This is a genomic window from Azospirillum sp. TSH100, assembly GCF_004923295.1.
GTDB lineage: Bacteria > Pseudomonadota > Alphaproteobacteria > Azospirillales > Azospirillaceae > Azospirillum.
Genome location: NZ_CP039634.1, coordinates 880,675 through 992,400 on the forward strand (window position 1 = coordinate 880,675; position 111,726 = coordinate 992,400).

Annotated in this window: 113 protein-coding genes and 1 tRNA gene (2 of these 114 cut by a window edge); 75 read left to right on the forward strand and 39 right to left on the reverse strand. The window is 67.3% G+C overall.

The features are described 5' to 3' along the window. Together metK and E6C72_RS04225 are read left to right on the forward strand one after the other, a co-directional pair. A protein-coding gene (gene metK / locus E6C72_RS04220; protein WP_109865438.1) for a methionine adenosyltransferase crosses the window boundary here: on the forward strand, positions 1-1,043 show its 3' portion. The gene continues 124 nt to the left of window position 1, outside the view; only the last 1,043 of its 1,167 coding nucleotides appear in the window; the start codon falls outside the window, past its left edge; the stop codon is at positions 1,041-1,043. 120 nt (positions 1,044-1,163) lie between these two features. Further along, on the forward strand, positions 1,164-1,901 hold the full coding sequence (locus E6C72_RS04225) for a tRNA (guanosine(46)-N(7))-methyltransferase TrmB (RefSeq protein WP_109084934.1): 738 nt from the start codon (positions 1,164-1,166) through the stop codon (positions 1,899-1,901). A gap of 11 nt (positions 1,902-1,912) precedes the next feature. Here E6C72_RS04225 and E6C72_RS04230 read toward each other — a convergent pair whose 3' ends face one another. After that, on the reverse strand, positions 1,913-2,242 hold the full coding sequence (locus tag E6C72_RS04230) for an antibiotic biosynthesis monooxygenase (RefSeq protein ID WP_109084933.1): 330 nt from the start codon (positions 2,240-2,242) through the stop codon (positions 1,913-1,915). Positions 2,243-2,516: 274 nt separating this feature from the next. Between E6C72_RS04230 and rimP the strand changes: the two genes are divergently transcribed. The 21 genes from rimP (at position 2,517) to E6C72_RS04335 (ending at position 22,964) form a co-directional block, all read left to right on the forward strand. Then, positions 2,517-3,017, forward strand: a complete 501-nt coding sequence (rimP, locus tag E6C72_RS04235; RefSeq protein WP_109084932.1) for a ribosome maturation factor RimP — start codon at positions 2,517-2,519, stop codon at positions 3,015-3,017. Positions 3,018-3,136: 119 nt separating this feature from the next. Further along, a complete protein-coding gene (nusA, locus tag E6C72_RS04240) occupies positions 3,137-4,696 on the forward strand; it encodes a transcription termination factor NusA (protein WP_109084931.1) in 1,560 nt (519 codons plus the stop codon). Between the two features lie 74 nt (positions 4,697-4,770). Next, positions 4,771-5,571 (forward strand): RNA-binding protein, encoded by an 801-nt coding sequence (locus E6C72_RS04245; protein WP_109084930.1) that lies wholly within the window; start codon positions 4,771-4,773, stop codon positions 5,569-5,571. A 21-nt stretch (positions 5,572-5,592) separates the two neighbouring features. Continuing rightward, positions 5,593-8,472, forward strand: a complete 2,880-nt coding sequence (gene infB / locus E6C72_RS04250) for a translation initiation factor IF-2 (RefSeq protein WP_109084929.1) — start codon at positions 5,593-5,595, stop codon at positions 8,470-8,472. A gap of 194 nt (positions 8,473-8,666) precedes the next feature. Continuing rightward, complete coding sequence (gene rbfA, locus E6C72_RS04255; protein ID WP_109084928.1) at positions 8,667-9,281, forward strand: 30S ribosome-binding factor RbfA; 615 nt, start codon at positions 8,667-8,669, stop codon at positions 9,279-9,281. Next, a complete protein-coding gene (gene truB / locus E6C72_RS04260) occupies positions 9,271-10,212 on the forward strand; it encodes a tRNA pseudouridine(55) synthase TruB (protein ID WP_109084927.1) in 942 nt (313 codons plus the stop codon). Before rbfA ends, truB begins: the two co-directional genes overlap by 11 nt. Before the next feature lie 14 nt (positions 10,213-10,226). Further along, positions 10,227-10,496, forward strand: a complete 270-nt coding sequence (rpsO, locus tag E6C72_RS04265) for a 30S ribosomal protein S15 (protein WP_063635662.1) — start codon at positions 10,227-10,229, stop codon at positions 10,494-10,496. 350 nt (positions 10,497-10,846) lie between these two features. Further along, positions 10,847-12,958: a polyribonucleotide nucleotidyltransferase gene (pnp, locus tag E6C72_RS04270; protein WP_109084926.1), complete on the forward strand. Its 2,112-nt coding sequence runs from the start codon at positions 10,847-10,849 to the stop codon at positions 12,956-12,958. A 135-nt stretch (positions 12,959-13,093) separates the two neighbouring features. Next, positions 13,094-13,783: a YafY family protein gene (locus E6C72_RS04275; RefSeq protein ID WP_109084925.1), complete on the forward strand. Its 690-nt coding sequence runs from the start codon at positions 13,094-13,096 to the stop codon at positions 13,781-13,783. 106 nt (positions 13,784-13,889) lie between these two features. Next, complete coding sequence (locus E6C72_RS04280) at positions 13,890-14,315, forward strand: VOC family protein (RefSeq protein ID WP_109084924.1); 426 nt, start codon at positions 13,890-13,892, stop codon at positions 14,313-14,315. Continuing rightward, the gene (locus E6C72_RS04285; RefSeq protein ID WP_109084923.1) at positions 14,312-14,767 is read left to right on the forward strand and encodes an EVE domain-containing protein; all 456 of its coding nucleotides are present in this window, start codon (positions 14,312-14,314) and stop codon (positions 14,765-14,767) included. Before E6C72_RS04280 ends, E6C72_RS04285 begins: the two co-directional genes overlap by 4 nt. 231 nt (positions 14,768-14,998) lie before the next feature. Further along, positions 14,999-15,745 carry a heme ABC transporter permease gene (locus tag E6C72_RS04290; protein ID WP_109084922.1) on the forward strand — a complete coding sequence of 249 codons (747 nt, stop codon included), beginning with the start codon at positions 14,999-15,001 and terminating at the stop codon, positions 15,743-15,745. A 5-nt stretch (positions 15,746-15,750) separates the two neighbouring features. After that, the gene (gene ccmD, locus E6C72_RS04295; RefSeq protein ID WP_109084921.1) at positions 15,751-15,996 is read left to right on the forward strand and encodes a heme exporter protein CcmD; all 246 of its coding nucleotides are present in this window, start codon (positions 15,751-15,753) and stop codon (positions 15,994-15,996) included. Then, positions 15,993-16,457: a cytochrome c maturation protein CcmE gene (ccmE, locus tag E6C72_RS04300; RefSeq protein ID WP_109084920.1), complete on the forward strand. Its 465-nt coding sequence runs from the start codon at positions 15,993-15,995 to the stop codon at positions 16,455-16,457. The genes ccmD and ccmE overlap by 4 nt, the downstream gene beginning before the upstream one ends. A gap of 7 nt (positions 16,458-16,464) precedes the next feature. Then, positions 16,465-18,471 carry a heme lyase CcmF/NrfE family subunit gene (locus tag E6C72_RS04305; protein WP_109084919.1) on the forward strand — a complete coding sequence of 669 codons (2,007 nt, stop codon included), beginning with the start codon at positions 16,465-16,467 and terminating at the stop codon, positions 18,469-18,471. A 13-nt stretch (positions 18,472-18,484) separates the two neighbouring features. Beyond that, positions 18,485-19,039 (forward strand): DsbE family thiol:disulfide interchange protein, encoded by a 555-nt coding sequence (locus E6C72_RS04310; RefSeq protein WP_109084918.1) that lies wholly within the window; start codon positions 18,485-18,487, stop codon positions 19,037-19,039. Further along, the gene (locus E6C72_RS04315; RefSeq protein WP_109084917.1) at positions 19,039-19,515 is read left to right on the forward strand and encodes a cytochrome c-type biogenesis protein; all 477 of its coding nucleotides are present in this window, start codon (positions 19,039-19,041) and stop codon (positions 19,513-19,515) included. Before E6C72_RS04310 ends, E6C72_RS04315 begins: the two co-directional genes overlap by 1 nt. Beyond that, positions 19,515-20,930 carry a c-type cytochrome biogenesis protein CcmI gene (ccmI, locus tag E6C72_RS04320; protein ID WP_109084916.1) on the forward strand — a complete coding sequence of 472 codons (1,416 nt, stop codon included), beginning with the start codon at positions 19,515-19,517 and terminating at the stop codon, positions 20,928-20,930. The genes E6C72_RS04315 and ccmI overlap by 1 nt, the downstream gene beginning before the upstream one ends. Before the next feature lie 61 nt (positions 20,931-20,991). After that, a complete protein-coding gene (locus E6C72_RS04325; protein ID WP_109084915.1) occupies positions 20,992-21,828 on the forward strand; it encodes a shikimate 5-dehydrogenase in 837 nt (278 codons plus the stop codon). A 137-nt stretch (positions 21,829-21,965) separates the two neighbouring features. Then, a complete protein-coding gene (locus E6C72_RS04330) occupies positions 21,966-22,541 on the forward strand; it encodes a Smr/MutS family protein (RefSeq protein ID WP_109084914.1) in 576 nt (191 codons plus the stop codon). A 24-nt stretch (positions 22,542-22,565) separates the two neighbouring features. After that, positions 22,566-22,964, forward strand: coding sequence for a helix-turn-helix domain-containing protein (locus E6C72_RS04335; protein ID WP_109084913.1), 399 nt, complete (start codon positions 22,566-22,568; stop codon positions 22,962-22,964). Positions 22,965-23,017: 53 nt separating this feature from the next. Here E6C72_RS04335 and E6C72_RS04340 read toward each other — a convergent pair whose 3' ends face one another. The 7 genes from E6C72_RS04340 to hisB are packed head-to-tail and all read right to left on the reverse strand — an operon-like array spanning position 23,018 to position 27,239. Continuing rightward, the gene (locus E6C72_RS04340; RefSeq protein WP_109084912.1) at positions 23,018-23,386 is read right to left on the reverse strand and encodes a histidine triad nucleotide-binding protein; all 369 of its coding nucleotides are present in this window, start codon (positions 23,384-23,386) and stop codon (positions 23,018-23,020) included. Between the two features lie 41 nt (positions 23,387-23,427). Continuing rightward, on the reverse strand, positions 23,428-23,799 hold the full coding sequence (locus E6C72_RS04345) for a phosphoribosyl-ATP diphosphatase (protein ID WP_109084911.1): 372 nt from the start codon (positions 23,797-23,799) through the stop codon (positions 23,428-23,430). Continuing rightward, positions 23,792-24,577 (reverse strand): imidazole glycerol phosphate synthase subunit HisF, encoded by a 786-nt coding sequence (gene hisF, locus E6C72_RS04350; RefSeq protein WP_109084910.1) that lies wholly within the window; start codon positions 24,575-24,577, stop codon positions 23,792-23,794. The genes E6C72_RS04345 and hisF overlap by 8 nt, the downstream gene beginning before the upstream one ends. Further along, positions 24,577-25,323, reverse strand: a complete 747-nt coding sequence (gene hisA, locus E6C72_RS04355; protein WP_109052244.1) for a 1-(5-phosphoribosyl)-5-[(5-phosphoribosylamino)methylideneamino]imidazole-4-carboxamide isomerase — start codon at positions 25,321-25,323, stop codon at positions 24,577-24,579. The genes hisF and hisA overlap by 1 nt, the downstream gene beginning before the upstream one ends. A 46-nt stretch (positions 25,324-25,369) precedes the next feature. After that, positions 25,370-25,912, reverse strand: coding sequence for a GNAT family N-acetyltransferase (locus E6C72_RS04360; protein WP_109084909.1), 543 nt, complete (start codon positions 25,910-25,912; stop codon positions 25,370-25,372). Positions 25,913-25,916: 4 nt separating this feature from the next. After that, positions 25,917-26,561 (reverse strand): imidazole glycerol phosphate synthase subunit HisH, encoded by a 645-nt coding sequence (hisH, locus tag E6C72_RS04365; RefSeq protein WP_109084908.1) that lies wholly within the window; start codon positions 26,559-26,561, stop codon positions 25,917-25,919. A gap of 54 nt (positions 26,562-26,615) precedes the next feature. Continuing rightward, a complete protein-coding gene (hisB, locus tag E6C72_RS04370; protein ID WP_109075005.1) occupies positions 26,616-27,239 on the reverse strand; it encodes an imidazoleglycerol-phosphate dehydratase HisB in 624 nt (207 codons plus the stop codon). 249 nt (positions 27,240-27,488) lie between these two features. On the opposite strand from hisB, the gene E6C72_RS04375 reads away from it, so the two are divergent. From E6C72_RS04375 to hslU, 3 genes are all read left to right on the forward strand, one after another. Next, positions 27,489-28,883, forward strand: a complete 1,395-nt coding sequence (locus E6C72_RS04375) for a serine protease (RefSeq protein ID WP_247875569.1) — start codon at positions 27,489-27,491, stop codon at positions 28,881-28,883. Between the two features lie 103 nt (positions 28,884-28,986). Beyond that, positions 28,987-29,550 (forward strand): ATP-dependent protease subunit HslV, encoded by a 564-nt coding sequence (gene hslV / locus E6C72_RS04380; protein WP_098740902.1) that lies wholly within the window; start codon positions 28,987-28,989, stop codon positions 29,548-29,550. Between the two features lie 5 nt (positions 29,551-29,555). After that, positions 29,556-30,899 carry an ATP-dependent protease ATPase subunit HslU gene (hslU, locus tag E6C72_RS04385; protein WP_109084906.1) on the forward strand — a complete coding sequence of 448 codons (1,344 nt, stop codon included), beginning with the start codon at positions 29,556-29,558 and terminating at the stop codon, positions 30,897-30,899. A gap of 63 nt (positions 30,900-30,962) precedes the next feature. Here the strand turns inward: hslU and E6C72_RS04390 are convergent, their stop codons facing one another. Beyond that, positions 30,963-32,165, reverse strand: coding sequence for a murein transglycosylase A (locus tag E6C72_RS04390; protein WP_109084905.1), 1,203 nt, complete (start codon positions 32,163-32,165; stop codon positions 30,963-30,965). A 13-nt stretch (positions 32,166-32,178) separates the two neighbouring features. Continuing rightward, positions 32,179-32,874, reverse strand: coding sequence for a Tim44/TimA family putative adaptor protein (locus E6C72_RS04395; protein ID WP_109084944.1), 696 nt, complete (start codon positions 32,872-32,874; stop codon positions 32,179-32,181). Positions 32,875-33,095: 221 nt separating this feature from the next. Between E6C72_RS04395 and E6C72_RS04400 the strand changes: the two genes are divergently transcribed. After that, positions 33,096-33,713: an FxsA family protein gene (locus tag E6C72_RS04400; RefSeq protein WP_109084904.1), complete on the forward strand. Its 618-nt coding sequence runs from the start codon at positions 33,096-33,098 to the stop codon at positions 33,711-33,713. 186 nt (positions 33,714-33,899) lie between these two features. Then, a complete protein-coding gene (gene secB / locus E6C72_RS04405) occupies positions 33,900-34,385 on the forward strand; it encodes a protein-export chaperone SecB (protein WP_109084903.1) in 486 nt (161 codons plus the stop codon). A gap of 109 nt (positions 34,386-34,494) precedes the next feature. Here secB and rho read toward each other — a convergent pair whose 3' ends face one another. From rho to hemE, 4 genes are all read right to left on the reverse strand, one after another. Then, positions 34,495-35,751, reverse strand: a complete 1,257-nt coding sequence (rho, locus tag E6C72_RS04410) for a transcription termination factor Rho (RefSeq protein WP_014249179.1) — start codon at positions 35,749-35,751, stop codon at positions 34,495-34,497. A gap of 380 nt (positions 35,752-36,131) precedes the next feature. Then, positions 36,132-36,560 carry a protoporphyrinogen oxidase HemJ gene (hemJ, locus tag E6C72_RS04415; protein ID WP_109084902.1) on the reverse strand — a complete coding sequence of 143 codons (429 nt, stop codon included), beginning with the start codon at positions 36,558-36,560 and terminating at the stop codon, positions 36,132-36,134. 42 nt (positions 36,561-36,602) lie between these two features. Then, entirely contained in the window at positions 36,603-37,709 is a 1,107-nt protein-coding gene (gene hemH, locus E6C72_RS04420) for a ferrochelatase (RefSeq protein ID WP_109084901.1), read from the reverse strand. 81 nt (positions 37,710-37,790) lie between these two features. Beyond that, positions 37,791-38,816 (reverse strand): uroporphyrinogen decarboxylase, encoded by a 1,026-nt coding sequence (hemE, locus tag E6C72_RS04425; protein WP_109084943.1) that lies wholly within the window; start codon positions 38,814-38,816, stop codon positions 37,791-37,793. A 516-nt stretch (positions 38,817-39,332) separates the two neighbouring features. On the opposite strand from hemE, the gene E6C72_RS04430 reads away from it, so the two are divergent. From E6C72_RS04430 to dnaQ, 5 genes are read left to right on the forward strand one after another with little or no spacing between them, the layout of a single operon-like run. Beyond that, a complete protein-coding gene (locus tag E6C72_RS04430) occupies positions 39,333-40,172 on the forward strand; it encodes a pyruvate, water dikinase regulatory protein (RefSeq protein WP_109084900.1) in 840 nt (279 codons plus the stop codon). Next, complete coding sequence (locus E6C72_RS04435; protein WP_109084899.1) at positions 40,169-40,783, forward strand: nucleoside triphosphate pyrophosphatase; 615 nt, start codon at positions 40,169-40,171, stop codon at positions 40,781-40,783. The genes E6C72_RS04430 and E6C72_RS04435 overlap by 4 nt, the downstream gene beginning before the upstream one ends. Further along, complete coding sequence (locus tag E6C72_RS04440; RefSeq protein WP_109084898.1) at positions 40,780-41,661, forward strand: shikimate dehydrogenase; 882 nt, start codon at positions 40,780-40,782, stop codon at positions 41,659-41,661. The genes E6C72_RS04435 and E6C72_RS04440 overlap by 4 nt, the downstream gene beginning before the upstream one ends. Before the next feature lie 10 nt (positions 41,662-41,671). Next, a complete protein-coding gene (coaE, locus tag E6C72_RS04445; RefSeq protein ID WP_109084897.1) occupies positions 41,672-42,316 on the forward strand; it encodes a dephospho-CoA kinase in 645 nt (214 codons plus the stop codon). Beyond that, complete coding sequence (gene dnaQ, locus E6C72_RS04450) at positions 42,309-42,992, forward strand: DNA polymerase III subunit epsilon (RefSeq protein WP_109084896.1); 684 nt, start codon at positions 42,309-42,311, stop codon at positions 42,990-42,992. The genes coaE and dnaQ overlap by 8 nt, the downstream gene beginning before the upstream one ends. Before the next feature lie 38 nt (positions 42,993-43,030). On the opposite strand, the gene E6C72_RS04455 is transcribed toward dnaQ, so the two are convergent. The 3 genes from E6C72_RS04455 to E6C72_RS04465 are packed head-to-tail and all read right to left on the reverse strand — an operon-like array spanning position 43,031 to position 46,635. Further along, on the reverse strand, positions 43,031-44,005 hold the full coding sequence (locus E6C72_RS04455) for a quinone oxidoreductase (RefSeq protein WP_109084895.1): 975 nt from the start codon (positions 44,003-44,005) through the stop codon (positions 43,031-43,033). 46 nt (positions 44,006-44,051) lie between these two features. Further along, a complete protein-coding gene (locus E6C72_RS04460; RefSeq protein WP_109084894.1) occupies positions 44,052-44,549 on the reverse strand; it encodes a methylated-DNA--[protein]-cysteine S-methyltransferase in 498 nt (165 codons plus the stop codon). 34 nt (positions 44,550-44,583) lie between these two features. Beyond that, complete coding sequence (locus E6C72_RS04465) at positions 44,584-46,635, reverse strand: thioredoxin domain-containing protein (protein ID WP_109084893.1); 2,052 nt, start codon at positions 46,633-46,635, stop codon at positions 44,584-44,586. 182 nt (positions 46,636-46,817) lie between these two features. Here E6C72_RS04465 and E6C72_RS04470 point away from each other — a divergent pair, with 182 nt between their 5' ends. The 7 genes from E6C72_RS04470 to E6C72_RS04500 all read left to right on the forward strand — a co-directional run bounded on the left by E6C72_RS04470 (position 46,818) and on the right by E6C72_RS04500 (position 53,191). Next, positions 46,818-47,069, forward strand: coding sequence for a DUF6489 family protein (locus tag E6C72_RS04470; RefSeq protein ID WP_109084892.1), 252 nt, complete (start codon positions 46,818-46,820; stop codon positions 47,067-47,069). After that, positions 47,066-47,440, forward strand: coding sequence for a ferredoxin (locus tag E6C72_RS04475; protein WP_109084891.1), 375 nt, complete (start codon positions 47,066-47,068; stop codon positions 47,438-47,440). Before E6C72_RS04470 ends, E6C72_RS04475 begins: the two co-directional genes overlap by 4 nt. Positions 47,441-47,450: 10 nt before the next feature. Continuing rightward, positions 47,451-48,782: a tRNA uridine-5-carboxymethylaminomethyl(34) synthesis GTPase MnmE gene (gene mnmE / locus E6C72_RS04480; RefSeq protein WP_109084890.1), complete on the forward strand. Its 1,332-nt coding sequence runs from the start codon at positions 47,451-47,453 to the stop codon at positions 48,780-48,782. Between the two features lie 134 nt (positions 48,783-48,916). Beyond that, positions 48,917-50,812: a tRNA uridine-5-carboxymethylaminomethyl(34) synthesis enzyme MnmG gene (gene mnmG, locus E6C72_RS04485; protein WP_169055124.1), complete on the forward strand. Its 1,896-nt coding sequence runs from the start codon at positions 48,917-48,919 to the stop codon at positions 50,810-50,812. Continuing rightward, a complete protein-coding gene (gene rsmG / locus E6C72_RS04490) occupies positions 50,809-51,423 on the forward strand; it encodes a 16S rRNA (guanine(527)-N(7))-methyltransferase RsmG (protein WP_109084888.1) in 615 nt (204 codons plus the stop codon). The genes mnmG and rsmG overlap by 4 nt, the downstream gene beginning before the upstream one ends. Positions 51,424-51,485: 62 nt before the next feature. Continuing rightward, entirely contained in the window at positions 51,486-52,283 is a 798-nt protein-coding gene (locus E6C72_RS04495) for a ParA family protein (protein ID WP_063635622.1), read from the forward strand. Then, positions 52,280-53,191 (forward strand): ParB/RepB/Spo0J family partition protein, encoded by a 912-nt coding sequence (locus E6C72_RS04500; RefSeq protein ID WP_109084887.1) that lies wholly within the window; start codon positions 52,280-52,282, stop codon positions 53,189-53,191. Before E6C72_RS04495 ends, E6C72_RS04500 begins: the two co-directional genes overlap by 4 nt. Before the next feature lie 30 nt (positions 53,192-53,221). Here E6C72_RS04500 and E6C72_RS04505 read toward each other — a convergent pair whose 3' ends face one another. The 5 genes from E6C72_RS04505 to E6C72_RS04525 are packed head-to-tail and all read right to left on the reverse strand — an operon-like array spanning position 53,222 to position 57,606. After that, a complete protein-coding gene (locus E6C72_RS04505) occupies positions 53,222-53,716 on the reverse strand; it encodes a dihydrofolate reductase (RefSeq protein ID WP_109084886.1) in 495 nt (164 codons plus the stop codon). A 33-nt stretch (positions 53,717-53,749) separates the two neighbouring features. Beyond that, complete coding sequence (gene hemW, locus E6C72_RS04510; RefSeq protein ID WP_109084885.1) at positions 53,750-54,919, reverse strand: radical SAM family heme chaperone HemW; 1,170 nt, start codon at positions 54,917-54,919, stop codon at positions 53,750-53,752. Beyond that, complete coding sequence (gene rdgB / locus E6C72_RS04515; RefSeq protein WP_109084884.1) at positions 54,907-55,506, reverse strand: RdgB/HAM1 family non-canonical purine NTP pyrophosphatase; 600 nt, start codon at positions 55,504-55,506, stop codon at positions 54,907-54,909. The genes hemW and rdgB overlap by 13 nt, the downstream gene beginning before the upstream one ends. Positions 55,507-55,533: 27 nt before the next feature. Then, positions 55,534-56,253: a ribonuclease PH gene (gene rph / locus E6C72_RS04520; protein WP_109084942.1), complete on the reverse strand. Its 720-nt coding sequence runs from the start codon at positions 56,251-56,253 to the stop codon at positions 55,534-55,536. A 39-nt stretch (positions 56,254-56,292) separates the two neighbouring features. Beyond that, positions 56,293-57,606: an MFS transporter gene (locus E6C72_RS04525; RefSeq protein ID WP_199228711.1), complete on the reverse strand. Its 1,314-nt coding sequence runs from the start codon at positions 57,604-57,606 to the stop codon at positions 56,293-56,295. Positions 57,607-57,913: 307 nt separating this feature from the next. On the opposite strand from E6C72_RS04525, the gene E6C72_RS04530 reads away from it, so the two are divergent. The 3 genes from E6C72_RS04530 (at position 57,914) to E6C72_RS04540 (ending at position 60,990) form a co-directional block, all read left to right on the forward strand. Next, entirely contained in the window at positions 57,914-60,178 is a 2,265-nt protein-coding gene (locus E6C72_RS04530) for an NADP-dependent malic enzyme (RefSeq protein WP_109084883.1), read from the forward strand. Positions 60,179-60,281: 103 nt separating this feature from the next. Then, a complete protein-coding gene (locus E6C72_RS04535; RefSeq protein ID WP_109084882.1) occupies positions 60,282-60,530 on the forward strand; it encodes a type II toxin-antitoxin system Phd/YefM family antitoxin in 249 nt (82 codons plus the stop codon). Continuing rightward, positions 60,508-60,990, forward strand: a complete 483-nt coding sequence (locus tag E6C72_RS04540; protein WP_136700652.1) for a PIN domain-containing protein — start codon at positions 60,508-60,510, stop codon at positions 60,988-60,990. The genes E6C72_RS04535 and E6C72_RS04540 overlap by 23 nt, the downstream gene beginning before the upstream one ends. Before the next feature lie 24 nt (positions 60,991-61,014). On the opposite strand, the gene E6C72_RS04545 is transcribed toward E6C72_RS04540, so the two are convergent. Together E6C72_RS04545 and E6C72_RS04550 are read right to left on the reverse strand one after the other, a co-directional pair. After that, on the reverse strand, positions 61,015-61,575 hold the full coding sequence (locus tag E6C72_RS04545) for a GNAT family N-acetyltransferase (RefSeq protein WP_109084880.1): 561 nt from the start codon (positions 61,573-61,575) through the stop codon (positions 61,015-61,017). Between the two features lie 12 nt (positions 61,576-61,587). Next, positions 61,588-62,193, reverse strand: a complete 606-nt coding sequence (locus E6C72_RS04550; RefSeq protein ID WP_109084879.1) for a helix-turn-helix domain-containing protein — start codon at positions 62,191-62,193, stop codon at positions 61,588-61,590. Between the two features lie 159 nt (positions 62,194-62,352). Between E6C72_RS04550 and E6C72_RS04555 the strand changes: the two genes are divergently transcribed. The 7 genes from E6C72_RS04555 to E6C72_RS04585 all read left to right on the forward strand — a co-directional run bounded on the left by E6C72_RS04555 (position 62,353) and on the right by E6C72_RS04585 (position 70,290). Further along, positions 62,353-63,987 (forward strand): ATP-binding protein, encoded by a 1,635-nt coding sequence (locus tag E6C72_RS04555; protein ID WP_109084878.1) that lies wholly within the window; start codon positions 62,353-62,355, stop codon positions 63,985-63,987. Between the two features lie 124 nt (positions 63,988-64,111). Further along, positions 64,112-65,149 (forward strand): PstS family phosphate ABC transporter substrate-binding protein, encoded by a 1,038-nt coding sequence (locus tag E6C72_RS04560; RefSeq protein ID WP_109084877.1) that lies wholly within the window; start codon positions 64,112-64,114, stop codon positions 65,147-65,149. Between the two features lie 26 nt (positions 65,150-65,175). Beyond that, on the forward strand, positions 65,176-66,558 hold the full coding sequence (pstC, locus tag E6C72_RS04565) for a phosphate ABC transporter permease subunit PstC (RefSeq protein ID WP_109084876.1): 1,383 nt from the start codon (positions 65,176-65,178) through the stop codon (positions 66,556-66,558). Beyond that, positions 66,551-67,864 (forward strand): phosphate ABC transporter permease PstA, encoded by a 1,314-nt coding sequence (gene pstA, locus E6C72_RS04570; protein WP_109084875.1) that lies wholly within the window; start codon positions 66,551-66,553, stop codon positions 67,862-67,864. Before pstC ends, pstA begins: the two co-directional genes overlap by 8 nt. A 5-nt stretch (positions 67,865-67,869) precedes the next feature. Beyond that, positions 67,870-68,700 carry a phosphate ABC transporter ATP-binding protein PstB gene (gene pstB / locus E6C72_RS04575; RefSeq protein WP_109084874.1) on the forward strand — a complete coding sequence of 277 codons (831 nt, stop codon included), beginning with the start codon at positions 67,870-67,872 and terminating at the stop codon, positions 68,698-68,700. A gap of 95 nt (positions 68,701-68,795) precedes the next feature. Then, positions 68,796-69,500: a phosphate regulon transcriptional regulator PhoB gene (phoB, locus tag E6C72_RS04580; RefSeq protein WP_083896944.1), complete on the forward strand. Its 705-nt coding sequence runs from the start codon at positions 68,796-68,798 to the stop codon at positions 69,498-69,500. A gap of 61 nt (positions 69,501-69,561) precedes the next feature. After that, the gene (locus tag E6C72_RS04585; RefSeq protein ID WP_109084940.1) at positions 69,562-70,290 is read left to right on the forward strand and encodes an S-adenosyl-l-methionine hydroxide adenosyltransferase family protein; all 729 of its coding nucleotides are present in this window, start codon (positions 69,562-69,564) and stop codon (positions 70,288-70,290) included. A 104-nt stretch (positions 70,291-70,394) separates the two neighbouring features. Here E6C72_RS04585 and E6C72_RS04590 read toward each other — a convergent pair whose 3' ends face one another. From E6C72_RS04590 to E6C72_RS04605, 3 genes are all read right to left on the reverse strand, one after another. Further along, the gene (locus tag E6C72_RS04590; protein ID WP_109084873.1) at positions 70,395-71,120 is read right to left on the reverse strand and encodes a Bax inhibitor-1/YccA family protein; all 726 of its coding nucleotides are present in this window, start codon (positions 71,118-71,120) and stop codon (positions 70,395-70,397) included. A 146-nt stretch (positions 71,121-71,266) separates the two neighbouring features. Next, positions 71,267-73,792: an ABC transporter permease gene (locus E6C72_RS04595; protein WP_109084872.1), complete on the reverse strand. Its 2,526-nt coding sequence runs from the start codon at positions 73,790-73,792 to the stop codon at positions 71,267-71,269. A gap of 259 nt (positions 73,793-74,051) precedes the next feature. Next, positions 74,052-74,819, reverse strand: a complete 768-nt coding sequence (locus E6C72_RS04605; RefSeq protein WP_109084871.1) for an ABC transporter ATP-binding protein — start codon at positions 74,817-74,819, stop codon at positions 74,052-74,054. 112 nt (positions 74,820-74,931) lie between these two features. Between E6C72_RS04605 and E6C72_RS04610 the strand changes: the two genes are divergently transcribed. The 4 genes from E6C72_RS04610 to thpR all read left to right on the forward strand — a co-directional run bounded on the left by E6C72_RS04610 (position 74,932) and on the right by thpR (position 78,428). Further along, on the forward strand, positions 74,932-75,552 hold the full coding sequence (locus E6C72_RS04610; RefSeq protein WP_109084870.1) for an arylesterase: 621 nt from the start codon (positions 74,932-74,934) through the stop codon (positions 75,550-75,552). 6 nt (positions 75,553-75,558) lie between these two features. Then, positions 75,559-76,740: an FIST N-terminal domain-containing protein gene (locus E6C72_RS04615; protein WP_247875567.1), complete on the forward strand. Its 1,182-nt coding sequence runs from the start codon at positions 75,559-75,561 to the stop codon at positions 76,738-76,740. A gap of 29 nt (positions 76,741-76,769) precedes the next feature. After that, positions 76,770-77,813, forward strand: a complete 1,044-nt coding sequence (locus tag E6C72_RS04620; protein WP_109084869.1) for an NADP(H)-dependent aldo-keto reductase — start codon at positions 76,770-76,772, stop codon at positions 77,811-77,813. 66 nt (positions 77,814-77,879) lie between these two features. Continuing rightward, positions 77,880-78,428 carry an RNA 2',3'-cyclic phosphodiesterase gene (gene thpR / locus E6C72_RS04625; RefSeq protein WP_109084868.1) on the forward strand — a complete coding sequence of 183 codons (549 nt, stop codon included), beginning with the start codon at positions 77,880-77,882 and terminating at the stop codon, positions 78,426-78,428. Here the strand turns inward: thpR and E6C72_RS04630 are convergent. The 3 genes from E6C72_RS04630 to dnaK all read right to left on the reverse strand — a co-directional run bounded on the left by E6C72_RS04630 (position 78,425) and on the right by dnaK (position 83,050). After that, positions 78,425-79,615: a GGDEF domain-containing protein gene (locus E6C72_RS04630; RefSeq protein ID WP_109084867.1), complete on the reverse strand. Its 1,191-nt coding sequence runs from the start codon at positions 79,613-79,615 to the stop codon at positions 78,425-78,427. The two genes, thpR and E6C72_RS04630, sit on opposite strands and share 4 nt — an antisense overlap. Positions 79,616-79,830: 215 nt before the next feature. Next, positions 79,831-80,982, reverse strand: a complete 1,152-nt coding sequence (dnaJ, locus tag E6C72_RS04635) for a molecular chaperone DnaJ (protein WP_109084866.1) — start codon at positions 80,980-80,982, stop codon at positions 79,831-79,833. A gap of 151 nt (positions 80,983-81,133) precedes the next feature. Further along, positions 81,134-83,050, reverse strand: coding sequence for a molecular chaperone DnaK (dnaK, locus tag E6C72_RS04640; protein WP_109084938.1), 1,917 nt, complete (start codon positions 83,048-83,050; stop codon positions 81,134-81,136). Positions 83,051-83,687: 637 nt separating this feature from the next. On the opposite strand from dnaK, the gene E6C72_RS04645 reads away from it, so the two are divergent. Continuing rightward, the gene (locus E6C72_RS04645; protein WP_109084865.1) at positions 83,688-83,891 is read left to right on the forward strand and encodes a hypothetical protein; all 204 of its coding nucleotides are present in this window, start codon (positions 83,688-83,690) and stop codon (positions 83,889-83,891) included. 109 nt (positions 83,892-84,000) lie between these two features. Here E6C72_RS04645 and E6C72_RS04650 read toward each other — a convergent pair whose 3' ends face one another. From E6C72_RS04650 to ddpX, 3 genes are all read right to left on the reverse strand, one after another. Continuing rightward, complete coding sequence (locus tag E6C72_RS04650) at positions 84,001-84,531, reverse strand: hypothetical protein (RefSeq protein WP_109084864.1); 531 nt, start codon at positions 84,529-84,531, stop codon at positions 84,001-84,003. A 131-nt stretch (positions 84,532-84,662) separates the two neighbouring features. Further along, complete coding sequence (locus tag E6C72_RS04655) at positions 84,663-85,715, reverse strand: polysaccharide deacetylase family protein (protein WP_109084863.1); 1,053 nt, start codon at positions 85,713-85,715, stop codon at positions 84,663-84,665. Positions 85,716-85,936: 221 nt separating this feature from the next. Beyond that, a complete protein-coding gene (gene ddpX / locus E6C72_RS04660) occupies positions 85,937-86,485 on the reverse strand; it encodes a D-alanyl-D-alanine dipeptidase (RefSeq protein WP_109084862.1) in 549 nt (182 codons plus the stop codon). A gap of 221 nt (positions 86,486-86,706) precedes the next feature. Between ddpX and tsaB the strand changes: the two genes are divergently transcribed. Further along, a complete protein-coding gene (gene tsaB / locus E6C72_RS04665; RefSeq protein WP_109084861.1) occupies positions 86,707-87,456 on the forward strand; it encodes a tRNA (adenosine(37)-N6)-threonylcarbamoyltransferase complex dimerization subunit type 1 TsaB in 750 nt (249 codons plus the stop codon). Beyond that, positions 87,453-87,923, forward strand: coding sequence for an N-acetyltransferase (locus E6C72_RS04670; protein WP_109084860.1), 471 nt, complete (start codon positions 87,453-87,455; stop codon positions 87,921-87,923). Before tsaB ends, E6C72_RS04670 begins: the two co-directional genes overlap by 4 nt. Before the next feature lie 3 nt (positions 87,924-87,926). On the opposite strand, the gene E6C72_RS04675 is transcribed toward E6C72_RS04670, so the two are convergent. Further along, complete coding sequence (locus E6C72_RS04675; RefSeq protein WP_109084859.1) at positions 87,927-88,181, reverse strand: sulfurtransferase TusA family protein; 255 nt, start codon at positions 88,179-88,181, stop codon at positions 87,927-87,929. 89 nt (positions 88,182-88,270) lie between these two features. On the opposite strand from E6C72_RS04675, the gene E6C72_RS04680 reads away from it, so the two are divergent. The 8 genes from E6C72_RS04680 (at position 88,271) to E6C72_RS04715 (ending at position 95,078) form a co-directional block, all read left to right on the forward strand. After that, entirely contained in the window at positions 88,271-88,684 is a 414-nt protein-coding gene (locus tag E6C72_RS04680; RefSeq protein ID WP_109084858.1) for a MucR family transcriptional regulator, read from the forward strand. Positions 88,685-89,083: 399 nt separating this feature from the next. Then, entirely contained in the window at positions 89,084-89,986 is a 903-nt protein-coding gene (locus E6C72_RS04685; RefSeq protein ID WP_109084857.1) for a GNAT family N-acetyltransferase, read from the forward strand. Between the two features lie 7 nt (positions 89,987-89,993). Next, the gene (locus E6C72_RS04690) at positions 89,994-90,860 is read left to right on the forward strand and encodes a 1-acyl-sn-glycerol-3-phosphate acyltransferase (RefSeq protein WP_109084856.1); all 867 of its coding nucleotides are present in this window, start codon (positions 89,994-89,996) and stop codon (positions 90,858-90,860) included. Between the two features lie 47 nt (positions 90,861-90,907). Continuing rightward, positions 90,908-90,981, forward strand: a tRNA-Gly gene (locus E6C72_RS04695). 218 nt (positions 90,982-91,199) lie between these two features. Further along, positions 91,200-91,448 (forward strand): hypothetical protein, encoded by a 249-nt coding sequence (locus E6C72_RS04700; protein WP_109084855.1) that lies wholly within the window; start codon positions 91,200-91,202, stop codon positions 91,446-91,448. 840 nt (positions 91,449-92,288) lie between these two features. Beyond that, positions 92,289-92,732 carry a PA2169 family four-helix-bundle protein gene (locus E6C72_RS04705; protein ID WP_042690549.1) on the forward strand — a complete coding sequence of 148 codons (444 nt, stop codon included), beginning with the start codon at positions 92,289-92,291 and terminating at the stop codon, positions 92,730-92,732. A gap of 152 nt (positions 92,733-92,884) precedes the next feature. Beyond that, on the forward strand, positions 92,885-93,124 hold the full coding sequence (locus E6C72_RS04710; protein ID WP_109084854.1) for a hypothetical protein: 240 nt from the start codon (positions 92,885-92,887) through the stop codon (positions 93,122-93,124). Between the two features lie 196 nt (positions 93,125-93,320). After that, a complete protein-coding gene (locus E6C72_RS04715; RefSeq protein WP_136700654.1) occupies positions 93,321-95,078 on the forward strand; it encodes a hypothetical protein in 1,758 nt (585 codons plus the stop codon). 26 nt (positions 95,079-95,104) lie between these two features. Here the strand turns inward: E6C72_RS04715 and E6C72_RS04720 are convergent, their stop codons facing one another. The 3 genes from E6C72_RS04720 to E6C72_RS04730 all read right to left on the reverse strand — a co-directional run bounded on the left by E6C72_RS04720 (position 95,105) and on the right by E6C72_RS04730 (position 99,389). Then, positions 95,105-95,935, reverse strand: coding sequence for a DUF1003 domain-containing protein (locus tag E6C72_RS04720; protein WP_109084852.1), 831 nt, complete (start codon positions 95,933-95,935; stop codon positions 95,105-95,107). A gap of 275 nt (positions 95,936-96,210) precedes the next feature. Then, positions 96,211-98,034 (reverse strand): phosphoenolpyruvate carboxykinase (GTP), encoded by a 1,824-nt coding sequence (locus E6C72_RS04725; protein WP_109084851.1) that lies wholly within the window; start codon positions 98,032-98,034, stop codon positions 96,211-96,213. Positions 98,035-98,525: 491 nt separating this feature from the next. Beyond that, the gene (locus E6C72_RS04730; RefSeq protein WP_371298429.1) at positions 98,526-99,389 is read right to left on the reverse strand and encodes a HugZ family protein; all 864 of its coding nucleotides are present in this window, start codon (positions 99,387-99,389) and stop codon (positions 98,526-98,528) included. A 271-nt stretch (positions 99,390-99,660) separates the two neighbouring features. Here E6C72_RS04730 and E6C72_RS04735 point away from each other — a divergent pair, with 271 nt between their 5' ends. The 8 genes from E6C72_RS04735 (at position 99,661) to ptsP (ending at position 106,959) form a co-directional block, all read left to right on the forward strand. Further along, positions 99,661-100,359, forward strand: a complete 699-nt coding sequence (locus E6C72_RS04735) for a response regulator transcription factor (protein ID WP_109084849.1) — start codon at positions 99,661-99,663, stop codon at positions 100,357-100,359. Between the two features lie 39 nt (positions 100,360-100,398). Then, on the forward strand, positions 100,399-102,063 hold the full coding sequence (locus tag E6C72_RS04740; RefSeq protein ID WP_136700656.1) for a stimulus-sensing domain-containing protein: 1,665 nt from the start codon (positions 100,399-100,401) through the stop codon (positions 102,061-102,063). A gap of 193 nt (positions 102,064-102,256) precedes the next feature. After that, positions 102,257-102,673 (forward strand): hypothetical protein, encoded by a 417-nt coding sequence (locus E6C72_RS04745; RefSeq protein WP_109084847.1) that lies wholly within the window; start codon positions 102,257-102,259, stop codon positions 102,671-102,673. 141 nt (positions 102,674-102,814) lie between these two features. Beyond that, complete coding sequence (locus E6C72_RS04750; RefSeq protein WP_109084846.1) at positions 102,815-103,273, forward strand: HPr kinase/phosphorylase; 459 nt, start codon at positions 102,815-102,817, stop codon at positions 103,271-103,273. Continuing rightward, positions 103,270-104,265, forward strand: coding sequence for an RNase adapter RapZ (gene rapZ / locus E6C72_RS04755; protein ID WP_247875565.1), 996 nt, complete (start codon positions 103,270-103,272; stop codon positions 104,263-104,265). Before E6C72_RS04750 ends, rapZ begins: the two co-directional genes overlap by 4 nt. A 122-nt stretch (positions 104,266-104,387) precedes the next feature. After that, the gene (locus E6C72_RS04760) at positions 104,388-104,786 is read left to right on the forward strand and encodes a PTS sugar transporter subunit IIA (protein ID WP_042690507.1); all 399 of its coding nucleotides are present in this window, start codon (positions 104,388-104,390) and stop codon (positions 104,784-104,786) included. A 9-nt stretch (positions 104,787-104,795) separates the two neighbouring features. Then, entirely contained in the window at positions 104,796-105,098 is a 303-nt protein-coding gene (locus E6C72_RS04765) for an HPr family phosphocarrier protein (RefSeq protein WP_109084845.1), read from the forward strand. Then, positions 105,088-106,959: a phosphoenolpyruvate--protein phosphotransferase gene (gene ptsP, locus E6C72_RS04770; protein WP_109084844.1), complete on the forward strand. Its 1,872-nt coding sequence runs from the start codon at positions 105,088-105,090 to the stop codon at positions 106,957-106,959. The genes E6C72_RS04765 and ptsP overlap by 11 nt, the downstream gene beginning before the upstream one ends. Before the next feature lie 48 nt (positions 106,960-107,007). On the opposite strand, the gene E6C72_RS04775 is transcribed toward ptsP, so the two are convergent. Continuing rightward, complete coding sequence (locus E6C72_RS04775; protein ID WP_109084843.1) at positions 107,008-107,868, reverse strand: cytochrome c; 861 nt, start codon at positions 107,866-107,868, stop codon at positions 107,008-107,010. Next, complete coding sequence (locus tag E6C72_RS04780; protein ID WP_247875563.1) at positions 107,865-108,767, reverse strand: thermonuclease family protein; 903 nt, start codon at positions 108,765-108,767, stop codon at positions 107,865-107,867. Before E6C72_RS04780 ends, E6C72_RS04775 begins: the two co-directional genes overlap by 4 nt. A 52-nt stretch (positions 108,768-108,819) precedes the next feature. Here E6C72_RS04780 and E6C72_RS04785 point away from each other — a divergent pair, with 52 nt between their 5' ends. Then, positions 108,820-110,295, forward strand: coding sequence for a M48 family metalloprotease (locus E6C72_RS04785; protein WP_247875562.1), 1,476 nt, complete (start codon positions 108,820-108,822; stop codon positions 110,293-110,295). Between the two features lie 253 nt (positions 110,296-110,548). Then, a protein-coding gene (locus E6C72_RS04790; protein ID WP_247875560.1) for an adenylate/guanylate cyclase domain-containing protein crosses the window boundary here: on the forward strand, positions 110,549-111,726 show its 5' portion. 709 nt of this gene lie beyond the right edge of the window; only the first 1,178 of its 1,887 coding nucleotides appear in the window; its start codon is at positions 110,549-110,551; its stop codon lies off the right edge, out of view.

The following is a 111,726-nucleotide window of genomic DNA, read 5'->3' on the forward strand; positions in this document are numbered from 1 at the left end:
TGGCCGTGGAGACGCTGGCGACCACCAACCAGGTTGTTCTGGCCGGCGAGGTTCGCGGCCCCGAGAGCATCAAGGCCGACCAGCTGGTCGAGGTCGCCCGTGCCGCGGTGAAGGACATCGGCTACGAGCAGGACGGCTTCCATTGGGAGAAGATGGACGTCAAGTGCTTCGTCCATTCCCAGTCGGCCGACATTGCGGTCGGCGTCGACGCCGCGGGCAACAAGGACGAGGGTGCCGGCGACCAGGGCATCATGTTCGGCTATGCCTGCCGCGAGACCCCGGCGCTGATGCCGGCGCCGATCTACTACAGCCACGCCATCCTGAAGTCGCTGGCCGAGGCGCGCCATTCCGGCGCCGCCCCGCAGCTGGGCCCGGACGCCAAGAGCCAGGTCACCCTTCAGTACATCGACGGCCGCCCGGTCCGTGCCACCGCCATCGTGCTGTCGACGCAGCATGCCGAGGGCCTGGACCAGGAGGCCGTTCGCGAGATCGTCCTGCCGCACATCGTCAACTGCCTGCCGGACGGCTGGATGTGCGATCCGAAGAACCTGTACGTCAACCCGACCGGCCGCTTCGTCATCGGCGGCCCGGACGGTGACGCCGGCCTGACCGGCCGCAAGATCATCGTCGACACCTATGGCGGTGCGGCCCCGCACGGCGGTGGCGCCTTCTCGGGCAAGGACCCGACGAAGGTCGACCGCTCGGCCGCCTACGCCGCCCGCTATCTGGCCAAGAACGTCGTCGCGGCGGAGCTGGCGGAGAAGTGCACGATCCAGGTGTCCTACGCGATCGGCGTGTCGAAGCCGCTGTCGGTCTATGTCGACACCCACGGCACCGGCACTGTCGACGAGGACCGTCTGTCGGACATCCTCCAGCAGCTGGTGGACCTCAGCCCGCGCGGCATCCGCACGCATCTGGGCCTGAACAAGCCGATCTACGCCCGCACCGCCGCCTACGGCCATTTCGGTCGCGAGCCGGAGGTGGACGGCGGCTTCTCGTGGGAGAGGACCGATCTGGTCGACGCCCTGCGCGGCGCCTTCTGATCGCCCGGACCGGCCGATCACCAACATAAAAAGGGCGGCGGAGGCTGGAAACGGCCTCCGCCGTCTTTTTATGTAAGCCCCTTTCCTGCCGATACCGCTCTCCGAACCGCATCAGCCGCCATGACCGACAGCAAAACCGCTCAACCGAACGACGAAGCCGCCCAGACCGAAACCGGAAACCGGCTGTTCGGCCGGCGCAAGGGCCGTCCCCTGCGCAAGCGCCGGACGAGCCTGATCGAGGATCTGCTGCCGCAACTCCAGATCCCGCTGCCGAAGCCCGGCGACAGCCTGGACCCCGCCGGCCTCTTCGACACCCCGAAGCGGGACGTCTGGCTGGAGATCGGTTTCGGCATGGGCCATCACCTCGCCTGGCAGGCTGCGCACAATCCGGATATTGGCATCATCGGCGCCGAACCCTTCCTCAACGGCATCGCCGGCCTGCTGGGCATGGTCGAGGACGACTGTTTGCGGAACGTGCGCATCCAACCCGACGACGCCCGGCCGCTGCTCGACGCCCTGCCCGATGCCTCGATCGGCCGCGCCTTCGTTCTGTTCGCCGATCCCTGGCCGAAGAAGCGTCACGCCGACCGCCGCTTCATCGGGCCGGAGAACCTGCCGCGGCTGGCCCGCGTGCTGAAGGACGGAGCGGAGCTGCGTCTTGCCAGCGACGACATGGGCCTGGTGCGCTGGATGCTGGAACATACGGTGAAGCATCCCGATTTCGAGTGGACGGCCCGCTGCCCATCGGACTGGCGCAGCCGCCCAGACGACTGGCCGGCGACGCGCTACGAGGAAAAGGCGATCGCCGCCGGCCGCAAGCCAGTGTTCATGCGCTTCGTCCGCCGCCCGCGGGAATGAGCAAGCCGGTGTCAGGCGCTTGTGACTGGTTGAAGGGGATCCGGTTCAGCGAAGAGTGGAGCGGCGAAATGCTCCACCACCGGGAACGGTTGGTAGAAGTGATGGAGACGCCGCTTCCACTCTGCATAACGGTCTGAGCCACGGAATCCATCTGTGTGGTCCTCCAGACGTTCCCACCACACCAGCAGCAGATAACGGCAGCCATCTTCAAGGCAGGGCCGGACCTCCATCCCGCGAAAACCGGACGATGCCGCGATCAGCGGACGGGCGTCGGCCATCGCCTGTTCAAAGGCGCCCTGCTCACCCGGCCGCACGTTTAAAATCGCCGCTTCCAGGATCATTCCACCCCCCTTCGACGCCACCACCACCAGTTCCGCTTGTAAAGGAACATGGCGATCCCGAAAAGACTTGCGGCATCGGGCGGAATGGCTATATTCACCCTCTGAGAACCCATACGGATCGGCGGCCCGGGCAACCGGGCCGGCGAGACGCTTTGCGGGTGGGCTTTTGCCCACTTATTTTTTTATGAGCGTGTGGAAGCGCGCGCTTGTTAAACCTTCTGTTGTGGAAACCTCGTCCGGTTCGATCCCGGCCGCAGGCTTTGGGTTGGGTGGAATGGACGCTACAGGTCGCATCGAACAGATCATCACGCCGTCGGTCGAAGCCATGGGCTATGAGGTCGTGCGCGTTCAGATCTCCGGCGGCCAGCGGTCGGTTCTCCAGATCATGGCGGAGCGCGCCGACGGCGCGCCCATGACTGTCGAGGATTGCGCCGACATCAGCCGGTCCGTCTCCGCCCTGCTGGACGTGGAAGACCCCATCCGCGAGGCTTACACGCTGGAGGTCAGCTCGCCCGGCATCGACCGGCCGCTCACCCGGCTCAAGGATTTCGAGCGCTTCGCCGGCTTCGAAGCCCGGCTGGAAAGCCGCATGGCCATCGACGGCCGCAAGCGCTTCAAGGGCATGCTGAAGGGCGTCGAGGACGGCCTCGTGTGCATCGACACCGAACAGGGAGCCGCCCGGCTGGAGTTCGACAACATCCTGCGCGCCAAGCTGGTGCTGACGGACGAACTGATCCGTGCCAGCCAGGAGCAGCAGGAGGGCCCGCACAACTGACGGACCCGTCTATCAGGACGCGCCATCGGTAATGCTTGGCCCAGCTGCCCACCCCGCCGACCCGACCGGACATCACGCAAGACCGGCATCACACAAGACCGACTCAGGAAGTGTAACGGATGGAACTGCTGCAAGTCGCTGACGCGGTCGCCCGCGAAAAGAACATCGACCGGGACGAAGTCCTGGAGGCGATGGAGCAGGCGATTCAGAAGGCCGGCCGCTCCAAGTACGGCCACGAGCACGACATCCGCGCGCGCATCGACCGCAAGACCGGCGACATCCATCTGACCCGCCACCTTGAGGTGGTCGAGACGGTGGAGAACGAGGCGACGCAGGTCACCCTGCCCTACGCCCTGAAACGCAAGGCCGGCGCCAAGATCGGCGATTTCCTGGTCGACCCGCTGCCGCCGATCGATTTCGGCCGCATCGCCGCCCAGACCGCCAAGCAGGTGATCGTGCAGAAGGTGCGCGACGCCGAGCGCAAACGCCAGTTCAACGAGTACAAGGACCGCAACGGCGAGATCGTCAACGGTCTGGTCAAGCGCGTCGAATACGGCAACGTCACCGTCGACCTGGGTCGCGCCGAAGCGATCCTGCGCCGCGACGAGCTGCTGCCGCGCGAGCATTTCAAGAACGGCGACCGCGTCCGCGCCTACATCTTCGACGTCCGCGAGGAACCGCGCGGCCCGCAGATCTTCCTGTCGCGCACGCATCCGATGTTCATGGCGAAGCTGTTCGCCCAGGAAGTGCCGGAAATCTACGACGGCATCATCGAGATCAAGGCCGTCGCCCGTGACCCCGGTTCGCGCGCCAAGATCGCGGTGCTCAGCCACGACAGCTCCATCGACCCGGTTGGCGCCTGCGTCGGCATGCGCGGCAGCCGCGTCCAGGCGGTCGTCGGCGAGCTGCAGGGCGAGAAGATCGACATCATCCCGTGGTCGGGCGAGGCGGCGACCTTCGTCGTCAACGCGCTCGCCCCGGCCGAGGTCGCCAAGGTCGTGCTCGACGACGACAACCACCGCATCGAGGTGGTGGTGCCCGACGACCAGCTGTCGCTGGCCATCGGCCGCCGCGGCCAGAACGTGCGCCTCGCCTCGATGCTGACCGGCTGGGACATCGACATCCTGACCGAACAGGAAGAGTCGGAGCGCCGGTCGGAGGAAATCCACAACCGGTCCGCCCTGTTCATGCAGGCGCTCGACGTTGACGACGTGATCGCCCACCTGCTGGTCGCCGAAGGATTCACCTCGGTCGAGGAGATCGCCTTCGTCGAGACCGAGGAACTGGCGGAGATCGAAGGCTTCGACGAGTCGGTCGCCGACGAGCTTAAGCAGCGTGCCCTCGCCTTCCTGGAAGTGCAGGACGAGCAGGCCAACGAGCGCCGCCTTGAGCTGGGCGTCGAGGACATCGTCGCCGAGCTGACCGGTTTCACCGCCACGCAGCTGGTGAAGCTGGGCGAGAACGGCGTGAAGACGCTGGACGATCTGGCCGATCTGGCCGGCGACGAGCTGGTCGAGATCCTGGGCAAGGACGGCGCCAAGGACGCTCCTTCGGAAGAGGAGGCGAACGCGATCATCATGGCCGCGCGCGCCCACTGGTTCGAGGGTGAGGAACAGGACGGCGCCGCCACGGCGCCGGTGACCGACGGCTCCGCCGATGGTCAGGGCGCGCAGGCCTGACCGGCAGCAATGCCGGTTGGAACTGCGCCCGACAGGAACGATTATTCGGGACCGCGCGAGCGGATGACGATCGGATGACCGAACGGAACGACGAACGGACACCGACCGCCGCCGCGGATGCGGTGCCGGAACAGGAATTGGCACAGGACGAAGGTGCCGGGACGGACCGCCTGCCGGCCGACGACGAGAAAGGGCCTCTGCGCCGCTGCATCGCGTCGGGTACGGTGGGGCCGAAAGAGGGCATGATCCGCTTCGTGATCGGCCCCGACGGCGAGGTGGTTCCCGACCTGGAGGAACGTCTGCCCGGCCGCGGCCTTTGGGTCACGGCCGACCGGGATGCTCTGGCGAAAGCCATGGGTAAATCCGTTTTCGCCAAGGCGGCCCGTCGGGCGGTGAAGGTACCGCCCGATCTGGCCGAACGGCTGGAACGGCTGCTGGAACGCCGTTGTCTGCATGCGTTGGGCCTTGCCCGCCGTGCCGGCCATGTTCTGGCAGGGTATGAGAAGGTGCGCGAGGCGTTGAGGGCCAACCAGGTCGGCCGTGCGGGTCCCCCGCCGGCCCTGCTGGTCGAAGCCGCTGACGGCTCGCTGGACCAGCGCGGCAAGGTGACGGCGCTCGCGCCGTCGCTGCCGGTGATCGATCTCTTCGAGTCCTCGGCCTTGGCCGCGGCGCTCGGACGCGATCACGCGGTGCACGCCGTGGTGGCGCGGGGCAGGCTGGCCGCAGGGCTGGCCCGCGAAGCGGCACGCCTGAGGGGGCTGAAAGGTCCCCGAGGGGACCTGGACCTGAAAGGTCCCCAAGGGGACCCGGACGCGCACCGGGATTCTGATAAGGGCTGGGGAGTCGGCGATAAGGCCGGCCGGCCTGCGATGTAACGTCTGACCATTCGGGAACCGATGACCGATAGCAACGACCAGGACCAGAAAAAAGTCTTGCACCTAACCGGCGCCAGCAAAGGAAAGCTGGAGTCGAAGAAGCCGGTCGAGACCCAGGTCCGGCAGAGCTTCTCCCATGGCCGGTCAAAAGCGGTGACCGTAGAGGTCAAGCGCAAGCGTCATGTTGAAAAGGGCGCCGTGCCCGGCGTTGCCGACGGCGGCGCCGCCGCGCGTCAGGCCGCTCAGGGCCTGCCCATCCGCGGCGCGCAGGGCCAGCGGCCCCGTGGCGGAGGTGCCCCCGCCGGGCGCCAGCTGACCCGCGAGGAGCTGGAATCGCGCCTGCGTGCCCTTCGTGGCGCCGCGGCGTTCGAAGAACAGCGCCGCGTCGAGGCCGAGGAAGAAGCGGTGCGCGCCGAAGCCCGCGCCGCCGAGGCCGCCGCCCGTGCCGCCGAAGAGACAGAAGCAGCTCCGGCCGTCCCCTCCGAAGCCGACGCTCCGGCTTCCGCCCCCGCCGTCTCCGACGCTCCGGCCCAGGCCGCGCCGGAAATGCCGCCGATCATTCTGGATGCCGAGACCTTGCGCCAGCGCGAGCTGGATGAGATGCGCGCCATCCAGGAGGAGGAGCGCAAGATCGCTGCCGAAGCCGAACGCCGCCGCAAGGAGGAAGAGGCCAAGCGCAAGGAAGCCGAGGAGGCCAAGCGCCGCGATGCCGAACCGGCACCGCGCCGCGACAGTGGCCGTGAAGGCAGCCGCGACGGTGCGCCCCGCGACGGCGCGCGTCCAGCCGGTGCCCGGCCGGGTGCCGACCAGCGCCCCGGCGGTGCCGCCGCCCGTCCGGCCGCCGATGCCGCTCCCGGCCGCACCCTGCCGGGTGCCGGTGCCCCGCCGGCCCGTGCCGTCGAGGAAGAGGACGACAACCGCCGCAAGGGTGGTCGTGGCGGCGCTCCCGCCAAGGCCGCTCCGGCCCGTCCGGCCGCCAAGGCTCCTGCCGGCGCCGACCGCCGCAAGGGCACCAAGCTGACCGTCTCGCAAGCGCTCAGCGACGATGGCGGCGACCGCACCCGGTCGCTGGCTGCCGTCCGCCGTGCCCGCGAGCGTGAACGCCTGCGCCAGATGAGCCGTCAGGAGACGGCGAAGGTCACCCGCGACGTCGTGCTGCCGGAAGTCATCACCGTCCAGGAACTGGCCAACCGCATGGCCGAGCGTGGCGCCGACGTCATCAAGGCGCTGATGCGCATGGGCGTGATGGCCACCATCAACCAGACCATCGACGCCGACACCGCCGAGCTGGTCATCACCGAGTTCGGCCATCGCGTCCGCCGCGTGTCGGAGTCCGACGTCGAGATCGGCCTGCGTGCCACCGAGGAAGAGGGTGCCATCCTGGTGCCGCGTCCCCCGGTCGTCACCATCATGGGCCACGTCGACCACGGCAAGACCTCGCTGCTCGACGCCCTGCGCCAGACCGACGTGGTGTCGGGCGAGGCCGGCGGCATCACCCAGCACATCGGCGCCTATCAGGTGCAGCTGGAGTCGGGTGCGAAGATCACCTTCATCGACACGCCGGGCCACGCCGCCTTCACCGAGATGCGTGCCCGCGGCGCCAACGTCACCGACGTGGTCGTGCTGGTGGTCGCCGCCAACGACGGCGTCATGCCGCAGACGATCGAGGCCATCCGCCACGCCAAGGCGGCCAAGGTTCCGATCATCGTCGCCATCAACAAGTGCGACCTGCCCGATGCCAAGCCGGAGCGCGTCCGCCAGGAACTGCTCCAGCACGAGCTGGTGGTCGAGGAGATGGGCGGCGACGTTCTCGACGTCGAGGTGTCGGCCAAGGCCAAGCGCAACCTGAACAAGCTGGAAGAGGCCATCCTCCTCCAGGCCGAAATCCTGGAGCTGCGGGCCAACCCCGAGCGCGCCGCCGAAGGCGTCGTCATCGAGGCGAAGCTGGAGCGTGGCCGTGGTTCGGTCGCCACCGTGCTGGTCCAGCGCGGCACGCTGAAGGTCGGCGACGTGTTCGTGACCGGCGCCGAATGGGGCCGCGTCCGCGCCCTGATCAACGATCGCGGCCAGACCGTCAACGAGGCGGCCCCGGCCGTCCCGGTCGAGGTTCTGGGCCTGAACGGCACGCCGATGGCCGGCGACGACTTCACCGTCGTCGAGTCCGAAGCCCGTGCCCGCGAGATCGCCGAGTTCCGCCAGCGCAAGAAGCGCGAAGCTGTGGTCGCGGCGTCGGCCCGCGGTTCGCTGCAGGACATGTTCAGCCGCATCCAGGCCGGCGAGGCCAAGGAACTGCCGGTCGTCATCAAGGGCGACGTGCAGGGCTCGATCGAAGCCATCGCCAGCTCGCTGGAGAAGCTCACGGCCGAGAACACCGAGGTCAAGGTCCGCGTCCTGCACAACTCGGTCGGTGCGATCAACGAGTCCGACATCACGCTGGCCAATGCGTCCAACGCGATGATCATCGGCTTCAATGTCCGCGCCAACCCGCAGGCCCGCGACCTCGCCAAGCGCGACGGCGTCGAAATCCGCTACTACTCGATCATCTACAACGTGATCGACGACGTGAAGGCGGCACTGACCGGTCTGCTGTCTCCGACGCTGCGGGAACGCTTCATCGGCTACGCGACCATCCGCGAGGTGTTCAACATCACCAAGGTCGGCAAGGTCGCCGGTTGTATGGTCACTCAGGGCACCGTCAAGCGTGGCGCCGGCGTCCGCCTGCTGCGCGACAATGTCGTCATTCACGAAGGCACGCTCAAGACGCTCAAGCGCTTCAAGGACGAAGTCAAGGAAGTGCGCGAGGGTTACGAGTGCGGCATGGCCTTCGAGAACTACGACAACATCCAGGCCGGCGATCAGATCGAAGCTTTCGAGATCGAGGAAATCGCTCGCGAGCTGTGACCTGTCCGGTTTACCCGATCCCTTCCGGCATCCGCCGGAATGGATCGGGTGGCCTTTTTGGCTTTCAGGGGCGCGGGATCCATCCTGCGCCCTGTTCCTATATTGGGTTGGAAGAGCGTACTCCCCCAACCGCTTGTGATCGGCTGGAGAGCTGAAGCAGCCCGGCCAAGTGACATCGACGAAAGACACGTACCATGGCCAGCAAGAAGCGCGGCGCGTTCACCGCCGGCAAGCCCCCGTCCCAACGGCAACTGCGCGTCGGCGAGGAGTTGCGCCACGCCCTTGCCGACCTGTTCCGCCGCGGGGACTTCCACGATCCCGAGCTGGCCTCGCTGAACGTCACGGTCACCGAGGTGCGGATCAGCCCGGACCTGTCCAACGCCACCGTCTTCTACTCGACGCTGGGCGGCGAGCGGATGGAGGAGGCCCAGGTTGCCCTGAAACGGGCTGCCGCCTTCCTGCGCGGACAGGTCGCGCGCATGGTCAACCTGCGCCATGCCCCGACGCTGAGCTTCGAGGGCGATACCTCCTTCGACTACGCCCACCGCATCGACAGCATCCTGCACAGCCCGGAGGTCGCCCGCGACCTGAGCGGCCATCCGCTGGGCCGCGTCAACGGCGACGACGACCATGACGAGGATGAGGACGATTCCTGGGACGAGGATGAGGACGGCGAGGACGAGGACCCCGACGCGGCGGACGACGAGCTGGAAGGGGACGATCCCGACAGCGATGACTTGGGCGACGACCGCGCCATGCTCGACGACGAGGACAAGAGCGGGGAAAAGGGCGGCCGTCGTGGCTCGTAAGCGCAAGGGCACGCCGATCCACGGCTGGATGGTGCTGGACAAGCCGGAAGGCATGACATCCACCCAGGCGCTGTCGAAGGTACGCCGCCTGTTGAACGCCGAGAAGGCCGGGCATGGCGGCACGCTCGACCCGCTGGCGACCGGCATCCTGCCGATCGCGTTGGGCGAGGCGACCAAGACCGTGTCCTATGCCATGGACGGCACCAAGACCTACCGCTTCTCCATCCGCTGGGGCGAGCGCACCACCACCGACGACCGCGAGGGCGAGGTGATCGCCCGCTCGGACCATCGTCCGGCGACCGAGGCGATCCGCGCCGCCCTGCCCGCCTTCCTGGGCGAGATCCAGCAGGTGCCGCCGCAGTTCTGCGCCATCAAGATCGACGGCGAGCGCGCCTACGACATCGCCCGTGAGGGCGATGCTGTCGATCTTGCCGCCCGCACCGTGCGCATTGACCGCTTCGAACTGGTCGAGGAACCGGACGCCGACCATGCGGTGTTCGAGGTCGATTGCGGCAAGGGCACCTATGTCCGTTCGCTGGCCCGCGACCTGTCGGAGGCGCTGGGCACGGTCGGCCATGTCGGACTGCTGCGCCGTCTGCGCGTCGGCTCCTTCACGCTGGACCGGGCGATTTCCCTGGACGAACTGGCCGCCATGGAGCAAGGTGCGGCCGTCGAACGACTTCTGTTGCCGATCGAGACCGCGCTGGACGACATCCCGGCGCTGGCCCTGACGGAAGCGGAAGCGCACCGACTGAGGCACGGCCAGACGGTCGCCCTCCTCACCCGGCAGGATCGTGACCGCCTGATGGCGGTTCAGGGTGCTGACGGTGGGGACGGCACCGTCATTGCGCTTTTCGGCGGAACGCCGGTGGCGTTGGCCCGTGTCGAGGGGGCGGAGGTCCGTCCGGTGCGCGTGCTCAACCTCACATGATTTAGGAGACCCCGATGTCGATTACGCCCGAGCGCAAGCAAGAGCTGATCAAGGAATTTTCCCGCGGCACCAACGACACCGGTTCGCCCGAGGTCCAGGTGTCGATCCTGACGGAGCGCATCAGCAACCTGACGGATCACCTGAAGGGCCACAAGAAGGACTTCCACTCCCGCCGTGGTCTGCTGGTGATGGTCGGTCAGCGCCGCCGTCTGCTCGACTACCTGAAGAAGAAGGATCAGTCGCGCTACGCCGCTCTGATCGAGCGTCTGGGCCTGCGCCGCTAACGGCTGCGCCGTCCCGCTGACGGGTTCGGGTTTCCCCGGCCGGCCACCGGCCGGGGGTTTCCCTTGAAAACCGGCGGGAAGCTTTGAGTCATCGTCCACCTGTATCGTTCCGGAACACCTCATTGGTTATTGGCAATACAAACTCGATCTTGAGCGCTTCGTGACGAACAGGCCGGCCCGATCATTCGGGGACCGGCCTTTTTTGCATTCACGACTCCCGTGTCTCGATTTGTTTGATCCTGTTGTCGAGCACCACATCTCCGGTTTTCTCGCGGGGTCCTACGACCGATGGCCCCGGCCTTGGGCGGCAATCCGGCCGTTTCAGGGTGTCGGATGGAAGGAAAGAATCCATGTTTACTGTTCATCGCAAAGAAATCGAGTGGGGCGGCCGCAAGCTGGTCCTGGAGACGGGCAAGATCGCCCGTCAGGCCAACGGCGCGGTGCTGGTCACCTATGGTGACACCACCGTACTGTGCACCGCCGTCGCCGCCAAGGCGCCGAAGCCGGGCGTCGATTTCTTCCCGCTGACCGTCAACTATCAGGAAAAGGCATTCGCAGCCGGCAAGATCCCCGGCGGCTTCTTCAAGCGCGAAGGCCGTCCGACCGAGAAGGAAACGCTGGTCAGCCGCCTGATCGACCGTCCGATCCGTCCGCTGTTCGCCGACGGCTTCCGCAACGAGACGCAGGTCGTCTGCACCGTGCTGAGCCATGATCTGGAGAATGATCCGGACATCGTGGCGATGGTCGGCGCCTCGGCCGCCCTGACCATTTCCGGCATCCCGTTCCTGGGTCCGATCGGCGCCGCCCGCGTCGGCTACAAGAACGGCCAGTACATCCTGAACCCGACCATGGACGAGGTCGACGACAGCGACCTGGATCTGGTCGTCGCCGGCACCGTCGAAGGCGTTCTGATGGTCGAGTCGGAAGCCAAGGAGCTGACCGAAGAGGTCATGCTGGGCGCCGTCATGTTCGGCCACACCAACTTCCAGCCGGTGATCAACATGATCATCGATCTGGCCGAGGAATGCGCCAAGGAGCCTTGGGACCTGCCGGAGCCGTCCTACGACCGCAAGGCCCTGAAGGCCCGCCTGCGCGAGACCGTCGGTGCGGACGTCGAGGCCGCCTACACCGAGACGGTGAAGCAGAGCCGCTACGAGAAGGTCGGTGCCGCCAAGGCGAAGGCCTTGGAGACTCTGGCCGAGGAATTCGACGCCCAGTCGATCGGTTTCGAGTTCAAGGAGTTGGAGGCCGACATCCTGCGCGGCGCCGTCCTGAAGACCGGCCGCCGCATCGACGGCCGCGACACCAAGACCGTGCGCCCGATCGTGTCGGAAGTCGGCGTTCTGCCGCGCGCACACGGCTCGGCCCTGTTCACCCGCGGCGAGACCCAGGCACTGGTCGTCACCACGCTGGGCACCAGCCAGGACGAGCAGATCATCGACGCGCTCGAAGGCGAATACCGCGAGCACTTCATGCTGCACTACAACTTCCCCCCGTATTCGGTGGGTGAAGCCGGCCGCATGGGCAGCCCGGGCCGCCGCGAGATCGGCCATGGCAAGCTGGCGTGGCGCGCCATCCACCCGCTGCTGCCGAAGAAGGAAGACTTCCCCTACACGCTGCGCGTCGTGTCGGAAGTCACGGAGTCCAACGGCTCCTCCTCGATGGCCACCGTCTGCGGCACCTCGCTGTCGCTGATGGATGCCGGCGCGCCGCTGGCCCGCCCGGTCGCCGGCATCGCCATGGGCCTGATCAAGGAAGACCACGGCTTCGCCGTCCTGTCGGACATCCTGGGTGACGAAGATCACCTCGGCGACATGGACTTCAAGGTCGCCGGCACCGAGGTCGGCGTCACCGCGCTGCAGATGGACATCAAGATCACCTCGATCACCGAGGAGATCATGAAGATCGCGCTGGGCCAGGCCAAGGACGGCCGCCTGCACATCCTGGGCGAGATGTCGAAGGCGCTGACCGGCGCCCGCGAAGGCGTCAACGAGAACGCCCCGCGCATCACCGTGATCAACATCCCGAAGGAGAAGATCCGCGACGTGATCGGCTCCGGCGGCAAGGTGATCCGCGAGATCGTCGAGCAGACCGGCGCCAAGATCGACATCGACGACGATGGCACCGTCAAGGTCTCGGCCGTCGATCAGAAGAAGTCGGACGCCGCCATCGAGTGGATCAAGGGCATCGTCGCCGAGCCGGAGATGAACGTCGTCTACACCGGCAAGGTTGTGAAGGTCGTCGATTTCGGCGCCTTCGTGAACTTCCTGGGCTCACGCGACGGCCTCGTCCACATCTCCGAACTGGCACAGCAGCGCGTCGGCAAGGTGTCGGACGTCGTGTCGCAGGGTGACCAGGTGAAGGTCAAGGTCATCGGCTTCGACGACCGCGGCAAGGTCAAGCTGTCGATGAAGCAGGTCGATCAGGCCACCGGCGAGGACCTGACCAAGAAGGCGGAGTGATCCGTCGATAGGGTTCGGGACCGCCGGGCAACCGCCCGGCGGGACCTGCCATGAACAGGGGCGCTTCCCATCGGGGAGCGCCCTTTGTCATTTTAGGTGTCATTATGGGCACCCCTTCCCATTCCGCAGCTCCCGATGTCCCGCGCCGAACGTCTCCTCGATCTGATGCAGGTTCTGCGGCGGCATCGCCAGCCGGTCAGCGGCAAGTCGCTTGCCGACGAGCTGGGGGTCAGCCTGCGCACGCTCTATCGCGACATCGCCACGCTCCAGGGGCAGGGCGCGATGATCGAGGGGGAGCCGGGGGTCGGCTATCTGCTGCGCGCCGGCTTCCTGCTGCCGCCGCTGATGTTCACCGAGGAGGAGGTCGAGGCGCTGGTGCTGGGATCGCGCTGGGTGGTGGAGCGCGGCGACAGCCGGCTGGGCGGGGCGGCGCGCAATGCGCTCGCCAAGATCGCGGCGGTGCTGCCTCCGGACAAGCGGGAGGGGTTGGACGGCTCCACCCTGCTGGTCGGGCCGGGCGAACCCATCCCGGCGGGGGACGCCGAACTGGCGACCATCCGCACCGCCATCCGCTGCGAACGCAAGCTGGAGATCAGCTATCGCGACCGCGACGGGTCGGAGAGCCGGCGAACCGTCTGGCCCTTCGCGCTGGGCTTCTTCGACCGGGTGCGGGTGATGGTGGCATGGTGCGAACTGCGCCAGTCCTTCCGCCATTTCCGCACCGACCGCATCCTGGCGCTGACCGCCAGCGACATCCGCTATCCCCGCCGCCGGCAGGCGATGCTGAAGGAGTGGCGCGCGGCGGAGGGCATCCCGCAACGATGATGGCATGCTGACGGAAACTGTCAGCATAGGGGCCTAGTCTTGGCCTTGCCGGTGAGGGCGCCGAACGCAACCGCCCCACCCCAACCGCTCAAGACCGGAGCCGACCATGACCGCGACCCAGACCGCTGCCGCCGCCCTCGCCCTCGATTTCGTCCTGCTTTATGTCGACAGCCCGGCCGCCAGCGCTGCCTTCTATGCCGATCTGCTGGGCCGGCAGCCGGTGGAGGCCTCCCCCACCTTCGCCCTGTTCAAGGCGGGGAACGGGCTGATGCTGGGCCTGTGGTCGCGCCACACAGTGGAACCGGTGGCAACAGCGCCCGGCGGCGGCGAGATCGCCTTCACCGTCGTCGACGAGGCCGCGGTGCGCGACCTGCACGCCGACTGGAGCGCCCGCGGCCTGACCATCCTGCAACAGCCGACGGCGATGGATTTCGGTCATACCTTCGTTGCACAGGATCCGGACGGCCACCGCCTGCGCGTGTTCACGCCCAGCCAGGGTGAAGAAGGCCAGCCCGAACAGGTGCGGTCGTGAGCGCCACCACGCGAACCAGCGCCTGGATCGCGGTCGCCAGCGCCGAGCATGTGCGACGTGGCCGGGCCGGCGGCTTCATGCAGGTCTGCCACGGAAAGGCCGCTCCGCTGCGGCGGATCGAGGCGGGCGACCGGGTGGTCTACTACTCCCCCACCGATCGTTTCGGGGCGGCGGACGGCTTGAAGTCCTTCACCGCCATCGGCACTGTCCTGCCAGGCGAACCTTATGAGTTCGACATGGGCGACGGCTTCATCCCCTTCCGCCGTAACGTGTCCTGGTGGCCGGCGGAAGAGGCGCCGATCCAGCCACTGCTGAACCGGCTGCAACTGACCGCCGGGATGCGGAAATGGGGCTATCCCTTCCGCTTCGGCCTGCTGCCGGTCAGCCCGTACGATTTCGATCTGATTGCCGAATTCATGCGGGCGGCGGTCCCGGACGTGATCGCTGCCTGATCCGGAAAAATCACCGGCGGACGGGGATGAAACTCTCTGCCGCCAGCGTCCTGCAAAGAGCAAAGCAGCAGCGGCCTGGGTCTGAGGCGCCTCATACCTTGGTGTCAGAGTACGAACGAATGGCGGATCTTCCTGACCGAGATCAAGGCGAAACCCCTCGCAGTCCGCCATACATGCGCTTATATCGTCCGCAAGCCTGACCAAGGTCACCTGTACCGGGGCCATCGTTCTATGCATCGCTTCGCCAACCCCGCCCGCTTCCTGCGCCTGTCGGCCGCGCTGCTGCCGTGGTGCGCCGGGGCGACCGTGATCCTGACGATCCTCGGGCTGTGGTTCAGCCTGTTCAGCTCGCCGCCCGACTATCAGCAGGGCGAGACGGTGCGGATCATGTACATCCATGTCCCCGCCGCCTGGATGAGCCTGTTCGTCTACACCAACATGGCCATCGCCGCGGCTTGCGGCCTGGTGTGGAAGCACCCGTTGGCCGACCTGTTCGCCAAGGCCGCCGCCCCCATCGGCGCCGGCTTCACCTTCGTCTGCCTGGTGACCGGGTCGCTGTGGGGCGCACCGATGTGGGGAACCTGGTGGGTGTGGGACGCGCGGCTGACCAGCGTGCTGATCCTGTTCTTCCTCTATCTCGGCTATATGGCGCTGGTGAACGCCTTTGACGATCCGCAGCGCGGCATGAAGGCCGGTAACGTCCTGCTGCTGGTCGGCATCGTCAATGTGCCGATCATCAAGTTCTCGGTCGACTGGTGGAACACGCTGCACCAGCCGGCCAGCGTCGTCCGCATGGGCGGCCCCAGCATCGATCCCAGCATGCTGACGCCGCTGCTGGTGATGGCCGGCGCCTTCACCGCCTATTTCCTGTCGGTCGTCCTGCTGCGCGTGCGCACCGAGATCGCCCAGCGCAAGATACAGACGCTGCGGCTGTCGGTTGCGGGCGATGGTACCGTCAATGACGGGATGCGGGGGTAAGCGCCATGAACGAATTTCTCCATATGGGCGGGTACGCCGCCTATGTCTGGCCGGCCTACGGCATCGCCACCCTTGTCCTGCTGGGGCTGCTGGTCGCCACCTGGAAGGGGCTGCGCGACGCCGAGGCGACGCTGAAGGCGCTGGAAAGCGCCCGCCCGGCCCGCCGCCGCACCCGCAACGGCCGCAACGACACCGGCCGGAAAGCGGCCGATCAGACCGCCGGAACGCCGGCGGAAGCGAGCGAAGGATGACCCGCAAGAAACGCCGCCTCTATATGCTGGGCCTCGCCCTTCTCGGGCTGGGTTCGGCGACCGCCCTGGCGCTTACCGCCTTCCAGGACAACATCGTCTTCTTCTACAGCCCCAGCCAGTTGCAGGCCCAGCATGTCGGCGACCGCAATTTCCGCCTGGGCGGGCTGGTCGAGCAGGGCAGCGTCCAGAAGCAGCCGGACGGCGTCACCACCGTTTTCCGCGTCACCGACACCGCCAACACGGTGGACGTCCGCTACCGCGGCCAGCTGCCCGACCTGTTCCGCGAGGGCCAGGGCGTGGTGGCGGAGGGAAAGATGACCGGCGGCGTCTTCGTCGCGCGCGAGGTGCTGGCCAAGCATGACGAGAACTACATGCCGCCGGAGGTGTCGGAGGCGTTGAAGCAGGCCGGCGTCTACAAGAACCCGGCGGAGTCCGCGACGAAGACCGCGAAGAAGGAGTAGCGGACCCGTGATCCCCGAACTCGGACATTACGCGCTGGTGCTGGCGCTGTTCGTGGCGCTGGTACAGTCGGTGCCGCCGCTGGTCGGCGCCGCCACCCGCAACGGCGCCTGGATGAACGTCGCGGTGCCCGCGGCCATCGCCCAGATGCTGCTGGTGCTGATCGCCTACGGCGCCTTGACCTGGGCGCATGTGGTGTCCGATTTCAGCGTGCTGAACGTGGTGCAGAACAGCCACTCGGCCAAGCCGATGCTCTACAAGGTGTCGGGAGTCTGGGGCAACCACGAGGGCTCGATGATGCTGTGGATCGTCATGCTGACGATCTTCGGCGCCGCCGTTGCCCTGTTCGGGCGCAATTTGCCGCCGACGCTCAAGGCGCGGGTGCTGGCGGTCCAGGGGCTGATCGGGGTCGGCTTCCTGCTGTTCATCCTGATCACCTCCAATCCCTTCATCCGCGTGGTGCCGGCGCCGATCGACGGCAATGACCTGAACCCGCTGCTGCAGGACCCCGGCCTCGCCTTCCACCCGCCCTTCCTCTATGCGGGCTATGTCGGCTTCTCCATGGCCTTTTCCTTCGCCGTCGCCGCCCTGATCGAGGGGCGGGTCGATCCCGCCTGGGCGCGCTGGGTGCGGCCCTGGACGCTGGCGGCGTGGTCCACCCTGACCATGGGCATCGCCATGGGCTCCTGGTGGGCCTATTACGAGCTGGGCTGGGGCGGCTGGTGGTACTGGGACCCGGTGGAGAACGCCTCCTTCATGCCGTGGCTGGCCGGCACCGCGCTGCTGCATTCCGCCATCGTGGTGGAAAAGCGCGACGCGCTGAAGAGCTGGACCATCCTGCTGGCCATCGTCACCTTCTCGCTTTCGCTGATGGGCACCTTCCTGGTGCGCTCCGGCATCCTGACCTCGGTCCATGCCTTCGCCGTCGATCCCAAGCGCGGCATCTTCATCCTGGTGCTGCTGGCTGTCGCCACCGGCGGCTCGCTGCTGCTCTACAGCCTGCGGGCGCCGACGCTGAAGGCGGGCGGTCTGTTCGCGCCGATCAGCCGCGAAGGGGCGCTGGTGCTGAACAACCTGCTGCTGTCCACCGCGACGGCGACGGTGTTCATCGGAACGCTCTATCCGCTGTTCCTCGACATCATGAAGCTGGGCAAGGTGTCGGTCGGCGCGCCCTTCTTCAACGCCACCTTCGTGCCGGTCGCCATCCCGATGGTGATCGCCATGGTCGTCGGCCCCTTCCTGTCCTGGAAGCGGGCGGATCTGGGGGCGGCACTGTCCCGGCTGTGGGTGGCAGGCGTCGCCGTGGCGGTCGCCGTCGCCGTCACCGCCTATGTCAAGGCGGGCGGCGGGCCGTTGCTGGCGCTGGTCGGCATCGCACTGGCCGCCTGGGCCTTCGTCGGCTCGCTGGTGGAGTTCGCCGACCGCATCGCCCTGTTCCGCACCTCGTTCCGCAACAGCTGGAACCGCGCCGTGCATCTGCCGCGCAGCGCATGGGGCATGACCATCGCCCATGCCTGCCTGGGCCTGTCGATCCTCGGCATGACCGGCACCTCCGCTTGGCAGACGGAATCGATCACCGCGATGAAGCCGGGGGACCGGGCCAGCGTCGCCGGCTACGAGTTCCGCTTCGACAGCGTCGGGCTGGTCGACGGCCCCAACTTCAAGGCGGAACGCGGCGTCTTCACGGTGACGAAGGACGGCCAGCGCATCGCCACGCTGGAGCCGGAACGCCGCAGCTACAGCACCACCCGCATGACCACCACGGAATCCGCCATCCACACCACGGTCTTCTCCGACCTGTATGTGGCGCTGGGCGACCCGACGCAGAACGGCACCGCCTGGATCGTCCGCATCTACCACCACCCGCTGGTGCCGTGGATCTGGTTCGGCGGCGTCGGGATGATGCTGGGCGGGCTGGTGAGCCTGACCGACCGCCGCTTCCGCATCGGCGCGCCGGAACGCCGCCGTGCGGCCGGCAAGACCGGTGGAAAATCGGCCCCGCTGCCGGCCGAATGAGGACCAAGACACCATGCGCCGCCTTCTGTACCTGCTGCCCTTCCTGTTGTTCATCGGGGTGGGCATCGCCTTCTACCTGGGGTTCGAGCGTGACCCGCGCGACATCCCGTCGGCCCTGATCGACAAGCCGGCCCCGACCTTCGACCTGCCGGCCATTCCGGGCCAGATGGTCCAGGGTCAGCCGGCCACCAACGGCCTGTCCTCCGCCAAGTTGGCGGGGGACGTGACGCTGGTGAACGTCTTCGCCTCCTGGTGCATCCCCTGCAAGGCGGAGCATCCCGTCATCACCCGCCTGTCGCGCGAGCAGGGGGTGACGGTCTTCGGCATCAACTATAAGGACAAACCGGAGGACGCGCTGACCTGGCTGTCGCGCAACGGCAACCCCTATGCAGCCATCGGCGCCGACCAGGACGGACGGGTGTCGATCGACTGGGGCGTCTATGGCGTGCCGGAAAGCTACCTGATCGACCGCAAGGGCCGCATCCGCTTCAAGCATGTCGGCCCGCTGACGCCGCAGGTGGTGGAGGAGCAGATCCTCCCGATGGTCAAGCATCTGAGGCAGGGCTGATGAAGCGCATCCTCCTCGCGGCCCTGCTGGCGCTGTCCGCAGCAGCCTCCCCCCCTGCCCTGGCCGTCCAACCCGACGAGGTGCTGCCGGATCCGGCGCTGGAAACCCGCGCCCGCGCCATCAGCCAGGAGCTGCGCTGCCTTGTCTGCCAGAACCAGTCGATCGACGACAGCAACGCGCCGCTCGCCCGCGACCTGCGCCTGCTGGTGCGTGACCGGCTGAAGGCCGGCGACAGCGACGACAAGGTGATGGAGTACGTCACCGACCGCTACGGCGACTATGTGCTGCTGCGGCCGCCCTTCAAGGCGACCACGCTGGTGTTGTGGATCGGACCCTTCGCCGTGCTGCTGCTGGGCGCGGCCGGCACCTTCCTGTTCCTGCGCGGGCGGCGTGGCGTGGCCGCCGGTGCCGACACCGCGCCCCTGAACGCGGATGAGCGGCGGCGGCTGGACGCCCTGCTGCGGAAAGACGACTGATGCTGTTCTGGATTTTCGCCGCCGTCCTGACCGCGGCCGTGCTGCTGCTGATCGTGCCGCCGCTGCTGCGCTCGGCCGGATCCGCTCCCGACCGCGAGGAGTTCGACCGCGAGGTCTACCGCGACCAGCTGGACGAGCTGGAGCGCGACCGCGCGCGCGGCCTGATCAACGACGCCCAGGCCGAGGCCGCCAAGGCGGAGATCGCCCGGCGCATGCTGGCCACCGCCGAGAAGGGCGGGTCCAAGGGCGACGGCGGCGCAACCCCGCGCAGCGCCCGTGTCCTGGCCATTCTGCTGGCGCTGGTGCTGCCGGTCGGCGCACTTGCGGTCTATGGCACGGTCGGCCGCCCGGATCTGCCAGCCCAGCCGCTGGCCTCGCGCAATCTGGAACAGGAGCGCGGCGGCCCGCCCAAGAGCGTGATGGCCGCCATGGACAAGCTGAAGGCCCAGCTGGCGGAGAATCCCAACGACTTGCAAGGCTGGCTGATCCTGGGTCAGGCCTATGTCAAGATGAACCGCAACGCCGACGCAGCCGACGCGCTGCGCCATGCCGTCGCCCTGAACAAGGACGATGTCGAGATTCAGGGACTGTTCGGCGAGACCCTGGTCTCCGCCAATGACGGCATGGTTCCGGAGGAGGCGGTTACCGCCTTCGACGCCGTGCTGGCGAAGGAACCCAAGGACCCGCGCGCCCGCTTCTTCGCCGCCCTCGCCCGCTTCCAGGCCGGCGACCAGCAGGGGGCGCTCGACCGCTGGAGCGCACTGATGGCGGACTCGCCGGCCGATGCGCCCTGGGTGCCGGTGGTCCGCGACCAGATCCGCGAGGCCGCGGTGGCGCTGAACCTCGATCCCGCCAAAGTCACGCCGCAACCGCTGCCGCCGGAGCAGAAGGAGCAGGCTCAGCCGGCCGCTCCGAACGCTCAGGCCAACGCCCAGGCGAATGGCCAGAGCAACGCAGCCGGTCAGGACGAGATGATCCGCGGCATGGTCGCCAACCTTGCCGCCCGGCTGGACGCCGATCCTTCGGACGTCGATGGCTGGCTGAAACTCGCCCGTTCCTACGGCGTGCTGGGCGAGCCGGCCAAGGCGCTGGAGGCCGCCCGCAAGGCGCGCGAGCGGGCGCCGGAGCGGGCCGACGTGCAGATCGCCTACGCCAACGCGGTTTTGCAGACCCAGCCGCGCAACGACACGCCGAAGCCATTGCCGGAGGAGGCGACCTCCGCCCTGCGGCTGGCGCTGAAGGCTGAACCGGAGAACAAGGATGCGCTGTGGCTGCTCGGTCTCGACGCCATGATGTCCGGCCGCAAGGACGAAGCCGCCGCCCATTGGGGTAAGCTGATCGCCCAGTTCAAGCCGAGCGATCCTGAATACACTCTGTTGAAAGGACGTTTGGATGCGTTGAAGACCGGCGGCTGACCCGCCGGCCAGACAATCACCAACAACGGCCAGGAACAGAAAGCGGCAAGGAGAGGCCTGGTTGCCCCACAAGATCGACAGAGACACGCGCCTGTGCATTTCGCTCTCGGGCCGCCCGAGCAACATAGGCACGCGCTTCCACAATCACCTCTACGAAGCCCTCGCGCTGAACTACGTCTACAAGGCGTTCACCACCAATGATCTCCCAGGTGCCGTAACCGGCATCCGGGCGCTGAACATCCGCGGTTGCGGCGTGTCGATGCCCTTCAAGGAAGCCTGCATCCCCTTCCTCGACGAGCTGGATCCGTCGGCCGCAGGGTTGCAGTCGGTCAACACCATCGTCAACGACACCGCCGAGGACGGCAGCAGCCGGCTGCGCGGCTACAACACCGACTATCTCGCGGTCCGCACGCTGCTGGACCGCCACGACGTCTCGCCCGGCCTGCCCTTCGCGCTGCGCGGCAGCGGCGGCATGGCCCGCGCGGTGCTGTGCGCGCTGCGTGATTCCGGCTTCACCAATGGCATCCTGATCGCCCGCAACGAGGAGACCGGCCGCCGGCTGGCCGACGAATACAGCCTGCCCTGGCAGCCGGACACCGCGGGCATCGCCGAAGGGGCGCTGCTGGTCAATGTCACGCCGCTCGGCATGGCCGGAGCGCCGGAGGCAGATACCCTCGCCTACGAGCCGGCGCTGATCGCCTCCGCGGCCCAGGTGTTCGACGTCGTCGCCATGCCGGCCGAAACCCCATTGATCCGTGCCGCGCGCGCGGCCGGCAAGCCGGTGATCACCGGCGCCGAGGTCATCGCCCTGCAGGCGCTCGAACAGTTCGTGCTGTACACCGGCGTGCGACCGACCGACGAACAGGTCGCCGCAGCAGCAGCGTATTCGCAGGCGTGAGCGGGGCCTGATTTCCCGGTCGGCCTATTCCTTGGCCCTTTTTCTTTGCGGTGCGGCGACACACATTGACAGGGGCGGGCCAACGGGCTTTATCCGTCGGCACCGCCCTTTTCGTTTCCGCAGAAGGTTCCGCGCCGATGACCCGCAGACGACTGCCCACGCCCGACGAGCGGCGCCTGTGGCGGCTCGCCATGCGCGACGCCGAACCGATGCCCGGCCGCGAGGTCGAGGTGGAGGCGGATCCGCTGCCGACCATGGCGGAGCTGGTCGAGGAACCGGTGGCGACCAGCCTCGCCCCGCCACCGACCGCCAAGCAGTTCCCATCGCAGGCGCGGCCTTCACGGGCGCCCCATCCGCCGCTGACGCCCGGATCGACCGCCAACATCGACCGCCGCACCGGCGACCGGTTCCGCCGCGGCGAACTGGAGATCGACGGCCGCATCGACCTGCACGGCATGACCCAGGCCCAGGCCCACCACGCGCTCGCCGGCTTCGTCCACCGCGCCTGGAACGAGGGGCGGCGCTGCGTGCTGGTCATCACCGGCAAGGGCAGCTTCGGCAGCCTGGGCGTGCTGCGTCAGGCCACCCCCCGCTGGCTGGCGGATCCGGCCCTGCGCCCGATGGTTCTGGCGATCCAGCCGGCCCAGCCGAAGCATGGCGGCGATGGTGCGTTGTATGTCTTGATCAAACGGCGGCGCGACCGTAAGGACTAGGTCCCACACAGTCAGGGACTCCCTATGACTCCGTTCGGCGAACGGGTCCGGTCACTGCGCGACGCCAGGGGCGTAACGCTGAAGCAGATGGCGACCGACCTGTCCATCTCGTCCGCCTATCTGTCGGCCCTGGAGCATGGCAAGCGCGGCCAGCCTTCCCCCCAGCTGGTCCGGCAGATCTGCGCCTATTTCGGCATCATCTGGGACGAGGCGGAAGAGCTGGAACGGTTGGCGGATCTGTCCCACCCGCGCGTGACGGTCGACACGTCCGGCCTGAGCGCCCGGGCGACGGAGCTTGCAAACCGGCTGTCTGAACGGATCGGTGATCTGGACGAGGAGCGGATCGACGCGATCCTGGCAATTCTGGACGCGGTACCGCCGAAGACGACGACGCGGCGCCGGGTTTGGGCGCGGCGGAGATAGGCGCGCCCCCTCTCCCTCTTCCAAATCCTTGGGGAGAGAGGGGGCCTCTTACCTCAAACCTTCCCGATCATCCGCCCCAGATCGCGGCCGGCAAACAGGTGGATGTGCAGGTGGGGCACTTCCTGGTGTGCTGCCTCGCCGCAGTTGGACAGGATGCGATAGCCGGGACCATCGGCGCCGACCATGCGGGCGACCTCGCCCACGGCGCGGAAAAGGCCGGCGATCTCCGCCTCCGATGCTTTAGCGGTGAAGTCGTCCATGTCGGTGTAGGCGCCCTTCGGGATCACCAGCACATGGGTCGGCGCCTGCGGGTCGATGTCGTGGAAAGCGAGCGCGTGCTCGGTCTCATGCACCTTCTTGCATGGGATTTCGCCGCGCAGGATTCGGGCGAACACGTTGTTGGCGTCATAGCTCTTGGCCATCGCATGCGTCCTCTTGGTGGGGAATCCCGCTCAAGCCCCGATCAGGCCTTACGGGACTTCTTCTCGTCGATGCCGCTGGTGCCCTCGCGCTGGGCGAGCTTGCTCCAGACCTCCGCCGGATCCAGCCCGGTGTCGGCCCACAGCACCAGCAGGTGATAGAGCAGGTCGGCGGATTCCGCAGCCAGCGCGGCCTTGTCGCCGCGCACCGCCTCCAGGATGGCCTCCACCGCCTCCTCGCCCACCTTCTGGGCGATCTTGGCGGTGCCGCGGCTGTAGAGCTTGGCGGTGTAGGAGGTTTCCGGATCCGCCCCCTTGCGGGCCAGCACGGTGGAGAACAGGCGGTCGAGCACCTCGGCGGACAGGGTGGCCGACGGCAGGGTCGGCACCTTCTCCACGGCCTTCTTGTCACCCATTCGCCGTCTCCACTGCCTTGGCCGGGCGCACCGGGATGCCGGCGGCGCTCAGCGCGCCCTTGGCCTGACCGATGGTGTAAGTGCCGAAATGGAAGATCGAGGCAGCGAGCACCGCGGTGGCGTGCCCCTCGCGGATGCCCTCCACCAGATGGTCGAGCGTGCCGACGCCGCCGGACGCGATCACCGGAATGCGGATGCTGTCCGCAACCGTGCGCGTCAGTTCCAAGTCGAAGCCGCTCTTGGTGCCGTCGCGGTCCATCGAGGTCAGCAGGATTTCGCCCGCCCCCAGCGATTCCATCCGCTTGGCCCATTCCACCGCGTCGATGCCGGTGGCGTTGCGGCCACCATGGGTGAAGACCTCCCATTTGCCGGGAGCGACCTTCTTGGCGTCGATGGCGACGACGATGCACTGGGCTCCGAACTTCTCCGCGCCTTCGCGCACGAAGTCCGGACGGTGGATCGCCGCGGTGTTGATCGACACCTTGTCGGCGCCGGCCAGCAGCAGCTTGCGGATGTCGTCAACCGTGCGCACGCCGCCGCCGACGGTCAGCGGCATGAAGACCTGCTCCGCCGTCCGCCGCACCACATCAAAGATGGTGTCGCGGTTCTCGTGGCTGGCGGTGATGTCGAGGAAGGTCAGCTCGTCGGCGCCTTCACGGTCGTAAACGCGGGCCTGCTCCACTGGATCGCCGGCGTCGACCAGATCGACGAAGTTGACCCCCTTCACCACCCGGCCGTCCTTGACGTCCAGGCAGGGGATGACGCGCATCTTCAGCATCAGTCGGCGTCCTCAACGGCGGGGGCGGACAGCAGGGCCAGCGCCTCCTTGGGATCGATCCGGCCGTCATACAGCGCACGGCCGCAGATCACGCCCTCGATCCCGGTGTCCTCCTCAACCTTCAGCGCCTTGAGGTCCTCGATCGAGGAGACGCCGCCCGAGGCGATCACCGGGGTGGTCAGGTGGAAGGCGAGGTCGGAGGTGGATTCGACATTCACACCGCCCATCGCGCCGTCGCGGTTGATATCGGTGTAGATGATGGCGGCGACACCACAATCCTCGAACTTCAGCGCCAGATCGAGCGCCTTGATGTCGGAGGTCTCAGCCCAGCCGGCTACGGCGACATAGCCTTCTCGCGCGTCGATGCCGACGGCGATCTTGCCCGGGAACTCGCGGCAGGCGGCCTTGACCAGCTCCGGATCGCGCAGCGCCACCGTGCCCAGGATGACGCGGCTGATGCCCTTCTCCAGCCACATGCCGATGGTGTTCAGGTCGCGGATTCCGCCGCCGAGCTGCACCGGGATGGTCACCGACTTCAGGATGCTCTCCACCGCGGCGCCATTCACCGGCTTGCCCTCGAAGGCGCCGTTGAGGTCGACCAGATGCAGCCATTCAAAGCCCTGGCTCTGGAACAGGCGGGCCTGCTCGCCGGGATCGGTGTTGAAGACCGTGGCCTGGCTCATCTCGCCGCGCAGCAGGCGGACGCAGGCACCGTCCTTGAGGTCGATGGCGGGATAGATGATCATCGCGGGCGTCTTCCTATGGCCTAGCTGGCGGTTGTTGGGCTGGCGGTTATTGGGCAGGCGGCTGTTGAGCAGGCTCGAGATCCTTGCAGTAGAAATGTCCGGCAAGCGGCTTTCCCTGCACCAGCGCGTAGAAGGGGTGGGTGCCCCAGCGCTTGAATCCGAGCGATTCGTAAAGCGCGATGGCCGCCTCCTGCGTCACGCGAACGTCGAGGTTCAGCACCTTGAAGCCGACGGCGCGCGCCTCGTCCAGCACCGCCATGGTCAGGCGGCGGGCAAGGCCGTGGCCGCGCGCCCAGGGGGCGACGAAGCTGGTGGTCAGCTGGGCGGCGTGGGCCTGCGCCTCGTTGTTGCGCGGCGGCTTGACCAGCTGGGCGGATCCGGCGACCACGCCGTCGAGGCGGGCGACGAACAGCACCCGTTCCGGCACCACAAGCACGCCCTTCCAATAGCGCTCCATCACGTCGCGCGGCGGCGGCTCGACCCAGCCGAAGCCACCGCCGGCGCGGATGGCGTCGTCGGCCGCGTCGCACAGATCGTGCAACTCGGCGGTCTTCAGCGCATCGACCTTGTCGATGGCAATCTCGGCCATCGGTTCAGACCTTCCAGCGCAGGAAATTCGCGATCAGCGCCAGGCCGGTGGCCTGGCTCTTCTCCGGATGGAACTGGGTGCCGACCAGATTGTCGCGCCCAACCACCGCGGCGAAGGGGCCGCCATATTCCGCCGACGCGATCAGCGTTTCGGGATCGGCCAGCTTGAACTGATAGGAATGGACGAAATAGGCGTGGGCGCCCTCCGGCAGGCCGGCCAGAACCGGGTGTGGATGGCGGACGTTCAGTTCGTTCCAGCCCATGTGCGGGATTTTCAGGGTCGGGTCGGACGGCTCCAGCTTCACCACCTCGCCCCGGATCCAGCCCAACCCCTCGGTCACGCCATACTCGCGCCCGCGTTCGGCCATCAGCTGCATGCCGACGCAGATGCCGAGGAAGGGACGGGCGCGGCGGTGCACCACCTCCTCCAGCGCGTCGAGCATGCCGGGGACTTCCGACAGGCCGCGCTTGCAGTCGGCGAAGGCGCCGACGCCGGGCAGCACCACGCGGTCGGCCTGGCGGACCGCATCGGCGTCGGAGGTGACGATGACATTGTAGGAAGCCTCGGCTTCACCGGCCGCACGCTCGATCGCCTTGGCGGCGGAGCGCAGGTTGCCGGAGCCGTAATCGATCAGCGCGACCGTTTCCATGGACGTGACAAACCTTCCGATAGGACGGCGGAGAGGGACTTCAGGTCCCCGCCGTCAGAGCGATCCGCCGAGCGTGCCCTTGGTGGAGGGAACCGCATCGCGCTTGCGCGGGTCGATCTCCACCCCGGCGCGCAGCGCGCGGGCAAGCGCCTTGTAGCAGCTTTCCACGATATGGTGGTTGTTCTCGCCATACAGGTTTTCGACGTGCAGCGTGACGCCGGCGGCCATGGCGAAGGCCTGGAACCATTCGCGGAACAGCTCGGTATCGAAATCGCCGATCTTGTCGCGGGTGAAGTTCACTTTCCAGATCAGGTAGGGCCGGTTGGAGAAGTCCAGCGCCACCCGCGTCAGCGTCTCGTCCATCGGCACATAGGAATGGCCGTAGCGCTGGATGCCCTTGCGGTCGCCCAGCGCCTTCGCCACCGCCATGCCGATGGCGATGCCGGTGTCTTCGGTCGTGTGGTGATAGTCGATGTGCAGGTCGCCGTCGGCCAGGACCGTCAGGTCCATCAGACTGTGGCGCGACAGCTGTTCCAGCATATGGTCGAGGAAGCCGACCCCCGTCTTGACGTCGTAGACGCCGGTGCCGTCAAGGTTCAGCGCGACCCGGATCCGGGTCTCCGTGGTGTTCCGCTCGATCGAGGCGCGGCGGCCGCCATTCGTGGGGGTCTGGTCCATGGCGGTTTTGTAGCAGGAAGCATCCCCACACGCCAGCATCCGGCACGATTGATGCGCGGCCTGTCCATTCCGACGATTGTCCTACATAGGTGTGCGAGCTACAGTTCTATACACTTCATGCGTGCATATCGGCTTATGATGACCCATCAGCGCCCATTCCCCGCAGTTCTGGTTCTCCTTCTCGGCCTGCTGCCAACTGGCTGCGGCGGCATGTCCCCGCCTCCGCCCCTGGGCAAAAAGGCGCCACCGGTGGCCACCGGAACCACGGCGCCCTTTCGTTTCGGCGAGCTGACCATCGGGTCGATGCGGCGCGGAATGCAGATCGGGCGTTACATCTGGGGCATCGACTGCGCCCCACCCTACGACGACGTCTATTGGACCAGCGGCGTCAACATGCGGCGGGGTTCCACCTTCGACGAGCGGTTCGCCGAGGTGATGACCGCCGCCGGCTTCGACGTGGTCGGCCGTCCCGGCGGTCCAGACAACCCCGACGGCAACCGCAGCCGCGCCCGGTTCACCGTGCAGGGCGATTTGCGCGACGTGCAGTTGGAACTTTGCCACCGCACCAACTGGCTGACCGGCAGCAGCAAGGGAAGCTCCGGCACCGGCAGCGTCCGGGTGGAATGGACGGTCTACGACGCTCGCGGCGGCGGGCTGGTCCATCGTGTGGTCACCACCGGCGCCACCGCACAGGAAGGTGGCGTGCCGCAAGGCGATACCCTGCTGATCGAGGAGTCCTTCGCCGCGGCGGTGGAGGCACTCGCCGCCGACGCGGGTTTCCGCGCCCTGCTGTCGGGCGGCGCCCTGCCCGCTCCGTCTGCGGCGACGTCGGCGATGTTTCCCGTGACGGCGCCGGCCGGATCCGTCCCCACGCTGCTGACGCCAGCCGCCGCATCTCCTGTCCTGGCGGCACCGGCCACGGTACCCACACCTGCTGCGAGCAGCCGGCTGTTTCTGCGAACCGGTGCCGTATCCGCTCGGCTCGCGTCGGCAAGGATACCGGTCGGCGGCTCGCACGGGCTGGTGATCGGCGAGACCGATCTGTCGGGCGAGGCGCAGGCGGTGCTGCTGGTTCCCCTCCCCGGATCAGACCCCACCGTCACCGTTCGGCCGGCCCGCGGGGTGGAGCTGACCGGCTGGGTGGTCGGGCGCGACACGGCCAGCGGCTTCGCCCTGGTCCGGGTGCCGGCCCGGCTCCCTGCCCTGTCCGTCCGCACCGCGTCTCCGCGCGTCAGCGAGCCGGTGCGGGCAGTCGCGGGCGGACGTGGCAGGGAAATCGCCGGCATCGTCGGCGGCCTGCCGGCCGACGAGGGGCGCGGCGCCACGTTGATCCAGGCGGATCTGGGCTCCGCCGCCCTGTTCACCGCGGTGACCGAGGCAGGTGACCCGCTGCTGGACGGCAAAGGTGCTCTGGTCGGCGTGGCGCCCTCCGCCGGCCGCTCCGTCGCTACGCCGGCCGGGCTGGTGGAATTCCTGGCGCTCGGTCCGCTGCTCGAACGGCTGGGAGCGGATCCGGGTGGTCCCGCGTCGGGTACCCCGACGCGCAAACCGGCCGAGACGCACCGCAAACCACAGGCAGACTTGTGGGAGCTTGAGGACCCTGAAGGCGACATGCTTGACGGCGACATCACCCCTCCCACATAGACCGCATGTCCTGCCGCTACGACTGAGTAGAGTCCATGTGTCCACACCGGCGTACATGATCCGGTCCGGCAGGATTTTTCCCATTCTCCAGCGTGGTTCCCGCATGACCTATCCAGCGTCCAATCCTCATGATCCCATCCAGTGGCACGGCACCACGATCCTGTCGGTGCGCAAGAACGGTCAGGTGGTGATCGCCGGCGACGGGCAGGTCTCGGTCGGCCCGACGGTGATGAAGGCCAACGCGCGCAAGGTCCGCTGGCTGGCCGGCGGCACGGTGATGGCCGGCTTCGCCGGCGCCACCGCCGACGCGATGACCCTGTTCGAGCGGCTGGAAGGCAAGCTGGAGCAGTATCCCGGCCAGTTGACCCGCGCCTGCGTCGAGATGGCCAAGGACTGGCGCACCGATCGCTATCTGCGCCGGCTTGAGGCGATGATGGCGGTGGCCGACAAGAGCGTCAGCCTCGTGCTGACCGGCAACGGTGACGTGCTGGAACCGGAGGATGGGCTGATCGGCATCGGCTCCGGCGGATCCTATGCCCTGTCGGCGGCGCGTGCACTGATCGACATCGACGGGATGGATGCGGAAGCCGTGGCGCGCAAGGCGATGAAGATCGCCGCCGGCATCTGCGTCTACACCAACGAAAACGTCACCCTGGAAAAGCTGTGAGCGCCATGAGCCAGACCGCATCCGTCTCCGCCGACAGCGCCGCCTTCAGCCCGCGCGAGATCGTCTCGGAACTCGACCGCTACATCGTCGGCCAGACCGAGGCCAAGCGCGCCGTCGCCATCGCGCTGCGCAACCGCTGGCGCCGGCAGCAGCTGCCCGAAGGACTGCGGGAAGAGGTTCTGCCGAAGAACATCCTGATGATCGGCCCGACCGGCGTCGGCAAGACCGAGATCGCCCGCCGCCTCGCCCGGCTGGCCCAGGCCCCCTTCCTGAAGGTCGAGGCCACCAAATTCACCGAGGTCGGCTATGTCGGCCGCGACGTGGAACAGATAGTCCGCGATCTGGTGGAGGCCGCCATCGGCCTGACCCGCGAGCGCCTGCGCAAGGAGGTCGCCGCCAAGGCGGAACTGCGGGCGGAGGAGCGGGTGCTCGACGCGCTGTGCGGCGACAGCGCCAGTGCCGAGACGCGGGCCAAGTTCCGCAAGATGCTGCGCGAAGGCACGCTGAACGACAAAGAGATCGAAATCCAGGTCGCCGACACCGGTGCGCCGGCCGGCATGCCGACCTTCGACATCCCCGGCGTGCCGGGCGGCCAGATGGGCATGCTGAACCTGAACGACATGTTCGGCAAGATGATGGGCGGCCGCACCAAGACCCGCCGCATGACGGTGTCCGAAAGCCACGGCGTGCTGATGGCCGAGGAGTCCGACAAGCTGCTGGACCAGGAGAAGGTGGTGGCGGAGGCGATCCGCGCGGTCGAGCAGAACGGCATCGTCTTCCTCGACGAGATCGACAAGATCTCCGCCCGCTCCGACGCCCGTGGCGCCGATGTCAGCCGCGAGGGCGTCCAGCGCGACCTGCTGCCGCTGATCGAGGGCACCACCGTTTCGACCAAGCACGGGCCGGTGAAGACCGACCACATCCTGTTCATCGCGTCCGGCGCCTTCCATGTCGCCAAGCCGTCGGACTTGCTGCCGGAGCTGCAGGGCCGCCTGCCGATCCGCGTCGAGTTGAAGGCGCTGAGCCAGGACGACTTCAAGCGCATCCTGACCGAGCCGGAAGCCAGCCTGATCCGCCAATACAAGGCGCTGATGAAGACGGAGGAGGTCGATCTGGTCTTCACCGACGACAGCATCGACGAGCTGGCCCGGCTGGCGGCGGAGATCAACAGCTCGGTCGAGAATATCGGCGCACGGCGGCTGCACACGGTGCTGGAACGCCTGCTGGAGGAGATCAGCTTCGCCGCCAGCGACCGTGCGGGAGAGACCATCACCATCGACGCCGCCCTGGTGCGGGAGCGGGTCGGCGGGCTGGCGAAAAACCCGGACCTGTCGAAGTTCATCCTGTGACGGGCGCGGGGGCACTTGCGTCGGGTGCCCCCGCTTCACGTGAAACATTCCTCTCCTGGGCTTCTACCCGCCGGCGGCGGCCTTCACGCTCTTCGGTAGCAGCAACGCGTAGGTACCGCGACTCTTCATCACCCCGGCCCTGCGCTCCGCCTCGGGCCCGTGGCCCCAGAAAACATCGCCGCGCACCGGCCCGCGGATCGCCCCGCCGGTGTCCTGGGCGACCAGCAGCCGTTGCAACCGCTGCCCGGCCTCGACCGGATCGTCGGCATCCAGCCACACCGGCACGCCGTAGGGCATGAACTTCGAGTCCACCGCCAGACTGCGGCCGGGGGTCAGCGCCACGCCCTGGGCGCCGTTCGGACCATCGCCGGTCAGCGGCTGGAAGAAGACGTAGGACGGGTTGACGTTCATCACCGCCGCCGCCTGATCGGGGTGCGCCAATAGCCAGTCGCGGATGGTCTGGAGCGAGACCTCCTCCCGCTTCAAGGCACCACGGTCGATCAGTTCCTTGCCAATGGCGACATATTTGTGGCCGTTCTGGGCGGCGTAGCCGATGCGTGTCTCACTGCCGTCGGCAAGCCGGATCCGGCCCGACCCCTGGATTTGCAGGAAGAAGGCACCGATCGGGTCCTTCACCCATACCAGTTCCAGGCCCTTGCCCTTCAACGATCCGGCGATGATGGCCGCACGGTCCTCGTAGGGCTTCAGCTTGCCGTCGACCACCCGGCCGGCCGTGCGTTCCCCCTTCCAGCGGTCGGAAAAGTCGCCGAGATCGACCATCACCAGATCGGGCGGCCGGCGGTAGAGCGGCACCGGATAGGCCGGATCCGGCCGCAGGCTGCCTTCCAGCTCGGCTTCGTAATAGCCGGTGAACAGTCCGTCGGGCGTGCCGTTGTTGCCGGCGGCATATGGAGTGAAGTTCGCCTCGAAGAAGGCGCGGGCGGCGGCATCGTCACCGGCAGGCAGATCCGCCAGCTGGGCACAAGGTCCCTGCCAGTCGCCGATCGTCCCCGCCACCCCGTTCGGCCCGACCGGCCGGTCCGCCGGTTGGCTTTTGAAACGGGCGCAGGAGCGGGCGAGTGCCGGTACCGCCTGGGCGACCGGATCGCTTCGCCAACCCGCCAAGTCGGCGAAGGACAGCGGCGCCAGGGTCAGGGCATCGGGCGGCGGCTTGGCCTCCTCCTTGGGGGCGCAGGCCGAAAACAGCAACGCCACCGCCCCAAAGAGGGCGATGGCGCTGAAACCGGTACGGTGAGGCTGTGCCATCAGTGCTGGTTCATTATTGAACTGGCCGCACTTCGACCAGGGCCCAGTTCGGATCGCGGGAACGCAGGTTGCGGGCGAAGGTCCAGACGTCGGTGTTCTCCACCAGCGCCTTGGGATCGCCATCGACGACGGCGCCGGCGCGGTCGCGCACTACATTCACCTGATCGGAGACCAGACGCACGGTGACACGGGCGGTGCGACCGGCATCCAGCTTCGCTTCCACCACTTCGGCCTCACGCACCTGCTCGATGCGGGACTCATGCTGTTCGCCGGCAGCCTGACGGTCGCGGATGACGCGGGCGAAGCTGTCATAGACGTCGTCGGCCAGCAGCGGGCGCAGTGTCGCGGTGTCGCCGCGGGCGAAGGCGTCGACGATCATGGCGAAGGCGGCCTTGGCGCCGTCCAGGAAATGCTTCTCGTCGAAATTCGGGTCGGCGGCCCGGATCTGGTCGATCGAGGCGGCGAGCGACAGCGGCTCGTCCGAAGCGATCACGTCTGCACCAGGTGCGACATCCGGCCGCGGCCGGTTGCGCTCCGGCATGGTCACGACATTGTCGGGCTTCGCCGTACCGGGAGCGGACGTGAAGGGGTTGGAGCGCTGCCGCTCCTCCCCCGTCCGGCGGCCAAGGACGCTGCGCAGCCGATAGACGAGGAAGGCCGCGATCATCGCGAAGATCACGATCTCGATGAACACGAACCCGTCTCCCATCATCTGTTCCTTCCAAAACAACAGCCAAAACGACGTGTCGCGGGCTCTTCGCCAAAGCGAAATCGCCGGTGGATCCGGCCCGCCTCTGGACCTTGCCGCCAGCCGGCATTACGTGTTGTTTGCCCGCCAGCAACGGCCGATTGGATCAGGCAGCCGGTGTTTCCGCCGGACGACCTATCCAAACCTAGATAGGGGCAGCGAGCCCGAAGAGCAAGGACACCATGAATCCCCTGTTGTTGATCCTTCTTCTGCCGATCCTGGAGATCGTCGGATTCATCCAGGTCGGCGATTGGATCGGCGCCGGGCCGACCATCGGGCTGCTGGCCCTGTCAGCAGTGGTGGGCATGCTGCTGGTCCGCCACCAGGGGCTCGCCTCTCTGAGCCGGGCACAGGCGGCGGCGGCGCGGGGGGAGGCACCGATCGGCACCGTGCTGGACGGCTTCTGCGCCGTGCTGGCCGGCATCCTGCTGATCATCCCCGGCTTCCTGACCGACATTCTGGGGATCATGCTGCTCATCCGGCCCTTGCGCCGCGGCATCGGCCGCTGGCTGCTCGGTCGCCTCAGCACCGGGATGCCGGTCTTCACCACCACCGGCAAAGGCGGGTTCGGAGCAGCAGGCTTCGGCCAGGATTTTAGCCGGGATTTTGGCCAGGATGTCGGCGGTGCGGACTTCGGTACAGAAGGTCCCAGACGCGCCGACGATCCGTTCCGTCCCACCCCCGGCGTGATCGACGGCGATTACCGCGACGTCACTCCCGGCGAGAAGGCGGACGACCACGACGCCCCGCGGCTGACCGACTCCCAATGGGGGAAGCACCGTCCGGATGAGCGGCACTGAGCCGCCGGCCGGTAGCTGGTTTCCGGCCGGTGGTTTCCGTTGGCAGGACGGTCGATCCGTGATAGCCAGCCCTTTGGGCGAAGGCACAACCGTCGCGAACCAAATCCCGTCACCTCACATCCGGGTCGGTCCGCCGCCCCTGCCCTGTCTGGGGCCGGGACGCGGACCGGCGATTAGGAGTCCGTTATGTCCGATCAGATGAGCAACGGCGCCGAGCAGCAGCAGACGTCCTCGCTGCCGATGCATGTCCTCGCGCAGTATGTGAAGGACTTCTCCTTCGAGAACCCCAACGCCCCGCAGAGCCTGCTGCCCAACCAGCCGCAGCCGCAGGTGAACATCGGTGTCGACGTCCAGGGCCAGAAGGTCGGCGACGATCTCTACGAACTGACGCTGAACCTGCGTTGCGAAGCCCGCCAGGGCGAGTCCGTCGCCTTCCTGGTCGAGCTGGCCTATGGCGCCCTGTTCCAGTTCCCCGGCCTGCCGGAAGAGCATCACCGCCCGGTCCTGATGATCGAAGGCGCCCGGATGATCTTCCCGTTCGCCCGCGCCATCATCTCCAGCGCTACCCGTGAAGGCGGCTTCCCGCCGCTGATGATCAACCCGATCGACTTCGCAGAGCTGTATCATCGCCAGTCGGCCCAGGAAGCCGCGCCGCAGCAGCCTCCGTTCTGACACAGCAAATCCAGCTGAGTTGGGAAAAAGAAAAGGGCGGGAGACCGAAAGGTCCCCGCCCTTTTTCTGTGCCGCCCTCCCTTAGGAGGGAAAGGCGGCCGGCATGCCCCTATTGGTTCATGCTTTCGAAGAACTCGTTGTTCGACTTTGTGTGCTTCAGCTTGTCGACCAGGAAGTCGACCGCGTCGGTCACGCCCATCGGCATCAGGATACGGCGCAGGATCCACATCTTCGACATCGTGCCCTTGTCGACCAGCAGCTCCTCCTTGCGGGTGCCCGACTTGGAGATGTCGATGGCCGGGAAGGTGCGCTTGTCCGAGAGCTTGCGGTCCAGCACGATTTCCGAGTTGCCGGTTCCCTTGAACTCTTCGAAGATCACCTCGTCCATGCGGCTGCCGGTGTCGATCAGCGCGGTGGCGATGATGGTCAGCGACCCGCCCTCTTCCACGTTGCGGGCGGCACCGAAGAATCGCTTGGGACGTTGCAGGGCGTTGGCGTCGACACCGCCGGTCAGCACCTTGCCCGATGACGGCACCACCGTGTTGTAGGCGCGGGCCAGACGGGTGATGCTGTCCAGCAGGATGACCACGTCACGCTTATGCTCGACCAGGCGTTTGGCCTTCTCGATCACCATTTCCGCGACCTGAACGTGCCGGGTCGCCGGCTCGTCGAAGGTGGAGCTGATGACCTCGCCGCGGACCGAACGGGCCATGTCCGTCACTTCTTCCGGACGCTCGTCGATCAGCAGAACGATCAGATAGGCTTCGGGGTGGTTGGTGGCGACCGAATGGGCGATGTTCTGCAGCATCACCGTCTTGCCGGTGCGCGGCGGCGCCACGATCAGCCCGCGCTGCCCCTTGCCGAGCGGCGCCACCAGATCGACGATGCGCCCGGTGAGGTTCTTCTTGGTCGGGTCCTCAACCTCCATCCGGATGCGTTCTTCCGGGTAGAGCGGCGTCAGATTGTCGAAGTTGATGCGGTGACGGACCTTGTCGGGCGCGTCGAAATTGATGGTGTTGACCTTCAGCAGGGCGAAATAGCGCTCACCGTCCTTCGGTGAGCGGATCTGCCCTTCCACCGTGTCGCCGGTGCGCAGGCCGAAGCGGCGCACCTGGCTGGGGCTGACATAGATGTCGTCAGGACCCGGCAGATAATTGGCCTCTGGCGAGCGCAGGAAGCCGAACCCGTCCTGCAAGACCTCCAGCACGCCGTCGCCGAAGATCGGAATGTCGTTCTCGGCCAGCTGCTTCAGGATCGCGAACATCATGTCCTGCTTGCGCAGCGTGCTCGCGTTCTCGATCTGCAACTCCTCCGCGAACGCCAGCAGTTCGGCGGGGCTTTTGCACTTCAGCTCTTGGAGATGCATCGGATTGCCTGTGAAATCGTCATGCGGGGGAGTGGCCTTGGGGGTGGGGAGTGCCGGAGGGTCCGGCCGACGGCGGCTGGGGGCGGTGGAAGCCGCAACGCGGTCGCGTCGGATGGGCAGCGGGTGGCGCTTCGGCGAAGGCGCGCCAGGGCGTCCGGAAAATGGTCGCACGGGAGCGGATCGCTAGCCACCAGGCCCGGCTCAGGATCAGAGCGTCGGATCGGCAGATGTGGGCGTGGGAGGCCACGGGGCGAAAACCCCGTGGTCCTGACATGGTTATCGGATCGGCGGAGGCAAGTCAAACGAAAGCGAAACCCGCAAAGGTCGCGGATTCCGCTTTTTCCGAAGGATGATAGACCTGGGATTCACCGGCACGCCGGTCAGAACGGCTTGACGATGACAAAGATGACGATGCCGATCATCAGCAGCGTCGGCACCTCGTTGGCGATGCGGTAGAAGCGTTGTGGACGCGTGTTGCGGTCCTCGGCGAACTCCCGGCGCCAGCGGGCCATCATCATGTGGCTGGCGGTCAGCAGCAGCACGAACAGCAGCTTGGCATGCAGCCAACCCTGCTTCATCCATTCCGGCGTCAGCAGGATCATGGTGATGCCGAACACATAGGACGCGATCATCGCCGGGTTCATGATGGCGCGCAGCAGGCGGCGTTCCATCACCTTGAAGGTCTCCGACGCCTCGGATCCGGCCACCACCTGGCAGTGGTAGACGAACAGGCGCGGCAGATAGAGCAGCCCCGCCATCCAGGCGATGATGCTGATGACGTGCAGCGCCTTGATCCATTCGTACAGCACCGGGCGTGTCCCCTCTTGTCTTTGCGGTTCGGCAATTGCGGTTCAGGACCGCGCCTGCGGGCAGCCGGAGAAGTTGGACGGGCAGATCCGGTCGCCCTTCTGCGAACAGATCGCCGCCTTGCCCGCGACAGTCTGCCGCACCAGTTTGGCCAGCCCATCGATGAAGCCGGGATGCACCCCCACCGTCGGCACGCGGGTGAAGTGCGGCACCCCCGCCTCCTTGGCGAGATGGCGGTATTCGACTTCGATCTCCACCAGTGTCTCGGAATGCTCCGAGACGAAGGCCATCGGCACCACAAGGATCGGCACGCCGTCCTGTCCGGCGCGGCGGATCTCGGCGTCGGTGCTGGGACCGATCCACTCCATCGGACCGACGCGGCTCTGGTAACAGTTGATCCAGTCGAGATCGTCGATGCCCAGCGCCGCGGCGATGGATTCAGCGGTCCGCTCGCACTGCCACTGATAGGGGTCGCCAGCGGTCACCACCTTCTTCGGCAGCCCATGCGCGGAGAACAGGACGCGCGGCTTGCCATGGGCACTGGCCGCCTCGTAATGCGGGCGGATCAGGTCCGCCGTGCCGTCGATGAAGCCGGCCTGGGTCGGGTAACAGCACAACAGCTTCGTCGGCGCCGTCAGTCCGACGGTCCGCGCCGCCTCATGCCAAGCCTTGGCACTCGATGCGGTCGTGGTGGTGGAGAATTGCGGATAAAGCGGCAGCAGAACGACCAGATCCGGGGCGTAGGCCTTCACCCGGGCGGCCGTCTCGGCGCTCATCGGGTGCCAGTAGCGCATGGCGATGAAGACCTTGGTCTCCGCCCCCGCAACAGCCGGATCCGCGCCCAGCATGGCTTCCAGTGCCGCCGCCTGGGCTTCCGTGTTCTCCAGCAACGGCGACTTGCCGCCGAGCTGGGCATAGATCGCGGTCGCCGGCTTGGCCCGCCGTCCGCTGATCAGGCTTGCGATCAGGAAGCGGAACGGGTTCGGCAGCCGGATGATGGCCGGATCCGCGAACAGGTTGAACAGGAAGGGCCGCACCGCCTCCGGCGCATCGGGGCCGCCGAGGTTGAACAGCACGACGGCGACGCGCTGCGGCGAGCCGCCGGGGGCCGCATTGGTCGAGGCGGAGGTCTGGGGGAATTGCTGGCTCATGGTGCCCGCTAAACTGGAGCGTCGCCGCCGCTCTGTCCAGACCCCCGCCGTCGCTTTTTCAGCCGCTTAACAGTGATGGCCTCAGCCCTGCCCCGGCCAGTCCCGCAGGATGCGCGTCAGCGCCTCCACATGGGCCGGCGGGGTCGACTGGATGACGCCATGGCCCAGGTTGAACACGAAGGGTCCACCGGCCAACGCCGCCAGGATGTCGTGGGTCGCCGTCTCAAGCGCCTTGCCGCTGGCCGCCAGCATGATCGGATCGAGGTTTCCCTGCACCGGCAACCGCGTCTGGAGGGTCTGCGCCGCCCACACCGGCGGAACGGTGGTGTCGAGCCCGACGGCGTCCACCCCGGACCCGGCGACATACTCCTCATAGGCGTGGCCGGCGCCGCGCGGGAAGCCGATGACCGGCGTGTTCGGGTGCTTCGCCTTCACCAGTGCGACGATCCGCCGCGTCGGCTCGATCACCCAGCGGCGGAACTCGGCCACCGGCAGCACGCCGGCCCAGCTGTCGAACAGCTGCACCGTCTCCGCCCCCGCCTCGATCTGGCGGCAGAGATAGTCGGCGGTCGCCTCGACGATCAGGTCGATCAGCTGACCGAATCCCGCCGGGTCGCCATATGCCCAGCGCTTGACATGGGCATACTCCTTTGAGCCCGCCCCTTCGACCATGTAGCAGGCGATGGTCCAGGGAGCCCCGGCAAAGCCGATCAGCGTCGTCTGCTCGGGAATCGCGGTGGAGAGCCGGCGCACCGTCTCGTAGACCGGCGCCAGCGTCTCGTGGAAGCGGTCGCGCGACAGGCGCTTCAGGTCCTCGACGCTGCGGACCGGATCCAGCTTCGGCCCCTCCCCTTCCAGATAGGCCAGCGGCTGCCCCAGGGCATGCGGCACCACCAGGATGTCGGAGAACAGAATCGCCGCGTCCATGCCGTAGCGGCGCAGCGGCTGCAGGGTGACCTCGACCGCGAAGTCGGGATTGTAGCAGAGGTCGAGGAAGCTGCCCGCCTTGGCCCGCAGCTCGCGATACTCCGGCAGATAGCGCCCGGCCTGACGCATCAGCCAGAAGGGCGGACGCGACCGCACCTCTCCCGCCAGGGCGGCGAGCATCGGCTTCAGGGCAGGCTGGAAAGCCTGATTCTGGACGTCGGAGGTGGTGGCGGACAAGGCGGTGCGTTCCTTGGATTGCGATTCTGGAATCTGAGTCCCTGCGATTCCAGCGCCGATTCCGCGCGGGATTCCGGGACGGGTTTATCCCCTCTTCTTCACTATATTTTTTAAAGGGAGAAAGGAAGAGGATGAGGTGGATGGCTGTGGATAACGGTGATCCCCGACTCAAGAGAATCTATCCACAGATCCGGGAGCTTGTGCAGCCATGTGCGCGGATCTGTGGACGATTCGGAGCACTACCGCCGGAAACGGCGGAAATGCTATAGCTGGACGAACGGGAGTCCCGTGGATAACAGGGCGGACGGGGCCGGATCTTCCCAGCTTCCGAAGCGGTCGGCGGAGTTGTTCCGCCCTTGGCCGTAACGGGGAGGAGGAGTCCCCCAGCCGGGATGAAACGCAGGCGGATCCGGTTGTCCACAGATCTGGGCCGGGTTCTCCACAGAATGTTGGGGACGGATGAAAGAGTTCCACCTACATCTCGTGTCCGATGCGACGGGCGAGACCATCAACAGCGTGGCGCGCGCCTGCGTCATCCAGTTCGACGATGTGCGGCCGATCGAGCATTTCTGGAATCTGGTGCGGACCGACCGCCAGCTCGACCTCGTGCTGGAGGGAATCCGGGACAATCACGGGCTGGTGATGTTCACGCTGGTCGACGAGACGCTGCGCCGCCGGCTCCAGGATTTCTGCCGCGAAATGCAGGTGCCCTGCATTCCCGTGCTCGATCCGCTCATCAACGCGCTCGCCGCCTTCCTGGGCGTGGAATCGCAGCGTCAGCCCGGCCGCCAGCATGTGCTGGACGCCGAGTATTTCAGCCGCATCGACGCCGTCGACTTCGCCCTGTCCCATGACGACGGCCAGTCGAACTGGGACCTGCATGAGGCCGACGTGGTGCTGATCGGCGTGTCGCGCAGTTCCAAGACGCCGACCTGCATCTATCTGGCCAACCGCGGCATCAAGGCGGCCAACATCCCGCTGGTGCCCGGCAGCCCGCTGCCGGCGGAGCTGGATCTGCTGACCCGGCCGCTGATCGTCGGGTTGACCAAGGATCCCGACCGGCTGGTGCAGATCCGCCGCAACCGGCTGAAGCTGCTGAACCAGGGCGAAGGCTCCAGTTATGCCGATCCCGAGGTGGTGCGCTCGGAGGTTCAGGAGGCGCGTCGCCTGTTCAGCCGGCGCGGCTGGCCGGTGATCGACGTCACCCGCCGCTCCATCGAAGAGACGGCGGCCGAGATCATGATGCTGCTCGCCCGCCGCCAGAGCGCCAAATTCAGTCCGGAAGGAAAGAAGACGTGAGCGCGCCGCTTCTGGTGCCCCAACTGGTTTTGGCGTCCGGTTCGCGCACGCGGGCGGCGATGCTGGAGCAGGCCGGCATCAACGCCATCCTCGACAAGCCGCTGGTCGACGAGGACGAGGTGAAGGCTGCCGGCCGGGCCGAGGGTGTCTCCGCCGACATCGTCGCCGAGGCCTTGGCCGAGTTGAAGGCGCAGCGCATCACCCGCCGCCATCCCGGCGCGCTGGTGATCGGCGCCGACCAGATGCTGGACTGCGAGGGGCGCTGGTTCGACAAGCCGGCCGACCGCTCCGCGGCGCGCGCCCAGCTGCTCGATCTGCGCGGTAAGACGCACCGGCTGGTCAGCTGTGCCGTGGTGGTGCGCGACGGTGAGCGGATCTGGCATAAGGTCGACAGCGCCCGGCTGACCATGCGCAACTTCTCCGAAGCCTTTCTCGACGAGTATCTCGATCGCGTCGGCAACGACGTGCTGCACTCGGTCGGCGCCTATCAGCTGGAAGGGCTGGGGGCGCAGCTGTTCCAGCGGGTCGAGGGCGACTTCTTCACCATCCTCGGGCTGCCGCTTCTGCCGCTGCTCGGGTTTCTGCGCGTGCATGGGGTGGGCAAGGAATGACGGCGCTGCATTTTATCAGCGGGAAGGCTAAAATTGCCGGTGTGATGGGTTGGCCGATCGGCCATTCGCGTTCCCCCCGGCTGCATGGCTTCTGGCTGCGGCAGTATGGGATCGATGGCGCCTATGTGCCGCTGGCAGTGGCGCCGGACTGTGCCGAACAGGCGATCCGCGCCCTGCCCGCCCTGGGCTTCCGTGGCTGCAACGTCACCGTCCCGCTGAAGGAGATCGCCTTCCGCACCGTCGATCGGCTGGACGAAACGGCGCGGCGCATGGGGGCGGTCAACACGATCGTGGTGGCGGATGACGGCGCGCTGGTGGGTGGCAACACCGACGGCTTCGGCTTCATCGAGAATCTGCGTGCTGAGCAGCCTGACTGGACGGCGGAGCGTGGCCCGGCGGTGGTGATCGGGGCCGGCGGCGCCGCCCGCGCCGTGGTGGTCGCCCTGCTCGACGCCGGCGCGCCGGAGGTCAGACTGGTCAACCGCACCCGTGCCCGTGCCGAGGAGCTGGCGGCGGATCTGGCTGCGGTCGGTCTGAATGGCGATGGGCTGAGCAGCGGCGTGACGGTGGTCGATTGGGTTTCACGTGAAACCGCCCTGGACGGTGTGTCCCTGCTGGTCAACACCACCACCCAGGGCATGGCCGGACAGCCGGCGCTGGACCTCAGCCTGCGCGCCCTGCCCGTCTCGGCGGTGGTCAACGACATCGTCTATGTGCCGTTGGAAACCCCGCTGCTCGCCGAAGCGAGGACGCGCGGCAATCCGGTGGCCGGCGGCATCGGCATGTTGCTGCATCAGGCCCGTCCGGGCTTCAAGGCCTGGTTCGGGATCGAACCGCAGGTGACGCCGGAATTGACCCGTTACGTCCTGGAAGGTTGAGGCGCGGGCCATGATCGTGCTGGGCCTGACCGGCTCCATCGGCATGGGCAAGAGCACCGCCGCCCGCATGCTGCAGGCGATGGGTGCTCCGGTATGCGATTCCGACGCGGTGGTCCATGGGCTGCTCGCCCGCGGCGGCCGGGCGGTGCCGGCGATCGACGCAGCTTTCCCCGGGGTGGTGGTCGACGGGGTGGTCAGCCGGCCGGCGCTGGGTGCTGCGGTGTTTCGTGACCCGGATGCGCTGAAACGCCTGGAAGCGATCCTGCACCCGATGGTCCAGGCGGCACAGCGCGACTTTCTTGTCCGTGCCGCCCGCTGTGGCGCCAGGATTGCCGTGCTGGACATCCCCTTGCTGTTCGAGACCAATGGCCAGCGGCGGGTCGATGCGACCATCGTCGTCTCGGCTCCCTTCGCCGTCCAGCGCGCCCGTGTGCTGGCCCGGCCGGGCATGACGGCGGAGAAGTTCGCCGGCATCCTCGCCCGCCAGATGCCGGATCCGGAGAAGCGGCGGCGCGCCGACTATGTCGTGCCGACCGGCGCCGGTCGGCTGGTGACGCGGCGGGCGCTTCAGGGCATTGTGCGGGACGTGGTGCGGCGGCCGGGCAGGCATTGGCCGCCGCGCGGCTATCAACCAGGGCAGATCCATCATGCGTGAAATCGTTCTCGACACTGAAACCACTGGCTTCAAGCCGGAGGAGGGTCACCGGCTGGTCGAGATCGGCTGCATCGAGCTGGTCAACCACCTCGCCACCGGCGAACGCTTTCACGTCTATCTCAACCCCGAACGCGACATGCCGCCGGAAGCCTTCGCCGTCCACGGTCTGAGCAGCGAGTTCCTGGCCGACAAGCCGCTGTTCAACGACATTGCCGGGGACTTCGTCGCTTTCATCGGCGACGCACCGTTGGTGATCCACAACGCCGCCTTCGACATGCACTTCCTGAACTGGGAGCTGAAGATCGCCGGCTATCCGGTGATGCCGAAGGACCGCGCCATCGACACGCTGCTGATGGCCCGGCAGAAGTTCCCCGGTTCGCCTGCCACCCTGGATGCGCTGTGCAAACGCTTCGGCGTCGACAACTCCAACCGCACCCTGCACGGCGCGCTGCTCGACGCGCAGCTGTTGGCCGAGGTCTATCTGGAGCTGCTGGGCGGCCGGCAGACCGGCCTGTCCTTTGCCGGCGGCCCGACGGCGAAGAGCGGCCCCACGGGCCCGGTCCGGATCGACCGCCCCTTCCGGGAAGCCCGCGTCTTCGCCGTCAGCGACGAAGAAGCTGCGGCGCATGCGGAGATGCTGAAGAAGATCAAGAACCCGCTTTGGGCGGTGGAGTAAGGGGGACGGATCCGGCACTCCGCCCCCAATCCAAAGTTCTAGGGCACGAGCACCGTCGACCCGGTCGTCGCCCGTGATTCCAGCGCCCGGTGCGCATCGGCGGTGTCCTTCAACGCAAAGCGTTGGTTGACCGTGAAGGTCACGCCGCCATTCTTCACCGCGTCGAACAGATCGGCGGCCGAGGCCATCAGATCTTCCCGCTTGGCGGTGTAGGTTGCCAGCGTCGGCCGGGTCACATAGAGCGACCCCCTCGCCGCCAGCACCCCCAGATCCAGCGGTGCCGGCGCGCCCGAGGCGGCACCGAACAGCACCATCAGTCCGCGCGGTCGCAGACAGTCCAGCCCCTTCAGGAAGGTCGTCTTGCCGACGCCGTCATAGACCACCGGCACGCCCTGCCCGTCCGTCAACTCCTTCACCCGTGCGACGAAGTCCTCGCGGGTGTAGTCGATGGTGTGATGGCAGCCATGGGCCTTGGCCAACTCGGCCTTCTCCTCCGACCCGACGGTGCCGATCACGATGGCGCCGAGATGCCACGCCCAGGAGCACAGCAGCAGCCCAACCCCACCGGCGGCGGCCTGGACCAGGATGGTGTCGCCGGGCTGCACGACATAGGTGCTGCGCAGCAGATACTGTGCGGTCAATCCTTGGAGCAGCGTGGCCGCCGTCGCCTGCTCGTCGAGCCAGCTCGGCAGCGGCACCAGCCGGTCGGCGGCGATCAGCCGGCTCTCGGCATAGGCGCCGATCGACATGGCATAGCCGACGCGGTCACCGGCCTTCAGCGTGGTGACGTCCGGGCCCAGCGCCTCGACCACGCCGGTGCCGGCCATGCCGATCACCGCCGGCAGATCCGGCAGCTTGTAGGCGCCGGAGCGGTGATAGGTGTCGATGTAGTTCAGCCCGACCGCGGTCTGGCGGATGCGCACCTGTCCCGGACCGGGCTCTCCCACCTCGATCTCGTCCCAGCGCAGAACCTCCGGCCCGCCGTGCTCATGGATGCGGATCGCGTGAACCATGGTGGTTGGTTTCCCTTGTCGTTGATCGTTGACTGTCGCTCGGGCCTCAGAGCAGCGCGAACTGCTCGGCTGCTGCACCGTTGCCCTGGCTTATGCCGGCATGCCGGCGCTCCAGCGCCAGCAGCCACGCCTTGGTGTCGAGCCCGCCATGGCCGGAATAGCCTCCGGGCGCTCCGCCGCTCGCCAGCACCCGGTGACAGGGAATGATGATCGGGATCGGGTTGGCGCCGCAGGCGCCGCCGACCGCGCGCGGCCCGCTGCCCAGCATCTTCGCGATCCCGCCATAGGTGGCGGTGCCGCCATAGGGGATCGCCAGCATCGCCTCCCACACGCTTTGCCGGAACGCGGTGCCCGCCGGCTTCAGCGGCAGGTCGAAGCGCTGGAGCCGTCCCATGAAATAAGCCTCAAGCTGGCCCGCAGTCTCGACCAGCAGCGCATCCGGATCGTCCCGTTTGAAGCGGCCCCAGCCAACCGAGGTCAGGGCGGATCCGTCCCCGGTCAGCATCAGGGGACCGAGCGGGCTGTCGATGGAAAGGCACGCCATGGTTTTCTCCCCAAAAGCTCAGCTTTTCCCAAACCTAGTTTTTCTTGGCCAGAAGCACAGCCAGATCCGCGGTCGCCGTCACCGGGGCCGAACAGGTCATGCCGCGGCAGACATAGGCGGTTGCCGCCCCGTCGCGCATCCCTTTCCCCTGTGCCGGATGAGCGGCAGGCAAATCCGCTCCTGGTGTCAGCACGGTCAGGATGCGATTGGGTAGCGAGTGCTCCAGCACCGTCCGGCGCAGCGCTTCCGTCTCCGCTGCCTTGGGCGGTCCGACGATGACGATCTGCACCGGCGCCGTCATCAATTCCACCGCGTTCAGGAAGGTCGGCAGCGGGAAGAAGTTGCGTGTCAACTCGCCGGAGAAGGCGGCCGCGAGTGCTTCGGCGCGGTCGCGATACGCCTCCTCGCCGGTGCGCTGGAACAGCGTGGTCAGCACCGCCAGCATGGTGCCGTTGCCGCTGGGCGTGGCGTTGTCATAGGCCGTCTTGGTCCGGACGATCAGCCCCTCGGCATCGTCGGCGGTGAAGAAATAGCCACCGTTGGTGGCATCCCAGAAATGGGCGTCGAGCGTCGCCACCCAGGTCTTAGCCTGATCGAGAGCCGCTGGATCGCCGGTCGCCTCATGCAGCGCCAGGGCCGCGCGCGCCATGTGGGCATAGTCATCGAGCATGCCGGCATGCTTGCCCTGCCCGTGCCGCCAGCTGTGGCAGAGCCGTCCGTCCATGTCCATACGGTCGCGGACAAAGGCGAAGGCGCGGCCGGCGGCGTCCAGCCATTCCGGCTCATTCAGGGCCAGGGCGGCATGGGTCAGTGCTGCGATCATCAGGCCGTTCCAGTCGGCCAGCACCTTGTCGTCCCAGCCCGGCCGCACCCGTTTCGCCCGCGCCCGCAGCAGGATCTCCCGGCCCTTGGCAAGCGTCGCTTCGATGGCCGCGTCTGCCAGGGTCAGACCGCCCAGGCGGTTGAGGATGGTGACGCCTTCCCAATTGCCCTGGGGAATCACCTCGTAAACGCGCTTAAACGTCGCCAACCCGTCGGCATCCAAAGCCGGGGTCAGCAACCGGTCGACCTCCTCCTCCTTCCAGATGTAAAAGAGCCCTTCTTCGCCTTCGCTGTCGGCGTCGAGCGTCGCGGCGAAACCACCGCCGTCGGCGATCATCTCGCGCAGCAGCCAGCCGACCGTCTCGCGGATGCGCGTCTCCAGCAGCGGATCGCGCGTCTCCTGCCAGACCAGAGTCATCAGGTCGAGCAGTTCGGCATTGTCGTAGAGCATCTTCTCGAAATGCGGCACCAGCCAGCGTTCATCGACCGAGTAGCGGGCGAAGCCGCCGCCGAGATGGTCGTAGATGCCGCCCTGCGCCATGTTGGCCAGCGTATGGGTCACCGCTTCGCGGAACGGCTCGCGCCCGGTGCGCTGCCACGCCCGCCACAGCAGTTCGAACAGCGGCACCTGCGGGAATTTCGGTGCGTTGCCGATGCCGCCATGGATCGGATCGACCTCACGCAGCAACCGTTGCGCCACCTGATCCAACACCCCGGCATCGACCGCGCCGGCCGACCGGTTCTCCCCCATCCCGGCGAGCGCCGATTTCAGCGCGTCGACATTCTTGCCGACCTTGTCCGGCTCCTGGGCATAGGTGCCGGCGATGCCGCGCAGCACCTCGGGGAAGCCGGCACGACCATAGCGCGCGGCTGGCGGGAAATAGGTGCCGCCCCAGAAGGGCTCCGCATCCGGCGTCAGGAACATGGTCAGCGGCCAGCCGCCCTGCTGTCCCAGCAGTGCCAGTGCCGACTGGTAGATGGTGTCGAGGTCCGGCCGCTCTTCCCGATCCACCTTGATGTTGATGAACAGCTCGTTCATCAGCCCGGCGATCCCCGGATTCTCGAAGCTTTCGTGCGCCATCACGTGGCACCAGTGGCAGGCGGCGTAGCCGACCGACAGAAGAACCGGCTTGTTCTCCGCCTTCGCACGGGCGAAGGCCTCCGGACCCCAGGGCATCCAATGCACTGGATTGTCCTTGTGCTGAAGCAGATAGGGGCTCGTCTCCCGGCCCAGCAGGTTCGCGCCCAACGGAGTGGCGGGCATGGCGGTGTCCGATCTGTTGGTGTGTCTTTAGACAATAGGTGGCGCCGGGGTGGCGTTGCGCCAGGGCATCCTATCTGTATAGTGGGGCATGAGCCGCCACGGCGCTCAACCCCAAAATCAACACGGCCAATGCCTGGACCGCTCCCGCACCGGGCGCCGGATCCGGCTCTGGAGGGGGGCCCATGAAAATCACCGTCGACATCGACTGCACGCCGGATGAGGCTCGGCACTTCCTGGGTCTGCCCGACGTGAAGCCGATGCAGGATGCCATGATGCAGGAGATTCAGGAACGGATGCGTTCCAATCTCCAGGCCATGGATCCGGAGACCATGCTGAAGACCTGGCTTCCCGCCGGCATCCAGGGCATGGAACAGATGCAAAAGATGTTTTGGTCCCAGATGGCGTCGGCCCTGGGCCAGGAAGGAAGAAAGTGACCGACCAAACCGTTGAATCTCAGAAACCTTACTTTGAAGCCCATGTCTTCTGCTGCACCAACCGCCGGCCCGACGGGCACAAGCGCGGATCCTGCGCCGCCCACGGGTCGGAGAAGCTGCGCGACTATATGAAGGCCCGAGCCCGCGAACTCGGCTTCGATGGCAAGGTGCGGATCAATTCCGCCGGCTGTCTCGACCGTTGCGAGCTGGGTCCGACGCTGGTGATCTATCCGGAAGGCGTCTGGTACACCTATCACAGCACCGGCGACATCGACGAAATCCTGGAAACCCATCTGGGCGGAGGCCGCCGCGTCGAACGGCTGCTGCTGACGACGGAGCAGCGGGAGCTGCGACCCGAGCAACAGGGCTGATCCTCCGCCGATGTCCACCGACACCATCTACGCGCTTGCCACCGCCCCCGGACGATCCGGTGTGGCGGTGGTTCGCATTTCGGGGGCTGAGGCCGGATCTGCGCTCGCCGCCCTGACTGGCCGCTCCCTGCCTGCGCCGCGCCGTGCCGTGCTGACCAAGCTGCGCGATCCGCGCACCGGCGATGCGCTTGACGACGCGCTGGTCCTGCGCTTCACCGCCCCTGCCAGCTTCACCGGCGAGGATGTGGTGGAACTGCACCTGCATGGCGGCCGCGCCGTCGTCACCGGCGTGATCGAGGCGCTCGCCACCCTGCCCGGCCTGCGGCTGGCCGAGCCCGGCGAGTTCACCCGTCGCGCCTTCGAGAATGGCAAGCTCGACCTGACCGAGGCCGAGGCGGTCGCCGACCTGATCGATGCCGAGACCACCGCTCAGCGGCGGCAGGCCTTGCGGCAGATGGAAGGGGCACTCGGCCGGCTCTATGACGGCTGGCGGGAGCGGCTGACCCGCGCCCTCGCCCACATCGAGGCCGACATCGACTTCGCCGAGGACGATCTGCCCGGCGGTGTCGCTGATGCCGTCCGTCCGGTGGTCGCGGGGCTGGCCGGCGAGATCGCCGCCCATCTCGATGACGGCGGGCGCGGCGAGCGTCTTCGCGAGGGCCTGTACATCGCGATCATCGGTGCGCCGAACGCCGGCAAGTCGAGCCTGTTGAACGCGCTCGCCCGTCGCGACGCCGCCATCGTCTCCGCTCGGGCCGGCACCACCCGGGACATCATCGAAGTGCAGCTCGACCTTGGCGGTTATCCGGTGGTGCTGGCCGACACCGCCGGTCTGCGCGAGGCTGCGGCCGATGAGGTGGAGGAGGAAGGCATCCGCCGCGCCCGTGACCGGGCGGCGCGTGCCGACGTGAAGGTCGCGGTGTTCGATGCCACCACCCTGCCCGATCTCGACCCGGCGACGCTGGAGCTGATCGATGGTGACACAGTGGTGGTGTTCAACAAGACTGACCTCGCGAATGCCACTGATCTGCGCCCGGATCTGTCTGCCATCCTGGTCTCCGCGCAGACCGGTGACGGACTGAAGATGTTGGAGGAAAAGCTGACGGAGTTCAGTGCCGACCGCCTTGCAATCGGTAGCGCGCCGTCACTGACCCGTGCCCGTCACCGGGCGGCGTTGACCGAGTGTCGGGAGTCGCTGATGCGGGCGTTGGAGGCACCATTGCCCGAATTGGCGGCGGAGGATGTTCGCCTCGCCAGCCGGGCGCTCGGGCGTATCACTGGGCGGGTGGATGTGGAAGATTTGCTGGATGTGATCTTCCGGGACTTTTGCATTGGGAAGTGAGGCAGGTGGCAAGTGGTGGGGCTGCAAGCGGGGGCGTGTTTCACGTGAAACAGCACCGACTTGCGGCACTTCTCCCCGCCTCCCTTCTCGCCTTCCCCTTGGATCCCTGCCGCCATTCGGCTATGGTCCCGCGCATGCGGAATTTTGATGTCATCGTTGTCGGCGGCGGTCACGCCGGCTGTGAGGCGGCTGCGGCGGCAGCGCGCATGGGTGCGCGCACGCTCCTGCTGACCCATAAGGTTGAAACCATCGGCGAGATGTCCTGCAACCCCGCCATCGGCGGCTTGGCCAAGGGCCATCTGGTGCGGGAGATCGATGCGCTGGACGGGGTGATGGCAAAGGCCATCGACCGCGGCGGCATCCAGTTCCGTATCCTGAACCGCAGCAAGGGACCCGCCGTCCGCGGACCGCGCGCCCAGGCCGACCGTAAGCTCTATCGTCAGGCGATGCAGGCTCTGCTGGCCGAGCAGGAGAACCTGTTCATCGAAGCCGGCGGTGCCGAGGACCTGATCGTCGAACCCGATGGCAGTTCTTCCGGAGGGCGCATCTCCGGCGTCGTCACCGGGGGCGGCGAGTCCATCCGCGCCGGCGCCGTGGTGCTGACCACCGGCACTTTTCTGCGCGGCCTGATCCACATCGGCGAGGAGCGCACCCCCGCCGGCCGAGTTGGCGAGTCGCCATCTATCGGCTTGTCCGACACGCTGGCCCGTCTTGGCTTCCCGCTCGGCCGTCTGAAGACCGGCACGCCGCCGCGCCTCGATGGCCGTACCATCGATTGGGATGCGCTGGAGAAGCAGCCCGGCGATATGCCGCCGCCGCCCTTCTCCTATATGACCGAGCGGATCGACACGCCGCAGATCGACTGCGCGATCACCTGGACGACGCCGGAAGCCCACGCGCTGATCCGTGCCAACCTGCATCGTGCGCCGATGTATTCCGGCCAGATCACCGGCACCGGTCCGCGCTATTGCCCGTCGATCGAGGACAAGGTCGTCCGCTTCGCCGAGAAGGAGAAGCACCAGATCTTCCTCGAACCGGAGGGGCTGGACGATCCCACCGTCTACCCGAACGGCATCTCGACCTCCCTGCCCCGCGACGTGCAGCTCGGCATTCTCGCCAGCATGCCGGGGCTGGAGAGGGTGACGATGATCCGCCCCGGCTACGCCATCGAATACGACTATGTCGATCCGCGCGAGTTGAAGCCGACGCTGGAGACCCGGCGGGCGCCGCGCCTGTTCCTCGCGGGCCAGATCAACGGCACCACCGGCTATGAGGAAGCGGCGGCCCAAGGGCTGATGGCCGGCATCAACGCCGCGCTGGCGGCGGGCGGCAGCCGCGACGGTTTCGTGCTCGACCGTGCCGATGCCTATATCGGCGTGCTGATCGACGATCTGATCGGCCGCGGCACCAACGAGCCTTACCGGATGTTCACCTCGCGCGCCGAATACCGGCTGCTGCTGCGCGCCGACAATGCCGACCAGCGGCTGACCGCAAAGGGCGTCGCCATCGGCTGTGTCGGGTCTGAACGGCGCGATGTCTTTGCCGCCAAGAGTGCTGCGCTTTCCGCCGGGCGTGCTCTGGTCGCCTCGCTGCAGGCGACGCCGGTCGAACTGTCCCGCCAGGGTGTCGCGGTGAACCAGGATGGCGTGCGCCGCAGTGCTGCCGACCTGCTGCGCTATCCCGACATCGACCTCGCCGCCCTCGCCCGCCTGTGGCCGGAACTGGGTGAGATCGCGCCGGAGATTGCCGAGCAGCTGGAGATCGACGGCAAATATGCCGGCTATCTTGGTCGGCAGGAGGCCGACATCCGCGCCTTCCGCAAGGACGAGTCCCTCGCCCTTCCCGACGATCTCGATGTCGACGGCATCGGCAGCCTGTCCGCCGAAATCCGGCAGAAGCTGCGCCAGTCGCGGCCAGCGACGCTGGGGGCGGCGGCGCGCATCCCCGGCATGACTCCGGCGGCCTTGGTCGCCCTGCTCCGCCACGTGAAGCGTCGCAATGTCGCGTCCTCCGGGGTGGCTGCGGAATGAGCGGGTTCGATGCGGTTGCCTTTCAGGAAGCCACGGGTGTTTCACGTGAAACGCTCGATCGCCTGATCGCGTATGAGGGTCTGCTCCGCAAGTGGCAACCGAAGATCAATCTGGTCGGTCCCTCCACCCTGCCGGATGCCTGGAAGCGTCACTTCCTCGACTCCGCGCAGCTCTATCCGCTGCTGCCGGAAGGCACGTGTGTGCTGGTCGATCTCGGTAGCGGTGCCGGCTTCCCCGGTCTGGTGCTCGCCATTCTCGGTGTGCCGCAGGTCCATCTGATCGAGAGCGACGTGCGCAAATGCGCCTTCCTGCGCGAGGTCGCCCGGGTCTGCGAAGCGTCGGTCACCGTCCATACCAAGCGGATCGAGACCGTCACCGGTATCGACGCCGATATCGTCACCGCCCGTGCACTTGCACCGCTGACCGACCTGTTCGGTTGGGCCCATCCCTTCATCGGCTCGCGTGGCAAGTGCCTGTTCCTGAAGGGTGCGGCGCTGGACGATGAATTGACCGCCGCACTGCAATATTGGACACTGGGGGCCGAGCGATTTGACAGCCGCACCGATCCGAGTGGAACCATCCTGCGTGTGAGTGACCTTGAGCGTGCGTGAAAACCGTGCCTGACACACTCTCTCCGCCCTTCTCCCGCCAACCGGACTCCCGAGAGGCTGCCATGTCTGCCGTCACCCGTCCCCTTGCCCGTGTGGTTGCAATTGCCAACCAGAAGGGCGGCGTGGGCAAGACCACGACGACGATCAACCTTGCCACCGCGCTCGCCGTCATCGGCAAGCGGGTGCTGGTCATCGACCTCGATCCGCAGGGCAATGCGTCGACCGGTCTCGGCATCCCGCGGTCCGACCGCCGTGTCGGCATCTATGATGTTTTGTTCGACGATGTCTCGCTTGAGGAAGCCGCTACCCCCTCCTCCGTGCCGAACCTGTCGATCATCACCTCGTCGGTCGACCTGTCGGGTGCGGAGATCGAACTGGTCGGTGCCGAACGCCGCGAATTCCGTCTACGCGAGGCGGTCGCCAACAGCGCGCTTGAATACGATTACGTCCTGATCGACTGTCCGCCGGCGTTGGGCCTGCTGACGCTGAACGCGCTGGTCGCGTCGCATGCGGTGATGGTCCCTCTGCAGTGCGAGTTCTACGCGCTGGAAGGTCTCAGCCATCTGGTCCGCACCATCGAGCGGGTGAAGCGCGCCTTCAACCCGAACCTCGACATTCACGGCGTCGTGCTGACCATGTTCGACAAGCGCAACAACCTGTCGGACATGGTGGCGGCGGACGTCCGCGGCTTCTTCGGGGAGAAGGTGTACGACACCGTGATCCCGCGCAACGTCAAGGTGTCGGAGGCGCCGTCCCACGGCAAGCCGGTGCTGATCTACGACATGCGCTGCCCCGGTTCCCAGGCCTACATCCATCTGGCGGGCGAGGTGCTTCGCCGTGAGAAGAGACTGACCGCATGATCGACGACACCAAACAAGGCGGCGCCCGCCGCGCCAGCCTGGGCCGCGGCCTGTCCGCTCTGTTCGGCGAAGCGACCGAGGATTACTCGGCGCTCGACAAGGTGCGGCAGTCCAAGCAGGTGCCGATCGAGTTCGTCCACCCCGGCAAGTACCAGCCGCGGCGGAAGTTCGACGACGAGGCGATCCAGGGCCTCGTCGAGTCCATTCGCGACAAAGGCATTCTCCAGCCGCTGCTGGTCCGCCGCGACGGCGAGGATGCCAATTCCTATGAGCTGATCGCCGGCGAACGCCGCTGGCGCGCGGCGCAGATCGCCGGCCTGCATGAAGTGCCGGTCATCATCCGCGATCTCAGCGACCGCGAGGCGCTGGAAATCGCGCTGATCGAGAACATCCAGCGCCAGGATCTGACCCCTCTGGAAGAGGCTGAGGGCTATCGGCGCCTGATGGAGGAGTTCGAACACACGCAGGAGGATCTGGCCCGCGCCGTCGGCAAGAGCCGCAGCCATGTCGCCAACATGATGCGCCTGCTGGCCCTGCCGGAGCCGGTCAAGTCGATGGTGCAGGACGGCGCATTGACCGCCGGCCATGCCCGCGCCCTGCTGACCGCCCCGGATCCGGCCGCCGTCGCCCGCGAGGTGGTCACCCGCGGCCTGAACGTGCGCCAGACCGAAGACCTGATGCGCGGCGACCAGCCCAAGGCGAAGAAGGGCAAGGCCGCGATTGGCGGTTCCGGATCCGCGCCTGCGATGAAGGACGTCGACCTGATCAATCTGGAGGAGGAAATCTCCGCCCGCATCGGGTTGAAGGTCGCCATCAATCCGCAGGGTCAGCGCGGGACGATCACCATCCACTACCAGACGCTCGACCAGCTGGACGACGTGCTGCACCGGCTGGGCGGGGAAGAGTAACAGGCCCGATGGGGGCGGGCCGTTTGCCCCCTACCCCCTCACCTTCCCGAAGTCGATATAGCGATAGATCAGCCCATTTTCTTCCATGGGCGCGCTCGACCACACTTCCGCCCAGTCCGCTCCGATCGGCGGCATCAGCGTGTCGCCGTCGACCGCGCTTTCGATGCGGGTCAGGTGCAGGCTGTCGGCAATCGGCATCGTCTCGCGGAACAGGGCGGCGCCGCCAATGACGCAGAGTTCGGCAGCGCCGGACTCCTGCGCCCACGACACCGCCGCACCCAGCCCGTTGAACCAGCGGGCGCCGTCCTTTTCGCCGACTTCGGCCTGACGGCTGATCACCAGATTGTCCCGGCCGGGAAGCGGACGGCGCGGCAGGGACTCCCAGGTCTTCCGACCCATCAGGATCGGTTTGCCCATCGTCAGTTCCCTGAACCGGCGCAGGTCGCTGGGAAGGGTCCACGGAAGCCGGCCATCGTGGCCGATCACGTCGTTCGTTGCGGCGGCGACGATCAGAGTGATGAGCATCCCATGCCCTTTCCCTGCTGGAGCTGACCGATTTTACGTCAGAATTGCGCCGAGCACCGCATTCAGACGCTGTAGCCCCTCCGGTGTGGCAACCAGACGGTCGGCATCGCGGGCCAGGAAACCGCCGTCGATCAGGCGGGACAGGGCCGCCGGATCGACGACATCGTCCAGTGTCCGGCCGGTTTCCTCCGTCAGGCGGGCAAGCCGCACGCCTTCGGTCAGGCGCAGCCCCATCATCAGCAGCTCGGTCCCGCGGGCGTCCCGGTCGATGGGATCGGGAGCGGCGGCGCCATGGCCGTCGCGCTCCACCCGCTCCAGCCAGATTTCCGGGGCACGGTGGGCACGGGTGGCGAACTTCTCGCCGTCCAGCGTCAGCCGGCCATGGGCACCGGGACCGATGCCGACATAGTCGCCATAGCGCCAGTAGGTCAGGTTGTGGCGGCTTTCCTCGCCCGGACGGGCATGGTTGGAGATCTCGTAGGCCGGCAGCCCGGCCGCCGTCAGCTGGCTCTGCGTCGCCTCATAGAGATCGCCGGCCAGATCATCGTCGGGCAGCACCAGATCGCCGCGGGCATGGAGCGGATAGAAGGCCGTGCCCTGCTCGATGGTCAACTGATAGACCGAGAGGTGGCCGACCGCATACTCCAGCGCTTGCGCCAGCTCCGCCTGCCAGGCCGCCACCGTCTGGCCGGGACGGGCATAGATCAGGTCGAAGGAGAAGCGGCCGAAAGTCCGTGCCGCCAGCTCGATGGCGCCGGTCGCCTCCGCCGCGTTGTGCTCACGGCCGAGGAACTTCAGGCTGGTATCGTCCAGCGCCTGGATGCCCAGCGAAACGCGGTTGATCCCGGCGCTGCGGAAGGCGCGGAACTTGTCGGCTTCGACGGAGGTCGGGTTGGCCTCCAGCGTCACCTCCAGCCCATCGGCGACCGTCCAGCGCCGGGCGATGCGGTCGACGATGGCGCCGACGGTGGAAGGCTCCATCAGCGACGGGGTGCCACCGCCGAAGAAGATCGAGGTGACGGTGCGGCCGGCGGTCAGGTCGGCGTAATGGTCCAGCTCGCGCAGCAGCCCGGCCCGCCAGCGGTCGTGATCGACCCGCTCGCGGACATGGCTGTTGAAATCGCAGTAGGGGCACTTCGACTTGCAGAAGGGCCAATGGACGTAGATGGCAAAACCAGGATCTGAACCACTCACCGGAAGCACCGCTCCACCAGCTGGCGGAAGGCGTCGGCGCGGTGGCTCATCTCGTGCTTCCTGGCCGGATCCATCTCGCCGAAGGTCAGCCCATGGCCGTCGGGCAGGAACATCGGGTCGTAGCCGAAGCCATGCGGTCCCCGCGGCGGCCACACCAGTGTGCCGGTGCAGCGGCCCTCCACACTCTCGACATAGCCGTCCGGCCAAGCGAGCGACAGGGCACAGACGAAATAGGCGCTGCGGTCGGTCTTGCCGGCAAGACCGTCCTCGACCTTCCGCATCGCCATGGCGAAGTCCTTGGTCGGGCCGGCCCAGCGGGCGGAGTAGATGCCGGGATCGCCGTTCAGCGCCGGCACCACCAGCCCGCTGTCGTCGGCGAGCGCCACATGGCCGGCGGCGGCCGCGGCCTTGGCCTTGAGTTCGGCGTTGGCAATGAAGCTGGTGCCGGTTTCCTCAGGTTCGGGCAGGCCCAGCTCCCCGGCCGCGGTGAAGGTGGCGACATAGGGGCCGAGCAGATCGGCGATCTCGCGCACCTTGCCCTTGTTGTGGCTGGCGATGACGAGCGTGTCACCGGTGAAGCGGCGGGGAGCGGACATGGTTATGACCCTCTGGCTGAAACGGTCTTACTTGATGCCGAGAACCTGCTTCTGCAACGCCACCAGCTCGGTCACGCCCTTGCGGGCGAGCGCCAGCAGCTCCATGAACTGCGGCTCGGAGAAGGGGGTTTCCTCGGCGGTGCCCTGGATTTCGACGATGCCGGCCTTGCCGGTCAGGACGAAGTTGGCATCGGCCTGCGCCTTGGAATCCTCGTCGTAATCGAGGTCGAGCACGGCGTTGCCCTGATAGAGGCCGCAGGAGACGGCGGCGACCTGATCGGTCAGCGGCATGGTCTTGAGCGCGCCGATCTGCATCAGATGCTGGAAGGCCAGATGCAGGGCGACATAGCTGCCGGTGATGGCGGCGGTGCGGGTGCCGCCGTCGGCCTGGATCACGTCGCAGTCGATCTTGATCTGCTTCTCGCCCATCGCCGAGCGGTCGGTGACGGCACGCAGGGCGCGGCCGATCAGGCGCTGGATTTCCTGGGTGCGGCCGGACTGCTTGCCCTTGGCCGCCTCGCGGTCGCTGCGGCTGTGGGTGGAGCGCGGCAGCATGCCGTATTCGGCGGTGACCCAGCCCAGCCCGGTGTTCTTCAGGAAGCGCGGCACCGTTTCGTCGACGCTGGCGGTGCACAGCACATGCGTGTTGCCGAAACGCACCATGCAGGACCCCTCGGCATAACGGCTGAAGCCGGGTTCGAGGGAGACGGTGCGCAGTTGGTCGAAGGCGCGGCCGGAGGGGCGCATGGGCATCATTCCGAAGGTCGTTTGCAGATCGGCGGCAAGCTAACGGCTCTGCCCCGCCCCGTCCAGCGCGGTGTCCTCCAGTACGGTGTCCGTGACCATCGGGGCAGGCGAAGGCGGCACTGCCGGGCGCGTCGCCCGCTCCAGCCACAGCGTCAGCACGGGAATGGCAAGCCCGATGGCGATGGAGACGGTGGCCATGGTCGAGACATGCTCCAGCCGGCCGTCAGGCGCGTTGGTCAGGATCTCCGCCGACAGGAAGGCGCCGAAGGCGGAGCTGAGATGCTGGACCGCCGACACCAGGGCCATGAAGCCGGCCCGCTCCTGCGGGTCCGGCACGCGGGAGAAGGCGGCGCCGTTGGCGACCATGCGGACGCCGACGAAGGTCATGAAGAACGGGAACAGCCCCAGCACCGGCATCCAGGGACGGTAGCCGATGAAGGCGGTGAAGATCACGACGCTCAACCCCACGGTCGCCGCGAAGGTGATGGCGCTGGACCCATGGCGGTCGACCAGCCGGCCGGCCCAGCGCGAGGCGAAGAAACTCAGCGTGCCGCCGGTCATGTACACCAGGCTGAGATGGTCGCGCGGGAAGCCCAGATTGCCCTGCACATAGGCGGCGATGTTGGGGACGATCATGAATTGCTGGACCTGCACCAGCGCCACGGTGGCGTAGGCCAGCCAGACCTTGCGGCGCGACAGCAGCGCCGTCATCCGCACCCACGCGCCGGTCTCCACCCCCGCTGCGGCGGTCAGATGGCCGCGCTGCGGCGGAAGGATTGCGATGGCGGCGATGGCGACGACCAGCCCGGCAAAGGCCACCGCGAAGAAAGGCAGACGCCAGCCGCCATAGAGCGCCAGTTCCAGCCCCACCGGCACCCCGGCGATGGCCGACAGCGAAAAGGCCGACATGACGGCTCCCATCGCCTGCCCGCGCCGCTGCGGCGCCACCCGGTCGGTCAGCGTCGCGATGGCGACCGCGACGGCGGGACCGCCGAACAGCCCGGCCAGCACGCGCGCCGCCAGCAGTGACGGGAAGTCCCAGGCCAGACCGCCGAGCGCCGTGGAGACGATCAGCCCGGCCATCGCGACGGCAAGCGCCCGGCGCCGGTCGAAGCGGTCGAGCAGCATCGACCCGATCAGCCCCGCCACCGCGGCGGCGGCGGTGTAGCTGCCGCCGATATAGCCGATGTGTGCCGCCGGGATGCCAAGCGCCCGCGCGAAGTCGGGGCCGAGCGGCATCACCATCATGAAATCCAGGATGTTGATGAACTGCACCGCCGCGATGACCAGCGTGATGCGGCGTTCGTCGGGCGTCAGCGCGGTGGGGGCCGAAGGGCGTGTGGCCAGGGACAAGGCGGGGGCTCCGGCGGAGGCGGAAATCGCATGATTTCGGGGTTGCACTGCATGGTAACAGCCTCCGCCCGGCCTTCCCAAACGCCATGGTCATGCAAGGCGAGCGCAGCAGATAGGACGCAATCCCAACTGAATGTGTCTCCAATCGTCAAAAAAGTGCATGATTCGTACAAAAAGCGGGTGATGGAGGCTTGGCGAGTTGCGTGTGCGGCGTGTACCATCGCAACCCCACCGTCGGCACCGCACCGCACAAAAAGCATCAACGACGACCGACGGGCTGTACACTCCGTTGAGGAACACGACATCCATGTCCGACACCAAGCGCGTCACCGACGAAGAGGCCCTGCTGCTGCATTCCAGCGGCCGGCCCGGCAAGCTGGAAATCACTCCGACCAAGCCACTGACCACCCAGCGCGATCTGGCGCTGGCCTATTCGCCCGGCGTCGCCGCGCCCTGTCTGCGCATCGCCGAGGATCCTTCGCTCGCCTATGAATACACGGCCAAGGGCAACGTCGTCGCCATCATCTCCAACGGCACCGCGGTGCTGGGGCTGGGCGACCTTGGTGCCCTCGCCGGCAAGCCTGTGATGGAAGGCAAGGCGGTGCTGTTCAAGCGCTTTGCCGACGTCGACGGCATCGACCTGGAGGTCGACACCCGCGACGTGGACGAATTCGTCAACTGCGTCCGCTTCCTCGGCCCCAGCTTCGGCGGCATCAATCTGGAAGACATCAAGGCGCCCGACTGCTTCATCATCGAGGAGCGGCTGCGCGAATTGCTGGACATCCCGGTCTTCCATGACGACCAGCATGGCACCGCGATCATCGCCGCCGCCGGCCTGATCAATGCCTGCGACATCACCGGCCGGAAGATCGAAGACGTCAAGATGGTGGTGAACGGCGCCGGTGCCGCGGGCATCGCCTGCGCCGAGCTGTTCTGCACGATGGGTGTTTCACGTGAAAACATCATCCTGTGCGACACCAAGGGCGTGGTCTATCGCGGCCGTACCAACGGAATGAACCAGTGGAAGTCGTCCTTCGCCGTCGACACCGACAAGAGGACGCTGGAAGAGGCGGTGGCCGGTTCCGACGTGTTCGTCGGCCTGTCGGCCAAGGGCGCCATGACCCCGGAGATGGTGAAGTCGATGGCGGCCAAGCCGATCATCTTCGCGCTCGCCAACCCCGATCCGGAGATCACCCCGGAAGAGGTCAAGGCGGTGCGCGGCGACGCCATCGTGGCGACCGGGCGGTCGGACTATCCGAACCAGGTCAACAACGTCCTGGGTTTCCCCTACCTGTTCCGCGGCGCGCTGGACGTCCGCGCCACCACCATCAACGAGGCGATGAAGGTCGCTGCCGCCAAGGCGCTGGCGGCGCTGGCGCGCGAGGATGTGCCGGACGAGGTCGACGCCGCCTATTCCGGACGTCGACTGCGCTATGGCCCGGATTACATCATCCCGGTGCCCTTCGATCCGCGCCTGATCGTCACCGTCCCGGCCGCTGTCGCCCAGGCCGCCATGGAAAGCGGGGTGGCGCGCAAGCCGATCCTCGACCTGACCAGCTACAAGCATGCCCTGCGCACCCGCCTTGACCCGACCGCCGACAGCCTGGAACTGATCCTGGAGAAGGTGCGGACCAACCCGCGCCGCGTCGTCTTCGCCGAAGGCGAGGAGGAGCGGACGATCCGCGCCGCGATGGCCTTCCGCGCTCACGGCTATGGCACGCCGGTGCTGATCGGCCGCGAGGAGGTCATCAAGGAACAGCTGGCGGCGATGGGCCAGGGCCATGTCCAGTTCGAGATCCACAACGCCCGCCTGTCGGACGCCAACCGCCGTTACGCCGATCACCTCTATCGCCGTCTGCAGCGCAAGGGCGCCCTGCTGCGCGACTGCCAGCGGATGGTCAACCAGGACCGCAACGTTTTCGCTGCCTGCATGGTGGCGCAGGGCGACGCCCACGCCATGGTGACCGGCCTGACCCGCAGCTTCGGCGTCGCGTATGAGGAAATCCGCCGCGTCATCGATCCGAAGGCGAGCGAACCGGTGTTTGGCCTGCACCTGTCCATCACCCGCAGCCGCACCGTCTTCATCGCCGATACCACCGTCCATGTCCGTCCCGACGGCAAGACGCTGGCCGACATCGCGGTCGGCGCGGCGGCCAAGGCCCGGCAGATGGGGCACGAGCCGCGTATCGCGATGCTGTCCTTCTCCAATTTCGGCCAGACGCCGCACCCGAACACCGATCCGCTGCGGGAAGCCCTGTCGATCCTCGACAGCCGCCGGGTCGATTTCGAGTATGACGGCGAGATGTCGGCTGATGTGGCGCTGGACTACCAGCTGATGAAGCGGGTCTACCCGTTCTGCCGGCTGTCCGGTCCGGCCAATGTGCTGATCATGCCCGGCCTGCATTCGGCCAACATCTCGGCCAAGCTGCTGAACAAGATGGCCGGTGGCCAGATGATCGGCCCGCTGCTGATCGGCTTGGACAAGCCGGCGCAGATCGTCACCATGGGCGCCTCGGTCAACGACATCGTCACCGCCGCCGCCCTGGCGGCGCACGACTCGCTGCCGTGGTGAGGTGAGACGTCTCTTCTTCCGCCGCGGTGGAGGAAGGGGCGTGACCTTTTCGGCATGGGTGACCTATAGTCCATAAAGGACTTTTTGCGAGTGAGGGCTGCCCATGCCGGACGGTCTTGTCAGTGCGGCTGAAGCGAACCGCGACTTTCCGAAAATGTTGCGCGAAGTCGAAGGTGGTGCGCGCATCACCATCACCAAGGATGGCAAACCGGTCGCTGTGCTGTCGCCGGCAGACGCCTCCATGAACGTCGATCGCAACCATGCGCATCGACGGATGATGGATTTGCTGGCGCAAGGGCTTCCGCTCGACTTCCGGGGCGGTGTCGACCGTGAAGACGTGCATTCTCGATGATGCTGGCCCGATGATGTTGGCTGGTATCGACACCAACATTCTCCTCTACGCCGCCGACAGTGCCGGTGATCCGGCAAAGCATCGCTTGGCCATCACCCTTCTGGACCGTCTGGGTGCCAGCGGGCATGGGGTATTGCCGCTTCAGACTCTGACGGAGTTCTATTCGGTTGCAGTCAGGAAGTACCACGCACCTCCAGAACAAGCCTCACGCTACGTTGATGCGTGGAACGGAGTTTTCACCGTGCGTGAGGCTGTTTTCGCGGATGTAGTCGATGCCATGCGCGTACACCGTGACCATGGTGTCCAGTTTTGGGATGGCATGATTTGGTCGGTGGTCAAACGTGCTGGCGGCCGTGTCTTGTTCAGCGAGGATTTGCAGGATGGCCGCGAACTTGAAGGTGTCCGTTTCATAAACCCGCTCGCGCCGGCGAACGCTTCTGCTCTCGATGAATTCCTCTAATCCTAACAGCGTCCAAGCGGTCTTTCATTCCAGCGCCTTGTAGAAAAACGTCGTATCGCAGAACCCACCCTGCGGCCACAGGGCGAAGTTGGGGATGACGCCCACCTTCACCCAGCCGGCGCGGGTGTAGAGCCGTTCGGCCTCGGGCGAGCCGGTGTCCAGCACCAGCAGGGTCTTGCCGGCGGCGCGTCCCGCAACCTCGGCGGCCTGCATCAGGGCGGCGCCGACGCCCCGGCGGCGGGCGCGGCGGTGGACCAGCATCTTGGACAGGTCGGCACGGTGCGGCTGGTTCGGCGGCTGGGCGACCACCAGCTGGACGGTGCCGAGCACGCCGTCGCCATCCTCCGCCACCAGCAGGATGCGCTCTTCCCGCTCCACCCCGGCCGCCACGCTCCGCCAGAAGCCTTCGGCAGTGGCGCGGTCGAGCGGGGCCATGAAGCTGACCGACGCACCGCCCTCCACGCAATCCAGCAGCACGTCGGTCAGCCCGGAAATCGCGGCATGGACGTCGGCGACCGTCAGCACGCGGACCGTCACCGGGGCTGCCCCGATCTCCTGGCGGGAGTCCAGGTCGGCACCGTCCATCGCAAGCTCCTTTCAGCGTTTAATGGCGTTTAAGGCGGGACGCCCATCGGTGGTCAGAGCCACGATGTAGCGGGCGGTCCGGTCGGTCGGGTTGTGGAAACCAGTCGGCCGGTCGAGCCGCATGGCGAGGCAGTCGCCGGTGGACAGGCGGTGCGTCACTTCCCCCACCGTCAACTCGATGGTGCCGTCCAGCAGATAGACCTGCTGGTCCACACTGGCCGCGCGGTTGCCGCTGTCGTAGGAGACACGGGCGCCCGCCGGCAACTCCACCTCCACCAGTTCGATGGGCGACGGAAATCCGGGAGGCGACAGGTTGCGCCGGCGGTAGCCGGTGGCCGGATCGGCCCAGGCAATCTGGTCGGCGCGGCGAACCACCGGGCTGGCGTCCTCGCGTTCCGCCTCGGCGAACAGGGTCGCCAGCGTCACGCCGAGCCCTGCGGCGAGCCGTTCCAGCACCGACGCCGTCGGACTGCTCTCCCCCCGCTCCACCAGCGAGATCATCGAGCGGCTGACGCCTGACCGTTCGGCAAGCCCGTCCATCGTCAGGCCACGATCCGACCGCAGGGCACGCAAACGGGTGGCGAGCCGGCTGTCGATGTCATTTCCAGTGTTTTCCATGAAACTAGAATGTATGTTCAGGATACTGGAGTCAACGGTCTGCCGCACAGTCATGCCGATGAATCTTTTATGACCGCCGCGCAAGGGGTGCTGCGATGGTGTAGAAGGGCTAGAGATTGCAGTGCTCCTCCCCGTATCTCCCAGTCCGGTGCCGACCCCATGCGCCAGAAGGCGTTGCCGCCCTCCTCGCTGCTGACCGCCATCCTGCTGATGCTGGTGCCCTTGGCCATTATCCTGGCTTGGGCGGTCTATGCCGGGGCCTTGCATGGCGGGCTGGCGCTGGTGGCCGGCGTTGCGGCGCTGGCGGGGGCCGTCATGACCGTGCGCACATACCGCCGCGATGCCGACGCGGTGACCGACTATGCCGCCCGGTTGGCCGAAGCCGACGAGCCGCTGGCCCCGGCCGGGACGCCGCCCGCCCTGAAGGCGCTGGCCGCCACCATCGGCCGCCTGCACCGGGTCGGGCTGCGCCGGGCGGAAAGCGTGCGGATGCAACTGGATGCCGATGAGGCGGTGATCGACGCCCTGCCTGCGCCGCTGCTGCTGATGGATGCCGACAGGCAGGTGGTGCGCGCCAACCAGACGGCGCGGGAGCTGTTCGGCGACAAGATCGTCGATCGCGACCTCGCCTCGTCCCTGCGCACGCCTGCGGTGCTGGAGGCGGTGGATTCGGTCCTGCGCGGCGGTGCGTCCCGCATCATCGAGTTCACGCTCCCGGTCCCGGTGGAACGCAGCTTCGAGGCGCAGGTGAAGCCGTTCCAGCGCTTGGTTCCGGAACCCGATCCCTCGCTGCTGGATGGCGAGATCGAGGAGGAGCCGGCGCCGCGCCCGCCGACCGTCGCTCGCATGGCGATCCTGACCCTGCACGACGTCACCGCCGCCCGCCGGTCGGAGCAGATGCGCGCCGACTTCATCGCCAATGCCAGTCACGAGTTGCGTACGCCGCTGTCCTCCCTGCTGGGCTTCATCGAGACGCTGCGCGGACCTGCCCGCGACGATACGGAGGCGCAGGACCGCTTCCTGGCGATCATGCACGATCAGGCCAGCCGCATGACCCGTCTGGTCAACGACCTGCTGTCGCTGTCCCGCATCGAGCTGGACGAGCACATGCCACCCAACGGCCGCGTCGATGTGGTTGAGGAACTGGAGAACGTCATCGCTGCGCTTCAGCTGAAGGCGGCGGAGCGCCGCATCCGCCTGCGCCTGGAGGCGCCGGAGGATTTGCCGCCGGTCGTCGGCGACGAGGACCAGTTGACCCAGGTCTTTCAGAACCTCGTCAGCAACGCGATCAAATACACGCGCGAAGACACCAACGTGACCGTCACCGTGGCGCTGGTCGATGGCGCGGCGGTGGGCTTCACCGGCCTGCCGGCACCCGGCGGGGCGCCAAAGGACAAGCGCGCCGGGCGTGGCGGCACCGCGATGGTGTCGGTGTCGGTGCGCGATCGCGGCGACGGCATCGCCCGTACCCATCTGCCCCGCCTGACTGAGCGCTTTTACCGGGTCGATGCCGCGCGGTCGCGCGCCATGGGCGGCACCGGGCTGGGGCTGGCGATCGTCAAACACATCCTGAACCGTCACCGTGGTCGCCTGACCATCGAAAGCGAGGTCGGGGTGGGCAGCGCCTTCACGGCCTATCTGCCTGCGGTCGGAGAGGCCCTTTCCCCCTCTCCCCCCCGGGGAGAGGGCCGGGGTGAGGGGGAGACGCTCCTGGATTTTCGCGGAAGGGCCGCCGCGCTTCCCCCTCACCCTAACCCTCTCCCCGGGGGGGAGAGGGGATTTGGCGGGGTGTGAGGGGGGCGCTCTGTGACGCTGTCATGAAAGCGTCATAAAAACGTAATCAATTGGTCGCCCTGCGGGTCTATGGTCCGCGCCATTCCGATGGACCGGTCTCCGTACGATCGAAGGAGGGGCACCCATGAGCACCCGGACGCAAGTCGCCGCCGTAACGGCCCTGACCCTGTGCCTCGCCGCCGCACCCGCCTTGGCCCAGTCACGCGACCAGATCCGGGCGGTCGGCTCCTCCACCGTTTTCCCCTTCACCACCGCGGTGGCGGAGGCCTTTGGCAAGACCGGCAAGTTCAAGACCCCGGTGGTTGAATCGACCGGCACCGGCGGTGGCCTGAAGCTGTTCTGCGCCGGCGTCGGCCCGGCCCATCCCGACATCGCCAACGCCTCGCGCAGGATCAAGAAATCGGAAGTCGACCAGTGCACCGCCAACGGCGTCACCACGATGACCGAGCTGAAGATCGGCTATGACGGCATCGCGCTCGCTTCCTCCAAGAAAGCCGCCCCGGTGTCGCTGTCCACCGTCATCCTATGGAAGGCGCTGGCGAAGGAGGTGCCGGTGAACGGCGTCCTGGTCGCCAACCCCTACAAGTTGTGGTCCGACATCGACCCATCGCTGCCCAGGACGGTGATCGAGGTGCTGGGTCCGCCGCCCACGTCCGGTACGCGCGACACCTTCAATGAGCTGGCGATGCTGGAAGGCTGCAAGAAAGTCTCCGAGGTCGCCAAGGCGGTTCCCGACGAGAAGGTGCGCGAACGTGCCTGCATGACCATCCGCGAGGACGGCGCCTATGTCGAGGCCGGCGAGAACGACAACCTGATCGTCCAGAAGCTGGCATCCAACCCCAATGCCTTCGGCATCTTCGGTTACAGCTACCTCGACCAGAACCGCGACACCCTGCAATCCGCGAAGATGGACGGGGTGGAGCTGACGGCGGAGACGGTGGCCGCCGGCAAGTACGAGCTGGCCCGTCCGCTCTACATCTATGTCAAGAACGCCCATGCCGGCGTCATTCCGGGCATCCGCGAGTTCATCGGCGAATACACCTCGGAACGGGCGCTGGGCGATGACGGCTATCTGATCGACAAGGGCCTGATCGCGGAGCCGAAGGCGCTGCGCGACGCCGCTCGTGTCGAGGCGGTCAACCTGACGCCGCTCCAGTTCTGACCAACTCCCCCGCCTGAGCCACCTGCATGCAGCTGACCCTTCTTGCGCTGATCCTGGCCCTGCTCACCGTGATCGGCTTCATGATCGGCCGGTCGCGCGCGTCGTCGTCGGTCGGCGGGCGGGTGGCGGAGCTGCATTCGGTTCCCGCCTACCACGGCGTCTATGTCGCGCTGTGGGCCGGGCTGCCGGCGCTGCTGCTGTTCGTCGCCTGGACGGCGTTCGAGGGCTGGTTCGCCATGCAGCTGGTGCTGTCGGCCTTGCCGGAGTGGCTGGCCACGGGCGACGGCCAGTCGGTCGCCCTGCTGAAGGCCGACATCCTCAACCTCGCCCGCGGCATCGCCACCGGGCGCGAGCCCGATCCGTTGGTGGCCGAGGCGGCGCGCCGCTATGCCGCGCTCCGCGATCTCGCCGACTGGAGCCTGCTGGCCGTCGGCGCCAGCCTTGCCGTGGCCGGGCTGGCCTGGGGCCGCCACCGCATCGGCCCGGACCTGCGCGCCCGCCCGGTGGTGGAGCGGGTGGTGCGGGTGGCACTGGTCCTCTGCTCGCTGGTCGCCATCCTGACCACGGTCGGCATCGTGCTGTCTCTGCTGTTCGAGGCGCTGCGCTTCTTCAGCGTCGTCTCGCCGCTCGACTTCCTGTTCGGCACCCATTGGAGCCCGCAGATGGCGATGCGGGCCGATCAGGTTGGGTCCAGCGGCTCCTTCGGCGCGATCCCGCTGTTCGCCGGCACGCTTCTCATCACCGTCATCGCCATGGCGGTGGCAGTGCCGGTCGGGCTGATGGCGGCGATCTACATGTCCGAATATGCCGGGCGCGGCGTGCGCACTTGGCTGAAGCCGGCGCTGGAGATCCTGGCCGGCATCCCGACGGTGGTCTACGGCTTCTTCGCCGCGCTGACGATGGCGCCCTTCGTGCGTTCGGTCGGCGAGGCGCTGGGGCTGGATGTCAGTTCGGAATCAGCGCTGGCCGCCGGCATCGTCATGGGGGTGATGATCATTCCCTTCGTCAGCTCGCTGTCGGACGACGTCATCAACGCGGTGCCGCAGAGCTTGCGCGACGGCTCCTACGGCCTCGGCGCCACCAAGTCGGAGACGATCAGGCAGGTGGTGCTGCCGGCGGCGCTGCCCGGCATCGTCGCCGCGGTTATGCTGGCGGTCAGCCGCGCCATCGGCGAGACGATGATCGTCACCATGGCGTCGGGCCTGACCGCCAACCTGACCGCCAACCCGTTGCAGGCGGTCACCACCGTCACCACCCAGATTGCCACGCTGCTGGTCGGCGACCAGGAGTTCGACAGCCCGAAGACGCTGTCGGCCTTCGGCCTCGGCCTCGTGCTGTTCCTCGTCACGCTCTGCCTCAACATGGTCGCCCTGCGGGTGGTCCGGACCTATCGGGAAAAATATGACTGACCTCGTCGAGCGGGACGCGGCGGCCGTGACGCCCTCCCCCACCTCCTCCACCGCGCCGAAGTCGCGCCTGCGCAGCGAGGCCTTCGCCCGTCGCCTGCGCGCCCGCCATGCCGCGGAGCGCCGGTTCCGGCTGGCCGGCGCCGCCGCGGTGGCGCTGGCGGCGCTGATGCTGGTTTTGCTGCTGGGCTCCATCGTCGCCAAGGGCGCCAGTGCCTTCCTGGAGGCCCGCATCCGGCTGGAGGTGACGCTCGACCCGGCGGAGGTCGCCGACCGCAACTATGCGGCCCCGCTGCGCCGGGCGCTCTACGCCCAGTTCCCGCAGGTCACCGACCGCGCCGGCAAGCGCGTGCTGAACGACCTGCTGTCATCGGGCGCACCCTACGAGCTGGAAGCGATGCTCGCCAAGGATCCGGCGATGGCCGGGACGACGCGGACCATCTGGGTCCGCGCCGACGACCAGATCGACCAGCTGGTGAAGGGCGCCTACCGCCGCGATCTGCCGGAGAGCGAGCGCGGCCTCAGCGACTCCAAGATCGCCGCCGCCGACGCGTTGCTGGCCTCCGGTACGCTGGCGCAGGGCTTCAACACCACGCTGTTCACCGCCGGCGACAGCCGCGAACCGGAACAGGCCGGCATCGGCGGCGCCATCGCCGGCTCGCTGCTGACCCTGCTGGTGACCATGGCGCTGTCGGTGCCGACCGGCATTGCCGCCGCGGTCTATCTGGAGGAGTTCGCGCCGAAGAACCGCTGGACCGACCTGATCGAGGTGAACATCAACAACCTCGCCGCGGTGCCGTCGATCATCTTTGGTCTGCTCGGTTTGGCCGTGTTCCTGGGATTCTTCGGCATGCCGCGCTCCGCCCCGCTGGTCGGCGGGCTGGTGATGGCGCTGATGACGCTGCCGGTCATCATCATCGCGTCCCGCGTCGCGCTGAAGGCGGTGCCGCCGTCGATCCGCCAGGCGGCGCTGGGCATCGGCGCCTCGCCGCTGCAGACGGTGCTGCACCATGTGCTGCCGCTGGCGATGCCGGGCATCCTGACCGGCACCATCATCGGCATGGCCCGCGCGCTGGGCGAGACGGCGCCGCTGCTGATGATCGGCATGGTCGCCTTCATCGTCGACATCCCCCACGGGCTGACCGACAGCGCCACGGTTCTGCCGGTGCAGATCTACATGTGGGCCGACAGCCCGGAGCGCGCCTTCACCGAACGCACCTCGGCGGCGATCCTGATCCTGCTCGGCGTCCTGATCCTGCTGAACGGTGCCGCCGTGATCCTGCGCAAGATTTTCGAGAGACGGTGGTGAGCGCCATGAGTATCCAGAACCCGCTGAAGCTGCGGCCCCGCGCCGAAGACCGTCCCGGCCAGCGTTCCGGCGCCGCCCTGCCCGCCAAGATGACCGCCCGCGGGGTGACGGTGTTCTACGGCGCCAAGCAGGCGTTGAAGGGCATCAACCTCGACATCCAGGAAAACCGGGTGCTGGCGCTGATCGGCCCATCCGGCTGCGGCAAGTCGACCTTCCTGCGCTGCCTGAACCGGATGAACGACACCATCGAGGGCTGCCGGGTCGAAGGGCGGATCGCGCTCGATGGCGAGGACGTCTATGGCAAGGCGGTCGATGCGGTGCAGCTGCGCGCCCGCGTCGGCATGGTGTTCCAGAAGCCGAACCCCTTCCCCAAGTCGATCTACGACAATGTCGCCTACGGCCCGCGCATCCATGGCCTGGCTTCCGGTCGCGACGAGCTGGACGAGGTGGTGCAGACCTCGCTGAAGCGCGCCGGCCTGTGGGGCGAGGTGAAGGACCGGCTGCGCGAACCCGGCACCAGCCTGTCCGGCGGCCAGCAGCAGCGGCTGTGCATCGCCCGCGCCATCGCCGTCAGCCCCGAGGTGATCCTGATGGACGAGCCCTGCTCGGCGCTCGACCCCATCGCGACCGCCCACATCGAGGAGCTGATCGACGAGCTGCGGGCCAACTACACCATCGTCATCGTCACCCACAACATGCAGCAGGCCGCCCGCGTGTCGCAGCGCACCGCCTTCTTCCATCTGGGCGAGATGGTGGAGTGCGACGACACCGAGGACATCTTCACCAACCCGCGCGACGAGCGCACCCAGGGCTACATCACCGGCCGCTATGGCTGAGCCCTGCCTTACGTCCGTGCCCTCCCCTCCTCCTTTGTTGAAAAGGCTGTCCCATGCCGGTTAACGTCGAGACGCGCGCTGTGAACGGAGCCACCATGAATGCGGCCCTGAAGCCGCTCGTCCTGATCGTCGAGGACGAGGCCGACATCCTGACGCTGCTGAAGTACAACCTGGAAAAGGAAGGCTTCCGCGTCGCCACCGCCAGCGACGGCGAGGAGGCCCTGCTGGCCGCCGGCGAACAGACGCCGCACATCGTGCTGCTCGACTGGATGCTGCCGCTGATGAGTGGGCTGGAGGTCTGCCGCCAGTTGCGCCGCAACGCCAAGACCCGCGACATCCCGATCATCATGCTGACCGCCCGCGGCGAGGAAGGCGACCGGGTGCGCGGCCTGAATTCCGGCGCCGACGACTACATCACCAAGCCCTTCTCCCCGACCGAGCTGGTCGCCCGCATGCGCGCCGTGCTGCGCCGCGCCTCGCCCGGCATGACCGACGAGGTGCTGACCTTCGCCGACGTGACCATGGATCTGGCCGCCCACCGCGTCCGCCGCAACGGCCGCGACGTCCATTTGGGTCCGACGGAATTCCGCCTGCTGCGTCATTTCATGCAGCATCCCGGCCGGGTGTTCTCGCGTGAACAGCTGCTCGATCTGGTGTGGGGTCACGACGTGTACGTCGAGCCGCGTACGGTAGACGTCCACATCCGCCGCCTGCGCAAGGCGATGAACGAGGAGGACGAGCTGGACCTGATCCGCACCGTGCGGTCGGCCGGCTATGCGCTGGATACCAAGTCGGTGTGAGTGCGGGGTAGGATGGGGGCCGGACCACCGCAGCACTGGTGAGACTGCCCCCATGCCCCCGATGATCCTGGTCTTCACCGATTTCGGGCTTTCCGGCCCCTATACTGGCCAGATGAAGGCGGTGCTGGCGCAACAGGCACCCGCCGTTCCGGCCATCGACCTGTTCGCCGACGCTCCCGCCTTCGACCCGCAGCTTTCGGCCTATCTGCTGGCCGGCTACGCCCCGGCCTTTCCCGCAGGCAGCGTCTTTCTCTGCGTCGTCGATCCAGGTGTCGGCACCGACCGGCGGCCGGTGATGGTGGAGGCCGATGGGCGCTGGTTCGTCGGTCCCGACAACGGCCTGTTCGCTTTGGTCGCCCGCCGTGCAACGTCGCTAAACGCCTGGAAGATCGACTGGATCCCGGACCGGCTGTCCGCCAGCTTCCATGGCCGGGACCTGTTCGCTCCCGTCGCCGCCAGCCTCGCCACCGGCCGCCCGGTCGAGCGCAGCCCGCTCGATCCAGCCGCCATCGACCGACCGGACTGGCCGGACGAGCTGCAACGCATCGTCTATGTCGATATTTACGGCAACGCCATGACCGGGATACGGGCAGCCACCCTGCCCGCCGATGCGGTGCTGACCGCCGGCGGTGCCCGTGTCACCCACGCCCGTACCTTCGGCGCCGTCGGGCCGGGAGAGCCGCTGTGGTACGAGAACTCCAACGGGCTGGCGGAGATCGCCGTCAACCGTGGGCGTGCCGACCTGATGCTGGGACTGGCCGTGGGCGACCCGGTGACCGTGGAGTCCTGAGAAAAGCCGCACAAAAGAAAACCGCCCGGAAGCGGGGCTTCCGGGCGGCTGCTGCTCGATCGGATGCTTGTCCGATCAGGCGTCTCTTGTCAGATGTCTGGGGTTCAGTCGTTGTTGCGTTGGCCCATGAACTGCAGCAGGAACTGGAACAGGTTGATGAAGTCCAGGTAGAGCGTCAGGGCGCCCATCAGGGCCAGCTTGCCGGTGCTCTCGTGATCGTAGCCCTCGGCGTAGCTTTCCTTGATCGCCTGGGTGTCGTAGGCGGTCAGGCCGGTGAAGATCAGCACACCGATGGCGGAGATCGCGAAGTGCAGGGCCGGCGACTGGAAGAAGATGTTCGCCAGGCCGGCGATCACCAGGCCGATGACGCCCATCATCAGGAAGGAGCCCATCTTCGACAGGTCGGCCTTCGTGGTGTAGCCGTAGAGGCTCATCGCCAGGAAGGTCGCGGCGGTGACGAAGAAGGTCAGCGCGATCGACGCCCCGGTGAAGACCAGGAAGATGGCCGACATCGACAGGCCCATGGCGCCGCAATAGGCCCAGAAGATCATCTGCGCCGATGCGAAGGACAGGCGCTGGATGCCGAAGGACAGCACCATGACGAAGGCCAGCGGGGCCAGCATCACCACCCACTTCAGCGGCGAGCCGAAGATCGCCATCATGATGGCCGGGCTGGACGACACGAGTGCCGCGACCAGACCCGTCAGGATCAGGCCGGCGCCCATGTAGTTGTACACGCGCAGCATGTGCTGCCGCAGGCCTTCGTCGAAGTATCCCCGATCTGTCGCGCGGCCCACGGTCGCGAAGCGGTTATAGGTCGGGTCTGCCATGGTTTGGTTTCCTCGGTGGAATAGGGTGATCCCGTGCCAGGACATATTGGCGAGTCCGTCAGGCGGTTCAATAGGAATCGGCGACGCTTTTTCTGAATGAAAAAGCTTTCACGATTCGTTTTTCCTGCGGCTTCATGACACGGGCGTCACTCGTTCCGAAGCAATGGTGCCGAAGGCTGGCCCAAAGCCCGCCAAGTACCATAGAACCCGAAAGCGAGCGTGATCGCCGTGCTCAGCAAAGCGGTGGTCACGACCGCCGACGGCAGGAAGCTCCATTCCCAATGCATCAGGAACTTCAGCACCGCCCAGGCGGTCAGCGTTCCGATGATGCCGGCGATCACCGCGGTCAACAGGCCCAGCAGGCCGTATTCCAGCAGGAAGGCACGCAACACGTCGCCGCGCGTGGCGCCCAGCACCTTCAGTACCACCGCATCATAGACCCGGCGGCGGTGGCCGGCGGCGACCGCGCCGGCCAGCACCAGCGTGCCGGCGGCCAGCGTGATGCCGGCGACGATGCGCACAGCGGTGCCGATGTGGCCCAGCATCTCCGCCACCGTGTCCAGCGCGTCCTTCACCCGCACCATGGTGATGTTGGGGAAGCGTTGCAGGACGGCGCGCTGCACCTGCGTCTCGGCATCGGGCGTGGCGCGGACGGTGGCGACCCAGGTCTGCGGCGCCCCCTCCAGCGTGCCGGGGGCGAAGACCATGGTGAAGTTGATCGCCATGCTGCTGAAGTCGGCCGAGCGCACGTTGGCGACCTTGGCCTCGAAGCTGCGGCCCAGGATGTTGACGGTCATGGTGGCGCCGGGACCGATGCCGAAGGCCTCGGCGACGCTCTGGTGGATGGAGATCAGCGGCGGTCCGGCATAGTCGGTCGGCCACCAGGACCCGGCGGTGACGGTGGAATGCTTCGGCAGCGTCGCCGAATAGGTGATGCCGCGGTCGCCGGCCAGGATCCAGGCCTGCTCCGGATTGACCAGCGCCTTTTCGGCGTCCTCGCCGTTCACCCGCTCGATCCGGCCGCGCAGGCTCGGCACCGCCTCGAAGGCGCTGGCGCCGGGGACGGCGGTGACGAGGTCGCGCAGGGGATCGAACTGGTCGCGCTGGATGTCGACGAAGAAGAAGGCGGGGGCGTCCTGCGGGATCGTCTCCGACATCCGGCGGGAGAAGTTGCCCTGGATCAGCGCGATGGCGACCAGCACCGTCAGGCCGAGCCCCAGCGACAGCACCACCGCTGCCGTCGGGTTGCCCGGCCGGTGCAGGTTGGCGAGCGCCAGCCGCAGCCCCGGCCGCCGGACGCGGCCGACCCGCGCCGCTCCCCAGGTGACCAGGGCGGCGGCGGCGCGGAAAGCGATGAAGGTGGCGATGGAGCCGCCGACGAACCACAGCGCGAAGACCTTGTTGTGCGCGGTCAGCACCGCCAGCCCGGCGAGCGCCAGGGCCGACACGATCATCGCGACCGTATAGGGCGTGCGCGGCCGGCCGCCGGCCGGTGCGATCACGTCGCGGAACAGCGCGCCCGCCGGCACTTCGCGCGCCCGGCCGAGCGGCCACAGCGAGAAGGTCAGCGCCGTCAGCACACCATAGAGGGCGGCGAGTGCCAGGGCGCCGGGATAGACGCCGATATGCGCCGACACCGGCAGCACGCCGTCGAGCAGCCGGCCGAGCGCCAGCGGCGCCACGGCGCCGAGCGCCAGCCCGATGACGATGCCCAGCAGAGCCAGCGCCAGGATCTGCGCCAGATAGAGCTGGAACACCAGGGCGCCGGGGGCGCCGATGCATTTCATCATGGCGATGGTGCGGGCGCGCGAATCCAGGTGGCTGCGCACCGCGTTGCCGACCCCGACGCCGCCGACCAGCAGCGCCGTCAGCCCGACCAGCGTCAGGAACAGCGTCATGCGGTCGATGAAGCGCTCGATCTGCGGCGAGGCGTTGGTGTAGTCGCGCATCCGCCAGGGCGCGTCGGGGAAGCGGGCGCGCAACCCCTCCTGCCACGCCTTCAGGTCGGTCTCCGGCGGCAGCGCCACCTTGGCGCTCCACCAGGTGAGACTGCCGGGTTGCAGCAACCCGGTGTTCGTCAGCGACGGCAGCGCCACCAGCAGCCGCGGCCCGAGCGAGAAGGCGTTGGAGGAGGCGCGGTCAGGCTCGCGGTCCAGCACGGCGGCGACGCGGTAGACGCCTTCGCCGACATGAATGGTGTCGCCGGGCTTCACGCCCAGCCGGTCGACCAGACTGGCCTCGACCACCGCACCCCAGCGGCCGTCCTTCTGCGCCAGCGCGTCGCGCAGGTCGCCGCCCCCCTCCAGCGTCACGGCGCCGTAAAGCGGATAGACATCGTCGACCGCCTTCAGCTCGACCAGCGAGGAGCGGACATCGTCATCCGCGCGGGCCATCGCCCGCATCTCGGCGGAGGTCGACACCCGGCCGCCGGCCTTCAGCGCCGCCATCTGCTCTTCGGCCGGCGGATTGTAGAGTTGCCGCAACGCGACATCGCCGCCGAGGATGGAGCGCCCGTCGCTCGCCAGCCCGTCGAGCAGCCCGCTCGACACCGACTGCACCGCGGCGATGGCGGCGACGCCAAGGGCGAGGCAGGCGAGAAAGACCCAGAACCCTTTCAGGCCGGTGCGCAGCTCCCGCCGGGCAAGCCGGAGCGCGAGGCGGAGGTCGGTCATCGCGTGGCCCCCTTCCCCCTGCTGGTGTCCCCTCTCCCCCTCGGGGAGAGGGTTAGGGTGAGGGGGATGCATGGCGTGGATTGGGTCAGTGGCGAGCGCTCTGCGCGTCGAACAACGCCACGCCGTGCGTCCCCCTCACCCCGACCCTCTCCCCGCTTTCGGCGGACCGCAGGTCCGCCTGTCGCGTCAGCGCAAACTCCGTTTGCGCGTGAGCGGGGGGGAGAGGGAGAAACGGTCCGCATCACTTCACCCATCCCCCTCACTCCCCCGCCGCCTGGAGCTTCGCGCGCCGGGCCGCCTGCCCGTCGTCCGCGATCCGCCCATCCGCAAGCCGCACCGTCCGGTCGCAGCGTGCGGCGAGGCTCTGGTCGTGGGTGATCAGCACCAGCGTCGTGCCGCGCCGCTCGGCCAGATCGAACAGCAACTTGACGATGGTGGCACCGGTATCGATGTCGAGGTTGCCGGTCGGCTCGTCGGCCAGCAGCAGCGAGGGCTCGGTGACGAAGGCGCGGGCGAGCGCGGTGCGCTGCTGTTCGCCGCCCGACAGCTGGCCGGGATAATGGTGGATGCGGTGCCCCAGCCCGACCTGTTCCAGCCCGACGCGGGCGCGGTCGAAGGCGTCGGCGACGCGAGCGAATTCCAGCGGGATGGCGACATTCTCCAGCGCCGTCATCGTCGGCACCAGATGGAAGGCCTGGAAGACGATCCCCACATGCTGCCGGCGGAAGCGCGCCAGCCCATCCTCGTCCAGGCGCCCGAGATCCTGTCCGGCGACGCGGACGCTGCCGCCGCTGGGGCGCTCCAGCCCGGCCATCACCATCATCATGGTGGACTTGCCGGAGCCGCTGGGGCCGACGACGCCGACCCGCTCGCCGGCCGCCACCTGAAGATTCACGCCGCGCAGGATGTTGACGGGTCCGGCGCCGCTGTCCAATTTCAGGTGGATGTCGTCGAGTTCAACGATGATTTCGTTTGAAGAGCGGGCGATGGAGTTTGACGACGTTGCAGGGGACTGAGCCTTGGACATGCGACACTCGCACAAGCGGAATGGACCATCGCCATATGGCACGACCCGCCGGGCTTTCAACACGGGTGCCTTCGGCGTGGGGCTCGCCTTTCTTTTCGCCGCAGGGGCACCGATGACCGTTCCGACCCGAGCCGACGCGGCGCAGCCGGTGAAGCTGCTGGCGCTGGGCGACAGCCTGACCGCCGGCTATGGGTTGCCGGAACCGCAGGGCTTCACCCGCCAGCTGGAAAAGGCGCTGGCGGCGAAAGGCTACAGCGTCACCGTCGTCAATGCCGGCGTGTCGGGCGACACCACCGCCGGCGGCCGGGCACGGCTGGATTGGGCGCTGGCCGACAAGCCGGACGCCGCCATCGTCGAGCTGGGCGCCAACGACATGCTGCGCGGGCTCGACCCCGGTCAGGCCAGGGCCAATCTCGACGCCATCCTGAAGACGCTGAAGGAGCGCAAGGTGCCGACCCTGCTGGCCGGCATGTTCGCCTCGCCCAGCCTGGGCAAGCCCTACACCGACAGCTTCAACGCCATCTATCCGGATCTGGCGAAGAGCTACGATGTGCCGCTCTATCCCTTCTTCCTCGACGGGGTGGCGTTGCAGCAGGCGCTGATCCAGCCGGACGGGCTGCATCCCAACGCCCAGGGCGTGGCGGTGATCGTCGAGCGCATCCTGCCCTCCGTCACCGCCCTGCTCGACGGCCTCCCCAATATCAGCAAGACTACGGAAAAGACCGGAGGCTGAGCCGCCATGACCGTGACCCCCATGACCGTGACCCCCATGACCGCGACCCAGGACAGCGACACCCGCTTTACCGCCGCCTGCGCCGCCGGGGCGGAGTGGGGACCGACGGTCAAGGCCTGTCTTGACCGGCTGGGGCCGGTGGCCGGCTGCAGCCTGGGCTTCCTCTACCTGACCGACGGCCTGGCGGAGCACGCCACCAGCATCGTCACCCTGCTGCGCGGCGTCACCGGCATCCGCCATTGGGTCGGCACCGCCGGCATCGGCGTGATGGCGAACGGGGCCGTCCTGTTCGACGAGCCGGGGATGGCGATCATGGCCGCCCGTCTGCCGGAAGACAGCTTCCGCCTGTTCCCGACCCTGACCGACGGGTTGGAGCCGCTGCGCGGCAGTGCCGGCGGCTGGCTCGACAAGCATGGCGCGGCGCTGGCGCTGGTCCATGTCGATCCGCACCATGCCGACATGGCCGGGCTGGTCGCCCGTCTGTCGGAGGAGGCCGGCGTCTTCCTGGTCGGCGGCCTCACCGCCTCGCGCGGGGAGTTCCCGCAGATCGCCGCCGGGGCGGAGGATGCCGATCCGGTGACCGAGGGCGGCGTGTCGGGCGTGCTATTCGCGCCGCAGATGCCGGTCGCCACCGCCCTGACCCAGGGCTGCCGCCCGATCGGACCGACGCGCACCGTCACCGCCAGCGACGACAATGTGATCCTGGAGATCGACGGCCGGCCGGCGCTGGACGTCTTCAAGGAGGACATCGGGCCGGAGCTTGCCGCCGACCTCCGGCAGGTGGCCGGGCTGATCTGCGCCGGGTTGCCCATCGCCGGCTCCGACACCCAGGATTATCTGGTGCGCGACCTGATCGCCATCGACCCGCGCGCCGGCTGGATCTCCATCGCCGAGCGGGTGACGACCGGCCAGCCGGTGATGTTCACCCGCCGCGATCCGGAAACCGCCGCCGCCGACATGCGCCGGATGCTGGACAGCCTCAAGAAACGGGTGAAGGCGACGCCGAAGGGAGCGGTGTATGTCAGTTGCATCGCCCGCGGTCCCGGCCTGTTCGGTGCCGCCGACGCCGAGTTGTCGATGATCCGCGACACCTTCGGCGACATTCCGCTGACCGGCTTCTTCGCCTCGGGCGAGGTGTCGCACAACCGGCTCTATGGCTACACCGGCGTGCTGACGCTTTTCCTCTAAAAGATCATTTCGAATAAGGAACGTTCCGGATGCAGTATCGTCCGCTCGGCCGCACCGGCCTGTCGGTCAGCGCCATCGGCCTCGGCACCATGACCTGGGGCCGCCAGAACACCGAGGCCGAAGGCCATGCCCAGATGGACGCGGCACTCGACCGCGGCATCAATTTCTGGGACACGGCGGAGATGTACGCCATCCCGCCCACCGCCGACACCTATGGCAAGACCGAGGAGGTGATCGGCAACTGGTTCCAGTCGCGCGGCAAGCGCGACAAGGTGATCCTCGCCAGCAAGATCATCGGCCTGCCGGCCGGCGGCTTCGGCTGGGTGCGCGAGGGCAAGTCGCGGCTGGACCGCGCCAACGTCTTTGCGGCGGTCGAGGCCAGTCTGTCGCGGCTGAAGACCGACTACATCGACCTCTACCAGATCCATTGGCCCGACCGCGTCACCAACCGCTTCGGCGTCCGCACCTACAAGCACAAGCCCGAGCAGGACGGCGTGCCGATCGAGGAGACGCTGGCGGCGCTGGCCGAGCTGGTGCAGGCCGGCAAGATCCGCCATGTCGGCCTGTCGAATGAGAGCCCGTGGGGCGTGATGCGCTGGCTGCACGCCGCCGAAATCGCCGGCCTGCCGCGCGTCGCCTCGATCCAGAACGCCTACAACCTGCTGAACCGGACCTTCGAGAACGGGTTGTCGGAAGTGGCCCTGCGCGAGGATGTCGGGCTGCTGGCCTATTCGCCGCTGGGCGCCGGCACCCTGACCGGCAAGTATCTGAACGGTGCCGTGCCGCCGGGCAGCCGCCGCGCGCTCGACCACCGGCCGTCGCGCTACGCCACCGTCAATGCCGATGCCGCGACGGAGGCCTATCTGGACATCGCCCGCCGCCACGGTCTGGCGCCCAACCAGATGGCCATCGCCTTCACAGTGCAGCAACCCTTCGTCACTTCGTCGCTGATCGGCGCGACGACGATGGAAACGCTGATCTCCAACATCGACTCCATCGACCTGACCCTGTCGCCGGAGGTGATGGCGGAGATCGACGCCATGCACAACCGCATGCCGGATCCGTGTCCGTAAGCTGTTCTGCGACCCGCCCCTTTTCCGAAAGGGGGCGGGTGGTTGCAGCAACCCCGGAGGTGCCCGATGCTCCGCCTGTTCGTCGCGCTCGACCTGACGGAAGAGGTTCGCCGGCGGCTGGCCGGTCTGGCCGGCGGGGTGCCCGGCGCGCGCTGGACCGAGCCTGAAACCATGCATCTGACCCTGCGCTTCATCGGCGAGGTGCCGGACGATCAGGCGATGGACATCGACGCCGCGCTGGCGGAGCTGCGGGTGCCGGCCTTTTCCCTTACCCTCGACGGTGTCGGCGTGTTCGGTGCCGGCCGCAAGGCAAGGGTGCTGTGGGCGGGGGTGGAGCGCAGCGAGGCGCTGGCCCATCTCCAGGCCAAGGTCGAATCCGCCATCGTCCGCTGCGGCCTGCCGGCGGAGGAGCGGAAATTCTCCCCCCACGTCACGCTGGCCCGGCTGAAGGACGCGCCGGCCGACCGCATCGCCCGCTTCCTGTCCGATCGCGGCCTGTTCCGCGCCGGGCCGATGCCGGTCGATCACCTCACCCTTTACCGCAGCCATCTCGGCAATGGCGGGGCTTTGTATGAGGCGTTGGGGGAGTATCCGCTTGAGCCGATCGCGCCTTAGGCGGTGATGCTGTCCCAGGGCTCGGCTTCGGCCTGCGGCGCAGCGGCGCTGCCGCAGGAGACCACCCGGTCCTTGCCCTCCTGCTTGGCGCGGTACATGCGCTGATCGGCCAGTTCCACCAGTGACTCCCAATCGATGGGGCGATCGGCGGTCTGTTCGGCGATGCCGATGCTGGCGGTCTGCAAGGTACTGTCCGGCCGCTTGCCGAAGCCGGCGCGGCGCATCCGCTCCACCGCGATCATGGCGCCATTCACCGGTGTGTCGGGCATGACGACCAGGAACTCCTCGCCGCCCCAGCGGATCAGCGCGTCGGACTGGCGCAGCAGGCTGCGGATGGTGTTGGCGGCATGGCGCAGGACGCGGTCGCCCTCCTCATGCCCGTGGCGGTCGTTCACCGCCTTGAAGTCGTCCAGGTCGACGAAGATCACCGTCAGCGGCTGCCCGGTGCGTTCGGCATGGGCGACCTGGAGTTTCAGCAACTCCTCGCCGATGCGGCGGGAGAAGGCACCGGTCAGCGCATCGTGCGCCGCCTGTTCCAGCAGCGCGATCATGAAGTGCAGCTGGCTGATCGCCGCCAGCGTCGCCACCACCGCGATCAGCGCCAGCAGCCACAGGGCGCTGATGTAGGACGGGAACGGCATCACCAACGACCCGTAGAAGCCGGCGGCCAGATGGGCGCCCAGCATCGGTGCTGCGAACAGCGCCCCCTCCACCGCGGTCAGCGGGAAGACGCTGAGGCCCGCCACCATCACGAAGGGCAGATAGCCGTAGCCGGCGCTGACGGCGATGCGCAGGTCGTCGACGCCCTGGTTGCAGAGCAGCGGGTGTGAGACGGCGAAGAACAGGGTCGGGATCGCCAGAAGGGCAGCCAGCCGTCCCCAGGCGCAGGTCATGTCCTCGCAGGAGCGGCTGTCGAAGGCGAGCGCCAGGAAGGCGGCGCTGGCGGTCAGGCGCAGCAGGATCAGCCAGATCGCCAGCGACCATTCGAAGACGGTGACGTCGATGGCGATCCACAAGGGCGTCAGGATGCCGAAGATCAACGCCACCATGCGAACGCGCGACTGTATCATCGCGGCACGGCGACGTTGCAGGATCGGCGTGTGTCCCGCCGGCAGGATCAGGTCGGGCAGTTCGTCGCTGCGGACGAAGGCACCGAACAGCGTGGCGAGAAGCCTCTCAACCCGCATCAGGCAGCCTGCCCCCGGCAGTGGCCGGACATGTCGCCAATGGATTAGCCATCCTGGGTGATTACACGTGCATGACCGGGCCTTCAACGGCTTTCGCGTGGAAATGGCTTATGGCCCGGCGGAAAACACGGAAAGATCCCAGCGTGCGACAAAAAGTAACGGGCGGTGCGTCGCAGACGCACCGCCCGTACAGATCACCCGCGATTGTCGGCTGATCAGTCCTTCAGGTCTTCCCAAAGCTCCTTCACCTTGGCGAAGAAACCCTCCGACTGCGGGTTCGACCCTTCCTTGCCGGCACCTTCGAACTCGCGCAACAGTTCCTGCTGGCGCTTGGTCAGGTTCACCGGGGTTTCCACCACCGCCTGGATGTACATGTCGCCGCGCTGGGCGCTGCGCAGCACCGACATGCCCTTGCCCTTGATGCGGAACTGGTGGCCGGACTGGGTACCCGGCGGGACCGTCACCTTGGTGCGGCTGCCGTCGATGGTCGGCACCTCCACCGACCCGCCAAGCGCCGCCGTGGTCATCGGGATCGGCACCCGGCAGTGGATGTTGGCGCCGTCACGCTGGAAGATCGGGTGCGGAGCGATTGCCAGGAAGATGTAGAGGTCGCCGGCCGGCGCCCCGCGCAGCCCCGCTTCACCCTCGCCCGCCAGACGGATGCGGGTGCCATCCTCGACACCGGCGGGGATGTTGACCTGCAGGGTCTTTTCCTTGCGCAGACGGCCGGAGCCGCCGCAGTTCTTGCAGGCATCCTTGATGACCTTGCCGGCGCCGTGGCAGCCGGGGCAGGTCCGCTCGATGGTGAAGAAGCCCTGCTGCGCCCGCACCTTGCCGTGACCCTGGCAGGTCGGGCAGGTGATCGGCTGGGTTCCCGACGCGGCACCGGAACCGTTGCAGCTGTCGCACTGCACGGTGGTGGGGACGCGGATGGTGGTCTGGGTGCCCTTGAAGGCCTCCTCCAGCCCGATCTCCAGATTGTAGCGCAGATCCTGGCCGCGGCCGGACGCTCCGCCGCCGCCGCGGCGCCCGCCCATGAACTCGCCGAACATCTCGTCGAAGATGTCGGCGAAGCCACCGCCGCCGCCGAAGTCGAAGTTGAAGCCGCCGGCGCCCGCACCCGGTCCCGGACCACGGCCACCCTCGAAGGCGGCGTGGCCGAACCGGTCGTAGGCCGCGCGCTTCTGATCGTCCTTCAGGACGTCATACGCCTCGCTGATTTCCTTGAACTTCTGCTCGGCGTCCTTGTCACCCTGGTTGCGGTCCGGGTGGTACTGCATCGCCATCTTGCGATAAGCCTTTTTCAGCTCATCCGCGCTGGCGTTCTTCGCCACACCGAGCAGCTCGTAATAATCCTGTTTCGCCATGGGGGCCGACCGCCTTTGAGTCGTTCTGGTCCAAACTGTCCGCGTCGCGTCGGAGCCTGACCCCAGCATACCGAAGGCCCGCCGCCGGGGAAAGGCGGCGGGCCATCGATGCTCGCGTCAGGTCCGTATCAAAAAGAAGCTGGCGTCGGGTTTACGCCGACTTCTTCTTGTCGTCCTGGACCTCTTCGAAGTCGGCGTCGACGACGCCCGGCTCGTTCGGCTGGGCGCCCGGCGCCTCGCCGCCCGCAGCCGGGGCCTCGCCCTGGCCGGCCTTGTACATCGCCTCGCCCAGCTTCATCGACACCTGGGCCAGCGCTTCGGTCTTCGACTTGATGCCTTCCAAATCCTCGCTGTCCAGCACCGACTTCAGCTCGGTGACGGCAGCTTCCGCGGCGGTCTTGTCGGAGGCCGGGATCTTGTCGCCGTTCTCCTTGATGGTCCGCTCGGTGGTGTGGATCAGGGCGTCGGCGTGGTTGCGGGCGTCGACCAGCTCACGGCGCTTCTTGTCGTCGGCGGAGTGGGCCTCCGCGTCCTTCACCATCTTCTGGATGTCGGCGTCCGACAGGCCGCCCGAAGCCTGGATGCGGATCTGCTGCTCCTTGCCGGTCGCCTTGTCCTTCGCCGTAACGCTGACGATGCCGTTGGCGTCGATGTCGAAGGTCACCTCGATCTGCGGCACGCCGCGCGGGGCCGGCGGGATGCCGACCAGATCGAACTGGCCCAGCGCCTTGTTGTCGGCAGCCATCTCGCGCTCGCCCTGGAAGACGCGGATGGTGACGGCGTTCTGGTTGTCCTCGGCGGTCGAGAAGGTCTGGCTCTTCTTCGTCGGGACCGTGGTGTTGCGGTCGATCAGACGGGTGAAGACGCCGCCCAGCGTCTCGATGCCCAGCGACAGCGGGGTGACGTCGAGCAGCAGGACGTCCTTGACCTCGCCCTTCAGCACGCCGCCTTGGATGGCGGCGCCGATGGCGACCACCTCGTCCGGGTTGACGCCGCGGTGCGGCTCACGGCCGAAGAACTGCTTCACCGCGTCGATGACCTTGGGCATGCGGGTCATGCCGCCGACCAGGATCACCTCGTCGATCTCGCTGGCCTTCAGGCCGGCATCCTTCAGGGCCGCCTTGCAGGGCTCGATCGTGCGCTGCACCAGCTCGTCCACCAGGGCTTCCAGCTTGGCGCGGGTCAGCTTGATGTTCAGGTGCTTCGGACCGGTCTGGTCGGCGGTGATGAAGGGCAGGTTGACTTCGGTCTGCGTGGTGGACGACAGCTCGATCTTCGCCTTCTCCGCAGCTTCCTTCAGGCGCTGCAGCGCGAGCTTGTCCTTGCGCAGGTCGATGCCCTGCTCCTTGCTGAACTCGTCCGCGAGATATTCGATGATCCTGCTGTCGAAGTCCTCGCCGCCCAGGAAGGTGTCGCCGTTGGTCGACTTCACCTCGAACACGCCGTCGCCGATCTCCAGCACGGAGATGTCAAAGGTGCCGCCACCCAGGTCATAGACCGCGACGGTGCCGGAGCCCTTCTTCTCCATGCCGTAGGCCAGAGCGGCGGCAGTCGGCTCGTTGATGATGCGCAGCACGTCCAGGCCGGCGATCTTGCCGGCGTCCTTGGTGGCCTGGCGCTGGCTGTCGTTGAAGTAGGCCGGGACGGTGATGACCGCCTGCGTGACCTTCTCGCCCAGATAGTTCTCGGCGGTTTCCTTCATCTTGGTGAGGATGAAGGCGCTGATCTGGCTGGGGCTGTACTTCTTGCCGTGCGCCTCGACCCAGGCGTCGCCGTTGTCGCCGGAGATGATGCGGTAGGGAACCAGACCCTGGTCCTTCTTGGTCAGCGGATCGTCGAAGCGGCGGCCGATCAGACGCTTGATCGCGAAGAGGGTGTTTTCCGGATTGGTGACCGCCTGACGCTTGGCGGGCTGACCGATCAGCCGCTCGCCGCCCTGGCTGAAGGCGACCATGGACGGCGTCGTCCGCGCGCCCTCGGCGTTCTCGATCACCTTGGCGCTGCCGCCTTCCATCACGGCGACGCACGAGTTCGTGGTGCCGAGGTCGATACCAATCACTTTGCTCATGTTCAGCCTCTTTCGTTCGGCAGATGCGTGGCGGCCCGTCTGGTCCGGCACCGCCGCGATCCCCATTGGGTCGGTGAAACGTCGGTGGAGCGCTTGGGGGTCCGGTCCGCGGGGAAGCGACGCTCAAGAGCGATGCCCCCGGGTCCGACCCGTGCTGGCGGAGATATAGGCGGAGCCGTTTCGGGCTGCAACAGGGTGGCGCGCCTTTCGGCCCGCAAAAGCGGGGAAAAATCGCCGCCGCGACATCCTTTGCCACACCGGCGCCGCCACGCTGCCCCCGGCAATAGAATACTTGCGTATTCAAGTACGCAATCACGAGTATCCGGATATTCAGCGCAGATGATTCAAATCGTCACAGGTGTTACAAGTGATTAATCCTTAGCTTTTGAACTAGCCAAGGAAGTTAACCTTTCATTAACAAGCAACCGCGTGCAAAGCTGCGCCCAATCAATTCGCGGTTGCTGTGATTATTCATGATCCGGCGAATCAATTAGTGAAAGCTCAAAAGGAATATGCTATCTCGTTTGTCTATAGGGGGTGACCGCAAGGGGATGCGGCCGGCGCTGCCGCCGATGCCACAGCCGGAGCATGCGGTTCCTTGGCGATGCTGGTCACACAGGTGTGAAAGGGAAGCGCGATGATGGACGAACGACGCGATGTGGCCCTGGCCATCAAGTCCTGCCTGGACAGCCTGATGAGCGATGCGACCCGGTGCGATCTGGACGACCTGGCGCGCTTCATCAGCCTCGCCTCCCTCGCCGCCGAAGAGGCCGCCGTCGCCCACGACCCGCAGGCGGTCCGGCTGAAGGCGTTGATGGCCACCGGCGCCGGCCACTGCTGACCGGCAGTCCTTACCGGCCATTCCCAGGATAGAGCAGCCATCGGCGGAGTGGTGTCGGCGCACCGGTCATGAACTGGTCATGACAGGCGGAGTCGGATGGTCCTCCTCCTTACAGTATCTCGGCATTGCGGATGGCGTCGTCGATCCGGCCCAGCATCTCGGCGCAGGATTCGTCGCCATCCATCAGGTCGGGCAGCGCGAAACTGAACATGGCCACCGCGGCGACCGATCCCGCCGCATCGGCCCGCTCCGCCCCGACCAGCCACAAATAATGGGTCTCAGCCCGGCCATCCTCTTCCGTCCGCATCATCGCCTGGGCGATCACGGCTCCGTCCGCCCGGCTTTCCACCATCCGGTCGCCCGCCCGCTGGTCCTGTGGCCTGACGAAGCGCAGGGCCATTTCCTGCAAGGTGGCGGCGGTTCCGCCGGAGTCCGGCCGCGGCGTCACCCGGTCGGTCACCAGCCGCAGCACGCCGGCGGCCGGCGGCGGCGGCCGGAAGGTGCTGACCGCTTGGCCTTCATGCTCTTCCACGTCGACCGCCCAGCCGGCCGGCAGCCGGAACCGCACCGTATCGGCCCAGCCGATGTCGGAGCCCTGCGTGTTGCCCTGTGCGTTGGGTGAATAGGTATCGTCGGCCATCGCCCGCTCCCGAAAATCGCCGCGTGCCTCGCTATGGCACACCGGGGCCGGCACCATAGGCGGCACCCGTCCTGCCGCCAATACCCGATTGAACCGGTCGGGAACGTCCCCGGAACCGATGCAGGAACCGCTTATTCCGGAATCAGGAACTGTACACCCAGCCAACGCCAACGGCCCTCGGCAGCCGGGAGGGTGCAGTTGACGCGGGCACGGCCTGGCGGGAAGGGATCGCGGATGCGGACCTCCACCCGGTCCTCGGCGATGCGTTCCAGCGCAGTGCGGCCCTGGCCGGTGGCGAAACAGGCCAGCTTGGAGCTGTCGCCCACGCCATCGGCAATCGTGAAGCCCAGCGGTGGCGGATTGACGGTGACCAGCGGATCGTCGGGCGTCAGGTCCGACACCGGCAGCGGCAGCGCGTTGGCCGCCAGCTCGAACCGGTCGGCGCTGCCATAGGTTTCGTTCATGACGAAGCGCGGCAGGCTCCAGGGATCGGCCTGTGGGTGCAGGACGCCGGACTGCTGGCCGAAGGCGGCGGTGAAGCCTTGGTCGATCACCAGCTGCCGCACGGCCAGTGAATATTCACCTTGCGGGTAGGCGATGACCGCCGGGCGGCGTCCCAGTTCCGCCTGGAAGCGGTCTGACATCCGGCGCAGGTCGGCGGCCAACTGATCGGGGCTGCGCGCCAGCATCGACTGGGTGGAGGTGCCGAGCGCCCCGATGGTGACGCCGGCTGCCGCCAGCTGGCGTATTTCGCCCCAGGTCATGTGGGCGGGGGAGCCGCGATCCACCGGATCGGTGGCGACGAACAGGGTGAAGGGGAGGTTGGCCGCCTTCAGCCGCGGCCAGGCCTCGGTAAAGGCGGAGCGGCTGGCCTCGTCGATGGTGATCGCCACCGTGCGGTCGGGCAGCGGCTTGCCGGTGCGCAGGGCGTCGAGAATTTTCGGCAGAGGCAGGACGTTGTAATCCCCATCGGTCAGCTCGTCCAAATGGGCCTCGAACTGATCGATGCGGATGCTGATCGAAGGATTCTGGTCCTCGCCGAAGCGGTCATAGGCGAACACCACCGCGCTGGCGCCCGGCTGAGAGGCGGCTTCGGCGGCGGCGGGCCGGGACACCGGCACGAACACGGTCCAGACGGACAGTGCTGCGGCGGCGAGTACCGTGACGGCACGACGGAACGGCATGGCGCCCTTGCGGAAAAGGCTGATCGGGGCGACCTCCGCCCCAACGCAAATGGTGTGCCATAGTCTCCGTCCTGCGAACAAGCGCCGTCCGCCGCTTTCCTGCGGAGGGCAGCGATGCGGTGCGCGCGTGCAACAATGGACCGGCGCCGACAAGGCACAAGTCCAGATAGCGGGACGGGCACCATCCGCCGGAGGCCGGTCCTGCCCCTGGATAATCTGTTTTACATCAGCCGTCCGCCGGCCGCCGCGTCGGTCAGCAGCGGATAGCGCTCGGCGTTCGGCAGCTGATAGTGCCACCATTCCGACGGGTAATGCTCCCACCCGGCGCCGACCATCACGCCCAGCAGCAGGGCGCGGTTGCGCTGCTGTTCGGTGGTCAGGTCGCTGCGGCCATGGTGCGACCGCTCGGTCATCGCGTCGAACCCGGTGCCCATGTCAAGTGGCGTGCCCGTGCCGTCCACCAGCGTCAGGTCGATCGCCACACCGCGGGTGTGGTTGGAACCCAGGCGCGGGTCGGCGATGTAGGTGGGATCGGAAAATGCGTGCCAAAGCCTCCATTGCGCCTCAGCCGGGCGGAAGGCATCGTACACCCGCAGCCGGCAGCCGATGCCGCGGGCCAACCGGATGGCGTCGCCGAGCCGGCGGGCCGCATCCGGGTGCAGCAGGCACACCGCCGAGCGGTAGATCGGCGTGCCCGACAGATTGTCGGCGGTGGCGTAGAGAAGCTCCAGATCGATGTCGAAGGCCGGAGGCGTGATCTCGGTCAGCATGGAAAGGACAACCGTCGGCGTGTGGGGAAGACGAACGTCCTCTAGCATGGCCGCAACGCCATCTGCCATGGTCGCGGATTTGAGGAATGCTGATCTGCCATTTCCGTGGGGGCGGCTGCCCCCACCAGGACGATTCCGGCCGGGGTGGCGATCCATGACGGCCGGGTGTGCGTATCATGAAACGTCCGCCTGCGTGACGCAGCGGTAAGGAAGGTGTGGTGATGAAGGTTCTGGGTCTGGATACGGCCACATCCGGCTGTTCGGCCGCCTTGTGGGATGGCACGGCCGGTCAGGATGCCGGCCGGGATGCCAATTGGGAGAAGGGTGCGCGCGTGACCGTCCGGCGCAGCCCGCCGATGGCACGCGGGCAGGCCGAGGTGCTCGTGCCGCTGGCGCAGGAGGTGCTGGCCGAGGCCGGCGCCGGTTTCGCCGACCTTGACCGCATCGCCGTCACCGTCGGGCCCGGCGCCTTCACCGGGTTGCGCATCGCGCTGGCCGCCGCTCGCGGTATCGCCGTCGCCCAGGACCTGCCGGTGATCGGCATCACCAGCTTCGACGCCATCGCCCACGGTGTGCCCGAGGCCGAGCGTGACGGCCGCTTCCTGCTGGTTGCCGTCGACAGCCGGCGTACCGAGCCCTTCCTTCAACTCTACGACGCGGATCTTGTCTCCGTCGGCGAACCGGCGATGCCCGATCCGGCGGCGATCCCCGGCTGGCTCGACGGACTGTATCCCTCCGGACCGCTGCTCGTCGCCGGCGATGCGGCGGCGGCATTGGTCCCGTTGCTGTCCGGACGCGCCGATCTGGCCGTGGCGTCCGGTGACGGGCTGCCCGACGCCGCCGTGGTGGCGGCACTGGGCGCCGTCCGGCCTGCTGGCCTGCCGGCCGAACCCCTCTATCTCCGCCCGCCAGACGTCACCCTGCCGAAAAGCGCGGGAGCCAAGCCGCTACCGGGGGGAGCCGCGGCATGACTGTTGCCGCCATCCGTCTCCATCCCGCCGGTCCGTTGGAGGCCGGCGTGGTCGCGGCGCTGCAGCAGGCCTGCTTTCCCGACGATCCGTGGGACGAGGCGTCGGTCGCCACCCTGATGACCCCGCCGGCCGGCTTTGCGGTCATCGCGCTCGATGATCAGGACCAGCCGGTCGGCTTCGTGATGGCCCGCGTCGCGGCGGAGGACGCGGAAATCCTCGCCATCGGGGTGCTGCCGCAGGCCCGCCGCGGCGGGATCGGCCGTCTGCTGGTGGAGGCAGCAGTCGCCGGATCGAACGACCTGGGCGCGACTGCATTGTTTCTTGAAGTCGCCGAGGATAACCCGGCGGCATGGAGTCTATACAAGGCCAGTGGCTTTTTTTCCGTCGGTCGCCGCCCCGGATACTACAAACGACCGGACGGACGGGTCGCGGCGCTTGTTCTGCGCCGCAATCTTGACGAGGCATAGGGGTTAATTTTTCAGCACGATCAGACGGTGGACTCCAGTCGGCTCCTCCATTCGTTCGGGGTGGACAGACAGAATGCTGTGACCCAACTCGATCAAGGATCGTGGAACGTTTTCCAAGGGTTCACCGGCATTCAGCCGGACTTCGAGGGTCTGCCCGGCGTCCATCCGCTCCACCATCAACTTGGTCTTGACGAAGGTTAACGGACAAACCTGCGAGGTGATGTCGAGAAACAAGTCTGCGGAGATTTTTTCGGTCACCGATTCCTCTTTGCTCCAAAGGATGGATATTGCACGATGCAGAAAACCTCTTTATATGGTGAGGTACGAATGCCGCGGAGCAAGCTTACATGAGCAACGGGTCCCCTTCCAACGCGCTGTTGTCTCTGACCACGGAGATCGTGGCGGCGCATGTCTCCAACAATACAGTCGCACTGACCGATCTTCCGACCCTGATCGAGCAGGTCTACAAGTCGCTGGCCAACGTCGGCACCGAACCGGTGGTGGCGGAGGAGCGGCCGCAGCCTGCGGTGCCGATCAAGAAGTCTGTCACACCGGACTATATTGTGTGCCTGGAAGACGGCAAGAAGCTGAAGATGCTGAAGCGCCATCTCAAGACGGCGTACAATATGACTCCAGAAGAATACCGCGACCGCTGGGGCCTGCCGACCGACTACCCGATGGTCGCGCCGAACTATGCCCGCCAGCGCAGCTCGCTGGCCAAGCAGATCGGCCTGGGCACCCGCGCCCGCCGCGGCGCCTGAGGAATGGGGTTCCCGCAGGGCGGATTGGTGCCGTGACGGTGCCGCCGCCCGTTCCCGCGTTTTTCCTCTGCCGGCCCGTGTTCGTCGTGCCCTGCTTTCACCGTGGGTATCCAGCCACCAGGGTCATACGGATGCCGCCACACTCTCCGGCGCTCCGAAATCCGGAAATCAAAACTCGCGCATGCCGATCTGCTGCCGGCCCTACCGTCCGCTGACCGCACCTCGCGATGTCGGCTACGATGTCGGTTGACCGGCAACCGGCGGATCGTGTTATGCCTTGTGGTGCGCGCGACTCTGTCGTCCCGACCCGGCCGCCGGACTTGGCCGCCGTGACCCGGCGGTGGCAGGTGGGCGTGGCGCCCATACCATCGTCCCGAACCATCGCAGCGGACCGTCGACATGGCTGATGCAAGCTTGGACCAGCCGGGCCTGACCCGGACGAGCCCGGAGCGGCGCGAGGCGTCCGCACCCGATGCACCCGATGTGATTGGGTCCGGTGGCGAAAGGCTGGCGGACGGCATTCGCCTGGGCACGCTGGAGGTGCGGCTGGCCCGCTCCGCCGAGGAGATCGACTGGGCGCAGGCCCTGCGCTACCGCGTCTTCTATGAAGAGATGGCGGCGGTCCCTTCTCCGGCGATGCAGGCCCAGGGCCGCGATTTCGACGATTACGACGGCGTCGCCGACCATCTGCTGGTCATCGACCATGCCCGAGGCAACGGTCCCGACATGGTGGTCGGAACCTACCGCCTGATCCGCCGTCCTGCCGCCGAGAAGGTTGGCCGCTTCTATTCCAGCGACGAATACGACATCAGCCGCCTCGCCAGCTATCCCGGCGAGGTGCTGGAGCTGGGGCGGTCCTGCGTCGATGCCGGCTATCGGTCGCGCGGCAGCATGCAGCTGCTGTGGCAGGGCATCGCCGCCTATGTGTTCCAGCACGACATCGCCCTCATGTTCGGCTGTGCCAGCCTGCCCGGCACCGACCCGGATGCGCTGGCCGAGCCGCTGTCCTACCTCTACCACCACCATCTGGCCCCAACGGATCTGCGGGCGACGGCGCTGCCGGAACGCTTCGTCTCGCTGGACCGGATGCCGAAGGACCAGATCGATCCGCGGCGGGCGCTGAACATTCTTCCGCCGCTGATCAAGGGCTATCTGCGGCTGGGTGGTTTCATCGGCGACGGTGCCGTGATCGATCACCAGTTCAACACCACCGACGTCTGCATCGTGGTGAAGACCGATCTGATCACCGACAAATACGCCAAGCATTACGAACGTCGCAGCCGCGACAGCCAAGCCGGCTGAGACGGTCATGACCCGCACCGCCCGCGCCCTGGGCTCCTCCGGCCGCGGCGCCCTGCGCCTGACGCTCTATCTGCTGTGGACGCTGCTGCTGATCCCGCTGCAGGCCCTTGCGGTGGCCCGTGGCTGGCGGCTGCGCAGCACCCTGCCAGCGTTCTATCACCGGGTCTGCGCCCGTTTGATCGGGCTTGATGTGGTCGTGCGTGGCCAGCGGGTGGCCGACGGGCCGGTGCTGTTCGTCTCCAACCACTCCTCATACATGGACATCACGGTGCTGGGCTCGCGGATCCCCGGCTCGTTCATCGCCAAGTCGGAGGTCGGGTCCTGGCCCTTTTTCGGCCTGCTGGCCCGGCTTCAGCGTACGGTGTTCGTGGAGCGCAAGGCCCGCACTTCGGTCGACAAGCAGCGCGACGACATTGGCAGCCGTCTGGACTCCGGCGACAGCCTGATCCTGTTTCCGGAGGGGACATCCAGCGACGGCAACCGTACCCTGCCCTTCAAGACCGCCCTGTTCGCCGTCGCCGCGCGCCGCATCGACGGCCGCCCGCTGACGGTCCAGCCGGTCAGCGTCGCCGCCACGCGGCTGGACGGCATCCCGATGGGCTTCGCCTTCCGTCCCTTCTATGCCTGGTACGGCGACATGGATCTGGCGCCGCACCTGTGGCAGGCCTTCCGCCTGGGCGGCATGACGGTGGAGGTCGAGTTCCATCCCCCGGTGACCATCGACGGTTTCAGCAGTCGTAAGGCCTTGGCCGAGCATTGTCAGCGCGTGATCGCTGACGGCGTCGCCCGTGCAATTTCCGGCCGTCCCGCCGCTCCCGTCACGGTGCCGGAGGCCACATCGCCGGCCACCGTTCCCACCACTGCGAGTGCTTGATTCCGCTCTTGTATCCGCTGCGGCAGTCGCCTATAAACAGCGGGCGCGCGGGTGTAGCTCAATGGTAGAGCAGAAGCTTCCCAAGCTTACGACGAGGGTTCGATTCCCTTCACCCGCTCCAAACGCCATGTAGTTGCATGGCATCCGGCTTCTCGCCGAGGACCTCCCAAGAAAATCCGAAATTTGAAGGACGGGCGTTCGTGCCGATGGGCACGGCCGGCGGGTTCCAATGGCCGCTCTCTTTTGCGTTGACGGTTCGCCGATGGCGCAATTGCTTGAGAAGCCCTGATCTCTGAAGCTTGGCGGCATTGTCCGTCATCCAGAGGGAGGGAACCGCCCATGCCGCCGATCGAAAGAGCCCGCAGACTGAGCCGGTCCCTTCAGGCGCGCTTCCGCATCGACCTGTTCTCTGCTCTGGTGGAGCGCGAGTTTGAGCGGCGCCTTGCGGACGCTATCCTGGAGGCTGAACGCGAGGCCTACCAGCGCGGGCGTGAAGAGGCGCAGATGGGGCTGGCTGCCGGTGTGGTCAGTCCATCTCCGCGGCCGGAAGCGACGGTACGGCCGGACGCCCCGTCCATGACCATGTAAGGCCGGCGCGCTCTGCGCAGGCATAATGCCAGGGGCTCTGGTCGCCATGACCGGCCCAATGGGGGTCGCCGGCGCGGATCGGCCGTCCACAGGAACAGCACAGCGGTCCGTTGCGGACGGCACGTCCACCGTGGGCGCGCGATACGCCGGTCTTGGCCGACTTCGGCTTCGGTTCCCAGCCCAATGAGGCGGGATGCCGTCCATACTGCGCCATGATGGTTCCCCCAGTTCGCACAGATTGCGTACTCACAGATTGCGGATGATCCCCCGATCCCGGTCCGGCCCGCATCGTTGAAGACATGCCGATAAGAATGCCGCCGTGACGGGGCGAGAATGCCGTCCGACACCGCCGTTGCCAACGGCAAGGATGGACAGGTTCCAACCCGAAATCGCCTGGCTTCAGCCTGCCAAATCTTTCAAAGCCTTTTTCAGATGCAGAGCTGGTTCATTAAGAATTTACAATAATAACGGTAATGCTTACGTAATATGCGCCATTGAAACGCCGAAATTTCGGGAGTTTTCCGTCAATAGTCTTTCTATGTATTTTCGATTATATGGAATTTAACGAATAATTAATGAGTCTGGACTGGCATCCGCCATCTTTCATGCACTGCAGCATGCGCTTCATGCGAAAGCGTTTCATGACGGGATTTCCTCTCGATTATGTTTCGACCTTCACGGATCACTCCTTTACTCTTTCGCCGGTCGTTGCGGCCGGCATTGCCGGGCCGGTCCGCCACAGACCTGTCGCTGTCGGGTTGCTCCCGCCGGGAGATGGGAACATTCAGCCCCACGGCAGGGTTGTGGCAGCGTAAGGGACGCATGGGAGGACCTGCCGCCATGGAAAAGGATGAGATCGTCGATACCCTCAACGAGCTGATCCGCATCGTCGAGGACAGCCACGAAGGCTATCGGCAGGCCGCCGAATCCGCTGAGGACGAGGATTTGAAGGCGCTGTTCAACGATCTCGCCGCCCAGCGCGGCGCCATCGTGCGCGAGATCCAGCGGCTGGTCGCCGAACAGGGCGGCGCACCGGACATGGGCGGCACCATGCTGGGCGGGGCCCACCGCTTCTTCCTGGAACTGAAGTCGGCCGTGCTTGGCCATGACCGCGCCGCCATCATCACCGAGGTCGAACGTGGCGAGAGCGAATGCCTGCGCCGTTATGACGAGGCGATGGCGAAGGAGCTTCCCCTGCCCATCACCGCGGTGATCGCCCAGCATCTTGACCGCATCCGTGTCGACCGCGACCGCATGGCGGCCCTGCGTGGGGTGGTGGCATGATGGTGCGTCGCAGCATTGCGGGTGTGGAAAAGCGGGCGTAGGCTTTTTCCGGTGGCTGCAAGGAATTGGCACGGCCGAAAGGCTGTGGCGTGCAGTCCCTGCCGATCATCCGGTCCCAATGCCGGATGTCCACTCCATCTGGACATGGATTGATGAACAGCGACAAAGCGAAGAACGCAGACCCGGTTGGCAACGATCTGGTGACGAAGGGTGCTTTCGCCCTGTACCGCGCCGAGAACGCCCACCGTGTGTCCGAGTTCAAGAAGTCCCAGAATGCCGAGGCGGCGATCGCCGCCGATTTCGACGCCTACCGCACCCGTTATCTGCGGAAATTCAAGGATATCTTCGACAGCCTGTCCGAACAGGGCCTGACCGTCACCCGCGCGGTGTGACCGTCGTCGAGCCGGCGCCCGGTCCGGACAGCCGGTTCAGACATGGACCGGGCCGGCGCCTGCCTTCCTGATCCTGTCTTTTCCGATCCATCCTCCCTGCGGCAAGCCATCTGCGTCGGCGGATTGGAGGCGGATCCGGGTTTGAAACGAATGGGAAAGCCGCGGGGCCGCCGCTATACTGGGCGGCATGGCCCGTATGCTGTTCCTCCGCGACATCGATGCCGACGTGCAACTGCGCTGCCGCGCCTGCGGGCATGGCGGCGTTCTGCCCCGTGCCATGCTCGAGCGGCGCTTCGGCCCCAATTACCCCGTCCTGTCGATTGCGCCGCATTACCGTTGCTCGCGCTGCGACTCCCGCGACATCGAAAGCCGGCCGATCCTGGTCGTCCCGCAGGATGTTGTCCAAGCCCCCACGGCGGACGAACCGTCCTTCGATGCGCCGCTTGCTGCGCTGAACGGGCTGCTCGCCTCCTTGCGTGGTGACAGCGGTCCGGACAGGCGGACTGCGGACACCGAACTGCCTGTCCCTCCGCCCCCCCTTCCCCCCGATCCTGCACCAGTCCGTGGCAAGCCGGTGTCGGAGCTTCCGCTGTCCGATCTCGTCGCCGATGGTCCGGGAGATGGAAGGGCCGAACCCTTGTGGGAGCCGGTTTCGCTCGCCGACATGGCGGCCCGGCTTGGCAGCACCTCGCCGCCCGACGATTGGGACGATGAACCGTCCGTGGGCCCGTCGTCTTCAAGCGAGGCCAAGGCACCGGCCAATGACGAGCGGTCGGAACCCGTCCGCGTCGACGTCTCTGAAGACGGCGACCCCGAAGATGGCGATGACGAGACGCTGATGGCGATGCGCCGGCTTCTGGCGCAGGCCTACGGTTCAGACGATGAACCGGAGGACGGGCGGGAGGGCCTTGTGCCGAAGTCCTCCGCCGGACGCACGGCGAGCCTTGCCGATCATCGTCAGTCCGGGGGCGATTTCTCCGGTGACGAGCCTGTCCCAGGCCCCTGCCATGACGAGGAAGAACCGCCGGCATTCTCTCACAAGGTCCTGGTGCGCAGGGACTTTGAGGACGACTGGAGCGATGGCGACGGCGATACCGGCGCTGATCCCTGGCGGATGGACTCCGGGGATGACAATCCCGAGGATGGGTTTGACGATGGGGAGCCGGACGGCGATGAACCGTCGGAAGAAGAGATCCTGTCCTTCGCCATCCGCGACCCGGAAAAGCCCGCCCCTGCCCTCCGTTCGGCCAAGCCGGCGCCGTTGCCTCCTGCCGAACCGCTCGATTTCGATCAACATCGCGCCGAACGCCGTGCCCAACGCCCGCCCCCACCGCCGGAGGACGAGGAAGGCTTTGATCGCACCCTTGCCGCCTTGCGGTCGATGATCGAGGATGCGGCGAACGAGCCCGAGGAGGAGGATGCTCCCTTTCCGCCGCATAAGGCCGCGCGCAGTTCGGCGGCGAAGTCCGTGGACAAGCCTGCCCTTCGCGAGGAAGAAGCCGATGCGGCGCACGGCCGGAATGAGGATGAGTGGTCCTTGCCCGCCGGTTGGGGCGAGCCCGACCCGGCGCCGGCACCTGCCGCTCCCGAGCTAGCCTCTGAGCCGGATCCGGCACCTGCCGGGCGCCGCTCCGCCCAGGAACGCGAGATCGAGGAGGCGATGAAGGCCCTGCGCGGGCTGATCGAGGACGAGGCGCAGCCGGATCTCCCGGCGCCGCAACCTCCGCCACCCCAGCCGAAACCCCGCGCCGGCAAGGCGCGTCCGGGCCGTGGCGGCCCGGCTGCACCGGATGCCGGCCGGCCGCATGGCTTTCAGGCGCCGGATGCTTCGCCGTCAACCGACTTTCCGGATGAGGCCAAGCCCGGTAAGCCCCGCAGCGAGCCGACGCCGCTCAGCAAGACCATCGCCGCGCTGCGTGGCATGCTGGAACTGGACGGCCGTCGCAAGCGCTGACGGCCGGCCTTTCCAACCGCCCCCGCTCACCTGCGCAGACGCTTTTCCTGCATGATTTCCAGCTGCAGCTGCTGGATTTCGGTCAGCCGCTGCCACTGGCGCTGAATGAGATAATCCATCTTCTCGTGCAGGTGCCGGATTTCCAGTTCGGCCTTCAGGTTGACGCGATAGTCGTTTTCGGAGCGCAGCCGGTCTTTCGCCTCCTGCCGCTTCTGGCTCATCATGATGACCGGCGCCTGGATGGCGGCCAGACAGGACAGCAACAGATTCAACAGGATGAAGGGGTAGGGATCGAAGGCCTTGGCATCACCTTCGATGATGTTGATCAGCATCCACACGCCCAGGAAGAAGGCGAAGGAGATCAGGAAGGCCCAGCTGCCGCCGAAGCTGGCCAGTCCGTCCGACAGCCGTTCGCCCAGCGTGCGGTGGTCGTCGTATTCCTCCTCCGGGTTCTCGGCCAGCGTTTCGTGCCGGGCGAGGCTTTCGGCGACCTCGCGGTCCAGTTCGCTGAGTTCGCCATGCTCCTCCTTCAGCAACTCCGCGACATAGAGCGAGCGGTAGCGCGCCAGTTCCTGCCGGCTGATCTGCGCGTCCGGTTCCAGATGCGGGTGGTCGTGCCGGATGCGGTCGGCCAGGCTGGGGCGCAATGCATCCAGTGCGATCAGGTCGCGTTTCGGCCGGCGCTTGCCGCTGATTGCGCAGGGCTGGCGCTTTGATCCCAGAGTTCCGCCACTGTCCTCGTGATCGGCGGCATCATGCTCGCCAGCATCCTGCCCTGCAGCGTCCAGCTCGGTTGACGGGGAGGTCGGCTCCGCGGACTCGTCACCATCCTGCGGTGGAACCTGATGATCGCTCATGATGTCGCCCTCCCTGGCATACGCGCTCCGGCGCGGGCGACTTTATGCCCGATTATTTTGACAATCCGGTTAAATCACCGAAAGGTGCAGGCGGCAGGTAAGGAAGCGGTTGCACTACAAAGGCTGGAAACCATTACCGCCCCCCTGTATCGGCTGTTCAACGGCCGGTTTCAGATGAATTCCGGTTCATCTTCGCCCCGAATGGACAGGGCTGAACGGAAAAGGGGCCGCCTTGCGGCAGCCCCCTATCCTTACCTGCGAACCGTTCGGGCCGGTCAGCCGATACGCCAGACGTCCGGGATGCTCTCCAGCCGCTTCAGGACGGCGACGCGCTGCTGCTCGATCTCCTCGGGCAGGCGGTCGCCGAAGCGGTTGAACAGCTCCTCCTGGTCCTTGGCCTCGGCCTCGGCCTCCTTGCGGTCGATGTCCATGATCTTGGCGAACTTGTCGGCCGGGAAGTTCAGGCCGGACCAGTTCAGATCCTGGTAGCGCGGGGAATAGCCGAAGGGCGATTCCGCCACGTCGGTGGCGCGGCCGCGGACGCGGTCGACGATCCACTTCAGCACGCGCATGTTGTCACCGAAGCCCGGCCAGACGAACTTGCCGTTCTCGTCCTTGCGGAACCAGTTGACGCGGTAGATGCGCGGCAGGCTCTCGACCTTGCCTTCCATCGACAGCCAGTGGTTCCAGTAGTCGGCCATGTTGTAGCCGCAGAAGGGCAGCATGGCGAACGGGTCGCGGCGGATGGCGGCCTGGCCGACGGCGGCGGCGGTGGCCTCCGAGCCCATGGTCGCCGCCCAATAGACGCCCTCGCGCCAGTTGTAGGCCTCGAACACCAGCGGGAAGGTCTTCGACAGGCGGCCGCCGAAGATGAAGGCGCTGATCGGAACGCCGGCCGGATCCTCCCAGGCCGGGTCGATCGACGGGCACTGGGCGGCCGGCGCGGTGAAGCGGCTGTTCGGGTGGGCGGCGACGCGGCCGCAGCCCGGTGTCCAGTCCTTGCCCTGCCAGTCGATCAGGTGGGCCGGCGCCTCGTCGGTCAGGCCTTCCCACCAGACGTCGCCGTCGTCGGTCAGCGCGACGTTGGTGAAGATGACGTTGTGGTCCAGCGTCTTCAGCGCGTTCGGGTTCGATTTCACGCTGGTGCCGGGGGCGACGCCGAAGAAGCCGGCCTCCGGGTTGATGGCGCGCAGCGTGCCGTCGGGCTGCGGCTTGATCCAGGCGATGTCGTCACCGATGGTGCGGACCTTCCAGCCCTCGAACTCCTTCGGCGGGACCAGCATGGCGAAGTTGGTCTTGCCGCAGGCCGACGGGAAGGCGGCGCCGACATAGGTCTTCTCGCCGGCCGGGCTTTCCACGCCCAGGATCAGCATGTGCTCGGCCAGCCAGCCTTGCTCGCGGCCCATGGCGGACGCGATGCGCAGCGCGAAGCACTTCTTGCCCAGGAGCGCGTTGCCGCCATAGCCGGAGCCGTAGGAGACGATGCGGTGCTCCTCCGGGAAGTGGACGATGTACTTGTTGTCGGCGTTGCAGGGCCAGGCGACGTCCTGCTGGCCGGACTCCAGCGGGGCGCCGATGGAATGCAGGCAGGGGACGAAGTCGCCGTCGCCCAGGATGTCCAGCACCTTCTGGCCCATGCGGGTCATCAGGCGCATGTTGACCGCCACATAGGGGCTGTCGGAGATCTGCACGCCGATGTGCGCGATGTCGGAGCCCAGCGGACCCATGCTGAACGGCACCACATACATCGTGCGGCCGCGCATGCAGCCCTCGAACAGGCCGTCCAGCTTGGCCTTCATCTCGGCCGGGTCCATCCAGTTGTTGGTTGGACCGGCTTCCTCGCGCGTCTTCGAGCAGATGTAGGTGCTGTCCTCGACACGGGCGACGTCACCCGGATCGGAGCGGCAGAGGAAGGAGTTGCGGCGCTTGGCCTCGTTCAGGCGGATGAAGGTGCCGGCCTCGACCATCTCGTTGCAGAGACGGTCATATTCCTCCTGCGAGCCGTCGCACCAGTGAACGCGCTCCGGCTTGCATTTCAGGGCGATCTCCTCGACCCAGGCCAGGAGCTTCTTGTTCCGCGTCCGCGTGTTACCAGTCATATCGTCCCTCTCGAAGGCTGGGCCGGTCCCCTTGCGCCGGGGATGCCCCTCGCCGGGGGTGTCCCGCGGCCGGTCCGGCCGTTCTTTCGTCCGTTGTCGTGTCAGGTGGATGGCATCCGCCGCGTCAGCGGCGTGCCGGTCCGAACAGGCGGCCGGGCTGCAAACCCGCCGCGATGCGCAGCACCGGCAGGGTGCGGCGACGATACGGGGCAAAAGGCGGTCCTGAGGCGACAGGTCTGGGGGCCAATGGCCCGGACGGGAAACGGGTCGATCCGTTATGGTCCACTGAAGTGTTCTCCTGGTTGCGCGTGCCCGCGCGCCGCGTTCTTGTTTTTGGTGCGGCGCCCGGTGGTGTCGAAGCGACCTCTCGGCTGGTCGTTCAGGCTGACGGTTGACAGGCTGACGGTTGGCTTCTCGTCTCTCTCGTTTTTCGCTGACCGTTCTTCTTGATCTTCTTGATCTGTTTTTTTGTTTTTCCGCTCCGGGGGCTGTCAGGTGCCTCCGCCGCCGTCCGGCGGGGTTCCAGCCGTTTTTGTCCCGGATGTTTGTCCTCCGGGTTGTCCCGACCCGTCCGGCGGCCGGACCAGTGTGTCCAGCATCAGTTTAGCCGATTCGGTGTCGTGGATTCTCTGCTCAAAATCGACGCGGGCGACGTACCCCCCGCGTCGCAGGTCGCATCCCTCCGGGTCGATTCCGGTCAGGCTCCAGCTTTGTCCATCGCCATCCGAGGCGGGCCCCAGCCGGGGGCCGTACCCCTCGCCGTTCAGGCGGTCGAGCAGCGCCGCCTCGCCCGCCACCAGGGCGGGGGCCCGGGCGGGAAGATCCAGCTCTGCGGCGGACAGCCAGGTGATGCGGCCGAAGCCGGCGACCAGATGGGCGCGCTCCACCGCCACGCGGTAGATCGCGAAGTCGCCGAAGCCGGCATAGAAGGCGGCGTCGGGATGGCGGCGCAGGTAGCGCTCGCGGTGCCGGGGATCGTCCGAGCACTCCGCCCGGCCCAGTACGGACAGGCGGGCGCCGGTCAGCGGCTGCGCCAGTCCGGCGGTGCCGTCGAACAGCAGCCCGACCCGACCGTCGGCCAGCAGGTTGCGTGTATGGTCGGCAAGTGTGGAAAGCAGAAGCAGCGGGCTGCCGTCATGGTCGAACGCCACCAGCACCAGCGAGGGGTAAGGCCAGCCGGCGCCATCCGCCACCGCTGTGGCGCCTTCGTCGGCCGGCCGCTGCGCGGTCGCCAGCGCGGCACGGTCGCAGGCGCGCATCAGGCGCCGGGCATGCGAGGCCGGGCCTTTCCGGTCGATGCCCGGCGGCATCGCGTCCCCCTTGCCGTCCGGAATGGCTCCGGCCGGAGAGGACACGGGAAGGGCGTTCGAAAAACTCATTCCAAAACGAGTGCGTTCTCCCGCGCGGCACCGTTGTTCGGCGCCGCATTGCCGCCATATTGGACCATACAAATGCTGCGGGAAAAGAGAAAACTGCCGCTGGTACCTGGACTCTGGCATAAAGTATTGGAATGACCCCTCGTCCTATGCCTGATGTTTCCGCTAACATTTCCAGAGTGCGGCAACTCGACCGCTCCGACCTGTGCCTGCTTGTCCCTGCCCTGCTTCGATAGGATCTCTTACGACCATGGCCCATACCGTCGCCCTGGTGGATGACGACCGCAACATCCTGGCCTCGGTCTCCATCGCCCTGGAGGCTGAGGGATTCGACGTGCGTACCTACACCGATGGCGCCGAGGCGCTGCGCGGGTTGAGCCAGCGCCCGCCCGACCTTGCCGTGCTTGACATCAAGATGCCGCGCATGGACGGCATGGAGTTGCTGCAACGTCTGCGTCAGACCAGCCAGATGCCCGTCATCTTTCTGACCAGCAAGGACGACGAGCTGGACGAGTTGATGGGCCTGCGCATGGGCGCGGACGACTACATCAAGAAGCCCTTCTCGCAGCGCCTGCTGATCGAGCGCATCCGCGCGCTCTTGCGGCGTGAGGCGCTGCGCGGCGAGACTGCTGATGCCGCCGATCCCGGCCAGATCATCACCCGCGGACCGTTGCTGCTGGACGGCGCCCGCCATGCCTGCAGCTGGAAGGGCCAGCCGATCGATCTGACGGTGACCGAGTTCCTGCTGGTCCGTGCGCTGGCCCAACGGCCGGGTCATGTGAAGAACCGCGACCAGCTGATGGACGCGGCCTATGGCGAGCATGTCTATGTCGACGACCGCACCATCGACAGCCACATCAAGCGGCTGCGTAAGAAGTTCAAGGCCGTCGATCCCGATTTCTCGCAGATCGAAACCCTCTATGGCGTCGGCTACCGGTACAAGGAATAACGCGGTGTCCACACTGGGCCGGGGGGAAAGAAGCGGCGCGTGTCGCCGCTGACCCTGCGCATCCTGGCGGTGAACGTGCTGGCGCTGGCGCTGCTGATGGCCGGCCTGCTCTATCTCGGTCGTTACCAGGACCGGCTGATCCAGGCGGAAACCGAAGCGCTGGCGACGGAGGCGCGCATCTTCGCCTCGGCACTCGGTGAAGGGGCGGTGAACCGCATCCTGACCACCCCCTCCCCCACCGGCGATGAAAGCGGCGAACGGTTCGAGCTGGCGCCCGAACTGGCCCGGCCGATGATCCGCCGGCTTGCGGAGGCGACGGCGACCCGCACCCGCCTTTACGACATTGACGGACATATGCTGTCCGACAGCCGCGTGCTGGTGGGCTCGCAGGGCCGCATCGAAATCCGCGAGCTGCCCACCCCGCCGTCGGGCGATCCGGTCAGCCGCGCGATCAACGATCTCTATACCCGCCTGATCGACGTGGTTCCCAGCCGCGAAGGGCTGCCGGTCTACCGTGAGCGGCCGGGCCAGTCCAATCCCGACGTGGAGCGCGCGCTCAGCGGCGAGACGGCCGCCACCGTCTGGCGTGTCGACGGCGCCGGCGGCGATCCGGAACTGCTGCTGACCGTGGCGGTGCCGGTCCAGCGCTACCGCGAGGTGCTGGGCGCGGTGCTGCTGACCCGCGGCGGCGGCGAGATCGACCGCGCCATCCGCTCCGTCCGTTTCGACATCCTGCGGGTGTTCGCCGTGGCGCTGCTGGTGACGGTCGGGTTGTCCTTCTATCTGGCCGGCACCATAGCCCGGCCGATCCGTCGGCTGGCCCAGGCCGCCGACCGGCTGCGCACCAGCCATGGGCGCCATGCCGGCATCCCCGACCTGACCCGCCGCGGCGATGAGATCGGCGAGCTGTCCGGCGTTCTGCGCGAGATGACCGATGCGCTGTGGACGCGGATGGATGCCATCGAACGCTTCGCCGCCGACGTCGCGCATGAGATCAAGAACCCGCTGACCTCGCTGCGCAGCGCGGTGGAAACGGCGGGCCGCGTCAGCGATCCGCGCCATCGCGACCGGCTGATGGCGATCATCGCCGACGACGTGCAGCGGCTGGACCGGCTGATCAGCGACATCTCCAACGCCTCCCGCCTGGACGCCGAGCTGTCGCGGGCCGAGCCGGAACCGGTGGACATCGGGCTGCTGCTGACCATGCTGGCCGAACTGCGCCAGACGGTTGCCGCAACCATGGACGAACGGGTGGCGGCCGGCGAAGGGGATGGCACCGATGGCGAGGCCCTGCCCCAGCCGCCCCGCGTCGTGGTGGACGTGCCGGCCGGCGAGCGGCTGGTGGTGCCGGGGTTGGAGGGACGCCTGACCCAGGTGTTCCAGAACCTGATCGACAACGCCCTGTCCTTCTCGCCGCCCGGCGGCACGGTGCGGCTGACCGCCCGGCGCAGCGGCCGCAGCGTCAGGGTGGTCGTGTCCGACCAGGGGCCGGGCATCCCCGACGGCAAGGAGGAGGCGATTTTCGACCGCTTCTATACCGAACGCCCGGCGGGTGAGAAGTTCGGGACCCATTCCGGTCTCGGCCTTTCGATCGCCAAGCAGATAGTCAGTGCGCACAATGGTTCAGTATTTGCGAAAAACCGTCAGGTATCGGACGGGACCATCGAGGGCGCCGACTTCGTGGTGACTCTGCCTTTGTTGTGAGAGACTCTGCGGAATTTCATACATCCTTCTCACTCTCAGCTAGACAAGCCGTGTCCAAGCATCGATCATGGCCTTGGTCGTTCTCGCTTGTCGGCTGCTGTGGCAAAAGGATCATATAGGTCCGGTTGTTTGTCCTTGCGTCGCACGGCAACGGGAGGGTGGCCGTACCCCGGAACAAAGATGTGGGGTTGCCATGCCTGAGTCCGTTCCGCCCGACTCCTCCGTGCATATCCTGTCTCCGGCTGCCCGCCGGCCGCCCGCCATCAGCCCGGCTTCGGGTGACGTCGTCGATCTGCGCCGCTACCGTCTGGCCCGCCTGATCCGCGACGCCGGCAGGCAGCAGGGGGAACTGGCAAGGTTGATGCGGGAATCCGCGCAGGAGCGGACCCAGTTGGCCGAGGCGCTCCAGGGGGCGCAGCGCCACCTTGCCAGCATTGCCGACAACTACAAGGTCCTGCTGGTCCGGCTGAAGCGGGAAAAGGACTTCCGCGACGCCTGCCAGGAGGCGGCGGAACTGGAGGATCTGGACGAGATGATCCGGCGCCGCGACGCGCTTGCCCTGGAGCTGGAGGCGATCCGCCGTACCCAGCGCGGCGCCGCCGGCGCCTGAGGTCAGCGCTGCCGTTATCCGCGCCGAAAGAACGGTCGGAAGCGGATGGGGGATCCCGGACAGGTTTCCCCGCCTGACCCTGTGGGACACCGTTCCGTTTCCATTGACAGAACCAGCGCCACGTCTCACCTTCGCCAGACTATGGTGACGATTCACGGCACCTGCGTCTTGCTCTCCGGAATCGGCGTGCTGCTGCGTGGGGAGTCCGGACGGGGAAAATCGGATTTGGCCTTGCGACTGATCGACAGCGGCGCCCTGCTGGTCGCGGATGACCGGGTGGCGCTGCATTGCGAATCCGGTCGCCTGACCGCTTCTCCCCCACCCACCCTGGCCGGGTTGCTGGAGGTGCGGGGAGTCGGCATCCTTCCCGTTCCGTCCGCCGGGTCCGCGCAGGTCGGGCTCGTCGTCGATCTGCTTGCGCGTGACGAGGTTGACCGCCTGCCGGAGGCGGAGACCGAAACGCTGATAGGGGTCACCCTGCCCCGTCTGGGCCTGCACGCCTTCGATGCTTCCACCCCCGCCAAGATCCGCCTTGCCGCCGGCAGCCTGTGCGGCGGTCGGCTGGCCCGGGTGCCCGCCAGCCTGTCGGCCCTATCATGAAACCTCCCGACTCCTTGCCGTCCGACCTGCCGTCGGACCCTGCCAATCCCGCCGCCCGCGGGCGCATCGTGCTGGTGACCGGCATGTCGGGGGCGGGCATGTCGGTGGCGCTGAAGGCGCTGGAGGATCTGGGGTACGAGGCGGTGGACAATCTGCGCCTGTCGCTGGTCCCCGCCCTGATCCGGCAGGCCGACCCGAAACGCCGGCCGCTGGCCCTGGTGATCGACAGCCGCACCCGCGATTTTTCCGCGCAGAACTTCCTGGACGAACTGGAGCAGTTGCGGCGCGACGGCGAACTGGACGTCAGCCTGGTCTTTCTGGAGTGCGGCGACGAGGTCCTGCAACGCCGCTTCACCGAGACGCGGCGCCGTCACCCGCTGGCGGAGGACCGCACCGTCCCCGACGGCATCCAGCGCGAACGCGCCCTTCTCTTCCCGCTGAAGGAGGAAGCCGACGTCACCATCGACACCACGCAACTGTCCATTCACGATTTGCGGCGCATCCTGTCCGGGCATTTCCGGCGTGACGCCCAGGCAGCCCTGCAGGTGTTCGTGACCTCCTTCTCCTTCCGTCAGGGTCTTCCGCGCGAAGCCGATCTGGTCTTCGACGTGCGCTTCCTGACCAACCCGCATTACGACCCGGAGCTTCGGCCGCTGACCGGCCTGAACCCGGCCGTCGCCGCGCGGGTTGAAAGCGATGCCGATTTCCCTGCCTTCTTCCAGAATCTGACGGAGCTGCTGCGCCCGCTGCTGCCGCGCTACAACCAGGAAGGCAAGAGCTACCTGACCATCGCCATCGGCTGCACCGGCGGCAAGCACCGGTCGGTCTTCATTGCCGAACGGCTGGCGGCGTGGCTGAAGGAGCAGGGGCTGCGGGTCAATCTGAGCCACCGCGAGCTGGAGCGGCTTGGGCTGCGCACCGCCGGGGGCGGCCCGGCCAATAACCAGCAGACCACCAATCAGACCAACCAGCAGGCCAACCATCAGGGATGATGCAAATTGCGCCTTGACGACCATGCGTCCAACCAACGATCCAGATGCGATGAGCGCAGCTGCCCCGCGGCGGCGGCCCTCGTGCAGGTCTCCGGGGAGGACCCAACCTTGAAGGATGTCCCATGATCGGTATGGTTCTTGTCACCCACGGGCGGCTGGCCGAGGAATTCATCGCGGCGCTGTTCCACGTGGTGGGCGAACAGCAGCAGGTGCGCGCCGTGTGCATCGGCCCGGACGACGACATGGAACAGCGCCGCCAGGACATCCTGAACTCGGTGGCGGAGGTCGACGACGGGTCGGGTGTCGTGGTGCTGACCGACATGTTCGGCGGCACGCCGTCCAACCTCGCCATCTCCATCATGGACAAGGCGAAGGTGGAGGTGATCGCCGGCGTCAACCTGCCGATGCTGATCAAGCTCGCCAGCGTGCGCAAGACGGAGCCGCTGGACAAGTCGGTGATCGCCGCCCGCGACGCCGGGCAGAAATACATCAACGTCGCCTCCACCCTCCTGTCGGACTGACCGCCCGCGATGAGCCACCCCGACGACACGGCATCCGCTGACGGCGAAATCCGCCGCACCGCCACCATCACCAACCAGCGCGGCCTGCACGCCCGCGCCTCGGCCAAATTCGTCAAGCTGGTCGCCACCTTCAATGCCGAGATCTCGGTGCGCCGCGGTGAATCCGTGGTGTCCGGCGAGTCGATCATGGGGCTGATGATGCTGGCAGCCGGTCCTGGCACCACGGTGGAGCTGCGCGCCAGCGGCGCCCAGGCCGATGCCGCGATGGACGCCCTCCTGGATCTGATCAACCGCAAGTTCGATGAAGAGTGACCTGCCCCCCGCCGTTCCGGCCGCCATCCCCGCCGGTGGCCCGGTGACCGGCCCCGACCGCGGCGGCTCCGGCGGCACGCCGTCTTCCGAGCCGGTGAGCGGTTCGGCCAGCGGCTCTGGGCGCGCCCTGCGCGGCTTGGGCGTATCGCCCGGCATCGCCATCGGTCCGGCCCATGTGGTGGAGAGCGGCGCCGTCGCCATCCCCGAATATGCCATCGCTCCCGACGCGGTCGAGGCCGAGGTTGCCCGCTTCAACGAGGCGGCCGCCAAGGCGCGCCGCCAGATCAAGAAGCTGAAGAGCAAGGCTCTGGTCCTGCCCGACTCGGCGTCGGAGGAGATCGGCTTCCTGCTCGATGCCCATCTGTCGATGGTCACCAACTCGCGCCTGACCCGCGGGGTGGAACATCGGATCAAGCAGGACCGCATCAACGCCGAGGCCGCCATCCAGGCGGAGATCGCCGCAATCGCCGCCACCTTCGCCGGCATGGACGACGCCTATCTCGCCGGCCGCATCGACGACATCCGCGAGGTCGGGCGGCGGCTGACCCGCAACCTGATGAAGCAGGAATACCGGGCCTTCAGCAGCCTGTCTCCCGGCAGCATCATCCTGGCTGAGGAGCTGACCCCGGCCGATACCGCCCTGCTTGATCCCACCGTCGTCGGCGGCTTCGCCACCGTGTTGGGCGGGGCGGAAGGGCACACGGCCATCCTGGCCCGATCGCTCGGCCTGCCGGCGGTGCTGGGCGCTCCCGGCCTGCTGGCCGGGGTGCGCAACGGGGTGACGGTGATCGTCGACGGCCTCCAGGGCCGCGTGCTGATCGATCCACCGGCCGAGGTGCTGGCCGACTACAGCGAACGCCGTGCCGCCCGTGAACGCGAGCGCCAGGGGTTGAAGAGCCTGCGCAAGCTGCCTGCCGTGACCCGCGACGGCACCGCCGTGACGCTGATGGCGAACCTGGAGCTGCCGCGCGACCTCGACCATGCGCTGGAACATGGCGCCCAGGGCATCGGCCTGCTGCGTACCGAGTTCATGTTCATGAACCGCGACCATCTGCCCGACGAGGACGAGCAGTATGGTGTGCTGCGCACCATGATCGAGGGGATGGGCGGCCGCACCGTCACCGCCCGCACCATGGATCTGGGTGGCGAGAAGCTGGCCGGCTGGATGGCCGGGCGCTATGGCGAGCCTGCCAACCCGGCGCTCGGCCTGCGCGCCATCCGCCTCGGCCTGCGCGAACCGAAACTGCTGGAGACGCAGCTCGCCGCGATGCTGCGCGCCGGTGCCCACGGACCGCTGCGCATCCTGCTGCCGATGATCGCTTCGGTCGTCGAGGTTCAGAAGGTGCGGGAGATGATGGGGCAGGTCGCCCGCCGCCTGCGCCGCCGCGGCGTCGCCATCGCCGATCCGCTGCCGCCGGTGGGCGTGATGGTGGAGGTGCCTGGTGCTGCGCTGGCCGCCGACGCGCTGGCCTATGCCGCCGACTTCTTCTCCATCGGCACCAACGACCTGACCCAGTACACGCTGGCCATCGACCGCGCCGACGAGCAGGTCGCGACGCTGTACGATCCGCTGCATCCGGCGGTTTTGCGGCTGATCCAGTTCACAGTGGAGGCCGCCCTGCGCGCCCGCATCCCGGTGTCGGTCTGCGGCGAGATTGCCGGCGACCCGCGCTATACGGCGCTGCTGATGGGGCTGGGCGTGCGCGAGCTGTCGATGGCACCGCTGTCGGTTCCGGCGGTCAAGAAGCGCATCCGTTCGCTCGACCTGATGGAGGCGGGCAAGCGCGCCCGCGTCATCATGGACCAGAGCGACAGCGGCCGCATCGCCGCGCTGCTGGACGACTTCAACGCCACCCTGTGACGCCCCTCCGGAGGTGTCAGCGGTGGGAGAGGGGCGAAAGCCCCTCTCCTATGGAGCCTTCCGTCCCGCCATATGCCCAAGATAGGCGATGACGCGATCGAGGTCGGCATCGCTCAGCATCGCCGGATCGAAGCCGGGCATCTGCTGGTTGGGCCATGTCCGGACGGAGCGCGGATCCCGGACCAGCTTCTTCAGTCCGGCGGGTGTGAGATAGTCTGTCGGGTTCATCGGCCGGTTCAGGTCCGGGCCCATTGCGGCGCTGCCGGCGCCGTTCAGGGTGTGGCAGGCCATGCATTGGGTGATGAACACCGCCTGTCCGGCGCGGATGGGCGAGTCGGCGGCAAGCCCCTGATCGACCGCCAGTTGCGGCCAGCGGCGCAGCGGATCGTCGGAACTGACGATGCGGGCCAACTGGTAGGGCCATTGTTCGCTGCGCACCCCCGACGCCTCCGGCCGCACCCAGACCAGATAGAAGGGACCGGCGGACATCTCCTTGCCCGGCAGGTTGGGCCAGGGCCGGTCGGCCGGCTCCACCGCCAGGAAGGCGACCGCGCCGTCGGGACCGGTGCGCAGGCACAGCTCCGGCGGCAACTGCGCGGTGAAGCCGTCCGACGCCACCCCCTCCAGCACGGCACCGGGCGGAAAGGCACCAGTGCCGAGCAGACTGGCAAGCGGCACGGCGCGGTAGCTCATTGGCCGGCCGTAGGACACGTCGGCGGGAATGTCGACGGTCACCACGTCCGGCCGGGCCAGCAGGGTGTCACGGTCGAACACCCGCTCCGCCCCGGCGACGGCGATCGTCAGCACCGGTCCGCCGGCCAGCGCCGGATGCAGCGGCAAGGCGGTGAGCAGCAGAGACAAGGCGGCAAGCAGGCGTCCTGCCATGCGTGCGATTGACGGCTTCTTCATTCCAGGTCGTCCTCCCCTTCGTCCTCATTCCACCAGTCGTCGTCCCCAAAATCGTCATCGGCGGGGCCGGAGCGTTGCCGGGTGCTGCTGGCCGCCTCGCGCTCAAGCCGTTCGATCTGTTCGGGATGGGTGATCTCGATCATGGGGCCATTGCGCAGCGTGATCCAGCCCCGCACGCGCACCCGCCGCCCCTCGTAGGACAACGGGTCGATGCCGGCGCGGGTGACCTCGCGCATCGCCGCGCGGCCGATATGGACGGTGACGTCGCTGTGCCAGTCGGCGCCGAAATCCAGCCAGGTCTCGCCGCCGCTCTTGGACACCGCCAGCACCACGCCCTCCACCAGCTGATAGCTGTCACGGTCGCGGAAAAGCTCGTCCGGGTCAGCGGCGTCGCGCACGGCATAGACCCGGCTGCGCCACAGCCCGCGCCCGGCGTTGCGCGCGGCCTCCTCGCCGGCCAGCAGCTCCGCCGCATAGGCGCGCGCGTCGGGCCGGGTGTGGACCCGCGCCAGCCCGCGTACCAGCAGCGCCGATTGCAGCCACAGCCCATCCTCCCGCACCAGATGGGCGAGCAGCCGGCCGTGGCGATCGACCGGCGCCGGCCCATGCAGGACGACACGGCGACCCAGCGCCAGATCGGCCAGCGCCGCGGTCGCCGCCTCCGCCAGCGGCCAGACGCGCCCGTCGGCGGGATTGGCGTAGCGCGGCGGTTTGGCCGCTTCTATCCCGGCCAGCCGGACCCGGCGGCCGTCCTCCAGTTCCAGCGTGTCGCCGTCCAGAACGGCGCTGACCCGCAGCCCATCCGCCGAAGCGGCACCGGTCAGCGACAGCCCGGCCAGCAGCAGGCAAACCAGCAACAGGGCTGGCAAGCGCACAAGCGGGAGCGTGACAAGTCGCATGGGGAGCGCGGTCCTTGCGGAACATCCGCCGCCGGGCGGGGTTTTGACCGGTATGCCGACCCATATTCCCTTCCGCAAGCCCCTCCGCACCGCACTGGCCAGCATCCTGCTCGCGGTGGCGATACCCGCCATGGTTGGACCCGCCCCGGCCCGCGCCGGATTGCTCGACAATGTCCTGTCCGGCGGTGACGAGGCGGCGCTGGGCGCGCAGGAACACCCGAAAATCCTGGCGCAGTTCGGCGGGGCGGTGAAGGATGCCCGGCTCCAGGGCTATATCGACCGGCTCGGCCGCAAGCTCGCCGCCACCACCGCGCTGGCGCGCGAGCCATGGACCTTCACCGTGCTGGACAGCGACGTCGTCAACGCCTTCGCCCTGCCCGGCGGCTATGTCTACGTCACCCGCGGCCTGCTGGCGCTGGCAAAGGACGAGGCCGAGGTGGCCGGCGTGCTGTCGCACGAGATCGGCCACGTCACCGCCCACCATTCGGCCCAGCGCCAGACGCGGCAGACCATCGCTGGCCTGCTCGCCGCCGGTGTCGGGCTGGTGTTCGGCAACGACACGCTGGCGCAGCTGGCCGGTCTGGGCGGCACTGCGGTGGTCGCCAGCTATTCCCGCGAGCAGGAGCTGGAGGCCGACCAGCTCGGCGTCGAGACGCTGCGGCTGACCGGTTACGACCCCTTCGCCATGGCGACCTTCCTGGAGACCCTGCGCCGCGACAGCCAGTATGAGGGTTTGCGCGACGGCAACAAGGGAGAGGGCGGATTCGATTTTCTCGCCAGCCATCCGGCGACCGAGGAGCGCGTGCGCCGCGCCGCCGATCTCGCCCGCGCCATGCCGCAGGGCGGCGCCCGCCCGCGCGATCCTTACTTTGCGGCGGTGGATGGCATGATCTATGGCGACAGTCCGGAGAACGGCTATGTCCGCGGCCGGACCTTCGCCCACCCGCAGCTCGGCATCGCCTTCACGGTGCCGCAGGGCTATTCGCTGCTGAACGGTGCCGATCAGGTGGTCGCCAAGGGGCAGAACGGCACCGCCATGGCCTTCGACGGCGGATCGGCGGTCGGCGTCTCCGACCCCGCCGCTTTCCTGACCGGCGTGTGGGGAAGGAACGCGAACCTGTCCAATGTCGAGCGCCTCACCATCGGCGGCATGGCGGCGGCCACCGCCACCACGCGCGGTGAGTCCGACGGCAACAGCGCCGACATCCGTCTGGTGGCGATCCGCGCACCGGACGGGAAGATGTACCGTTTCACCTTCCTGGCACCCGCCGGATCGCTGCCTCGTTTCGATGGCGATTTCCAGGCGGCGGCCAACAGCTTCCACCGCATGACCGCGGAGGAGGCCGCCCGCTATCGCCCCCGCCGTATTCAGGTGACGACGGTGCAGTCTGGCGATGGCGTTGCCAGCCTCATTCGCCGCATGCCCCAGGAGCCCTACGCCGAAGAATTGTTCCGGATCATCAACGACCTGCCGCCAGGCACACCGCTGCCGCCAGGCCAGCGGGTGAAGGTGATTGTCGGCGAATAGCGTCTGCCGTCGGGCATGAGCAAAACGGCATGAAATCCGCGTAAGGATACAGCTCGGCGGGTTGCCGCCGGACGGATGGGCGGGTAGGCTGCCGCGCATGCCCGATACCCCTTCAGCGCGCACTCCGATTGCCCCGACCCTTCCGGCGACGGCCGTGAAACCGGCCGGCAAAGCGGCGGGGAAGCCTGCGTCGAAGTCGGGGTCAAAGCCTGCTGGGCGCCGACGTCTTCGGCTGCCCATTGCCGCGGTGCTGGTGGCGGGATTCGGGTCGCTGATGCTGGCGGCGGTCGCCAGCGTCCTGGTTCTGGGTCTGGTCAGCGCCAGCACCAACACCTTCGCCCTGCTGAACGACAAGGCCGATCTGGCGCTGGCCGGGGTGGAGGTGCGGGTCCGCCATCAGCTCGACCCGGCACGGGAAATGGCCCGCTTCGTCGCCGGGCTGATAGAACGCGGCGACCTGCGCGCCGGCGACAATACGGCGATGATCGACACGCTGCGCGGTGCGCTGGCCGGCGCCCCGGACGTCACCGGCCTCGCCTTCATCCGCCCGGACCTGACCGGGGTCCGCGTCGGCCGGCTGAATGGCGGGCTGGTCGCCGATCCCTTCGACATGCAGGGCGACAGCGACATCCCGCCGGAGGTGCTGGACGGCCCCAATCGCAGTGCCGCCAGCTGGGCCGACCCGCGCTGGCTGAAGGAGGCGCAGAACAGCTTCGTCACCCTCTACCAGCCGGTGCGGCGCGACGGCCGCTATATGGGGCAGGTGGCGGTCGGCGTCTCGCTGGGCGACCTGTCGCGCTTCCTGTCGGTGCTGTATGTGGAGCAGGGGCTGAACGCCTTCGTGCTGTACGACCACAGCCATGTGCTGGCCCATCCGGCGCTGGTCGGCCGCAGCTTCGACTTTTCCGGCAAGCTGGACGGTCCGCCGCTGCCGCGCATCGACCAGGTCGACGACCCGGCGTTGGCGGCGCTGTGGTCCAGCGGCGTGCCCGTCCAGTCGCTGAAGAAGCGGGTGGAGGCGCGCGGCGTCCGCGTGCTGGGCAGCGACTACATCTTCCTGACCCGCAAGATGGCGGGGTACGGCCAGCAGGACTGGATCATCGGCATTGGCTATCGCGACGGCGAGATGGGGGTGGAGATCCGCCGCCTCTACATCACCGGTGCTGTCGGTTTCGCCATCCTGCTGGTGTCGGTTGGGGTGGCGCTGCTGGTCGGGCGGCGGATCAGCCGTCAGGTGGCGCGGCTGGCCGAGGCCGCCGACCGCGTCCGCGCCTTCGAATTCCGCGCCATCCCCGACCTTCCCGACTCCCGCCTGCGCGAGATGGCGCGCGCCGCCACCGCCTTCAACGCCATGGTCGCCGGCCTGCGCTGGTTCGAGACCTATGTCCCGAAGGCGCTGGTCCTGCGTCTGATGCGCCAGCGCGAAACCGA

Bases quoted from the DNA above. Each gene is read 5' to 3' on its own strand.
- E6C72_RS04225 (WP_109084934.1), top strand. From the start codon at position 1,164: ATGACCGACAGCAAAACCGCTCAACCGAACGACGAAGCCGCCCAGACC.
- E6C72_RS04230 (WP_109084933.1), bottom strand. From the start codon at position 2,242: ATGATCCTGGAAGCGGCGATTTTAAACGTGCGGCCGGGTGAGCAGGGC.
- rimP (WP_109084932.1), top strand. From the start codon at position 2,517: ATGGACGCTACAGGTCGCATCGAACAGATCATCACGCCGTCGGTCGAA.
- nusA (WP_109084931.1), top strand. From the start codon at position 3,137: ATGGAACTGCTGCAAGTCGCTGACGCGGTCGCCCGCGAAAAGAACATC.
- E6C72_RS04245 (WP_109084930.1), top strand. From the start codon at position 4,771: ATGACCGAACGGAACGACGAACGGACACCGACCGCCGCCGCGGATGCG.
- infB (WP_109084929.1), top strand. From the start codon at position 5,593: ATGACCGATAGCAACGACCAGGACCAGAAAAAAGTCTTGCACCTAACC.
- rbfA (WP_109084928.1), top strand. From the start codon at position 8,667: ATGGCCAGCAAGAAGCGCGGCGCGTTCACCGCCGGCAAGCCCCCGTCC.
- rpsO (WP_063635662.1), top strand. From the start codon at position 10,227: ATGTCGATTACGCCCGAGCGCAAGCAAGAGCTGATCAAGGAATTTTCC.
- pnp (WP_109084926.1), top strand. From the start codon at position 10,847: ATGTTTACTGTTCATCGCAAAGAAATCGAGTGGGGCGGCCGCAAGCTG.
- E6C72_RS04275 (WP_109084925.1), top strand. From the start codon at position 13,094: ATGTCCCGCGCCGAACGTCTCCTCGATCTGATGCAGGTTCTGCGGCGG.
- E6C72_RS04280 (WP_109084924.1), top strand. From the start codon at position 13,890: ATGACCGCGACCCAGACCGCTGCCGCCGCCCTCGCCCTCGATTTCGTC.
- E6C72_RS04290 (WP_109084922.1), top strand. From the start codon at position 14,999: ATGCATCGCTTCGCCAACCCCGCCCGCTTCCTGCGCCTGTCGGCCGCG.
- ccmD (WP_109084921.1), top strand. From the start codon at position 15,751: ATGAACGAATTTCTCCATATGGGCGGGTACGCCGCCTATGTCTGGCCG.
- ccmE (WP_109084920.1), top strand. From the start codon at position 15,993: ATGACCCGCAAGAAACGCCGCCTCTATATGCTGGGCCTCGCCCTTCTC.
- E6C72_RS04310 (WP_109084918.1), top strand. From the start codon at position 18,485: ATGCGCCGCCTTCTGTACCTGCTGCCCTTCCTGTTGTTCATCGGGGTG.
- E6C72_RS04315 (WP_109084917.1), top strand. From the start codon at position 19,039: ATGAAGCGCATCCTCCTCGCGGCCCTGCTGGCGCTGTCCGCAGCAGCC.
- ccmI (WP_109084916.1), top strand. From the start codon at position 19,515: ATGCTGTTCTGGATTTTCGCCGCCGTCCTGACCGCGGCCGTGCTGCTG.
- E6C72_RS04330 (WP_109084914.1), top strand. From the start codon at position 21,966: ATGACCCGCAGACGACTGCCCACGCCCGACGAGCGGCGCCTGTGGCGG.
- E6C72_RS04335 (WP_109084913.1), top strand. From the start codon at position 22,566: ATGACTCCGTTCGGCGAACGGGTCCGGTCACTGCGCGACGCCAGGGGC.
- E6C72_RS04340 (WP_109084912.1), bottom strand. From the start codon at position 23,386: ATGGCCAAGAGCTATGACGCCAACAACGTGTTCGCCCGAATCCTGCGC.
- E6C72_RS04345 (WP_109084911.1), bottom strand. From the start codon at position 23,799: ATGGGTGACAAGAAGGCCGTGGAGAAGGTGCCGACCCTGCCGTCGGCC.
- hisF (WP_109084910.1), bottom strand. From the start codon at position 24,577: ATGCTGAAGATGCGCGTCATCCCCTGCCTGGACGTCAAGGACGGCCGG.
- hisA (WP_109052244.1), bottom strand. From the start codon at position 25,323: ATGATCATCTATCCCGCCATCGACCTCAAGGACGGTGCCTGCGTCCGC.
- E6C72_RS04360 (WP_109084909.1), bottom strand. From the start codon at position 25,912: ATGGCCGAGATTGCCATCGACAAGGTCGATGCGCTGAAGACCGCCGAG.
- hisH (WP_109084908.1), bottom strand. From the start codon at position 26,561: ATGGAAACGGTCGCGCTGATCGATTACGGCTCCGGCAACCTGCGCTCC.
- hisB (WP_109075005.1), bottom strand. From the start codon at position 27,239: ATGGACCAGACCCCCACGAATGGCGGCCGCCGCGCCTCGATCGAGCGG.
- hslV (WP_098740902.1), top strand. From the start codon at position 28,987: ATGACCTATCCAGCGTCCAATCCTCATGATCCCATCCAGTGGCACGGC.
- hslU (WP_109084906.1), top strand. From the start codon at position 29,556: ATGAGCCAGACCGCATCCGTCTCCGCCGACAGCGCCGCCTTCAGCCCG.
- E6C72_RS04390 (WP_109084905.1), bottom strand. From the start codon at position 32,165: ATGGCACAGCCTCACCGTACCGGTTTCAGCGCCATCGCCCTCTTTGGG.
- E6C72_RS04395 (WP_109084944.1), bottom strand. From the start codon at position 32,874: ATGGGAGACGGGTTCGTGTTCATCGAGATCGTGATCTTCGCGATGATC.
- E6C72_RS04400 (WP_109084904.1), top strand. From the start codon at position 33,096: ATGAATCCCCTGTTGTTGATCCTTCTTCTGCCGATCCTGGAGATCGTC.
- secB (WP_109084903.1), top strand. From the start codon at position 33,900: ATGTCCGATCAGATGAGCAACGGCGCCGAGCAGCAGCAGACGTCCTCG.
- rho (WP_014249179.1), bottom strand. From the start codon at position 35,751: ATGCATCTCCAAGAGCTGAAGTGCAAAAGCCCCGCCGAACTGCTGGCG.
- hemH (WP_109084901.1), bottom strand. From the start codon at position 37,709: ATGAGCCAGCAATTCCCCCAGACCTCCGCCTCGACCAATGCGGCCCCC.
- hemE (WP_109084943.1), bottom strand. From the start codon at position 38,816: ATGCTCGCCGCCCTGGCGGGAGAGGTGCGGTCGCGTCCGCCCTTCTGG.
- E6C72_RS04430 (WP_109084900.1), top strand. From the start codon at position 39,333: ATGAAAGAGTTCCACCTACATCTCGTGTCCGATGCGACGGGCGAGACC.
- E6C72_RS04440 (WP_109084898.1), top strand. From the start codon at position 40,780: ATGACGGCGCTGCATTTTATCAGCGGGAAGGCTAAAATTGCCGGTGTG.
- coaE (WP_109084897.1), top strand. From the start codon at position 41,672: ATGATCGTGCTGGGCCTGACCGGCTCCATCGGCATGGGCAAGAGCACC.
- dnaQ (WP_109084896.1), top strand. From the start codon at position 42,309: ATGCGTGAAATCGTTCTCGACACTGAAACCACTGGCTTCAAGCCGGAG.
- E6C72_RS04455 (WP_109084895.1), bottom strand. From the start codon at position 44,005: ATGGTTCACGCGATCCGCATCCATGAGCACGGCGGGCCGGAGGTTCTG.
- E6C72_RS04460 (WP_109084894.1), bottom strand. From the start codon at position 44,549: ATGGCGTGCCTTTCCATCGACAGCCCGCTCGGTCCCCTGATGCTGACC.
- E6C72_RS04465 (WP_109084893.1), bottom strand. From the start codon at position 46,635: ATGCCCGCCACTCCGTTGGGCGCGAACCTGCTGGGCCGGGAGACGAGC.
- E6C72_RS04470 (WP_109084892.1), top strand. From the start codon at position 46,818: ATGAAAATCACCGTCGACATCGACTGCACGCCGGATGAGGCTCGGCAC.
- mnmE (WP_109084890.1), top strand. From the start codon at position 47,451: ATGTCCACCGACACCATCTACGCGCTTGCCACCGCCCCCGGACGATCC.
- mnmG (WP_169055124.1), top strand. From the start codon at position 48,917: ATGCGGAATTTTGATGTCATCGTTGTCGGCGGCGGTCACGCCGGCTGT.
- rsmG (WP_109084888.1), top strand. From the start codon at position 50,809: ATGAGCGGGTTCGATGCGGTTGCCTTTCAGGAAGCCACGGGTGTTTCA.
- E6C72_RS04495 (WP_063635622.1), top strand. From the start codon at position 51,486: ATGTCTGCCGTCACCCGTCCCCTTGCCCGTGTGGTTGCAATTGCCAAC.
- E6C72_RS04500 (WP_109084887.1), top strand. From the start codon at position 52,280: ATGATCGACGACACCAAACAAGGCGGCGCCCGCCGCGCCAGCCTGGGC.
- E6C72_RS04505 (WP_109084886.1), bottom strand. From the start codon at position 53,716: ATGCTCATCACTCTGATCGTCGCCGCCGCAACGAACGACGTGATCGGC.
- rdgB (WP_109084884.1), bottom strand. From the start codon at position 55,506: ATGTCCGCTCCCCGCCGCTTCACCGGTGACACGCTCGTCATCGCCAGC.
- rph (WP_109084942.1), bottom strand. From the start codon at position 56,253: ATGCGCCCCTCCGGCCGCGCCTTCGACCAACTGCGCACCGTCTCCCTC.
- E6C72_RS04530 (WP_109084883.1), top strand. From the start codon at position 57,914: ATGTCCGACACCAAGCGCGTCACCGACGAAGAGGCCCTGCTGCTGCAT.
- E6C72_RS04535 (WP_109084882.1), top strand. From the start codon at position 60,282: ATGCCGGACGGTCTTGTCAGTGCGGCTGAAGCGAACCGCGACTTTCCG.
- E6C72_RS04545 (WP_109084880.1), bottom strand. From the start codon at position 61,575: ATGGACGGTGCCGACCTGGACTCCCGCCAGGAGATCGGGGCAGCCCCG.
- E6C72_RS04550 (WP_109084879.1), bottom strand. From the start codon at position 62,193: ATGGAAAACACTGGAAATGACATCGACAGCCGGCTCGCCACCCGTTTG.
- E6C72_RS04555 (WP_109084878.1), top strand. From the start codon at position 62,353: ATGCGCCAGAAGGCGTTGCCGCCCTCCTCGCTGCTGACCGCCATCCTG.
- E6C72_RS04560 (WP_109084877.1), top strand. From the start codon at position 64,112: ATGAGCACCCGGACGCAAGTCGCCGCCGTAACGGCCCTGACCCTGTGC.
- pstC (WP_109084876.1), top strand. From the start codon at position 65,176: ATGCAGCTGACCCTTCTTGCGCTGATCCTGGCCCTGCTCACCGTGATC.
- pstA (WP_109084875.1), top strand. From the start codon at position 66,551: ATGACTGACCTCGTCGAGCGGGACGCGGCGGCCGTGACGCCCTCCCCC.
- pstB (WP_109084874.1), top strand. From the start codon at position 67,870: ATGAGTATCCAGAACCCGCTGAAGCTGCGGCCCCGCGCCGAAGACCGT.
- phoB (WP_083896944.1), top strand. From the start codon at position 68,796: ATGAATGCGGCCCTGAAGCCGCTCGTCCTGATCGTCGAGGACGAGGCC.
- E6C72_RS04585 (WP_109084940.1), top strand. From the start codon at position 69,562: ATGATCCTGGTCTTCACCGATTTCGGGCTTTCCGGCCCCTATACTGGC.
- E6C72_RS04590 (WP_109084873.1), bottom strand. From the start codon at position 71,120: ATGGCAGACCCGACCTATAACCGCTTCGCGACCGTGGGCCGCGCGACA.
- E6C72_RS04595 (WP_109084872.1), bottom strand. From the start codon at position 73,792: ATGACCGACCTCCGCCTCGCGCTCCGGCTTGCCCGGCGGGAGCTGCGC.
- E6C72_RS04605 (WP_109084871.1), bottom strand. From the start codon at position 74,819: ATGTCCAAGGCTCAGTCCCCTGCAACGTCGTCAAACTCCATCGCCCGC.
- E6C72_RS04610 (WP_109084870.1), top strand. From the start codon at position 74,932: ATGACCGTTCCGACCCGAGCCGACGCGGCGCAGCCGGTGAAGCTGCTG.
- E6C72_RS04615 (WP_247875567.1), top strand. From the start codon at position 75,559: ATGACCGTGACCCCCATGACCGTGACCCCCATGACCGCGACCCAGGAC.
- E6C72_RS04620 (WP_109084869.1), top strand. From the start codon at position 76,770: ATGCAGTATCGTCCGCTCGGCCGCACCGGCCTGTCGGTCAGCGCCATC.
- thpR (WP_109084868.1), top strand. From the start codon at position 77,880: ATGCTCCGCCTGTTCGTCGCGCTCGACCTGACGGAAGAGGTTCGCCGG.
- E6C72_RS04630 (WP_109084867.1), bottom strand. From the start codon at position 79,615: ATGCGGGTTGAGAGGCTTCTCGCCACGCTGTTCGGTGCCTTCGTCCGC.
- dnaJ (WP_109084866.1), bottom strand. From the start codon at position 80,982: ATGGCGAAACAGGATTATTACGAGCTGCTCGGTGTGGCGAAGAACGCC.
- dnaK (WP_109084938.1), bottom strand. From the start codon at position 83,050: ATGAGCAAAGTGATTGGTATCGACCTCGGCACCACGAACTCGTGCGTC.
- E6C72_RS04645 (WP_109084865.1), top strand. From the start codon at position 83,688: ATGATGGACGAACGACGCGATGTGGCCCTGGCCATCAAGTCCTGCCTG.
- E6C72_RS04650 (WP_109084864.1), bottom strand. From the start codon at position 84,531: ATGGCCGACGATACCTATTCACCCAACGCACAGGGCAACACGCAGGGC.
- E6C72_RS04655 (WP_109084863.1), bottom strand. From the start codon at position 85,715: ATGCCGTTCCGTCGTGCCGTCACGGTACTCGCCGCCGCAGCACTGTCC.
- ddpX (WP_109084862.1), bottom strand. From the start codon at position 86,485: ATGCTGACCGAGATCACGCCTCCGGCCTTCGACATCGATCTGGAGCTT.
- tsaB (WP_109084861.1), top strand. From the start codon at position 86,707: ATGAAGGTTCTGGGTCTGGATACGGCCACATCCGGCTGTTCGGCCGCC.
- E6C72_RS04670 (WP_109084860.1), top strand. From the start codon at position 87,453: ATGACTGTTGCCGCCATCCGTCTCCATCCCGCCGGTCCGTTGGAGGCC.
- E6C72_RS04680 (WP_109084858.1), top strand. From the start codon at position 88,271: ATGAGCAACGGGTCCCCTTCCAACGCGCTGTTGTCTCTGACCACGGAG.
- E6C72_RS04685 (WP_109084857.1), top strand. From the start codon at position 89,084: ATGGCTGATGCAAGCTTGGACCAGCCGGGCCTGACCCGGACGAGCCCG.
- E6C72_RS04690 (WP_109084856.1), top strand. From the start codon at position 89,994: ATGACCCGCACCGCCCGCGCCCTGGGCTCCTCCGGCCGCGGCGCCCTG.
- E6C72_RS04700 (WP_109084855.1), top strand. From the start codon at position 91,200: ATGCCGCCGATCGAAAGAGCCCGCAGACTGAGCCGGTCCCTTCAGGCG.
- E6C72_RS04705 (WP_042690549.1), top strand. From the start codon at position 92,289: ATGGAAAAGGATGAGATCGTCGATACCCTCAACGAGCTGATCCGCATC.
- E6C72_RS04710 (WP_109084854.1), top strand. From the start codon at position 92,885: ATGAACAGCGACAAAGCGAAGAACGCAGACCCGGTTGGCAACGATCTG.
- E6C72_RS04715 (WP_136700654.1), top strand. From the start codon at position 93,321: ATGCTGTTCCTCCGCGACATCGATGCCGACGTGCAACTGCGCTGCCGC.
- E6C72_RS04720 (WP_109084852.1), bottom strand. From the start codon at position 95,935: ATGAGCGATCATCAGGTTCCACCGCAGGATGGTGACGAGTCCGCGGAG.
- E6C72_RS04725 (WP_109084851.1), bottom strand. From the start codon at position 98,034: ATGACTGGTAACACGCGGACGCGGAACAAGAAGCTCCTGGCCTGGGTC.
- E6C72_RS04735 (WP_109084849.1), top strand. From the start codon at position 99,661: ATGGCCCATACCGTCGCCCTGGTGGATGACGACCGCAACATCCTGGCC.
- E6C72_RS04745 (WP_109084847.1), top strand. From the start codon at position 102,257: ATGCCTGAGTCCGTTCCGCCCGACTCCTCCGTGCATATCCTGTCTCCG.
- E6C72_RS04750 (WP_109084846.1), top strand. From the start codon at position 102,815: ATGGTGACGATTCACGGCACCTGCGTCTTGCTCTCCGGAATCGGCGTG.
- rapZ (WP_247875565.1), top strand. From the start codon at position 103,270: ATGAAACCTCCCGACTCCTTGCCGTCCGACCTGCCGTCGGACCCTGCC.
- E6C72_RS04760 (WP_042690507.1), top strand. From the start codon at position 104,388: ATGATCGGTATGGTTCTTGTCACCCACGGGCGGCTGGCCGAGGAATTC.
- E6C72_RS04765 (WP_109084845.1), top strand. From the start codon at position 104,796: ATGAGCCACCCCGACGACACGGCATCCGCTGACGGCGAAATCCGCCGC.
- ptsP (WP_109084844.1), top strand. From the start codon at position 105,088: ATGAAGAGTGACCTGCCCCCCGCCGTTCCGGCCGCCATCCCCGCCGGT.
- E6C72_RS04775 (WP_109084843.1), bottom strand. From the start codon at position 107,868: ATGAAGAAGCCGTCAATCGCACGCATGGCAGGACGCCTGCTTGCCGCC.
- E6C72_RS04780 (WP_247875563.1), bottom strand. From the start codon at position 108,767: ATGCGACTTGTCACGCTCCCGCTTGTGCGCTTGCCAGCCCTGTTGCTG.
- E6C72_RS04785 (WP_247875562.1), top strand. From the start codon at position 108,820: ATGCCGACCCATATTCCCTTCCGCAAGCCCCTCCGCACCGCACTGGCC.